The 110,792-nt window shown below is 60.2% G+C and carries 114 protein-coding genes and 1 riboswitch (1 of these 115 cut by a window edge); of the genes, 72 read left to right on the top strand and 42 right to left on the bottom strand.

What is annotated here, in order from left to right; all coding sequences use genetic code 11:
• The first annotated feature begins 87 nt into the window (after positions 1-87).
• Positions 88-864, top strand: a complete 777-nt coding sequence (locus tag ACU0FH_RS01565) for an IclR family transcriptional regulator (RefSeq protein WP_446193054.1) — start codon at positions 88-90, stop codon at positions 862-864.
• Here ACU0FH_RS01565 and ACU0FH_RS01560 read toward each other — a convergent pair.
• From ACU0FH_RS01560 to ACU0FH_RS01550, 3 genes are read right to left on the bottom strand one after another with little or no spacing between them, the layout of a single operon-like run.
• Entirely contained in the window at positions 848-2,350 is a 1,503-nt protein-coding gene (locus ACU0FH_RS01560; RefSeq protein ID WP_446193053.1) for a tripartite tricarboxylate transporter permease, read from the bottom strand. The two genes, ACU0FH_RS01565 and ACU0FH_RS01560, sit on opposite strands and share 17 nt — an antisense overlap.
• Positions 2,347-2,802, bottom strand: coding sequence for a tripartite tricarboxylate transporter TctB family protein (locus tag ACU0FH_RS01555; RefSeq protein WP_446193052.1), 456 nt, complete (start codon positions 2,800-2,802; stop codon positions 2,347-2,349). Before ACU0FH_RS01555 ends, ACU0FH_RS01560 begins: the two co-directional genes overlap by 4 nt.
• A gap of 57 nt (positions 2,803-2,859) precedes the next feature.
• Positions 2,860-3,819 carry a Bug family tripartite tricarboxylate transporter substrate binding protein gene (locus ACU0FH_RS01550; RefSeq protein ID WP_446193051.1) on the bottom strand — a complete coding sequence of 320 codons (960 nt, stop codon included), beginning with the start codon at positions 3,817-3,819 and terminating at the stop codon, positions 2,860-2,862.
• Positions 3,820-4,012: 193 nt separating this feature from the next.
• Between ACU0FH_RS01550 and ACU0FH_RS01545 the strand changes: the two genes are divergently transcribed.
• From ACU0FH_RS01545 to ACU0FH_RS01520, 6 genes are read left to right on the top strand one after another with little or no spacing between them, the layout of a single operon-like run.
• On the top strand, positions 4,013-4,633 hold the full coding sequence (locus ACU0FH_RS01545) for a flavin reductase family protein (protein WP_446193050.1): 621 nt from the start codon (positions 4,013-4,015) through the stop codon (positions 4,631-4,633).
• Positions 4,634-4,636: 3 nt separating this feature from the next.
• Positions 4,637-5,500 (top strand): fumarylacetoacetate hydrolase family protein, encoded by an 864-nt coding sequence (locus ACU0FH_RS01540; RefSeq protein WP_446193049.1) that lies wholly within the window; start codon positions 4,637-4,639, stop codon positions 5,498-5,500.
• Positions 5,493-6,296 carry a 2-oxo-hept-4-ene-1,7-dioate hydratase gene (hpaH, locus tag ACU0FH_RS01535; protein WP_446193048.1) on the top strand — a complete coding sequence of 268 codons (804 nt, stop codon included), beginning with the start codon at positions 5,493-5,495 and terminating at the stop codon, positions 6,294-6,296. The genes ACU0FH_RS01540 and hpaH overlap by 8 nt, the downstream gene beginning before the upstream one ends.
• Positions 6,297-6,308: 12 nt before the next feature.
• Positions 6,309-6,695, top strand: coding sequence for a RidA family protein (locus ACU0FH_RS01530; protein ID WP_446193047.1), 387 nt, complete (start codon positions 6,309-6,311; stop codon positions 6,693-6,695).
• An 11-nt stretch (positions 6,696-6,706) separates the two neighbouring features.
• Positions 6,707-7,591 (top strand): amidohydrolase family protein, encoded by an 885-nt coding sequence (locus tag ACU0FH_RS01525; protein ID WP_446193046.1) that lies wholly within the window; start codon positions 6,707-6,709, stop codon positions 7,589-7,591.
• Positions 7,588-8,358, top strand: a complete 771-nt coding sequence (locus ACU0FH_RS01520) for an HpcH/HpaI aldolase family protein (protein ID WP_446193045.1) — start codon at positions 7,588-7,590, stop codon at positions 8,356-8,358. The genes ACU0FH_RS01525 and ACU0FH_RS01520 overlap by 4 nt, the downstream gene beginning before the upstream one ends.
• Before the next feature lie 218 nt (positions 8,359-8,576).
• On the opposite strand, the gene ACU0FH_RS01515 is transcribed toward ACU0FH_RS01520, so the two are convergent.
• Together ACU0FH_RS01515 and ACU0FH_RS01510 are read right to left on the bottom strand one after the other, a co-directional pair.
• Positions 8,577-10,838, bottom strand: a complete 2,262-nt coding sequence (locus ACU0FH_RS01515) for a sulfatase-like hydrolase/transferase (protein ID WP_446193044.1) — start codon at positions 10,836-10,838, stop codon at positions 8,577-8,579.
• 428 nt (positions 10,839-11,266) lie between these two features.
• Complete coding sequence (locus ACU0FH_RS01510) at positions 11,267-12,169, bottom strand: DMT family transporter (RefSeq protein WP_446193043.1); 903 nt, start codon at positions 12,167-12,169, stop codon at positions 11,267-11,269.
• Positions 12,170-12,314: 145 nt separating this feature from the next.
• Here ACU0FH_RS01510 and ACU0FH_RS01505 point away from each other — a divergent pair, with 145 nt between their 5' ends.
• Entirely contained in the window at positions 12,315-12,581 is a 267-nt protein-coding gene (locus ACU0FH_RS01505; protein ID WP_446193042.1) for a winged helix-turn-helix transcriptional regulator, read from the top strand.
• 191 nt (positions 12,582-12,772) lie between these two features.
• On the opposite strand, the gene ACU0FH_RS01500 is transcribed toward ACU0FH_RS01505, so the two are convergent.
• From ACU0FH_RS01500 to nrdH, 5 genes are all read right to left on the bottom strand, one after another.
• Positions 12,773-13,261 carry a hypothetical protein gene (locus tag ACU0FH_RS01500; RefSeq protein WP_446193041.1) on the bottom strand — a complete coding sequence of 163 codons (489 nt, stop codon included), beginning with the start codon at positions 13,259-13,261 and terminating at the stop codon, positions 12,773-12,775.
• A gap of 153 nt (positions 13,262-13,414) precedes the next feature.
• On the bottom strand, positions 13,415-14,392 hold the full coding sequence (nrdF, locus tag ACU0FH_RS01495; protein ID WP_446193040.1) for a class 1b ribonucleoside-diphosphate reductase subunit beta: 978 nt from the start codon (positions 14,390-14,392) through the stop codon (positions 13,415-13,417).
• An 83-nt stretch (positions 14,393-14,475) separates the two neighbouring features.
• Entirely contained in the window at positions 14,476-16,608 is a 2,133-nt protein-coding gene (nrdE, locus tag ACU0FH_RS01490; protein ID WP_446193039.1) for a class 1b ribonucleoside-diphosphate reductase subunit alpha, read from the bottom strand.
• Complete coding sequence (nrdI, locus tag ACU0FH_RS01485) at positions 16,590-17,006, bottom strand: class Ib ribonucleoside-diphosphate reductase assembly flavoprotein NrdI (protein ID WP_446193038.1); 417 nt, start codon at positions 17,004-17,006, stop codon at positions 16,590-16,592. The genes nrdE and nrdI overlap by 19 nt, the downstream gene beginning before the upstream one ends.
• 25 nt (positions 17,007-17,031) lie before the next feature.
• The gene (nrdH, locus tag ACU0FH_RS01480) at positions 17,032-17,253 is read right to left on the bottom strand and encodes a glutaredoxin-like protein NrdH (protein WP_088632611.1); all 222 of its coding nucleotides are present in this window, start codon (positions 17,251-17,253) and stop codon (positions 17,032-17,034) included.
• 98 nt (positions 17,254-17,351) lie between these two features.
• Positions 17,352-17,544: riboswitch (cobalamin riboswitch) on the bottom strand.
• Positions 17,545-17,876: 332 nt separating this feature from the next.
• Here nrdH and ACU0FH_RS01475 point away from each other — a divergent pair.
• The 9 genes from ACU0FH_RS01475 to aqpZ all read left to right on the top strand — a co-directional run bounded on the left by ACU0FH_RS01475 (position 17,877) and on the right by aqpZ (position 26,179).
• Entirely contained in the window at positions 17,877-18,230 is a 354-nt protein-coding gene (locus ACU0FH_RS01475; protein ID WP_446193037.1) for a hypothetical protein, read from the top strand.
• A 106-nt stretch (positions 18,231-18,336) separates the two neighbouring features.
• Entirely contained in the window at positions 18,337-19,317 is a 981-nt protein-coding gene (locus ACU0FH_RS01470) for a DUF1775 domain-containing protein (RefSeq protein ID WP_446193036.1), read from the top strand.
• A 2-nt stretch (positions 19,318-19,319) separates the two neighbouring features.
• Positions 19,320-19,913, top strand: coding sequence for an SCO family protein (locus ACU0FH_RS01465; RefSeq protein ID WP_446193035.1), 594 nt, complete (start codon positions 19,320-19,322; stop codon positions 19,911-19,913).
• A 191-nt stretch (positions 19,914-20,104) separates the two neighbouring features.
• A complete protein-coding gene (locus tag ACU0FH_RS01460) occupies positions 20,105-21,007 on the top strand; it encodes a metal ABC transporter substrate-binding protein (protein ID WP_238370556.1) in 903 nt (300 codons plus the stop codon).
• A gap of 49 nt (positions 21,008-21,056) precedes the next feature.
• Complete coding sequence (locus ACU0FH_RS01455; RefSeq protein ID WP_446193034.1) at positions 21,057-21,983, top strand: manganese/iron ABC transporter ATP-binding protein; 927 nt, start codon at positions 21,057-21,059, stop codon at positions 21,981-21,983.
• Positions 21,980-22,864, top strand: a complete 885-nt coding sequence (locus ACU0FH_RS01450) for a metal ABC transporter permease (protein WP_446193033.1) — start codon at positions 21,980-21,982, stop codon at positions 22,862-22,864. Before ACU0FH_RS01455 ends, ACU0FH_RS01450 begins: the two co-directional genes overlap by 4 nt.
• Positions 22,861-23,703, top strand: coding sequence for a metal ABC transporter permease (locus ACU0FH_RS01445; protein WP_446193032.1), 843 nt, complete (start codon positions 22,861-22,863; stop codon positions 23,701-23,703). The genes ACU0FH_RS01450 and ACU0FH_RS01445 overlap by 4 nt, the downstream gene beginning before the upstream one ends.
• A 220-nt stretch (positions 23,704-23,923) precedes the next feature.
• The gene (tig, locus tag ACU0FH_RS01440; protein WP_446193031.1) at positions 23,924-25,249 is read left to right on the top strand and encodes a trigger factor; all 1,326 of its coding nucleotides are present in this window, start codon (positions 23,924-23,926) and stop codon (positions 25,247-25,249) included.
• Positions 25,250-25,474: 225 nt separating this feature from the next.
• Positions 25,475-26,179 carry an aquaporin Z gene (aqpZ, locus tag ACU0FH_RS01435; protein WP_446193030.1) on the top strand — a complete coding sequence of 235 codons (705 nt, stop codon included), beginning with the start codon at positions 25,475-25,477 and terminating at the stop codon, positions 26,177-26,179.
• A gap of 48 nt (positions 26,180-26,227) precedes the next feature.
• Here the strand turns inward: aqpZ and ACU0FH_RS01430 are convergent, their stop codons facing one another.
• From ACU0FH_RS01430 to rpsF, 4 genes are all read right to left on the bottom strand, one after another.
• The gene (locus ACU0FH_RS01430) at positions 26,228-26,719 is read right to left on the bottom strand and encodes a transglycosylase SLT domain-containing protein (protein WP_446193029.1); all 492 of its coding nucleotides are present in this window, start codon (positions 26,717-26,719) and stop codon (positions 26,228-26,230) included.
• A gap of 375 nt (positions 26,720-27,094) precedes the next feature.
• Positions 27,095-27,730: a 50S ribosomal protein L9 gene (gene rplI, locus ACU0FH_RS01425; protein WP_238370561.1), complete on the bottom strand. Its 636-nt coding sequence runs from the start codon at positions 27,728-27,730 to the stop codon at positions 27,095-27,097.
• A 10-nt stretch (positions 27,731-27,740) separates the two neighbouring features.
• Positions 27,741-27,968 (bottom strand): 30S ribosomal protein S18, encoded by a 228-nt coding sequence (gene rpsR / locus ACU0FH_RS01420; protein WP_025061827.1) that lies wholly within the window; start codon positions 27,966-27,968, stop codon positions 27,741-27,743.
• Between the two features lie 30 nt (positions 27,969-27,998).
• Positions 27,999-28,358: a 30S ribosomal protein S6 gene (rpsF, locus tag ACU0FH_RS01415; protein WP_088632599.1), complete on the bottom strand. Its 360-nt coding sequence runs from the start codon at positions 28,356-28,358 to the stop codon at positions 27,999-28,001.
• A 301-nt stretch (positions 28,359-28,659) separates the two neighbouring features.
• Here rpsF and ACU0FH_RS01410 point away from each other — a divergent pair, with 301 nt between their 5' ends.
• Entirely contained in the window at positions 28,660-29,160 is a 501-nt protein-coding gene (locus ACU0FH_RS01410) for a hypothetical protein (RefSeq protein ID WP_238370563.1), read from the top strand.
• A gap of 137 nt (positions 29,161-29,297) precedes the next feature.
• Positions 29,298-30,233: an ACP S-malonyltransferase gene (gene fabD / locus ACU0FH_RS01405; protein WP_446193028.1), complete on the top strand. Its 936-nt coding sequence runs from the start codon at positions 29,298-29,300 to the stop codon at positions 30,231-30,233.
• Between the two features lie 5 nt (positions 30,234-30,238).
• On the opposite strand, the gene ACU0FH_RS01400 is transcribed toward fabD, so the two are convergent.
• Positions 30,239-30,976, bottom strand: coding sequence for a DUF2726 domain-containing protein (locus ACU0FH_RS01400; RefSeq protein ID WP_446193027.1), 738 nt, complete (start codon positions 30,974-30,976; stop codon positions 30,239-30,241).
• Between the two features lie 105 nt (positions 30,977-31,081).
• Here ACU0FH_RS01400 and fabG point away from each other — a divergent pair, with 105 nt between their 5' ends.
• The 25 genes from fabG (at position 31,082) to cysE (ending at position 51,872) form a co-directional block, all read left to right on the top strand.
• On the top strand, positions 31,082-31,819 hold the full coding sequence (gene fabG / locus ACU0FH_RS01395) for a 3-oxoacyl-ACP reductase FabG (protein ID WP_446193026.1): 738 nt from the start codon (positions 31,082-31,084) through the stop codon (positions 31,817-31,819).
• Positions 31,820-32,030: 211 nt separating this feature from the next.
• Entirely contained in the window at positions 32,031-32,264 is a 234-nt protein-coding gene (locus tag ACU0FH_RS01390; protein WP_088632595.1) for an acyl carrier protein, read from the top strand.
• Positions 32,265-32,405: 141 nt separating this feature from the next.
• Positions 32,406-32,945 carry a GNAT family N-acetyltransferase gene (locus tag ACU0FH_RS01385; protein WP_446193025.1) on the top strand — a complete coding sequence of 180 codons (540 nt, stop codon included), beginning with the start codon at positions 32,406-32,408 and terminating at the stop codon, positions 32,943-32,945.
• 100 nt (positions 32,946-33,045) lie between these two features.
• On the top strand, positions 33,046-33,789 hold the full coding sequence (locus tag ACU0FH_RS01380) for a 1-(5-phosphoribosyl)-5-[(5-phosphoribosylamino)methylideneamino]imidazole-4-carboxamide isomerase (protein WP_446193024.1): 744 nt from the start codon (positions 33,046-33,048) through the stop codon (positions 33,787-33,789).
• Positions 33,790-33,947: 158 nt separating this feature from the next.
• Positions 33,948-35,207: a beta-ketoacyl-ACP synthase II gene (fabF, locus tag ACU0FH_RS01375; RefSeq protein WP_446193023.1), complete on the top strand. Its 1,260-nt coding sequence runs from the start codon at positions 33,948-33,950 to the stop codon at positions 35,205-35,207.
• A complete protein-coding gene (gene mltG / locus ACU0FH_RS01370) occupies positions 35,207-36,361 on the top strand; it encodes an endolytic transglycosylase MltG (protein WP_446193022.1) in 1,155 nt (384 codons plus the stop codon). Before fabF ends, mltG begins: the two co-directional genes overlap by 1 nt.
• 223 nt (positions 36,362-36,584) lie before the next feature.
• Positions 36,585-36,929: a hypothetical protein gene (locus tag ACU0FH_RS01365; RefSeq protein ID WP_446193021.1), complete on the top strand. Its 345-nt coding sequence runs from the start codon at positions 36,585-36,587 to the stop codon at positions 36,927-36,929.
• Complete coding sequence (locus tag ACU0FH_RS01360) at positions 36,895-38,208, top strand: DNA-packaging protein (protein WP_446193020.1); 1,314 nt, start codon at positions 36,895-36,897, stop codon at positions 38,206-38,208. Before ACU0FH_RS01365 ends, ACU0FH_RS01360 begins: the two co-directional genes overlap by 35 nt.
• Before the next feature lie 114 nt (positions 38,209-38,322).
• Positions 38,323-39,510, top strand: coding sequence for a phage portal protein (locus ACU0FH_RS01355; RefSeq protein ID WP_446193019.1), 1,188 nt, complete (start codon positions 38,323-38,325; stop codon positions 39,508-39,510).
• A complete protein-coding gene (locus ACU0FH_RS01350) occupies positions 39,503-39,730 on the top strand; it encodes a GTA head formation protein, RCAP_rcc01685 family (protein WP_088632589.1) in 228 nt (75 codons plus the stop codon). Before ACU0FH_RS01355 ends, ACU0FH_RS01350 begins: the two co-directional genes overlap by 8 nt.
• 35 nt (positions 39,731-39,765) lie before the next feature.
• Positions 39,766-40,323 (top strand): HK97 family phage prohead protease, encoded by a 558-nt coding sequence (locus ACU0FH_RS01345; protein ID WP_088632588.1) that lies wholly within the window; start codon positions 39,766-39,768, stop codon positions 40,321-40,323.
• A 36-nt stretch (positions 40,324-40,359) separates the two neighbouring features.
• Positions 40,360-41,541, top strand: coding sequence for a phage major capsid protein (locus ACU0FH_RS01340; RefSeq protein WP_446193018.1), 1,182 nt, complete (start codon positions 40,360-40,362; stop codon positions 41,539-41,541).
• 168 nt (positions 41,542-41,709) lie between these two features.
• Positions 41,710-42,309 (top strand): head-tail connector protein, encoded by a 600-nt coding sequence (locus tag ACU0FH_RS01335; RefSeq protein WP_446193017.1) that lies wholly within the window; start codon positions 41,710-41,712, stop codon positions 42,307-42,309.
• Entirely contained in the window at positions 42,306-42,644 is a 339-nt protein-coding gene (locus ACU0FH_RS01330; protein WP_446193016.1) for a head-tail adaptor protein, read from the top strand. Before ACU0FH_RS01335 ends, ACU0FH_RS01330 begins: the two co-directional genes overlap by 4 nt.
• Positions 42,641-43,054: a DUF3168 domain-containing protein gene (locus tag ACU0FH_RS01325; RefSeq protein ID WP_446193015.1), complete on the top strand. Its 414-nt coding sequence runs from the start codon at positions 42,641-42,643 to the stop codon at positions 43,052-43,054. The genes ACU0FH_RS01330 and ACU0FH_RS01325 overlap by 4 nt, the downstream gene beginning before the upstream one ends.
• A gap of 24 nt (positions 43,055-43,078) precedes the next feature.
• Positions 43,079-43,492 (top strand): phage major tail protein, TP901-1 family, encoded by a 414-nt coding sequence (locus ACU0FH_RS01320; protein WP_088632583.1) that lies wholly within the window; start codon positions 43,079-43,081, stop codon positions 43,490-43,492.
• A 5-nt stretch (positions 43,493-43,497) separates the two neighbouring features.
• A complete protein-coding gene (locus tag ACU0FH_RS01315) occupies positions 43,498-43,818 on the top strand; it encodes a gene transfer agent family protein (RefSeq protein WP_446193014.1) in 321 nt (106 codons plus the stop codon).
• Positions 43,815-44,009: a rcc01693 family protein gene (locus ACU0FH_RS01310; RefSeq protein WP_446193013.1), complete on the top strand. Its 195-nt coding sequence runs from the start codon at positions 43,815-43,817 to the stop codon at positions 44,007-44,009. Before ACU0FH_RS01315 ends, ACU0FH_RS01310 begins: the two co-directional genes overlap by 4 nt.
• A gap of 1 nt (position 44,010) precedes the next feature.
• The gene (locus ACU0FH_RS01305; protein WP_446193012.1) at positions 44,011-44,667 is read left to right on the top strand and encodes a phage tail tape measure protein; all 657 of its coding nucleotides are present in this window, start codon (positions 44,011-44,013) and stop codon (positions 44,665-44,667) included.
• A gap of 18 nt (positions 44,668-44,685) precedes the next feature.
• Positions 44,686-45,318, top strand: a complete 633-nt coding sequence (locus ACU0FH_RS01300; RefSeq protein ID WP_446193011.1) for a phage distal tail protein, Rcc01695 family — start codon at positions 44,686-44,688, stop codon at positions 45,316-45,318.
• Positions 45,318-46,205, top strand: a complete 888-nt coding sequence (locus tag ACU0FH_RS01295; protein ID WP_446193010.1) for a DUF2163 domain-containing protein — start codon at positions 45,318-45,320, stop codon at positions 46,203-46,205. Before ACU0FH_RS01300 ends, ACU0FH_RS01295 begins: the two co-directional genes overlap by 1 nt.
• A complete protein-coding gene (locus ACU0FH_RS01290; RefSeq protein WP_446193009.1) occupies positions 46,202-46,648 on the top strand; it encodes an NlpC/P60 family protein in 447 nt (148 codons plus the stop codon). Before ACU0FH_RS01295 ends, ACU0FH_RS01290 begins: the two co-directional genes overlap by 4 nt.
• Complete coding sequence (locus tag ACU0FH_RS01285) at positions 46,648-50,586, top strand: baseplate multidomain protein megatron (RefSeq protein WP_446193008.1); 3,939 nt, start codon at positions 46,648-46,650, stop codon at positions 50,584-50,586. Before ACU0FH_RS01290 ends, ACU0FH_RS01285 begins: the two co-directional genes overlap by 1 nt.
• Before the next feature lie 4 nt (positions 50,587-50,590).
• Positions 50,591-50,893: a DUF7742 family protein gene (locus ACU0FH_RS01280; RefSeq protein WP_446193007.1), complete on the top strand. Its 303-nt coding sequence runs from the start codon at positions 50,591-50,593 to the stop codon at positions 50,891-50,893.
• A gap of 160 nt (positions 50,894-51,053) precedes the next feature.
• The gene (gene cysE, locus ACU0FH_RS01275; protein WP_238370586.1) at positions 51,054-51,872 is read left to right on the top strand and encodes a serine O-acetyltransferase; all 819 of its coding nucleotides are present in this window, start codon (positions 51,054-51,056) and stop codon (positions 51,870-51,872) included.
• A 57-nt stretch (positions 51,873-51,929) separates the two neighbouring features.
• Here cysE and ACU0FH_RS01270 read toward each other — a convergent pair whose 3' ends face one another.
• The 7 genes from ACU0FH_RS01270 to ACU0FH_RS01240 all read right to left on the bottom strand — a co-directional run bounded on the left by ACU0FH_RS01270 (position 51,930) and on the right by ACU0FH_RS01240 (position 59,819).
• A complete protein-coding gene (locus ACU0FH_RS01270) occupies positions 51,930-53,120 on the bottom strand; it encodes an MFS transporter (protein WP_446193006.1) in 1,191 nt (396 codons plus the stop codon).
• A gap of 199 nt (positions 53,121-53,319) precedes the next feature.
• Positions 53,320-54,642 (bottom strand): pyruvate dehydrogenase complex dihydrolipoamide acetyltransferase, encoded by a 1,323-nt coding sequence (locus ACU0FH_RS01265; protein WP_446193005.1) that lies wholly within the window; start codon positions 54,640-54,642, stop codon positions 53,320-53,322.
• A gap of 12 nt (positions 54,643-54,654) precedes the next feature.
• Positions 54,655-56,016, bottom strand: coding sequence for a pyruvate dehydrogenase complex E1 component subunit beta (locus ACU0FH_RS01260; protein ID WP_446193004.1), 1,362 nt, complete (start codon positions 56,014-56,016; stop codon positions 54,655-54,657).
• Between the two features lies 1 nt (position 56,017).
• The gene (gene pdhA, locus ACU0FH_RS01255) at positions 56,018-57,031 is read right to left on the bottom strand and encodes a pyruvate dehydrogenase (acetyl-transferring) E1 component subunit alpha (RefSeq protein ID WP_446193003.1); all 1,014 of its coding nucleotides are present in this window, start codon (positions 57,029-57,031) and stop codon (positions 56,018-56,020) included.
• A gap of 149 nt (positions 57,032-57,180) precedes the next feature.
• Positions 57,181-57,480 (bottom strand): FtsB family cell division protein, encoded by a 300-nt coding sequence (locus tag ACU0FH_RS01250; protein ID WP_088632570.1) that lies wholly within the window; start codon positions 57,478-57,480, stop codon positions 57,181-57,183.
• A gap of 141 nt (positions 57,481-57,621) precedes the next feature.
• Complete coding sequence (locus ACU0FH_RS01245; protein WP_446193002.1) at positions 57,622-58,515, bottom strand: fructose bisphosphate aldolase; 894 nt, start codon at positions 58,513-58,515, stop codon at positions 57,622-57,624.
• Between the two features lie 113 nt (positions 58,516-58,628).
• The gene (locus ACU0FH_RS01240; protein ID WP_446193001.1) at positions 58,629-59,819 is read right to left on the bottom strand and encodes a phosphoglycerate kinase; all 1,191 of its coding nucleotides are present in this window, start codon (positions 59,817-59,819) and stop codon (positions 58,629-58,631) included.
• Positions 59,820-59,946: 127 nt separating this feature from the next.
• On the opposite strand from ACU0FH_RS01240, the gene ACU0FH_RS01235 reads away from it, so the two are divergent.
• Both ACU0FH_RS01235 and ACU0FH_RS01230 read left to right on the top strand, forming a co-directional pair.
• Positions 59,947-60,453, top strand: a complete 507-nt coding sequence (locus tag ACU0FH_RS01235) for a peptidylprolyl isomerase (protein WP_238370593.1) — start codon at positions 59,947-59,949, stop codon at positions 60,451-60,453.
• On the top strand, positions 60,446-60,997 hold the full coding sequence (locus tag ACU0FH_RS01230; RefSeq protein WP_446193000.1) for a peptidylprolyl isomerase: 552 nt from the start codon (positions 60,446-60,448) through the stop codon (positions 60,995-60,997). The genes ACU0FH_RS01235 and ACU0FH_RS01230 overlap by 8 nt, the downstream gene beginning before the upstream one ends.
• Positions 60,998-61,471: 474 nt before the next feature.
• On the opposite strand, the gene ACU0FH_RS01225 is transcribed toward ACU0FH_RS01230, so the two are convergent.
• From ACU0FH_RS01225 to ACU0FH_RS01210, 4 genes are all read right to left on the bottom strand, one after another.
• On the bottom strand, positions 61,472-62,014 hold the full coding sequence (locus ACU0FH_RS01225) for a bactofilin family protein (RefSeq protein ID WP_446192999.1): 543 nt from the start codon (positions 62,012-62,014) through the stop codon (positions 61,472-61,474).
• Complete coding sequence (locus ACU0FH_RS01220) at positions 61,968-63,326, bottom strand: DUF5930 domain-containing protein (protein ID WP_446192998.1); 1,359 nt, start codon at positions 63,324-63,326, stop codon at positions 61,968-61,970. Before ACU0FH_RS01220 ends, ACU0FH_RS01225 begins: the two co-directional genes overlap by 47 nt.
• 373 nt (positions 63,327-63,699) lie before the next feature.
• Entirely contained in the window at positions 63,700-64,434 is a 735-nt protein-coding gene (locus ACU0FH_RS01215; RefSeq protein WP_446192997.1) for a response regulator, read from the bottom strand.
• A gap of 232 nt (positions 64,435-64,666) precedes the next feature.
• Positions 64,667-65,128, bottom strand: coding sequence for a peroxiredoxin (locus ACU0FH_RS01210; protein WP_446192996.1), 462 nt, complete (start codon positions 65,126-65,128; stop codon positions 64,667-64,669).
• A gap of 98 nt (positions 65,129-65,226) precedes the next feature.
• Here ACU0FH_RS01210 and ACU0FH_RS01205 point away from each other — a divergent pair, with 98 nt between their 5' ends.
• The 9 genes from ACU0FH_RS01205 to uvrA all read left to right on the top strand — a co-directional run bounded on the left by ACU0FH_RS01205 (position 65,227) and on the right by uvrA (position 79,048).
• Positions 65,227-68,610, top strand: coding sequence for a YhdP family protein (locus ACU0FH_RS01205; RefSeq protein WP_446192995.1), 3,384 nt, complete (start codon positions 65,227-65,229; stop codon positions 68,608-68,610).
• Positions 68,611-68,654: 44 nt separating this feature from the next.
• On the top strand, positions 68,655-69,704 hold the full coding sequence (gene queA / locus ACU0FH_RS01200) for a tRNA preQ1(34) S-adenosylmethionine ribosyltransferase-isomerase QueA (RefSeq protein ID WP_446192994.1): 1,050 nt from the start codon (positions 68,655-68,657) through the stop codon (positions 69,702-69,704).
• Between the two features lie 153 nt (positions 69,705-69,857).
• Positions 69,858-71,120 carry an MFS transporter gene (locus tag ACU0FH_RS01195; protein WP_446192993.1) on the top strand — a complete coding sequence of 421 codons (1,263 nt, stop codon included), beginning with the start codon at positions 69,858-69,860 and terminating at the stop codon, positions 71,118-71,120.
• A gap of 108 nt (positions 71,121-71,228) precedes the next feature.
• The gene (locus tag ACU0FH_RS01190; RefSeq protein WP_446192992.1) at positions 71,229-71,807 is read left to right on the top strand and encodes a DUF924 family protein; all 579 of its coding nucleotides are present in this window, start codon (positions 71,229-71,231) and stop codon (positions 71,805-71,807) included.
• 207 nt (positions 71,808-72,014) lie between these two features.
• The gene (locus ACU0FH_RS01185; RefSeq protein ID WP_446192991.1) at positions 72,015-72,704 is read left to right on the top strand and encodes an SGNH/GDSL hydrolase family protein; all 690 of its coding nucleotides are present in this window, start codon (positions 72,015-72,017) and stop codon (positions 72,702-72,704) included.
• Positions 72,705-72,799: 95 nt separating this feature from the next.
• Positions 72,800-74,194 (top strand): dihydrolipoyl dehydrogenase, encoded by a 1,395-nt coding sequence (gene lpdA, locus ACU0FH_RS01180; RefSeq protein ID WP_446192990.1) that lies wholly within the window; start codon positions 72,800-72,802, stop codon positions 74,192-74,194.
• Positions 74,195-74,387: 193 nt separating this feature from the next.
• On the top strand, positions 74,388-74,948 hold the full coding sequence (locus tag ACU0FH_RS01175; RefSeq protein WP_446192989.1) for a methyltransferase domain-containing protein: 561 nt from the start codon (positions 74,388-74,390) through the stop codon (positions 74,946-74,948).
• 3 nt (positions 74,949-74,951) lie between these two features.
• A complete protein-coding gene (locus ACU0FH_RS01170) occupies positions 74,952-76,112 on the top strand; it encodes an MFS transporter (protein ID WP_446192988.1) in 1,161 nt (386 codons plus the stop codon).
• Positions 76,113-76,192: 80 nt separating this feature from the next.
• Positions 76,193-79,048: an excinuclease ABC subunit UvrA gene (gene uvrA, locus ACU0FH_RS01165; RefSeq protein ID WP_446192987.1), complete on the top strand. Its 2,856-nt coding sequence runs from the start codon at positions 76,193-76,195 to the stop codon at positions 79,046-79,048.
• Between the two features lie 65 nt (positions 79,049-79,113).
• On the opposite strand, the gene ACU0FH_RS01160 is transcribed toward uvrA, so the two are convergent.
• The 5 genes from ACU0FH_RS01160 to ACU0FH_RS01140 all read right to left on the bottom strand — a co-directional run bounded on the left by ACU0FH_RS01160 (position 79,114) and on the right by ACU0FH_RS01140 (position 83,252).
• On the bottom strand, positions 79,114-79,515 hold the full coding sequence (locus ACU0FH_RS01160; protein ID WP_446192986.1) for an excinuclease ABC subunit A: 402 nt from the start codon (positions 79,513-79,515) through the stop codon (positions 79,114-79,116).
• 235 nt (positions 79,516-79,750) lie between these two features.
• Entirely contained in the window at positions 79,751-80,101 is a 351-nt protein-coding gene (locus tag ACU0FH_RS01155; RefSeq protein ID WP_446192985.1) for a hypothetical protein, read from the bottom strand.
• A gap of 90 nt (positions 80,102-80,191) precedes the next feature.
• Complete coding sequence (gene mmsB, locus ACU0FH_RS01150; protein ID WP_446192984.1) at positions 80,192-81,067, bottom strand: 3-hydroxyisobutyrate dehydrogenase; 876 nt, start codon at positions 81,065-81,067, stop codon at positions 80,192-80,194.
• An 11-nt stretch (positions 81,068-81,078) separates the two neighbouring features.
• Complete coding sequence (locus ACU0FH_RS01145; protein WP_446192983.1) at positions 81,079-82,113, bottom strand: enoyl-CoA hydratase/isomerase family protein; 1,035 nt, start codon at positions 82,111-82,113, stop codon at positions 81,079-81,081.
• A complete protein-coding gene (locus ACU0FH_RS01140; RefSeq protein ID WP_446192982.1) occupies positions 82,110-83,252 on the bottom strand; it encodes an acyl-CoA dehydrogenase family protein in 1,143 nt (380 codons plus the stop codon). The genes ACU0FH_RS01145 and ACU0FH_RS01140 overlap by 4 nt, the downstream gene beginning before the upstream one ends.
• 608 nt (positions 83,253-83,860) lie before the next feature.
• Here ACU0FH_RS01140 and ACU0FH_RS01135 point away from each other — a divergent pair.
• Complete coding sequence (locus ACU0FH_RS01135) at positions 83,861-84,448, top strand: VPLPA-CTERM sorting domain-containing protein (protein ID WP_238370612.1); 588 nt, start codon at positions 83,861-83,863, stop codon at positions 84,446-84,448.
• A gap of 389 nt (positions 84,449-84,837) precedes the next feature.
• Entirely contained in the window at positions 84,838-85,539 is a 702-nt protein-coding gene (locus ACU0FH_RS01130) for a VPLPA-CTERM sorting domain-containing protein (RefSeq protein WP_446192981.1), read from the top strand.
• A gap of 123 nt (positions 85,540-85,662) precedes the next feature.
• Here ACU0FH_RS01130 and ACU0FH_RS01125 read toward each other — a convergent pair whose 3' ends face one another.
• Complete coding sequence (locus tag ACU0FH_RS01125) at positions 85,663-85,998, bottom strand: DnaJ family domain-containing protein (RefSeq protein WP_446192980.1); 336 nt, start codon at positions 85,996-85,998, stop codon at positions 85,663-85,665.
• Between the two features lie 225 nt (positions 85,999-86,223).
• Positions 86,224-87,723, bottom strand: coding sequence for a CoA-acylating methylmalonate-semialdehyde dehydrogenase (locus tag ACU0FH_RS01120; protein ID WP_446192979.1), 1,500 nt, complete (start codon positions 87,721-87,723; stop codon positions 86,224-86,226).
• A gap of 107 nt (positions 87,724-87,830) precedes the next feature.
• Between ACU0FH_RS01120 and ACU0FH_RS01115 the strand changes: the two genes are divergently transcribed.
• From ACU0FH_RS01115 to coaD, 3 genes are all read left to right on the top strand, one after another.
• A complete protein-coding gene (locus tag ACU0FH_RS01115; protein ID WP_446192978.1) occupies positions 87,831-88,733 on the top strand; it encodes a LysR family transcriptional regulator in 903 nt (300 codons plus the stop codon).
• Positions 88,734-88,793: 60 nt separating this feature from the next.
• Positions 88,794-89,231 carry a CBS domain-containing protein gene (locus ACU0FH_RS01110; protein ID WP_446192977.1) on the top strand — a complete coding sequence of 146 codons (438 nt, stop codon included), beginning with the start codon at positions 88,794-88,796 and terminating at the stop codon, positions 89,229-89,231.
• A gap of 78 nt (positions 89,232-89,309) precedes the next feature.
• Positions 89,310-89,807, top strand: coding sequence for a pantetheine-phosphate adenylyltransferase (gene coaD, locus ACU0FH_RS01105; RefSeq protein WP_238370618.1), 498 nt, complete (start codon positions 89,310-89,312; stop codon positions 89,805-89,807).
• Between the two features lie 113 nt (positions 89,808-89,920).
• On the opposite strand, the gene ACU0FH_RS01100 is transcribed toward coaD, so the two are convergent.
• On the bottom strand, positions 89,921-90,064 hold the full coding sequence (locus ACU0FH_RS01100) for a hypothetical protein (RefSeq protein WP_446192976.1): 144 nt from the start codon (positions 90,062-90,064) through the stop codon (positions 89,921-89,923).
• Positions 90,065-90,142: 78 nt separating this feature from the next.
• Positions 90,143-91,147, bottom strand: coding sequence for a type I glyceraldehyde-3-phosphate dehydrogenase (gene gap, locus ACU0FH_RS01095; protein ID WP_446192975.1), 1,005 nt, complete (start codon positions 91,145-91,147; stop codon positions 90,143-90,145).
• 181 nt (positions 91,148-91,328) lie between these two features.
• Here gap and ACU0FH_RS01090 point away from each other — a divergent pair, with 181 nt between their 5' ends.
• Both ACU0FH_RS01090 and ACU0FH_RS01085 read left to right on the top strand, forming a co-directional pair.
• Complete coding sequence (locus ACU0FH_RS01090; RefSeq protein WP_446192974.1) at positions 91,329-92,306, top strand: DUF808 domain-containing protein; 978 nt, start codon at positions 91,329-91,331, stop codon at positions 92,304-92,306.
• A 162-nt stretch (positions 92,307-92,468) separates the two neighbouring features.
• Positions 92,469-92,936 carry a hypothetical protein gene (locus ACU0FH_RS01085; RefSeq protein WP_446192973.1) on the top strand — a complete coding sequence of 156 codons (468 nt, stop codon included), beginning with the start codon at positions 92,469-92,471 and terminating at the stop codon, positions 92,934-92,936.
• Positions 92,937-93,034: 98 nt separating this feature from the next.
• Here ACU0FH_RS01085 and ACU0FH_RS01080 read toward each other — a convergent pair whose 3' ends face one another.
• Both ACU0FH_RS01080 and tkt read right to left on the bottom strand, forming a co-directional pair.
• Positions 93,035-94,441, bottom strand: coding sequence for a VPLPA-CTERM sorting domain-containing protein (locus ACU0FH_RS01080; RefSeq protein ID WP_446192972.1), 1,407 nt, complete (start codon positions 94,439-94,441; stop codon positions 93,035-93,037).
• 308 nt (positions 94,442-94,749) lie between these two features.
• Positions 94,750-96,768 carry a transketolase gene (gene tkt, locus ACU0FH_RS01075; RefSeq protein WP_446192971.1) on the bottom strand — a complete coding sequence of 673 codons (2,019 nt, stop codon included), beginning with the start codon at positions 96,766-96,768 and terminating at the stop codon, positions 94,750-94,752.
• Positions 96,769-97,028: 260 nt separating this feature from the next.
• On the opposite strand from tkt, the gene ACU0FH_RS01070 reads away from it, so the two are divergent.
• Together ACU0FH_RS01070 and ACU0FH_RS01065 are read left to right on the top strand one after the other, a co-directional pair.
• Positions 97,029-97,592 (top strand): hypothetical protein, encoded by a 564-nt coding sequence (locus ACU0FH_RS01070; protein ID WP_238370626.1) that lies wholly within the window; start codon positions 97,029-97,031, stop codon positions 97,590-97,592.
• Positions 97,592-97,987, top strand: a complete 396-nt coding sequence (locus tag ACU0FH_RS01065) for a cell division protein ZapA (RefSeq protein WP_238370706.1) — start codon at positions 97,592-97,594, stop codon at positions 97,985-97,987. Before ACU0FH_RS01070 ends, ACU0FH_RS01065 begins: the two co-directional genes overlap by 1 nt.
• A 24-nt stretch (positions 97,988-98,011) precedes the next feature.
• On the opposite strand, the gene ACU0FH_RS01060 is transcribed toward ACU0FH_RS01065, so the two are convergent.
• From ACU0FH_RS01060 to xth, 4 genes are all read right to left on the bottom strand, one after another.
• On the bottom strand, positions 98,012-99,208 hold the full coding sequence (locus ACU0FH_RS01060) for a mandelate racemase/muconate lactonizing enzyme family protein (RefSeq protein ID WP_446192970.1): 1,197 nt from the start codon (positions 99,206-99,208) through the stop codon (positions 98,012-98,014).
• A 293-nt stretch (positions 99,209-99,501) separates the two neighbouring features.
• A complete protein-coding gene (grxD, locus tag ACU0FH_RS01055; protein ID WP_238370628.1) occupies positions 99,502-99,873 on the bottom strand; it encodes a Grx4 family monothiol glutaredoxin in 372 nt (123 codons plus the stop codon).
• Between the two features lie 112 nt (positions 99,874-99,985).
• A complete protein-coding gene (locus ACU0FH_RS01050) occupies positions 99,986-100,228 on the bottom strand; it encodes a BolA/IbaG family iron-sulfur metabolism protein (protein WP_088632534.1) in 243 nt (80 codons plus the stop codon).
• Positions 100,229-100,354: 126 nt separating this feature from the next.
• A complete protein-coding gene (gene xth, locus ACU0FH_RS01045; RefSeq protein ID WP_446192969.1) occupies positions 100,355-101,134 on the bottom strand; it encodes an exodeoxyribonuclease III in 780 nt (259 codons plus the stop codon).
• Between the two features lie 407 nt (positions 101,135-101,541).
• On the opposite strand from xth, the gene ACU0FH_RS01040 reads away from it, so the two are divergent.
• The 3 genes from ACU0FH_RS01040 (at position 101,542) to ACU0FH_RS01030 (ending at position 103,836) form a co-directional block, all read left to right on the top strand.
• A complete protein-coding gene (locus tag ACU0FH_RS01040; RefSeq protein ID WP_446192968.1) occupies positions 101,542-101,772 on the top strand; it encodes a hypothetical protein in 231 nt (76 codons plus the stop codon).
• Positions 101,773-101,836: 64 nt separating this feature from the next.
• Positions 101,837-102,928 carry a DUF6902 family protein gene (locus ACU0FH_RS01035; RefSeq protein WP_446192967.1) on the top strand — a complete coding sequence of 364 codons (1,092 nt, stop codon included), beginning with the start codon at positions 101,837-101,839 and terminating at the stop codon, positions 102,926-102,928.
• Positions 102,925-103,836: a DMT family transporter gene (locus ACU0FH_RS01030; protein ID WP_446192966.1), complete on the top strand. Its 912-nt coding sequence runs from the start codon at positions 102,925-102,927 to the stop codon at positions 103,834-103,836. Before ACU0FH_RS01035 ends, ACU0FH_RS01030 begins: the two co-directional genes overlap by 4 nt.
• A gap of 9 nt (positions 103,837-103,845) precedes the next feature.
• Here the strand turns inward: ACU0FH_RS01030 and ACU0FH_RS01025 are convergent, their stop codons facing one another.
• Complete coding sequence (locus tag ACU0FH_RS01025) at positions 103,846-104,169, bottom strand: HesB/IscA family protein (protein WP_088632529.1); 324 nt, start codon at positions 104,167-104,169, stop codon at positions 103,846-103,848.
• Between the two features lie 81 nt (positions 104,170-104,250).
• On the opposite strand from ACU0FH_RS01025, the gene ACU0FH_RS01020 reads away from it, so the two are divergent.
• The 5 genes from ACU0FH_RS01020 to nagZ form a co-directional block, all read left to right on the top strand.
• Positions 104,251-105,417: a deoxyguanosinetriphosphate triphosphohydrolase gene (locus tag ACU0FH_RS01020; protein WP_446192965.1), complete on the top strand. Its 1,167-nt coding sequence runs from the start codon at positions 104,251-104,253 to the stop codon at positions 105,415-105,417.
• A 21-nt stretch (positions 105,418-105,438) separates the two neighbouring features.
• The gene (locus ACU0FH_RS01015) at positions 105,439-107,304 is read left to right on the top strand and encodes a cation:proton antiporter (protein ID WP_446192964.1); all 1,866 of its coding nucleotides are present in this window, start codon (positions 105,439-105,441) and stop codon (positions 107,302-107,304) included.
• Between the two features lie 57 nt (positions 107,305-107,361).
• Positions 107,362-109,107, top strand: coding sequence for an arginine--tRNA ligase (gene argS, locus ACU0FH_RS01010; protein WP_446192963.1), 1,746 nt, complete (start codon positions 107,362-107,364; stop codon positions 109,105-109,107).
• An 84-nt stretch (positions 109,108-109,191) separates the two neighbouring features.
• Positions 109,192-110,124 carry an SPOR domain-containing protein gene (locus ACU0FH_RS01005; RefSeq protein WP_446192962.1) on the top strand — a complete coding sequence of 311 codons (933 nt, stop codon included), beginning with the start codon at positions 109,192-109,194 and terminating at the stop codon, positions 110,122-110,124.
• Positions 110,121-110,792: the 5' portion of a beta-N-acetylhexosaminidase gene (gene nagZ / locus ACU0FH_RS01000; RefSeq protein WP_446192961.1), read on the top strand. It continues 333 nt past the right edge of the window; 672 of the gene's 1,005 nt are visible here — the first part of the coding sequence; the start codon lies at positions 110,121-110,123; the stop codon falls past the right edge of the window. The genes ACU0FH_RS01005 and nagZ overlap by 4 nt, the downstream gene beginning before the upstream one ends.

The following is a 110,792-nucleotide window of genomic DNA, read 5'->3' as shown; positions in this document are numbered from 1 at the left end:
ACGGGTTAAGTAAATCCCGGGGCAAGGGCAGGTAAGCTTACTCCCTTTTCATGCGGAAACGTCCGGAAAAGACTGGTAACTTGCATCATGGCTGATGGCAGAGACACACGGAATGGCACACAAAGCGTCGACCGCGCGTTCGACATTCTGGACGCGATTGCACGGTATTCGCCCACCGGCGCGTCGCTCAAGCACATTTGCCACACCACGGGCCTGACCAAACCGACTGTTCACCGGATCCTTGTGACACTGCAGGAGCGTGGGATCGTCGAGAAACAGCCTGACCTGCGGTATCACGTGGGACGAGAGCTGACGCTTCTGGGGCTATCGTCCGAACTTCGGCGGTTCCGGGAACTGGCGTCGCCGGCGCTCAGTCAGTTAAGTGAAGCGATCGGGGACGCGGCCTTTCTTTCCGTTCGAAGCGGGCTCGATACGGTTTGCGCCGACAGGCGTATCGGCTCCTTTCCGATCCAGGTGCTATCGATCGAAATTGGGTCGCGACGGCCCCTTGGGATCAGTGCGAATAGTGTCGCGATCCTCTCACGGGTGTCCCGGACACAAGCCGAAGAAGTGCTGGCTCAGAATGTAGACCGTCTGCGCGCCTATGGCGTGCCGATGGAGACATTGCGCAACAGGATCTCGGATGCCCGCCGACGGGGCCACACCGTATTGCCCCGCGCCATTGCGAAAGGGACAAGCGCCATTGCCGTTCCGATAAACGACGTCTTGGGCCGCCCCGTTGCCGCGATCAGCACCATTGCGATTGCCTCGCGTCAACGCGGGGCGCGGGTGGCGGAACTTGTTGAATTGCTGGGGAAGGCGGCCGAGGATATCTCGGCCGCCATCACTACGACGCGGCCTTGAGCCTGCGACGCCGAACGGCGAGCACTGCCGGAACAATCAGCGCAAGCGCCACAAGGCCAAGGCAGATCACCGAGACGGGCGAGGACAGGAATGCGCTGAAATCGCCGTTGCTGATAAAGAGCGTGCGACGGAAGTTCTCTTCGACCAGCGGGCCAAGGATGTACCCCAGCAGGATCGGTGCGACCGGGTAACGGAAAAGCGTCATGACGAAACCGAGAATGCCAAAGGCCACCGCGACGAAGACGTCGAAGACGTTGCTGTTCACGCTGAAGACGCCGACGCAGATCAGGAAAATTATCAGCGGATAGAGCACCTGGCGGGGGATATTCAGGATCTTTACCCAAACGCCGATCATCGGCAGCGTCAGCAGGACAAGGATCAGGTTGCCGACGGCAAAACTGGCGACCAGACCCCAGAACATGTCGGGCTGTTCCGTGATCAGGTTGGGGCCCGGCACGATGCCGTGGATGATCATGGCCCCCAGCATGAAGGCCATGACCGCGTCACCGGGAATGCCGATACAGAGGGTTGGAATGAAAGCCGCCTGAACGGAGGCATTGTTGGCGGCCTCGGGGGCGGCGATGCCTTCGACCGCACCGGTGCCGAATTTCTCGGGCGTGCGCGAGACGCGCTTTTCAGTGGCATAGGCGACGAAAGCGGCGATGGCCGGGCCCGTCCCCGGCAGCGCGCCGATCCATGACCCAATCAGCGAACCACGGATCGCCGGCATCACGGACTGGCGCGCCTCGGTCCGGGTTGGCAGCATCTCTTGCAAGCGAAAGCTTTTCTTCGGCGGCTGCGGGGCAGGTGGTGCGGCGAGGTTGGACAGGACCTCGCCGATACCAAAGAGACCCATGGCCATGGCGACCAGGTTGATGCCGTCCGTCAGCTCCAGATAGCCAAGCGTGAAGCGATAGGCGCCGGATGTGACGTCCGTGCCGACCATGCCAAAGATCAGGCCCAGCACCATCATGGCGAGCCCCTTGACCGGCGAGCCGGGCGACGCGGTCGAAGCCGCGACCAGACCAAGCAGCATGACGGCGAAGTATTCCGGCGCGCCAAAAGAGAGCGCGAACTGGGCCAGCGGTGCGGCAAAGGCGACGAGCAGCAGGATCCCGACCATGCCGCCGAAGTAGGAGCTGAGCGTAACGATAAATAGTGCCTGTCCCGCGCGCCCCTTGCGCGCCATCGGGTTGCCGTCGAGGCAGGTCGCGGCAGCGGCGGGCGTGCCGGGAATGTTGAGTAGGATCGACGAGGTCGAGCTGCCGTATTGCGCACCGTAGAAGATACCCGAAAGCAGGATCAGGCCGTGCACGGGCAGCATGTAATATGTCAGCGGCAGACAGAGCGAGATTGCGGCAAGTGCGCCGATTCCGGGCAGCACGCCGACAAATGTGCCAAGGACGACACCGCCCAGGCAGATCAGAATGGCTTGCCAGGTCAGGGCGATCTGGAAGCCGAGTGCAAGGTCATGCAGTACGCTCAAAACCAGTCCCCGATCAGGTTGAAGGTCAGGCCAAAGCCCAGGATGAAAACAAGATAGCCTATCGCCGTCAGGATCAGGCCGAGCAGAATGGACCTTTTGAGATCAAGCTCGTCTTCGGCGAAGGAGCACATGACGATCAGCGCAAGGGTCGCGATCAAAAGGCCGGCGCCTTCGATCAGAAGCGACCAGATGATGATACCGGGGAGATAGAAGAAGGCGGGCGTCAACCGCCGCGAGACGGGGCCGTCGGCTCCGGCTTCCTTCATGGCGAGGGCGGCCAGGATCATCATCGCGATTCCAAGGCCAAGCGGAAAGGCCCCCGGGCCGATATCGTTCAGCTGTCCCAGCCCGTAACGCCAGCCGTAGATGGCGGCGATCAGACCGAGCACGAAGAGAAAAACGCCGAAGATCAGTTCGGCACCGCGCCCGATGGCAAAATACTTGTGGTTCATGACAACTCCCCCGGTGGCGAGGGCGGCACCTGCTCCGGCGCCGCCCCCACGCTAGTCTTATTTGTTGGCGTTCACCTCTGCCACAACCGGACGCCAGGTGTCATCGATTTCAGTCAGGAAGTCGCCGAACTCGGCAGGGGTCTTGGGCGACGCGAGCGAGCCGAGATCCTCGAACCGCTTTTTGACGTCCTCGCCGTTCAGCGTTTCATTCAGCGCGGCAGAGAGGGCGTCAATAGCCTCCTGCGGGGTGCCTGCCGGAGCGAGCAGACCGGTAAAGGTCACGGCGGCAAAGTCGAACTTGCCGGTTTCCTTCAGCGTCGGAACATCGGGCAGGGCGGGAACACGTTCACTGGACGTCACCGCGAGAGGGACAACTTCGCCATCCTTGATGTAGGGCAGGATGACTGACATCTGGTCAAAGCTGAACGCGGTTTCGCCGCCGATCAGCGATGCGATGGAAGGCGCATTGCCCTTGTAGTGCACGATGCGGAAGTCGCCGCCACTGTCGGCTTTCAGCTTCTCGGCGGCCAGGTGGTTGGTTGTGCCCGCCCCCGGCGATGCCATGAGCAGGTTCTTCTCGCCGCTGCTGGCCAGCAGTTCGTCGATATCGGTGATCCCCACGTCTTTGCGTACGGTCAGCGCCATCGGGGTGATCGACACGCTGCCCACAGGGGTGAAGTCGGTCTTCCAGTCGTAGGCGTCCGGACGGTTCATCGTCATCGGCGCGAACAACAGCGGCCCGTTTGCGGCCATGAACAGCGTGTAGCCATCCGCGTCGGCGTTCTTGACGTATTCCGCCGCGATCATGCCACCTGCGCCGGCGCGGTTTTCGACCACGATCGGCTGACCCAGGATCTCTTCCATCTTAGGCGCGATGATGCGCGCCGAGGTGTCGACGTTGCCGCCCGGCGGATAGGGCACGACAAGCGTGACCGGTTTGGACGGAAAATCGGCTGCGATGCCCGCGCCGGGCAGGACGGCCAGAACAACGGCCAGTGCTTTCTTCCAGGACTTCATGAGTACCTCCCTTGCGTTTCTCAATCCGGTGCCGCCCTCCTGCGGCGCTCCGGAGCTGTTCCTAATGGACGCAGAACCACCCGTTTCCACGCAACCTAAAAAACCGAGATATTCCACATAGTGGACCTTTTCAGCTTTTGAACTTGCCGATACAGGGCCCGCGTTCTTGTCTGGCCTCAAAGGGAGGAGTGCCATGATCATCGATCCGTCGGATCTGTCGGCTGAAAAAAATTACCGTCTGCTGACCGGCATTGTCGTTCCGCGGCCCATTGCCTGGGTTTCAAGTCTGAACGACAGTGGTGGCGTCAATCTTGCCCCTTTCAGCACATTTACCTTCGTCTCGCCCAAACCGCCGATGCTTGGTTTCAGCGTCGGCCGGAAAGGTTCTGAATACAAGGACACGTCCCGAAATATTCTGACCCGTGAAGCTTATGTTGTTCACATCGCCGACCGCAACCTGCTCCAACCGCTGCACGACAGCGCCGAGGAAGTCGAAGCGCACATCAGCGAAGCGGACATGCTGCGTCTGGAAACCGCGCAAAGCGACCTGATCGACGTGCCCCGGATCGCGGCCGCCCCGGTGGCGATGGAATGCCGCCTGCGTCAGGTGCTGGAATTCGGAGAGACCCGAAGCCGCTTCATCGTTGGAGAGATCCTGCGCATCCACCTGCGCGACGGCCTGATGACGGACGGCAAGATCGACACGCTCGAACTTGACCCGATCTGCCGCCTCGGCGGCCCAAACTACGCCACGCTCGGAGAGGTCACCACCCTCCGAACCCTGAAACAGACCCCTAAAAATGCAGGAGCCTGACCCATGAAACTTGCCAGCTACACCAAGGACGGAACCCCCGGGTTCGGAATCGTGACCGAGGCCGGGATCATCCCGCTGAACGGGCGCCTGGACGGCATTACCAGCCTGCAGGAATTGATCGAGAATGATGGTTTCGACGCCGCGCAAGCCGTGACCGACGGGGCAACGCTCGATCCTGCGGACGTGACCTTCACCATCCCGGTGGGCCAACCCGAAAAGATCTGGTGCATCGGGGTGAACTACGGCAACCGCAATGCAGAGTACAAGGACGGGTCCGACCTGCCGAAGTATCCGTCGCTCTTCGTGCGTTCCCGCCAGTCCTTTGTAGGCCACGGCGTTCCGCTTGAACGGCCCCGCGTGTCCGAACAACTCGACTACGAGGGTGAGATCGCGCTGGTGATCGGCAAAGGCGGTCGGGACATCTCGCGCGAATCCGCATTGGACCATGTTTTCGGCATGACACTCTGCAACGAAGGTACAATCCGCGACTGGCTGCGCCACGGCAAGTTCAACGTCACGCAGGGCAAGAACTTTGACCGCTCTGGCGCCATCGGCCCCTGGATCGTGACCGCGGATGAGCTGGACCCGGAAGCGGAGCTGTCGCTGGAAACCCGCGTGAACGGAGAGGTCCGCCAAAAGGACACGACCGCGAACATGATGTTCCCCTTCGACGTCCTGATTTCCTACCTCAGTTCCTTCGCGACCCTGTCGCCTGGCGACATCATTGTCACCGGCACCCCGACCGGCGCAGGTGCACGGTTCGATCCGCCGGTCTGGCTGAAACCCGGCGACGTGGTCGAGGTCGAGGTGCCGGGCATCGGCATCCTGTCCAACGGCGTCGCGGATCAGGAGACCAATAATGCTTGAGGACAGCACCGTCCGCGACATCGCGCGGCAGCTGGACGAGGCCGAGCAGAATGGAACCCAGATCGGACAACTTTCGCTTGCCTATACGGACATGCAGATGGCCGACAGCTATGCGATCCAGAACGCCTGGCTCGAGCTGAAGCTGGCACAAGGCCGCGTCTTGCGGGGCCACAAGATCGGCCTGACCTCGCGCGCGATGCAGCAGGCCGTGGGGATCGACGAGCCCGATTACGGCTTTCTGACCGACGAGATGTTCCTGGAGGATGCGGCGCAGATCGACACCGCGCGGCTGATCGAGCCGAAGATCGAGGCAGAACTGGCATTCATCCTGCGCGAAGACCTCGCGGGGCCTGCCTGCACGCTGCATGATGTGCTGGATGCAACCGCTTATGTAACACCCGCGCTTGAACTGCTGGATGCAAGGATCGAACGCTTCGACAAGGCCAGCGGACGCCGTCGCGGCGTGCTGGATACCGTTTCCGACAATGCCGCCAATAGCGCGATCATCTGTGGCGGCCTCACCGTGCGACCGATGGACACCGACCTGCGCCGCGCCAGCGCCATCGTCCTGCGCAACGGCATCGTCGAGGAAACCGGCGTCGCGGCGGGTGTGCTGAACCATCCCGCCAACGGCATCGCATGGCTGGCAAACCGCCTGCATCCCTGGGGCGTCACGCTGAAGGCCGGGCAGCTGATCCTCGCCGGTTCCTTCATCCGTCCGATCGACGCCCGCAAGGGCGATACTTTTACCGCTGACTATGGGCCGCTTGGCACCGTGTCCTGCCATTTCAACTGAGGAGGAGTGAAGATGGGCAAACGCCGCAGCATCTACCTGAAGGATTTCTCGCACAAGAACCCGATCCCGGCGGCCGCCGTCGTCGACGGGCTGTTGATGAGCGGAATCATCTACGGCCTCGATCCGGCAACGGGCAAGGCGGCGGAGGGACTTGAAGAGCAGACCCGCCTGATGTTCCAGCACCTGTCCCGGATCCTGGAAGAGGCGGGCATGGGCCCGGAAAACGTTCTGAAGCTGGACGTCCTGCTTGTGGACCGGTCGCAGCGCGGCCCGCTCAACGCCGAATGGGAGGCCATGTTTCCCGATCCCGATGACCGCCCGGTCCGGCAGGCCATGCAGGCCGACCTCGACAACGGAAAGCTCATCCAGTGCAACGTCACCGCCTACGCGGCGCCGTAAGGAGACAGATCATGCCCGACTATTACCCTTTCAACCCGACCCCGCGCCGCCCTGACGTCCTGCCGCCGGCCGGCACCTGCGACAGCCAGTTTCACGTCCTCGGCGATCCCGAGACCTATCCGACACGGCCCGGCGCGGCCTATCACATGCCCTCGGCCACCTGGGAACGCGCAAAACACGTGCATGACCAACTGGGTATCGACCGCGGGATCATCGTGCAGACAACGACCTATGGCGCGGATCACCAGGTGGTCCTGGACGGGCTCGAAGCTCTTGGTCCGAATTACAAGGGCTGCGCCAATGCGCTTGTCTTCGCTGAAAAGGACGATGCCTACCTGCAAAAGCTGAACGACGCCGGCATCAACGGCGCGCGCTTCAGCTTCCGTCAGGCCCTTGGCGCGGTACTGAGCGATGACGATTTCAAGGCGGCCACGGACAAGCTGCGCGACATGGGCTGGTACATGAAGGTCCAGCCCGAACAGACCGGCATCGCCCAGCACGTGGAGAAATTCGCGGATGTCGACGTCCCGATCCTGATTGACCACATGGGCCGTGCGGATGCCTCCAAGGGTGTGAACGACGAGAACATCGTCGCCCTGAAAAAACAGCTCGATCGCGGCAATGTCTGGGTGATGCTGTCGCTTGGCGAAAAGGTCTCGGTCGCCGGGGCACCTTATGACGACGTCGTTCCGCTGGCACAGGCGCTGATCGAACATGCGCCGGAACGCTGCGTCTGGGCGTCAGACTGGCCGCACCCGGTTTCCAAGAAGCAACCGCCGAATGATGCCGATCTGCTGGAACTATTCTACCGCTACGCCCCGGACGACGCCACGCGCAAGCAGATCCTTGTCGACAATCCCGCCGAACTCTTCGGCTTTGAGCCGGTATTCTCATGACAAAACGACTGTCCGACGTCGTCGCAACCGCCAGGGCAGAGGGTCGCCCTCTACTCAATGGGTGGATGATGACACCCGAACCCGCCGTGCTCGAGGCAATGGCCCCCCATGGCTGGGACTGCGTGACGCTTGACCTGCAACATGGGCAGATCGACCTGACCCAAGGCCGGGCGCTGGCGCGAACCGCCTCCGGACTGGAATTGCCGCTTCTGGCCCGCCCGGCGTGGAACGACGTCGCGATGATCTCGCGTCTGCTGGACGACGGATTCGAGGGGATCATCTGCCCGATGATCAACTCGGCCCAGGATGCCCGGAGACTCGCCGCAGCCGCCCATTATGCGCCGCGCGGCGAACGCAGCTTTGGTCCGGTTCGTGCACGCGTGGCCTTTGGCGCCGACTATTGGAAAGAGGCCTCGGACAACCTGCTGATCCTCGCGATGATCGAAACGCGCGAAGCGCTTGCGGCGCTGCCGGACATCATCGCGGTGGACGGAATCTCCGGCGTTTATGTGGGTCCGGCGGACCTTAGCCTGACCATGATCGGACAACCGACCGGAGAGCCGAATGATCCCTCCGTCATCGCCGCAGTAGATGATGTTCGAAAAGCGGTTCAACAGTCAGGCCGCTTTGCAGCGGTACACAACCTGACGGTGGATCACACGGTAAAGATGTCAGGAAACGCCTGGGACATGGTCACCGGACCCTCCGACATTGCACTCCTGGCCGGAGCCTCGGTGGACGCGGTACGTCGCATCAAGGGAAAATGACAAGGCCGAAGGCTCTCCATTCTGACGGTCGACACAATGATGCACAGCACCGTCATAGACCTCGTCGCTGAATTCGTAGAAGCACTGGCTATCGCGGAAATTATCAAAATCTAAACGACTGGGCGCCCCCTTTTATTAGGCCCGATCCAGCGTTGGAGCAGCCGCAGCCCGCGCCGCAGCAGGACTGCCGCCAGCTCTGATGCGGTCGGATACTGACGCTACTGCAATTCGACAGTCACCTGCTTGATCGTGCCCGTGAATTCGAAAGGCGCTTCCTCCCTGTAGGCAGGAGTGACCGTTGCACCGAGGTCCATTCCAATGTCCTGCGTCTCGGTTGCGGAGTAGCGCGAAGGAACGACTTTCTCGATGTCTCCGCTCGCAACCTCGGCACCATCCACGAAAAGCGTTGCCGTGCCGCCGGTTACTTCTTTTCCGGCCTCGAAGGAGAGTTGTTCATAGACCATCGTCACGCTGTGCTCACCCGGCTCGAGCGGCGCCTCTCCTGCGACACGGAAGAACTCCTTGCCGAAAAAATTGAACTCGTACACCGGAACCCCGTTTTCGAGATAGAGCGTATAACCGGCCGCTGACCCGCCGTTCGCGATCATCACGCCGCTTGCGCCTCCGTCAGGCACCTCGATCTCGGCGGTGATCGTGTGAGAGCGCTGATAGGCCGGGGGCGCGCTGCCTTCCGGAATGCGTGTCGTTCCCGGCGCATAGGTGAACACTTCCCGACCACGGGTCACGGACGGACGTTCGGGGTTCCTCGCCCGCTCGGCGAAGCGGTCGTCGAGCGGGTAGACCTGGAATTTCTCGGCCTCTTCGTCGAACATCGCCTGAAGCTCGGCAAGCTTGTCGGGATTCTCGGCAGCGAGGTCATGTGCCTGCGAGAAATCTTCTTCGATGTTGTAAAGCTCCCAGGTGCTGTCGTCGAAACCGACGGAGCCGGTCAGCACCCAGGGCGCGCCGTGGAACGAGGCTGCAACCCAGCCGTCATGATAAAGCGCGCGATGCCCGCCGGTTTCGAAATACTGTGTGGCCCGTGTTCCCGGAGCCTCGGCATCGTCAAAGCTGTATTCCATGCTCACGCCAGCCATGGGGATCTGCTCGGCGCCATTGACCACCTTAGGCTCCGGAATGCCAACGGCATCCAGGATCGTCGGTGCGATGTCTACGACATGATGGAACTGCGAGCGAATACCGCCTGTATCGGTGATCTGCGCGGGCCAACTGACGACCATGCCGTTGCGGGTGCCCCCGAAATGCGAGGGCACGCGCTTCATCCATTGGAACGGCGACGAACCCGCCCATGCCCAGCCAACAGGGTAGTGGTTTTCATGCAGCGGCCCGCCGATCTCGTCAATCACGGGCAACTGGTCTTCGACCGTGTCGGGAATGCCATTCTGGGTCATCATGTTGTTCAGCGTCCCGGTGACGCTGCCCTCGGCGCTTGGCCCATTGTCGCCCGCGATCAGGATGATCAGCGTATTATCGCCCTCTGGCAGGGCTTGGACCTTGTCGATCAGACGTCCGATTTCATGATCCGTCTGGGCCAGAAACCCGGCAAACACCTCCTGGTGTCTGCTGAAAAGCCGCTGAGCGTCGGCATCAAGCGAGTCCCAGGCCTCGATCTCTTCTGGTCGCGCCGTAAGGGCGGTGTTTTCGGGAACGACACCGAGCTCCTTTTGGCGGGCGAGCGTTTCTTCGCGGACCTTGTCCCAGCCCTGATCGAACTGGCCCGCGAACTTGTCGATCCACTCTTCGCTGACGTGCAGAGGCGCATGCACTGCGCCCGGGGCGAAATAAACGAAATAGGGCTTGTCTGGCGCGACAGATTGCTGGCGGTCGAGCCAGGCGACCGCGTCGTCCACCAGATCGACATTGAGGTTGTAGCCCTCCTCAGGGCCGATCGCGGGTTCCACAGGGATCGTGTTCCGGAACAGTTGCGGGTCCCACTGGCTGGTCTCGCCGCCCTGGAAGCCGTACCAATATTCAAATCCCAATCCGGTCGGCCAGTGATCGAACGGCCCCAACGGAGAGGTCTCCCAGTCGGGCGTATTGTGCCATTTACCAAAGGCGGCGGTCGAGTAGCCGTGATCTTTGAGGATCTCTGCGATGGTGGCTGTAGAGCGCGGCCAGATGCTGTTGTAGCCCGGATAGCCGGTAGACAGTTCGGTGATCGTGCCAAAGCCACTTTGGTGGTGGTTGCGTCCGGTCAGAACAGCCGCGCGTGTCGGGGAGCAAATGGCAGTGGTGTGAAACCGTGTGAAACGCAGTCCATCTTCTGCAAGGGCATCCATAACCGGGGTCGGAACCGGGCCCCCGAAGGTACCCGGCTGGCCATAGCCGAGGTCGTCAATCAGGATAACAAGGACGTTGGGTGATCCTTCGGGCGGCGTCACCGGCTGGGGGTAATCCTGGGTCGAGCCCTCGAAGGTTTCCGTGATGACCCCTTCGAAAGGCGCGGGCGGCAACGGCAAGACGGAGCCGTCGCGCGGGGCCTCTTGTGCACATACCGCTGTTGCTGACGCAATAAACAGGAGGACAGCACTTCCTTTTAGCGCGCGACTGCAATGAAATTGCTGGGTCATATGCTTGCCTCCGCAATCTTTGAATCAAATTATGTCGCTACGCTAGTATACAATTTATACGTGCATATAGTAATTGTTACTCTTTCAATGGATGATCCGACAACCACTCTTGGCAGTAACTTCGGAGGATACCAATGAAGCGATACACCGGCTCCGTTTTGAGCCCAATCAGACGCGGAGGTGACGAAGCGAACGGCAGGTATGTCCCGTTGCAACCTATCGGAGCATGCGGCTTCTATATGTTATTTTGGTGCTAGCAAGTGGTTGTCCGTTTTGCCGGAAAAAGCGCAGGCGAGAGTGACGGTTTGAATGTCCGTTCATCCAGCCTTTGTCGAGCTTCTTCTGCCATTCGTCGTGCCGAGATAGACAGACGCGATGATGATCGCGAGTGCTGCGAAACGTTGGAAGGTCATCGCCTCATTCAGCAGTAACACGCCAAGGAGTGCGCCGCCCACGGGAACGGCAAAGTTCACCTGAGACATGCGTGTGGCGCCGAGCCGGGGCACGAGAAAAAAATAAATCAGATTTGCGCAGGCCGTTGAAAACAGCCCAAGATAGAGAATAGCGCCAAGTGAACCTATAGTTGGTTCAATTGCACCGATGTCCGCGTCCGAAAGGATGACGATACCGGTCACGAATAGGGTTCCGACAATCATGGAACCGGTGGCCATTTCCAAGGCAGGGCGTTTGACAAATCGGCGAATGTATACGGTGGAAGCGGCGTAGCACAGGGTCGCTCCGACAATCGCAAGCTGCCCGATCAGGTGTTCGCCTATGCCAGCGAGCGCTGTAGGCCCCACGAGAATGACAACACCGCATAACCCTCCCAAGACGCCAAGCGTTGTCCGCAGCGTCAATGTTTCCTCCGGGACGATCGCCGCCGCAAGCAACAACGTGGCCATTGGCGCGACACCTATCAGGATCGAGGCAAGAGCGCTGTCGACTGTTTGCTCACCAAAGGTGATCAACAAGAAAGGCAGCGCCGAGCCGAGCAGACCTGTAATTGTGTATGAAACCCAGTCTCGTATGTCCGTGGAGAGGACCATTTTGCGGAGCTTCAATACGGCATAGATGACAACGCTGCCAACAAACAGGCGCCCCAGAACAAGGACTGAAGGGTCTAGGTTGGACACTCCGATTTTTATTACCGCGTAAGACGAACTCCACATCGCTGCGAGTAAGAACCAGAGAGTTATATTGAGCGGGTTTTGCTTGCGCATGAGGTGACCAAAAGCTAATGCTACGATAAACGTAGCGATAGGGCGCTTTCAAAACAGTAGCAAGAGATATATGACGGATAATGACCGAAGATCAGTCGTGAAGGGCGGGGTTCCAGTCCGCGGGTCCACAACCGGGCAACCAATTATGGTTCTGTTCGACCTTCTGAGCCGCCGTTGGGCGATGGGCATCTTGTGGAATCTCGCCAGCGAGCCGCGAACTTTCCGAGATCTTCAAGCCCGGTGCGGGTCAGCATCCCCCAGTGTCTTGAACACCCGCCTGAAAGAGCTTCGTGAGGTCGGCCTGATAAAAAACGGTGAGGGCGGTTACGAACTGACCGCCACCGGACGGGAGTTGTTCGCGCATTTAGAACCACTCGGCGACTGGGCGATGAAATGGGTGCCAACGCTCTAAGCCGACATTCGGGCGAAGCGCAGCATTGGTGAACCTCTGCGCGAAGCCGTCATTCGTCTCTGCCAGACAAAAGATGCAAATCGCTGGACGACGCGGGCGTTGAGTCATTGGCCTCCCGCGCCAAGTTTCATGCGGACTTCATTTGCGGCTGATGAGCCTGCCTCAAACAAAAATGGAGTCGAGCAAGGAGCTTAAAGGACGGAAAAGCTCTCTCCATCGGGATGCGGAAGGAGCGTTGTGCTTGGGCCCCGCAGCGGTGATCTGGGAGACGTGGGCGCAACAAGGGCAATCAGGTACGTCTCGCCTTTCAACCGGTCAGGTTCGGCAAACGTAGAATTGTCCCAAACCGCCGTAACTTCGTCTGAGCTGTCACCTTTTAAGAATTGCTCAACATGGATTTCGAAGCGTGCGTAATCACTCGGATACGCTATCTGGGATTTCAGAATTTTATTGATCTGTGGGTTTGCGTCATCGGCCAAACGCTGAATCTTTTCCTGACGGCGTTCGTTTGCGTTAGCCTCCGAAACAATCGCATATTTCTTTACCGTGCCAATGACGATCAAGTCCGCCAACTCGATATCTTCGATATTGATCGGCGCCTCGATCCGACATGCAAGCAGAGGTCCCGTTGCCGACCCAAGAAACCCGATGACGCAGAATATCCAAACCGAAAATCGCATTCAACAGCTTGTCCAGAGACGAGCCGTTGCCGTCAACCGGTCATACGTGGGCTGTTTGCGGACATCTGGAACGAAACATCAAACGCGATCAGGAATGCACAAAAAAACCGCCACCGAAATCCGGTAGCGGTTCCAATTATCCCTGACGTTCCCTCAGAAGTCCCAGTCTTCGTCTTCGGTCGCGACGGCCTTGCCGATCACGTAGGAAGAACCGGAACCCGAGAAGAAGTCGTGGTTTTCGTCCGAGTTCGGCGAGAGCGCGGCCATGATCGCCGGGTTCACGCGGCAGGCTTCATCCGGGAAAAGCCCTTCGAAGCCAAGGTTTTGCAGGGCCTTGTTCGCGTTGTAATGGAGGAAATTCTTGACGTCCTCGGTCAGGCCCAGCGGATCGTAAAGCTGCTCGGTATAACGCGCCTCGATATCGTAGAGATCGAAGATCAGCGAGAAGGCGAAATCCTTGATCTCCTGACGCTCGGCCTCGCTCAGCCGCTCCATGCCGCGCTGGAACTTGTACCCGATGTAATAGCCGTGGATTGCCTCGTCGCGGATGATCAGCCGGATCAGGTCGGCGGTGTTGGTCAGGCGCGCACGGCTCGACCAGTGCATCGGCAGGTAGAAACCGGAATAGAACAGGAAGCTTTCAAGGAAGACGCTGGCGACCTTCTTGCGCAGCGGGCTCGAGGTCGCGTCATATTCGTCGAGGATCAGCCGCGATTTGGCCTGAAGATGCTCGTTCTCCGAGGACCAGCGGAACGCCTCGTCCACCTGATCGGTCTGGCAGAGCGTTGAAAAGACCGAAGAATAGCTGCGCGCATGCACCGCTTCCATGAAAGAGATGTTGCTCAGCACCGCCTCTTCGTGGGGCGTGATCGCGTCTTCCATCAGTGTCGGCGCACCCACGGTGTTCTGGATCGTGTCAAGCAGGGTCAGGCCGGTAAAGACGCGGATCGTCAGCGTCTGTTCCTGCGGCGTCAGCTGCGACCAGCTTTGGATGTCATTGGACAGCGGCACTTTTTCCGGCAGCCAGAAATTGACCGTCAGGCGGTTCCAGATCTCGAGATCCTTGTCGTCTTCCAGACGGTTCCAGTTGACGGCACGGGGCACGGCTCGGGTCGCGACAGTATCTTTCATGCGGGGCACCTTATGGCAGGCAGGTTCGGGGGCAGGCGGCCCGGGGATGCAACCCCGGGACGGGAATCATGGGGCAGGGATGCCTAGAGCGAGCAGGAGACGCAACCTTCTACCTCGGTCCCTTCCAGCGCCATCTGACGCAGGCGGATGTAGTAGATCGTCTTGATGCCCTTCTTCCAGGCATAGATCTGCGCCTTGTTGATGTCGCGGGTCGAGGCTTCGGCCGGGAAGAACAGGGTCAGCGACAGGCCCTGATCGACGTGCTGCGTTGCCGCCGCATAGGTGTCGATGATCGCTTCGGGGCCGATCTCATAGGCATCCTTGTAGTATTCAAGGTTGTCGTTGGTCATGTAGGGCGCCGGGTAATAGACCCGGCCGATCTTGCCTTCCTTGCGGATCTCGATCTTCGAGGTGATCGGGTGGATCGAAGAGGTCGAGTTGTTGATATAGCTAATCGACCCGGTCGGCGGCACGGCCTGAAGGTTGCGGTTATACAGCCCGCCCTCCATCACCTTGTCGCGCAGCGCGGCCCAGTCCTCGCGGCTCGGGATCTCGATCCCGGCGGCTTCGAACAACCCGCGCACCTTGTCGGTCTCGGGCAGCCAGTCCTGCGAGACATAGCGCTCAAAGAAGCTGCCGTCGGCGTATTTGGAGTCCTCGAACCCTTTGAATTTCTCACCTTTTTCTACTGCGAGCGCATTCGATGCCCGCAGGCAGTGGAACAGAACGGTGCAGAAATAGATATTGGTGAAATCGACCCCCTCGGGCGATCCGTAATGGATACGCTCGCGGGCGAGATAGCCGTGCAGGTTCATCTGGCCCAGACCGATCGCATGGCTTTGGGCGTTGCCGTGGCGGATCGATGGCACTGAATCGATGCTGCTCATCTCGCTCACCGCGTTCAGGGCGCGGATCGAGGTTTCGACCGTCTTGCCCAGATCGCCGCCGTCCATCGTCTTGGCGATATTGAGCGAGCCGAGGTTGCAGGAGATGTCGCTGCCCATATGGGCATAGCCGAGGTCGTCGTTGAACTCGGAGGCCTCGTTCACCTGCAGGATTTCCGAGCAGAGGTTCGACATGTTGATCCGGCCCGCGACGGGGTTGGCCTCGTTCGCGATGTCCTCGAACAGGATATAGGGATAGCCCGATTCAAACTGGATCTCAGCGATGGTCTGGAAGAACTTGCGCGCGTTGATCTTTTTCTTGTGGATCCGCGGGTTATCGACCAGCTCGTGATATTTCTCGGTGACCGAGATTTCCGAGAAGGCGCAGCCATAGACCTTTTCCACGTCATGCGGCGAGAAAAGGTACATGTCCTCGTTCTTCTTGGCGAGTTCGAATGTGATGTCCGGGATCACCACGCCAAGGCTCAGCGTCTTGATGCGGATCTTTTCGTCAGCATTCTCGCGCTTGGTATCGAGGAACCGCAGGATGTCGGGGTGGTGCGCGTTCAGATAGACCGCGCCAGCCCCCTGACGGGCGCCAAGCTGGTTGGCATAGCTAAAGCTATCTTCCAGCAGCTTCATGACCGGGATCACGCCCGAGGACTGGTTTTCGATCCCCTTGATCGGTGCGCCATGCTCGCGGATGTTGGTCAGCATCAGCGCCACGCCACCGCCGCGTTTCGACAACTGCAGCGCAGAATTGATGCCGCGCCCGATGCTTTCCATGTTGTCTTCCAGACGCAGCAGGAAACAGGAGACGAATTCGCCTCGTGCTTTTTTCCCGGCGTTGAGAAAGGTCGGCGTCGCGGGTTGGAACCGTCCGTCGATGATCTCTTCCATGATCTTGAGCGCAAGCGTTTCGTCGCCCCGCGCCAGCGTCAGCGCGACCATGACGACACGGTCCTCGAACCGCTCAAGGTAACGCTGCCCGTCCCATGTCTTCAGTGTGTACGAGGTGTAATACTTGTAAGCTCCTAGAAAGGCGGGAAAGCGGAATTTCTTGGCCCAGGCCGCATCCCAGATCTTGCGCAGGAAGGTCGGCTCGTACTGCTCAAGCACGGCGCCTTCGTAGTAACCTTCCTCGACGAGATAACCGAGCTTTTCCTCGAGCGAGTGAAAGAACACGGTGTTCTGGTTCACGTGCTGAAGGAAATACTGACGCGCCGCCTTGCGGTCGGCATCGAACTGAATCTTGCCGTCCTCGTCATAGAGGTTCAGCATCGCGTTCAGCGCGTGAAAGTCGAGGTTCGCGGTTAGGCTGGAATCGAGCATTCTTGTCCCCAAAATGTCTCAAGCCCGGCCTTGACGCGGGCGATATCGGTATCGGTTCCGGCAAGCTCGAAACGGTAGAGCACCGGCACATTGCATTTGCGGGCGATGACACCGCCCGCCTGCGCGAAAGTCGCGCCGAAATTCCGGTTTCCCCCGGCAATGACGCCGCGCAGCGGGGCGCGACGTTCAGGAGCGTTCAGAAAGCGGATCACCTGCCGGTGCACCGCGCCCCGCCCATGCGCATCCGCATATGTCGGGCAGATCAGAACGTAAGGCGCGCGGATATCCGGGAAAGCCTCGGTCTCGTCAATGGGGATTCGGTCCGCCGCGAGGTCAAGCTTTTCCACGAAGCGCCGGGTATTGCCCGATCGCGAAGAGAAAAAGACAAGCCCGCTCATGGCTTAGAATCCCCATCCGGAAAATTTACGACAGACGTCCGATCATGTCCGGACGGAACCCGGCCCAGTGCTCGTCCCCGGCGATCACGACCGGAGCCTGACGATAGCCCATTTCCTGAACCCGTTCCATAGCGGCGGCGTCCTGAGTCAGGTCGACCACGTCGTAGTTCAGCCCGCGTGCGTCCAGCGCACGAGTGGTTGCGGTGCATTGTACGCATGCCGGTTTGGAATACACTGTGATCGTCATTGTCTGGTCCCTTGCCAATTTTCAGAGCCGTCTGAGTCGGGACTCGAAGAGAGGCGCTTTTGCCCCTGTCTTCCCTCCCGGACCCACCGTCCGTGGTCGTCATCTTCGCCGCCTTGGCAGGTCTCCTGACTTCGCGGCTCAATCGCCTTGGCCCGCCTTCCCGGAACGTGAATTCCAGTGGTTTCGGGCCTTGGCTTGCCGCTTACAGTTGCGGGGGCAGTGCCGGATTCTCACCGGTTTCCCTCTTTGCTGACGAGTCACCTCGTGAGCACCAAAGCTACAGCATATTGTGTCAGTGACGGGTGGGGTGTCAATATCTAGCGGCGGCCGCCGGGGCGATTTTTTTTCATTGTGACGGAGAAAGGTGACTGCCATGTGATGGTCGCTCAGTCGGCGCAGGCAGTCTTGGACCCGGCGCGTCAAGGGCGCGGTAAAAGTCCGGCAAGAGGGCTGCCCCACGAAAATGCCCAAGCCCGTCCCTAAAGGCAACTGCGAAATCGCCCAATTGCGGCCGGCAGGATCGGTTGACCAAAATTAGGGCGTGTTGTGCCGGGATCCGCCGCGCCAATGCACCGCATCAAGCCCTCTTCCCCTGCGGCGGGAATCCGCGCTACATCGGCGACATGACTCGCAGACCGGCCCATTTCCTGCTGACAAGCCTTGCCGCGATCCTGATCGCGCTGGTCAGTGTCCTGTCTGCTCACCTCATGGCGCCCGACCGCGACGAACCCGCGCGCGAGATGGCCGCTCTCGGCCTCGGGCTCAGCTATGATGACATCTGCGGCGACCTTGAGGGTGCCCATGAGCATCGCTGCCCGTTCTGCCGATTGCTGCCCGAGGCGCCGGATATGCGCCCCGAACTGGCTGAGGGTCAGCTGCGCTATTCGACCGATCTGGCGCAGCTTTCGGACCTGACAATTGCCGCGCAGGCGGGCAATCCGAATATCTCTGCACGCGCGCCCCCGGCGCTGATCTGATCCCAAACGCCCGGTAACCGGGCAGTTCCGATCGACCGGCCCAAGGGCCGCGCAATTTCCCCCGTATCCGGCAAGACGACCGCCTGCGGGGCCACTGGAGATACAGATGACCAAATCCCTTATTGCCGCAGGCCTCCTGTCGGCGCTCGCCACCTCCGCCATCGCGCATTCCACGCTGGAACAGGCCGAGGTCGCGGCTGGTACAACCACCAAGATTACCCTGCGCGTGCCGCATGGCTGCGACGGGCAGGCGACTCATACCGTAGAGCTGCGCCTGCCCGACGGGTTCTACGCGGCCAAGCCGATGCCCAAGGCGGGCTGGACGCTCGAGACCGAAACCGCAGAATACGCGACGCCCTACGAAATGCACGGTCACGCAATGACCGAAGGCGTGCAAAAGGTGACATGGTCGGGCGGCAATCTCGAAGACGGCTGGTACGATGAATTCACCGTGCGCGGCACCGTGGGCCGCGACGTGGCTCCCGATACGGTTCTGTACTTTCCCGCTGTGCAGATCTGCGCCGACGGCACGGCGGACTGGACCGATACCTCCGGGTCGCACGACGTGCCCAATCCCGCGCCCAAGCTGACCGTCACGGCCGCTGAAATGCACGCCGGTCACGATCATGGCGGTCACGGGGATAAAGCGGGTGAATTCACGCTTGGCGACCTGACGCTGTCGGGCGGGTTCTCTCGCGCCACGCTGCCCAACGCCCCTGTCGCGGGTGGTTTCATGACCATCGTGAACAATGGCGACAGCGACGACCGGCTTGTCGCGGCCTCGTCCCCGGCATCTGGCCGGACCGAGATCCACGAGATGAAGATGGAAAACGACGTGATGAAGATGCGCGAACTGGCCGATGGTCTGCCGATCCCGGCGGGGGCAACGGTAAAGCTGCAACCGGGCGGCTACCACATCATGTTCATGCAGATCGAAGAGCCCTTTGTCGAAGGTGAAACCGTCAACGCGACCCTGACCTTTGAAAAAGCGGGCGAGGTGACCGTGCCGCTTGCCATCGGCGCGCCGAACGCGCGTGGCGCTGGTCATGGCGATCACAGCGGCCATTCCGGCATGGCCAAGGAGTAATCATGGCCCGTAAAAACCTTCTGATCATTCTGCTCTGGGGGGCGGCGATTGTCGCCCTCGGCGCGTTTCTCTGGGTCCGCGTACTAGAGCCGCGCATGACGCAAACGGTCGGCGACACGCTGGGGCAGGGGGATTACACCCTGACCACGACCGAGGGCGATACCTTTACTCAAGACAGCCTTGCGGGCGGGCCTTCTGCTGTCTTCTTCGGCTTTACGCATTGCCCCGATGTCTGCCCCACGACGCTCGGGGACATCCTGACCTGGCAAGAAGAGCTGGGCGACGATGGCAGCCCCCTGCGCGTCTTTTTCATCACCGTCGATCCCGAGCGTGACAGTGTCGATGCGCTGCGCGACTACGTGTCATGGGTGCCGGGCGTGCAGGGCGTGTCCGGTCCTCGGGAGGAGATCGACAAGGCGATCCGGGCCTTCCGCATCTATGCCTCCAAGGTGCCGCTCGAAGACGGCGGCTATACGATGGACCATTCCGCCAGTGTTCTTCTCTTTGACGAAGACGGGCGTTTCTACGAACCTGTCGGCTATCAGGAAGACCCTGACCGCGTCCTCTCCAAGCTGCGCCACCTGACGCAGGGGTGAAATCCGCGTGCCGGGGAGTTTCCTCGGCACGCTTTCCTCTCGACGACTGTCAAACACACAACAGATTCTTCTCCTCGTCAAAAGATCGGTGCGCATCAATGTTGAGAATAATTCTCATTTGCATTACTTGACTTCTGCGACTGCGTCGCATTTACGTAATGACAAGCCCTTAAAACTCAGCGGAGCCTTGAATGGCACAGACCATATTGAAACGACTGGCCCTTGGCGCGGCGACGACGCTTGCCCTTGCAACGGGCGCGCAAGCCGATCAGTTCAAGGTCGTCACCACCTTCACCATCCTTGCGGACATGGTGCAGAACGTGGCGGGCGACGCGGCCGAGGTGGTTTCCATCACCAAGCCGGGGGCGGAAATCCACGGCTACCAGCCGACGCCGCAGGACATCGTGCGCGCCAGCGGGGCGGATCTCATCCTCTGGAACGGTATGAATCTCGAACGTTGGTTCGAACAGTTCATCGCCAATCTGGGTGACATGCCTTCGGCGGTGCTCTCCGACGGAGTCGATCCGGTCTCCATTGCCGAGGGCGACTACGAAGGTCTGCCCAACCCGCATGGCTGGATGGGTGTCGATAACGCGATGGTCTACGTCGACAACATCCGCGACGCCCTGTCCGAACACGACCCGGACAATGCCGAAACCTATGCAGCCAACGCCGAAACCTACAAACAGCAGATCACCGACACCGTCGGCCCGCTGCGCGACCGGATCAAGGCGCTGCCGGAAAACCGTCGCTGGCTCGTTACCTGCGAAGGCGCGTTCAGCTATCTGACCCGCGATTTCGATCTGAAAGAGGCCTATCTCTGGCCGATCAACGCCGATCAGACCGGCACGCCGCAACAGGTGCGCCGTGTCATCGACACTGTGCGCGACAACGACATCCCGGCGGTCTTCTGCGAAAGCACCGTGAACCAGTCGCCCGCCCAGCAGGTCGCGCGGGAAACCGGCGCGAGCTATGGCGGCATGCTGTATGTCGACAGTCTAAGTGCCGCAGACGGACCGGTGCCCACCTATCTCGATCTTCTGCGGATCGACGCGGAAACCATCGCGAATGCGCTGGCACCCGCCGCGAACTGAGCTAATGTTTTCCAGACACCAACAGGGTGTGACCCGGTAAGGACCCCCGATGCTCGACCAGCCCGCCGAAACCACGCAGCCCGCTTTGGGCACGATGGACGGCATCACCGTTCGCGATGTGACCGTAACCTATCGCAACGGCCATACGGCACTGCATGATGCCAGTTTCGAAATCCCGCGCGGCACCATTACCGCGCTTGTGGGCGTGAATGGGGCGGGCAAGTCCACTTTGTTCAAGGCGATCATGGGTTTTGTCCCGGCCGCGCGGGGCGAAATCACCCTGCTTGGCAAAACCGTCAAGCAGGCGCTGCGCGAAAATCTCGTCGCCTATGTGCCCCAGTCCGAAGAGGTCGACTGGTCTTTTCCGGTGCTGGTCGAAGACGTGGTGATGATGGGACGCTACGGCCATATGGGCTTTCTGCGCCGTCCACGTCAGGCTGACCGCGACGCGGTGGATCAGGCTCTGCGGCGCGTGAATATGCTCGACTATCGCCACCGCCAAATCGGAGAGCTTTCTGGCGGCCAACGCAAACGTGTCTTTCTTGCGCGTTCGCTGGCACAGGAAGGGCAGGTGATCCTGCTCGACGAACCCTTTACCGGGGTCGATGTGAAGACCGAGGACCAGATCGTGGCCCTGCTGCGCGAACTTCGCGACGAGGGCCGGGTGATGCTTGTGTCCACCCATAACCTCGGATCGGTGCCTGAATTCTGCGATCGCACGGTTCTGGTCAAAGGCACGGTGCTGGCCTATGGCGAGACCGAAGACATCTTTACCCGGGACAACCTGGAAAAAGCGTTCGGCGGCGTGCTTCGCCACTTTACCCTTGGCGGCGATGCGCTCCACGACGACGACGACCCGCGTGAGCTGCGCATCATCACCGACGACGAACGTCCCTTTGTGCAGTACAGCCAGCGCAAGTCGAAGAGTGTCAAAAAGACCGTCTCCAAGGAAAGCCCCAAGGAAAGCACCGAATGATCGCTTTCCTGCTCGAACCCTTCAGTTACGGCTACATGTTCAACGCCATGTGGGTGTCGGCGCTGGTGGGCGGTGTATGCGCCTTCCTCTCTGCCTATCTGATGCTGAAAGGCTGGTCGCTGATCGGCGATGCGCTTTCCCATTCCGTCGTGCCGGGGGTTGCCGGGGCCTACATCCTCGGTCTGCCCTTTGCGCTTGGCGCCTTCATCTCGGGCGGGCTGGCCGCCGGGGCGATGCTGTTTCTCTCGGGGCGCTCCGGGCTAAAGATCGACGTGATCATCGGCATCATCTTCACCTCTTTCTTCGGGCTGGGCCTTTTCATGGTCTCGCTCGCGCCCATGTCGGTCAGCATCCAGACCATCATCATGGGAAATATCCTTGCCATCACCCCGGGCGATACACTGCAACTCGCGATCATCGGGGTGGTTTGCCTTGTAGTGCTGCTGGCCAAGTGGAAAGACCTGATGGTCGTGTTCTTTGACGAAAACCACGCCCGCACCATCGGTCTGCGGCCCGACCTGCTGCGCGTTGTATTTTTCATGTTGCTTTCTGCCGCCATCGTCGCGGCGATGGTGACAGTCGGTGCTTTTCTCGTCATCGCGATGGTGGTGACACCGGGGGCGACGGCCTACCTTTTATGCGACCGTTTCCCGCGCCTTATCGCGGTCTCGGTCCTCATCGGCACGCTGACCAGTTTCATCGGCGCCTATCTCAGCTATTTCCTCGACGGAGCAACTGGCGGCGTGATCGTCTGCCTGCAAACGCTGCTCTTTCTCGTGGCCTTTGTCTTTGCGCCGAAACACGGGATATTGGCCGCCCGCCGCAAGGCGAGCGCCGCGCTGGATCGGACCCCGCTCGAAACACAGGAGCTGCGCCCGTGATCGAAAGCCTGCTTTTCCCCTTTCAGTTTCCCTTCATGCAGAACGCCTTCTGGATCGCGCTGCTGGTGGCACCGCCAACCGCGCTCTTGTCCTGTTTCCTCGTGCTCAAGGGCTGGGCGCTGATGGGGGACGCGGTCAGCCATGCAACTCTACCCGGCGTCGTGCTGGCCTGGATGCTGGGCCTGCCGTTGATCGTCGGGGCCTTTGTCGCGGGCATGTCCTGCGCGCTGGCGACGGGCTATCTTTCCTACAACAGCCGGGTCAAACAGGACACGGTGATGGGCGTGGTGTTTTCCGGCATGTTCGGCCTTGGCATCATCCTCTACACTTCGATCCAGACCAACGAGCATCTCGATCACGTGTTGTTCGGCAATATGCTGGGCGTCGGCCCGCAGGATCTCTGGACGTCCGGTCTCATCGCGTTGGCGGTCTCTGCGCTGCTGGTGCTGAAATGGAAAGACCTGCTGCTCCATGCCTTTGACCCGGCACAGGCGCAGGCCTCGGGGCTGCGGGTAAACTGGCTGCACTACGGGTTGCTCTGCGCGTTGTCTCTCACCATCGTCGCGACGCTTAGCTCCGTCGGGCTGATCCTCGCGGTAGCGCTGCTGGTGACACCGGGCGCGGTGGCGTTTCTGCTGGTGCGCAGCTTTGGCGCGATGATGGTCGTGTCTCTGATCGTCTGCCTGTTCTCGATGCTGGCCGGTACCTATGCCAGCTTTTATCTCGACAGCGCCCCGGCGGCGACCATCGTGCTGATCCTGACGGGTATCTTCGTGCTGGCTTTCCTGCGGCGCCTGATCCTCGCCCGGGCTACCTCACGCCGGATCGCGCAGGGCTGACCCGCGCCAAGGAAACCGTAATCCTGCACGGCTGATGTACAGGGGGGGTACAGATGCTGTACGGCTTGTGCACAGCCCTTTTCGCCCTTGGCAGCCCTCTGCCCATTCGCCGCATCGCGGCAGGCGATTCCGGGTTGATCCTCCCCTTTGCTCCCACTAGTAAGACGCAAATTTCATCAGGCTGCCCCTTGGCGGCCTGTCAGTATATGCGAGGATGCACATGCAAGTCACCGAGACCCTGAACGAAGGTCTGAAACGCGGCTACGCGATCACCGTCAGTGCGAGCGAGCTTGACGACAAGGTCAACGAAAAGCTGGCCGAAGCCCAGCCCGAAGTCGAGATGAAGGGCTTTCGCAAGGGCAAGGTGCCGATGCCGCTGCTGAAAAAGCAGTTCGGCCAGCGCCTGCTGGGCGAAGCGATGCAGGAAACCATCGACGGTGCGATGAACAAGCACTTTGAAGACAGCGGCGACCGTCCCGCCATGCAGCCCGAGGTCAAGATGACCAACGAGGACTGGAAAGAAGGCGACGACGTGCAGGTCGAAATGTCCTACGAAGCCCTGCCCGAAATCCCCGAGCTCGACCTGAAATCGGTCAAGCTTGAAAAGCTGGTGGTCAAGGCCAAGGACGAAGATATCGACGAAGCCCTTGAGAACCTTGCGAAAAACGCACAGGACTTTGAGGCCAAAGACGGCCCGGCCGAAGATGGCGACCAGGTCGTTTTCGATTTCGTTGGCAAGGTCGACGGCGAAGCGTTCGAAGGCGGCAGCGCCGAGGATTACCCGCTGGTTCTGGGTTCGGGCAGCTTCATCCCGGGCTTCGAAGAGCAGCTGGTCGGCGTGAAAGCCGGTGACGAAAAAGCCGTAACCGTGACCTTCCCCGAGGAATACCAAGCTGAGCATCTGGCCGGTAAAGAGGCCGTGTTCGACTGTACCGTCAAGGAAGTGAAAGCCGCGAAAGCCGCTGAAATCAACGACGATCTGGCCAAGAAATTCGGCGCCGAAGATCTCGCCGCGCTCAAGACCCAGATCTCCGAGCGTCTGGAAGCCGAGTATGCTGGCGCCGCCCGCGCGGTTCAAAAGCGTGCGCTGCTCGACGCGCTGGACGGTATGGTCAGCTTTGATCTGCCGCCGAGCCTTGTCGACGCCGAAGCCGGTCAGATCGCGCACCAGCTGTGGCACGAGGAAAACCCCGACGTGCAGGGCCACGATCACCCCGAGATCGAGACCACCGACGAGCACAAGAAACTGGCAGAGCGCCGCGTCCGTCTGGGCCTGCTGCTGGCCGAGTTGGGTCAAAAGGCTGAGGTCGAGGTGACCGATGCCGAGATGAGCCAAGCCGTCATGAACCAGGCCCGTCAGTACCCGGGTCAGGAACGCCAGTTCTTTGAATTCGTTCAGCAAAACCCGCAGATGCAGCAGCAGCTGCGCGCGCCGATCTTTGAAGACAAGGTTGTCGACTATGTCTTTGAACTGGCCGAGGTCAGCGAGAAAGAGATCGACAAGGACGAGCTTCAGAAAGCTGTCGAGGCGCTTGAAGAAGAATAAGCCTTGCGCTTTTGTGATTTTCAAAGGGCTGCCCCTCCGGGCAGCCCTTTTTCTTTGCGTCTGTGAAACCCCGAAGTGTAACTGTTCCAACCCCGGCATCCAAAGCGAAGCGGTACGGTCGATTCAGAAAATCGCCGAAGATTTCCTGTACTGCTCTGAATAATTTGTAGAAATCTACCTTAGGTTGAGTTACTCTTGGCGATATTTCAATAGGGGGGCTTTTAGATGAAAAATAAACTTTTGGCGGAATTCTTTGGGACCTTCTGGTTGGTCCTTGGGGGCTGCGGCAGCGCGGTATTGGCGGCTGGCGTGCCGGATGTCGGGATTACGTGGCTTGGCGTCGCGCTGGCTTTTGGCCTGACCGTGCTGACGATGGTCTTTGCGCTCGGGCATATTTCGGGCGCGCATTTCAACCCGGCGGTCACGCTTGGGCTCGCGCTGGCAGGGCGTCATCCGATGGGTCAGGTGCTGCCTTACTGGGGCGCGCAGGTAGTCGGCTCGATTGTCGCCGCGTTTGTCCTGTTCCTGATCGCCTCTGGCGCGGCCGGGTTCTCCGGGACGGGTGGCTTTGCGACTAACGGCTATGGTGAACTGTCGCCAATGGGCTATTCGATGAGCGCCGCTCTCATCACAGAGGTCGTGTTGACGGCGTTCTTTGTGTTGGTGATCCTTGGGGCGACCTCGGGCAATGCGCCGGTCGGTTTCGCCGGGGTGGCCATCGGTCTTGCGCTGACGCTGATCCACCTGATCTCGATCCCGGTCACCAACACGTCGGTGAACCCGGCGCGATCAACCGGCGTGGCGCTCTTTGCCGAAACGGCGGCGTTGAACCAGCTCTGGCTGTTCTGGATAGCCCCGCTGGCGGGTGCCGCGCTGGGGGCGGCGATCTGGACGGTGATGGAGCCTGCGCGGCTCAAGGCGACGGCCTGAGCCGCTTGTGGGGCCTGTAGCCCCGGCCCGATCCGCTAACAAAGCAGATTAGCCGATGCCGGTTTCTTCCAGCATGCCGCGCCGTTTGGCTTCGTAATAATAGCCGCGCGAGTAATGTTTTACCGCGTTGTCAAAGCTACCGTCAGCCAGCAACCATGCCCCGCGCAGGTACTTGCCCGCGTATTTGAGGTTGGTTTCCGCATCGAGCAGATCCATCGGTTCGCCCCGGAAGCCCATCGAACGGGCCGTCGCGGGCAGGATCTGGAGCAAGCCGTAATAGGGCCGGTTGATCGCCTCGGGGCGATGCGTGCTTTCACGGATCGCGAGACGGTGCACCAAGGGGCGCGGGATTTCATAAAGGTCGGCGTATTGGTTGATCAGGCGGCGCAGTTCGGGTGTTTCGTTGGGATAAAGCGGCGGGCCTGCGCGTGTGACCGTATCGTTGCCAGTGCCGCTGCACGCGGCGAGGGGAGAGACAAGGGGCAGCGCTGCAATGGCTACAGTTCGGCCCAGAAAACGGCGACGCGAAAATACCTGCATTTATCCATCCTGAATGTTGCGAGGGCAATTTAGCCAACCGGTCCTATCTGGCAAGTCGTTAAAAATCCCATAGGCTGTGCTTTGCCGAAGCCCGCATGGCCTTGAGAAGCATCACTTTTCCTGTTTTCCGCTGTGGAGTGTTAAAAGCTCTCGGGCCGTTCGAAAGTGTCGGGCTGAGTGTTTCGGTTTCAGGGTCAGGCAATGTAATCAATGGCTTACTTTCGGATTCTGGCAAAAGAGAAGTGCCGTTATGTGCGCACTGAAGGGACTGGAATGGCGCGAAAGATTAAGGCTGGCATGGACCCGCAAATCCCTAAAAACAAAAAAAGCCGCGCGAAACCGCGCGGCTTTAATTCAATACGACAGGTTCCTTGATCAGGAAGCGGTGTTCTCGTCGTCCTCGGAGGGCGTTTCCGCGACACCGGCAGTTTCCGCCAGATCGTCGTCGTCGGAAGCGGCGCTGCCGATATCGTCGAACAGTTCCTGGATCTCGAATTCAGCTGCTGCTTCTTCCTCGGCGGCCAGTTCCTGAATGGACTTGCCGGAAGCCTGAAGCTCGGCCTCTTCGGGCGAACGGGCAACGTTCAGCTCGATGGTGACCATGACTTCGGGGTGCAGGTGCACTTCGACTTCGTGCAGACCCAGTTCCTTGATCGGCGTACGGATGATGACCTGCTTGCGGTCGATCTTGTAGCCGGCTTCGGTCGCGGTATCCGACGCGTCACGGGTGGTGACGGAGCCGTAGAGGTTGCCGCCGTCGGAGGCCTGACGAATCACGACGAACTGCTGACCGTTCAGCTTTTCGCCCAGAGACTCAGCTTCTTTGCGGGTCTCGAGGTTGTTGGCTTCGTACTGGGCTTTCTGCGCTTCGAAGGCTTCGATGTTCGCCTTGGATGCGGTCAGAGCCTTGCCCTGCAGCAGGAGGTAGTTGCGTGCATAGCCGGGCTTAACGTCTACGACGTCGCCCATCTGGCCAAGCTTGGCCACACGTTCCAGAAGGATAACTTGCATGTCTCTCTCCTTACTTCACGGCGTAGGGAAGCAGGGCGAGGAAGCGGGCGCGCTTGATGGCGCGAGCCAGTTCGCGTTGCTTCTTGGCCGAAACGGCGGTGATACGGCTGGGCACGATCTTGCCACGCTCGGAAATGTAGCGCTGCAGAAGACGGGTGTCCTTGTAGTCAATCGCGGGAGCATTGTCGCCCGAGAAGGGGCAAACTTTGCGACGGCGGAAAAATGGTTTGGTAGCCATGATTTAGCGTCCTTTTCTCAAGCGTTCGGATCAGCGGCGTTCGCGGCGTTCGCCACGGTCGCGGTCATCGCGTTTCTGCATCTGGACCGACGGGCCTTCTTTATGCTCGTCGACCTTGATGGTCAGGACGCGCATCACGTCGTCGTGCAGGCGCATCAGACGTTCCATTTCCTGAACGGCGGTTGCAGGCGCGTCGGAACGCAGAAAGGCGTAGTGGCCCTTGCGGTTCTTGTTGATCTTGTAGGCCATCGTCTTGACGCCCCAGTACTCGTGATCAACGAGGTTGCCGCCGTTGTCGGTAAGGACCGAGCCAAAGTGTTCGATGAGGCCTTCGGCTTGCGTGTTGGACAGATCCTGACGCGCAATCATGACATGCTCATAGAGTGGCATGCGTACTCCTGTTTATATCAAGGCGCATTTCAAAGGAGGGGCCTTAGCCTTTTGCGGCCCCACCACGAGAGACTGCGCGGTTCATGTGTTTTCGCAAAAGGAAGGGCTCATATACACGCTTTACCGCTCAGGGCAAGCCTGTGTTTCTGCGCGCCACCTGCGGGCTGGATGATGCTCTTTGTCCGGTGCCCGTAGATTTCCCCGCCCGCGCCGCAATCTAGTCGTTTTGTTAACGATAGATGTCAAACAACAGCCGGAGCCCCAGCGGTGCCCGGCGGGTGGTGGAACGGGTGCAATGCAAATGACGCAGCGACGAGGGCTGGAAAGCGCAGGCTTTGACGATCACCCACCGGTGATGCTGACCTTTGCTGCCAACTGGCCGCTGCGCATCGTATTGTTCCGTGTCGCGGGAACGGCGCTTGTCCTGAGCGCGGCCGGCATCTGGCTGTTCGTCGATCAGGTCGCTGACGGGCAGATGGTTATGTTCAAGCTGGGCACCTCGCTTTTCTTCTTTCTATGTGGGCTTGCGCTCTTGATGCGTAACCACGTCGACAACCAGCCCGATGCCTATTTCGATCCGATCCGCCAGGAAATCCGCGTGCTCCAGAAGGACGACAGCGGACGTCCCCGGACGATCCTGCGCCGCAGCTATGACAGTATTGGCGGTGTCGAGTTCTTTCCAGATGCGGTCGAGGTCTTTGACCTCGACGGAAGCCTGCTGATGCGGCTTGCCACTGGCGATGATCTGGTTCGCAACAGCCTGCGCGCCCAGTTGGGCGGCCTAGCCAAACCGGACGCCTGAAGGCGACCGGGCAGAGTTGTGTGTTAACGAGTATCGGGCCGGCCTCCGGGGGCCGGCCCAGTTTGTTTCTCTCCCCATACGTTGCGTTGGTTTGCTGCGCGCTATATGCCACGCAAAAATGGATGAGGATGTTTTTCATGAGCAAGGCACTGGTATTCCCCGGACAGGGGGCGCAGGCGATTGGCATGGGGCAGGCGCTGGCTGAGGCCTATCCTGCGGCTCAGGCGGTATTCGACGAAGTGGACGATGCGCTTGGCGAACCGCTGAGCAAGCTGATCTGGGACGGCGAAATCGAAGAGCTGACCCTCACTCAAAACGCACAGCCCGCCCTGATGGCGACATCCATTGCCGCCCTGCGGGCGCTGCAGGCCGAGGGTGTCTCGGTTCAAAAAGCGGCCTTTGTTGCAGGGCATTCGCTGGGGGAGTATTCCGCGCTTGCGGCGGCAGGCAGCCTGAGCGTGGCCGATGCCGCGCGGCTGCTGCGGACACGCGGACGCGCCATGCAAGAGGCCGTACCCGTCGGTGTCGGCGCGATGGCCGCTATTCTGGGCCTTGATCTGGAGGCGGTCCGCGAGGTCGCGGCCGAAGCGGCCCAAGGCGAAGTCTGCGAAGCTGCCAATGACAATGACCCGGCGCAGGTTGTGGTTTCGGGGCATCGGGCGGCTGTCGAACGGGCGGTCGAGATTGCCAAGGCAAAGGGCGCCAAGCGCGCGATGCTCTTGCCAGTGAGCGCCCCGTTCCATTGTGCGCTGATGGCCCCGGCAGCCGAGGTCATGGCCGAGGCGCTGGACGCGGTGGAAATCAAGGCACCCGTCGTGCCTCTGGTGGCCAATGTCATCGCCGCGCCAGTCAGTGACCCGGCCGAGATTCGCCGTCTTCTGGTCGAACAGGTCACCGGGTCGGTCCGCTGGCGCGAGAGCGTGGCCGCAATGGCGGCGGCGGGCGTGGACGAAGTCTGGGAGATCGGTTCGGGCAAGGCCCTGTCTGGCATGATCCGCCGTATCGAACGGTCGATTTCCTGCAAGGCGGTCGGCACGCCGGACGATGTCCGCTCGGTCATCGTCGGCGGCTGAGGAGTTCAGGCGATCTCGGGGAGGTCGACCGCTGTGCCGATCTGGCGGGCGATCTGCTGCCTTATATAGGGAGCAGTATCGTCCGGCATGATTTCGATCATCGTGATGCCGGCGCGGCGCAGGGCTTCTCTCTTGACCGCGTCGCGCATGAAAGCGCCTTTCTGGAAATGGCCGGAGCCTTGGTATTCGATCGCGGCGGCAATGAAACCGCTGCGATCTATGATCGCGATGTCGAGCCGCTTTGAATTGATGCAGGCAAAGGCCGCATCCGCATCGGTTATTTTGTCGGCAGTGGTGCGCAGCAATTCGCCGAGGCTCGTTTGTGCCATGACACGGTGTCCCTGGCCGAGTTCGCGGCAATAGTTTTCCACGATGGGCAAAATCCGCGCCTCTTCCTTGTTCAGAAGACGGACCTTTTGAAACTTGGCCCTGTTGATAACCGCGAGTTGCTGGACTGGGTCATGCAGGGCCGGTCTCGCAGGCTCCGCCGATTTTTTCTTGCGGGCCTGAATGGCGTTGAAAGCTGCTGAATAGGAATACCGTTTGCGCGGATAGCGCGATTTATAGCCGGACTTGCCTGAAGGGTGTTTCGACCGCCGGCGTTGAAGTAGTTTTCGTATCGCGATGGCTGCGCAGGTCATGGCAACGACGAGGATGATGATCTCTGCCAGCGGCAACTGGCCAAGCAGGCTGGTTCCGGGCAGATCGATGCCGGTATCCCGGGCTTCGACGGTCTTCCACATCGGTTCGATATCCTTGAAATCAATGTTTGGCGGTGCAATACGCACCGGGGATAGACCGCGAATTGGGAATTTTTAGGGCCAAATCGCCTCAAACGGGAGTTTTGCATGTTTGATCTGACGGGGAAGTGCGCGCTGGTCACCGGTGCTTCGGGTGGTATTGGCGGTGAAATCGCGAAAACCCTGCACGCGGCAGGGGCCGTGGTCGGCCTTTCGGGCACACGCGTGGAGCCGCTGGAAACGCTGGCTGCCGAACTGGGCGAGAGGGCGTTCGTTCTGCCCTGCAACCTGAGCGATGCCGAGGCGGTATCGGGGTTGGTCAAGCAGGCCATCGAGGCGATGGGATCGGTCGACATCCTTGTAAACAACGCCGGCATTACGCGGGACAACCTGTTCATGCGCATGTCGGACGAGGAATGGCAGAGCGTCATCGACGTGAACCTGACTGCCACCTTCAAGCTGTGCAAAAGCGCGCTGCGGGGCATGATGAAGGCGCGCTGGGGCAGGATCATCAACATCAGCTCGGTTGTTGGTGCGACCGGGAACCCGGGCCAGGGAAATTACGCGGCGTCCAAGGCGGGCGTGATCGGCATGTCGAAATCGCTGGCCTATGAAGTGGCAAGCCGCGGGATCACCGTGAACGCGGTGGCACCCGGATTCATCACCACGGCGATGACCGACAAGCTGACGGATGAGCAAAAGTCAGGGATTCTGACCCAGGTGCCTGCAGGGCGCATGGGTGACGCGTCGGAAATCGCGGCGGCAGTGTTGTATCTTGCCAGCCCCGAAGCGGCCTATGTCACTGGAAGTACCTTGCATGTTAATGGCGGTATGGCCATGTTCTAGGCGGGGAAGGGGGCGCAGGGAAAGCGTTTGCCATTGTCGCTGCGTATGCTATAGGCGGCGCAGATTCCGGCAGGTGGAGCCAATCGGCCCCTTTTTGTCGTCCCCGGATAATCCGGGAAATAGCCGCTCCGTTACGGGGTGAAACGGAACCCATCCCAAGCGGGTAAGGGCAGAATAGGGCAAATAGCCCGGCAAAGAATGAGGAACGGACATGAGCGACGTCGCAGACCGCGTTAAGAAGATCGTTGTGGAACACTTGGGTGTTGAAGAAGAGAAAGTGACCGAGAACGCGTCGTTCATCGACGATCTTGGCGCGGACAGCCTTGACACCGTTGAGCTGGTCATGGCGTTCGAAGAAGAGTTCGGGATCGAGATCCCCGATGATGCGGCCGAAACCATCCAGACTTTCGGCGATGCAGTGAAATTCATCAAAGAAGCATCCTAAGCCTTTCAGGATACTCTTTTAAACGGCGTCTCCCGGCAAGGAGGCGCCGTTTTTCGTTTCAGCGCCGAGTTGCCTCTTGCGCTTGTCGGGCGGGAATTGTCCATTGGTCTGAACGAGGCAGGCAGAAAGGACGGGCGCCAAATGATCCGATCCATTCCGAACATAAACACGTCACGGCTGGCATTGCGGGCGATGCGTCCCGAGGATTTCGACCATTACGCTGAAATCGCGACTTTGCCCGAGACTTTGCGCAACCTGAGCGGACCGGCCTGGGGGCGTCGTCGGGCCTGGGAAGCCTTTCTGCGTAATGCCGGGCATTGGCAAATGACCGGATTCGGTCAATGGGCTGTGACAGAACTGGCGACGCGGCGCATGATAGGCCACGTGGGCTTCTTTTACGGTACCGAGCCCGTTGGTGAAGATTTCGATTCCTTTCCCGAGGCGGACTGGCTGCTGGTGCCCGAAGCGCAGGGCAAGGGGCTTGCCATCGAAGCGGCCAATGCGGCCCATGACTGGCACGACCGTGTCATTCCCGGTGCCCTCGTGATCCGCATCAATCTGCGCAACACGCCGTCCCTGCGCATGGCCGACCAGTTGGGGTACCGCGAGTTAAGACGGACCGGTGAAGGCGACGATCCCGTGATCCTGATGCGGCGCAATGGTCCGCCGACGGCGCGATAAACTCGACAGGGTCTTCTGCGGCAATTGTGCGAATTGGCGCGACGTAAGCTCACTTTATGGTAGAGTGATCGGACGATCACTAAGACTGTGGAGGACAGCCATGTTGATTTATCCCACCATCGAAATGCTGAACGGCCAGTGCGTGACGCTGGACAAGGGCGACCTTGAACAACCGTCCATCTGGCACGTAGACCCGGTGAAACTGGCGGAGGAGTTCGCGGCAGCCGGGGCAGAGTGGATGCATCTGACCGATCTGGACGGGGTCATGGGGAGTGACCGTAACACCGCCCTTGTCGAGCAGGTGATCCGGTCTGCAGGGATACCCGTTCAGCTTGGCGGTGGTTTTCGCAGCCGGGAGGCTGTCGAGCGCTGGATCGATAAGGGCGCGGGACGAATCGTCATTGGCACGCTTGCCGTGCAGGATCCCGAGCTGGTGCGTGTTCTGGCCAAGTATCATCCGGACCAGATTGTCGTCGCGCTTGACGTGTTCGAGGGCAGGGTGATGACGGAAGGCTGGCGCCGGTCCAGCGCCTTCAGCCCCGAGCAGGTGATCGAGGCTTTTGCCGATGTGCCGTTGGCCGCGATCATCGTGACAGACGTGGCAAGCGACATCGTGCAAGTCGAAGCGCAGCTTGGTCTGATCTCGGGGCTGGCGCAGATTTCACGAACTCCGATTATTGCCAGCGGCGTGGTGCGGACGGTGGATGACATTTCCCGGCTCAAGTACGTAGGGAACATCTCGGGTGCACTGGTCGGGCGAGCGTTGTTTCGCAAGACCATCGATCTTGGCGAGGCACTTGCCGTGGCGCGGCCGGGAACTGAGCGGGTCGCAGCCTTTATCTAGTGGTCCTGACGCGAAAATTACCTCATTGTTGAGCCGGTAGGCGCATTTGCGCGGAGTGTCCGGGGCTTGCACTCTTGCCCCTGAGCCCCTGTGCGGGGTATGAGCGGTTCGCGATTGGAAACGATATAGCAGTAATTCAACAGGCAGAAGGGCAGTTCATGCGCAGAGTTGTCGTAACGGGGCTGGGGTTGGTAACTCCTCTGGCAGATGGCGTCGAGCACAGCTGGTCGCGGATTCTTGACGGGCAGTCAGGGGCGGGACCGATCACGCAGTTCGACACGGAAGGGCTGGCCACGACCTATGCCTGCGAAGTGCCGCGCGGTGACGGCGAGAACGGAACGTTCAATGCCGACAAGTACATGGCCCCCAAGGAACAGCGCAAGGTCGATACCTTCATCATGTTCGGGATTGCAGCGGCCAAGCAGGCAGTCGAGGATTCCGGCTGGATGCCGACCGAAGAAGAAGACCTTTATCGGACCGGTGTGCTGATCGGCTCGGGCATCGGCGGTCTGAACTCGATTGCGAATACGGCTGTCATGATGGAAGAGAAAGGCCCGCGCCGGGTCAGTCCTTTCTTTGTGCCGGGGGCGCTGATCAACCTGATCTCGGGTCAGGTGAGCATCGAGTACGGCTTCAAGGGGCCGAACCATTCGGTCGTCACGGCCTGTTCGACGGGTGCCCATGCCATCGGGGACGCCAGCCGCATTATCGCCCTTGGCGACGCGGATGTAATGGTAGCGGGTGGCGCCGAGGCAGCAATCTGCCGGATCGGTATCGCCGGGTTCAACGCCTGCAAGGCGCTGTCGACCAGGCGCGCGGATGATCCCACCAAGGCAAGCCGCCCCTATGATGCGGATCGTGACGGCTTTGTTATGGGCGAAGGTGCCGGGATCGTGGTATTGGAAGAATATGAACACGCCAAGGCGCGTGGCGCCAAGATCTATGCAGAAGTGCTTGGATACGGAATGTCGGGCGACGCTTATCATATCACGGCCCCTTCCGAGGATGGCAACGGTGCGGAACGGTCGATGCGCGCCGCACTCAAGAATGCCAAGCTGGAAGCGAGCGATATCGATTACATCAACGCGCATGGCACCAGCACGATGGCCGATACAATCGAACTTGGCGCGGTGGAGCGCCTGATGGGCGATGCGGCGGGCAAAGTGACCATGTCCTCAACCAAATCGGCAACCGGGCACCTGCTGGGCGCGGCCGGGGCGATCGAAGCCATTTTCTCGATCCTTGCGATCCGAGATCAGGTCGCACCGCCGACGATCAACCTGGATAATCCGGCGGTGGAAACCCCGGTCGACCTTGCGCCGAATGCAAAGCGTGAGCGCAAGATCAACGTTGCCCTGTCGAATTCCTTTGGCTTTGGCGGGACCAACGCCAGCGTCATTTTTGGAAAGATGGGCTGATGTGGCGCAGCCTTGCCTCGAATATGCTGACCTTTCTGGTTGTGGGGCTGTTCCTGATCGGTGGAATCGTGATCTGGGGACAGTCGCAATACACGTCCTCTGGTCCGCTGAGCGATGCGATCTGCCTGCGGGTCAAGAGCGGATCGAACATGTCCGAGGTCAGCCGGCAACTGGCTGATCAGGGTGCGGTCACCAATCCCGCGATCTTTCGTATCGGGGCGGATTACACGGAAAAGTCCAGCCAGTTGAAGGCTGGCAGCTTTCTGATCGAGGAAGGCGCCTCGATGCAGGAGATCGTGGATAGCGTCACCCGTGGCGGTGCGAGCACCTGTGGCACCGAGATCGTCTATCGCGTCGGTGTGACCAGCATCGAGGCGCGTGTGCGCGAACTTGATCCAACCACGAACGAATTCGTGGAGCGGGCAGCTTTCGATCCTGCCGGGGAAGAAGTACCGGAAGTGTTCACCGCACGCCGTGCGGAGTCCGATACCCGCTATCGCGTGGCTCTGGCCGAGGGTGTAACCAGCTGGCAGGTGGTCGAAGCGCTCAAGGCGATGGACATGCTGGAAGGCGAGGTGGCAGAGGTGCCGGCGGAAGGAACGCTTGCGCCTGACAGCTACGAGATTAGCGAAGGCGCCACGCGGGTGTCCGTATTGGAGCGGATGAGATCGGCGCAGTCAGCCCGATTGAACGCAGCATGGGAAGCGCGGGACCCGGATCTGCCGCTTGAGACGCCGCAGGATCTGCTGATCCTCGCGTCCATCGTCGAAAAGGAAACCGGCGTGCCGAGTGAGCGCGGGGAAGTTGCCAGTGTCTTCGTCAACCGGCTGAATGCGGGTATGCGTCTTCAGACAGACCCGACGGTCATCTATGGCATCACGAAGGGGCAAGGCGTTCTGGGGCGCGGCCTGCGGCAAAGCGAGCTTCGCCGTGCTACACCGTGGAATACCTATGTAATCGAAGGGCTTCCCCCAACGCCGATTGCAAACCCGGGTCAGGCGAGCCTTGATGCGGCAGCGTCTCCGACGGCGACAGATTACGTGTTCTTTGTTGCTGACGGCAGCGGGGGGCACGCGTTTGCGACGACGCTTGAGGACCATAATCGAAACGTGGCGAAATGGCGCCAGATCGAAGCGGAGCGGGCGAACAATTAAGATAGCGTTACTGGCCATCGTGCGGCGTTAATGAGAATTACGTAATGATCGCACGGTGTTACAGGTCTTTCTTAACCTAAATTAACTTGACATTCCGACCGGTCTTATGTAGGTTTTTCCTATGATCGGAGAAGAAAAGTCAGCCACGGGCGAGCGCCCGGAGGCTGACTTTTTTTTCCGTCATGCTGCGGCAGAACCTTGGGTGTAAGGATACCAGGCCGAAATGACCGACAAGACCTCAGAAAAACGACTGTCTGAAGCGACGCAGATTCTGCGCTCGCTTCGGGACTCGGTGTGTAGGGTCCGTCAACAGGCAGAAATACTCATGGAAAACTTACAGGAAGGGGAATTTTCGAGTCTTGAACGAATGAGAGAACAGATCGTGGCAATCGAAGGGTTGATCCGTATCTGTCAGAAAACGGAGATCAGCCTTGTCGAGCATTTGGAAAAGGACGCAGGAGGTCAACGAACCGGGCAATTCCTCAACCTCGAAGATGCCCGGGCAGAAGTTGAGAGCAGACTCGCTCGCATCTATGCCGAAAGAGGTGTGGGAGACATTCCTGAATGAACTGAGCGAGCAGGAAATCTGCGCACTGCCATACCTATTTGATTTCTGGGCCTTGCCCCATCAGAGAGCGCCAGAGGGTAAGTGGCGCTCTTGGCTGGTGCTGGGCGGGCGCGGTGCCGGCAAGACCCGCGCCGGTGCTGAATGGGTGCGCAGCCAGGTCGAAGGAGCGCGTCCTGACGACAAAGGCAAGGCGTCGCGCATTGCCCTTTTGGGAGAGACCTATGATCAGGTGCGCGAAGTCATGGTCATGGGAGACAGTGGCATTCTTGCCTGTTCGCCGCCGGATCGCAGACCGGAATGGCGGGCGAGCGAGCGGAAGCTGGTCTGGCCCAACGGCGCTGAGGCTCAATTCTTTTCAGCGCATGATCCGGATGGGCTTCGCGGACCGCAGTTCGATGCGGCATGGGCAGATGAACTTGCCAAGTGGAAGAAGGCTCAGGCCACGTGGGATATGCTGCAATTCGCTCTGCGGCTAGGGTCGGACCCGAGGGTTTGTGTCACCACTACGCCAAGAAACGTTCCGGTTCTCAAGGATCTGATGGCGCTGAAGTCAACCGTGACAACGCAGGCGGCGACCGAAGCGAACCGGGCCAATCTCGCCAAAAGCTTTCTTGCGGAGGTGCGGGAACGCTATGCCGGGACGCGACTGGGACGGCAGGAGCTTGACGGAGTACTGGTCGCGGATACCGAGGGCGCATGGTGGACCGGAGAAATGCTCGACAGGGCGCGCTGTCTGTCGGTGCCGCCGCTTGACCGTGTTGTCGTTGCCGTCGATCCGGCGGTATCGTCAGGTTCCAAAGCGGATGCCTGCGGGATCATCGTTGCCGGTGCGCAAGTTCAGGGGCCGCCGGAGGACTGGCGGGCCTATATCCTTGCCGATTGCACGATCAAGGGCGTGGGGCCGGTCGGATGGGCCTGTGCAGCGATTGCGGCGATGGATGCCCATGGGGCGGAAAAGCTGATCGCCGAGGTCAATCAGGGCGGACAGTTGGTCGAAGAGGTGATCCGGCAAGTCGATCCGCTGGTTCCCTACAAGGGCGTTCACGCGACACGCGGTAAGGTCGTGCGGGCCGAGCCAGTCGCGGCATTGTATGAGCAGGGGCGCGTGCGACACGCCGAGGGTCTGAGCGAGCTTGAAGAACAGATGGGCCTCATGACATCGCGCGGCTATGAGGGAGAAGGCTCTCCGGATCGGGTGGATGCGCTTGTCTGGGCGGTGCATGAGCTGCTGATCGCGCCTGCCAACCAATACCGCCGTCCACGCGTCAGGATCCTTTGAACCCCACCGTACGGTCACTTTTTCGGGCGTTAGCACTTGGCGGCTATTCAGTATCCCAAGCGACCGGAGCGGCCTTTGCGGGGCTGCCGGAGATTGAGCCAAGGAGCATCAGAGATGGTTTTGGATTTCCTGCGGAAGGCAAGCGAGCGCGACGCGCCGGAACGAAAGGCCAGCGCCACGGGGCCGGTTGTCGCGTTCCAGTCGAGCGGCCGCGTCGCATGGAGCGCGCGGGATACTGTCTCGCTGACCCGGACCGGATTTGCCGGGAACCCTGTCGGTTTCCGGTCGATCAAGCTGATTGCCGAAGCGGCCTCGGCCATTCCGCTTGTGCTTCAGGATTGCACGCAGCGTTATGATACCCACCCGGTACTGGATCTCGTGCGTCGGCCGAATTTAGGTCAAGGCCGGGCTGAGCTTTTGGAAGCGCTGTTCTGTCAGTTGCTGCTGAGCGGGAATGCCTATGTCGAAGCCGTTCTGGGGGAAGAGGGTCTTCCGCTCGAGCTGCATGTGCTGAGATCCGATCGCATGCGTGTGGTGCCGGGGCCGGATGGCTGGCCCATCGCCTACGAGTACTCAGTGGGCGGGCGCAAACACAGGTTCGACGTGGGCGCGGCGGGTTCTGCAATCTGCCATGTAAAGAGCTTTCATCCGCAGGATGATCATTATGGTTTGTCGCCGATGCAGGCGGCTGCGATGGCGATTGACGTGCACAACAGCGCCTCGCGCTGGTCCAAGTCGCTTCTCGATAACGCGGCTCGTCCGAGTGGGGCCTTGGTTTATCGCAGTACGGATGGCTACGGGTCGATGGCAGAGGATCAGTTCCAGCGCCTGTCGGAAGAGATTGAGGCAAATTACCAGGGGGCGCGGAATGCGGGCCGTCCGATGGTGCTTGAAGGGGGGCTGGACTGGAAGCCGATGGGATTCAGCCCCAGTGACATGGAATTTCAGAAAACCAAGGAGGCAGCGGCGCGCGAGATAGCGCTGGCCTTCGGGGTGCCGCCGATGCTGCTCGGTATTCAGGGGGATGCGACCTATGCAAACTACCAAGAAGCGAACCGGGCGTTCTTTCGTCTGACTGTGCTGCCGCTGGTGACACGTGTCAGCAGTGCCTTGTCCAACTGGTTGTCGGAATTCACGTCGGAAAGTCTCGATCTGAAACCGGATCTCGATCAGGTGTCTGCGCTGGCCGCCGAACGCGATGCGCAATGGGCACGGGTCAGCAATGCGGAATTCCTGACCAACATGGAGAAGCGCGCCTTGCTTGGTCTGCCGGCCTTGCCGGAAGGGGAGAGGGATGAGTGAAAACTGGAGGAAATACGAACCCTTCGAATGTGCGCCGGGGCTGAAATTGGCAGCGCATGAGAAGGTTTGCCAGATCCATCAGGATAACATGAACAAACGGCTGGATCGGCTGGAAGAACTGATTGAGCGACTCGAAAGACGTCTTTGGTTGGCGGTATACGGGGTGGCTGCCGTCATCCTCGCCCAGGCGTTTCAATCTGTCATCGTCTCGTCTCAGTGAGACAGTTCACGAAAACACAGAATGAGGAAGGCGTCATGGAGAGTGAGTATGGACTGGAGCACAAATTCCAGAAGTTCGGAGGCGGCATCCGAATTCGCGACAAGTCGGTGATCGAAGGATATGCCAGCCTGTTCGGAGAGCCCGATCAGAGTGGCGATATCGTGCAGAAAGGCGCCTATAGCGAAACCATCCGCAAGATCTGCGCGGCCGAAGACCGGGTAAAAATGTTATGGCAGCACGATCCCTTGCAGCCGATCGGTGTATGGGACGAAGTGCGGGAAGACGGGCGCGGGCTTTGGGTCAAGGGGCGCTTGCTTGACTGCACGCAGCGGGGACGCGAAGCCGCCGCCCTGATCGAAGCCGGGGCGATCGATGGATTGTCCATCGGGTACCGGACCATCAGATCGACGAAGGATGACAGGGGCCAGAGGCTTCTGACCGAACTGGAGCTTTGGGAGGTTTCGCTTGTGACCTTCCCGATGCTGTCCAGCGCGCGTGTCGCCTGCAAGGGGGAAGACCCTGCCGCGGATGACAGTCTGCGTGAACTGGCAGCTGCTTTCGAGGCGGCGCGACTGGAACTGGCAGGCCGGTAAGGCTGCTTTCCGAAAATTGAAACAGAGGATGTTCGCATGAACAAGACCGAGACGAAGGCTCGGGCCGGGGAAGATCTGTCACCGGTTCTGGCGCTGAAACGGGCGGTGACCGGATTCATCGAAGACTTCGGCGGTTTCCAATCCGCCATGGAAGCAAAACTGAAACAAACGGAAGAGCGACTGACAATGCTGGATCGAAAATCACAATTGGCGGCGCGTCCGCATCTTGCCGGGTCTACCGATCAGGGGGCTCCGCATTGCAAGGCTTTCAACGCTTATCTGCGGTCCGGCGATGACGACGCATTGCGCGGGCTTGAAATCGAAAACAAGGGATTGTCCACCGTGGTCAACAGTGATGGTGGCTACCTTGTCGACCCGCAGACATCGGAACGTGTCCAGTCGGTGCTGTATTCGACCGCCTCGATCAGATCGATTGCCTCTGTGGTCAACGTCGAAGCGACGACATACGACGTGCTGGTGGATCACGCCCAGATTGGCGCAGGATGGGCAAGCGAGACTTCTGCTGTCGCGGAAACCGCGAGTCCGCAGCTGGACAGGATTTCGATCCCCCTGCATGAACTCTGCGCTTTGCCAAAGGCGTCGCAGCGGCTGCTTGACGACAGTGCTTTTGACGTCGAAGGCTGGCTGGCGGGGCGTATTGCCGATAAATTCGCCCGTGCGGAGGCGGCCGCATTCATCGAAGGCGACGGGATAGATAAGCCGCGCGGCATATTGGATCACACCAAAGTCGATAACGGGGCCTGGTCATGGGGGAACATCGGTTATGTCGCAACCGGGGTCGATGGCGAAATTGGCGATGCCGACGCGATCGTCGATTTGATCTATGCGCTGGGCGCGCAGTATCGGGCCAATGCGACCTTTGTGATGAATTCCCGTACGGCCGGCATGGTGCGGAAGCTGAAGGATGCGGATGGTCGGTTCCTGTGGTCTGACGGCATGGCTCAGGCCGAGCCCGCACGCCTGATGGGGTACGCGGTTGTCGTGGCCGAAGACATGCCCGACGCCGAGAGTGACAGTTTCTCGATCGCATTCGGCGATTTCAATGCCGGGTATACGATTGCCGAGCGTCCTGACCTGCGTGTGCTGCGCGACCCGTTCAGCGCGAAGCCGCATGTACTTTTCTACGCGACCAAACGCGTCGGCGGAGACGTTTCGGATTTCGCCGCCATCAAGCTGTTGAAATTCGGCGTCGTCTGAACCTTCCGCCCAAGATGAGGCCGGATCGCCGGCCTCATGCCGGGGGCGTCTCACCAATAGCCGTTCCAAGTTGTCCTGCTGGGCGATCCTCGTCGAGCAATGTCGGATAATCAGCCCGTGCAATTCACGAGGGCCGTATCGGATAGGCGGAATTTACGGAGTGAATTCATGATGTTGATCGAAGAGGCAACTTTGCCTGATACGGCTCTGCCGGTTGATCAGTTCAAAGCACATCTGCGTCAGGGAAGCGGCTTTGCCGAAGACAGTTTGCAGGATGCAGTTATCAAGGGTTTCTTGCGCGCGGCCATCGCCGCCATCGAAGCGCGCACGGGTAAAGTCCTGATTTCGCGCGCCTTCCTCTGGACGCGATCCGGTTGGCGCGACCGGTCCGGGCAGACGTTGCCTGTCGCACCGGTTAACGCCATCACGCAAGTGACGCTGATCAACGCGTTGGGTCAGGAGACGGATGTGCCGCTCAGCCAGTTCCGGCTTGAGCAGGATAGTCAGAGACCGCGCATCCGCCCTGTCGGTGGCGTGCTTCCGATGGTGTCGCTTGGTGGGTCAGTGCGGATAAGGTTTATTGCCGGATTTGCCGAGGTTTGGGAGGCCTTGCCTGCAGATCTAGCACAAGCCGTGCTGCTTCTGGCCGCACATTACTATGAATATCGTAACGAGACTGTGCTGAGCGACGGGTGCATGCCCTTTGGTGTGGCCAGCCTTGTCCAGCGTTACCGGCCGTTGCGTGTGACGCCGGGGTATGGCCAATGACCTTGCCCAACCTGAACCGGTTGCTGATGCTGGAAACGCTTGAGCGTGTGCCGGACGGTGGTGGCGGCTATTCGGAGGTCTGGGTGCCGCTTGGCCATCTCTGGGCCAATGTAAGCGCCCGTACGGGTCGGGAAAGGTCCGAAGCAGGCGTGCCGATTTCCGCGATGAGTTACAAGATTGTTGTGCGGGGGTCACCCTATGGGGCGCCTTCGCGGCCAAAGCCGGACCAACGGTTTCGGGAAGGTCCTCGGCTGTTTCTTATTCGGGCAGTGGCCGAGCGCGATGATAACGGAAGATACCTGACCTGTTTTGCGGACGAGGAGATCGTCACATGAGCTATGGCGAGGGAGATGCGCTTCAGGCGGCGGTCTATCAAAAACTCAGTTCCGACCCGGAGATACAATCGCTTGTCGGCAGCGCGGTTTATGATGCCCTGCCAAGTGGCACGATACCCCAGACCTATATCGCCTTAGGCGAGGAAGACGTCCGAGATAGGTCGGATGTGACGGGGCACGGTGCCATCCACCGGTTTCGCGTATCCGTGGTGACCGAAGCCTCGGGATATGCGGGGGCCAAGGCCGTTGCGGCAGCGATCAGTGATACGCTTGTGGACGCGAATCTTACCCTGAGCCGTGGCCGTCTTGTCGGCCTCTGGTTCGAACGGGCAACTGCAAGGCGTAGCGGCACGGCAGGAAGCGCCCGTCGTATAGATCTTCGGTTTCGCGCACGCGTCGAAGATTACTAAAATTCATAAATCTGGAGAGGCACAATGGGCGCTCAGAACGGGAAAGACCTTTTGGTCAAAGTCGACATGACTGGCAGCGGCCAGTTTCAATCCATAGCCGGTTTGCGTGCGACGCGGGTCAGTTTCAATGCGGAAACCGTGGATGTTACCAGCCTTGAGAGCCAGGGAGGATGGCGCGAGCTGCTGTCCGGTGCGGGCGTGAAATCGGCGGCGATTTCCGGTTCGGGCATTTTCCGCGACGAGGGAACAGATGAACGCGCTCGTCAACTTTTCTTTGACGGTGAAACGCCAGATTTCCAGATCGTCATACCGGATTTCGGCATCGTCGAAGGTCCGTTTCAGGTGACCTCAATAGAATATGCCGGAAGCCACAATGGTGAGGCGACCTATGAGATGTCACTGGCAAGCGCCGGTGCGCTGACCTTCAGCGCCCTGTGAACAAGATGGCCAACCCTTATTCGGGCGAAGTCAGCCTTGTGATCGACGGGCGGGAGCATGTGCTCAAGCTGACGCTGGGCGCGCTGGCAGAGCTGGAGGATTCGATGAAGGCGGGCTCGCTCGTCGACATGGTTCAGCGGTTCGAAAGCGGTGATTATTCCAGTTCCGATGTTCTGGCCCTGATCCTTGCCGGGTTGCGAGGTGGAGGATCTGCACTGGATGCCCAGGCGCTGCTGACGGCGGATATAGAGGGTGGACCGATGGCGGCGGCGCGGGTTGCGGCCAAATTGCTCGCCCGCGCTTTCATGGTGCCGGGCGAGGCATGACAGCCCTCGATTGGCCTGCATTGATGCGCGCCGGTCTTTACGGGCTGCGCCTGACACCGGAACAGTTCTGGAAACTTACACCCGCCGAACTTCGGCTGATGCTTGGGCAGGGTGGAATGACAGGCGCGATGGATCGCAAAGGTCTTGATCGATTGCTGAATGCTTTTCCGGACGAGGTAACAGGAGATTAAAATGGCTGACCGAGACGGAATTGAAGAGCTCGATGATCGCGCCGAGGCACTGGAAGACAGCCTGAGCGCGGCTGCCAATATGGCGGCAGGCTTTGATAGCGAATTGCAACGGATGAGGGAGTCACTCGCCGCCACGGGTGCAGATGTCGCCGTTCTCGAGCGAGGACTGTCCAAAGGGCTGCGGCGGGCTTTCGACGGCGTGGTCTTTGACGGAATGAAGCTGAGCGACGCTCTGGAGACGATGGCGCGCTCGATGGTTCAGACCTCGTATTCTGCTGCGATGCGCCCGGTGACCAACCATTTCGGCGGGCTGATGGCCAAGGGCGTAAATTCAATCGTCGAAGGTCTTCTGCCGTTCGAGAATGGAGCCGCTTTCAGTCAGGGCAGGGTCATGCCCTTTGCCCTTGGGGGCATCATTTCGGGGGCAACGACATTTCCGATGCGCGGCGGGATCGGACTCATGGGAGAATCCGGTCCTGAGGCGATCATGCCGCTTGCGCGGGGTGCTGACGGAAAACTGGGCGTAAAGGGCGGTGGTAGCTCGGTGAACGTCGTCATGAACATCACCACGCCTGACGTACAGGGCTTTCAACGCAGCCAGGGACAGATCGCGGCACAGATGGGCCGTGCGCTGGGGCGCGGAAACCGGAACCGCTGAAACTTAGGGAGATGAGGCATGAATTTTCACGAGGTCAGGTTTCCCGCTAGTCTGAGTTTCGGGTCCATCGGAGGACCCGAACGACGCACGGATGTTGTCACTCTTGCCAACGGGTTCGAAGAACGCAACACGCCATGGGCCCATTCGCGTCGCCGCTATGACGCCGGGCTTGGGATGCGGTCGCTGGATGATATCGAAACACTGATCTCGTTCTTCGAGGCGCGGCGTGGACAGATGTACGGGTTCCGCTGGAAAGACTGGTCGGATTTCAAATCGAGCCGCGCAACTGTCGAACCGACATTCCAAGATCAGGTGATCGCTGTTGCGGATGGCGATACCGTCTCATTCCAACTGGCCAAGACCTATCGCTCGGGCAGCTACGACTACAAGCGTCCGATCAACAAACCTGTTTCAGGCACAGTGCGCATTGGGGTTGAGCAGGATGAGATGCAAGAAGCTATCGATTACAATGTCGATCTTGCCACCGGTATCGTGACGTTTTCCTCGCCTCCGGTGGAATCGGCCCGTATCACTGCCGGCTTCGAATTCGATGTACCAGTCCGATTTGACGCAGACCGGATACATACAAGCGTCGCGAGTTTTCAGGCGGGTGACGTGCCGAACGTGCCGGTTGTCGAGGTCCGTGTCTGATGGGAGGTTTAAGTGCGGAAATGCAGGCGCATTTGGCGTCGGGTGTCACAACACTCTGCCGTTGCTGGTCGATCACGAGGGCCGATGGCGCGATATACGGGTTTACCGATCACGATTGCGATCTTGCTTTTGACAGTGTCACGTTTAGGGCCAATACAGGGCTTTCGGCAATGGCCCTGCAGCAGAGCACAGGCCTGTCTGTCGATAACAGCGAGGCGCTGGGCGCCCTGAGCGATGCCGCGATCCGCGAGGATGACATCGAGGCTGGCCGGTTCGATGACGCCGAAGTGCGCGCATGGTTGGTCAACTGGTCGAACACATCTTCGCGCTGGCTTCAGTTTCGGGGCAACTTCGGTGAGATCAAACGGGGCGCTGGCGCTTTCCGGGCCGAGCTGCGCGGGTTGACGGAAAAGCTCAACGTGCCGATCGGACGGGTCTACCAGAAACCCTGTACAGCGGTACTGGGGGATGCGTCCTGCACATTCGATTTGACGCAGCCGGGCTATGCGTTGGATATCGAGGTCGAGCGCGTCAGCGATGCGCAACAGTTCGACTGGAATTTGATCGAAGGTTTTGAAGACGGTTGGTTCTCGCGGGGTCGATTTTCCGTCCTGACGGGCAAAGCGACCGGTCTTTGGGGAGCGGTCAAGAAGGACCGGAAACTGGGAGAGGCGAGACAGGTTCAACTGTGGCAGCCTCTTCGCGGTCAGATATTTCCGGGCGACATGATCCGGCTTGAAGCCGGATGCGACAAGCTATTCGAAACCTGCCAGCTCAAGTTCAATAATCTTCTTAATTTTCAAGGTTTTCCGGACATTCCCGGCGAGGACTGGCTCATGTCGGTTCCCCGTCAATCGGGCGTGAATACAGGGGGGAGCCGTAGATGACGGTGTTGGCGGATCAGATCGTTCAGACGGCCAGAGACTGGATCGGTACGCCCTATCGGCATCAGGCCTCTGTCCTCGGCGCGGGCGCAGACTGCCTTGGTCTTGTTCGGGGCGTGTGGAGGACGCTCTATGGACGCGAACCGGAAATCGTGCCTGCCTACAGCTACGATTGGTCTGAGGTGCAGGGAAAGGAGCGGCTCTGGGCGGCAGCCGCCCGGCACTTGACCGAGAAAGAAGCTGACGTTGTTTCTCCGGGCGATCTGATCCTTTTTCGGATGCGCAAGCGGGCCGTTGCCAAGCATCTTGGCATTCTGGTGCAGCTTACCCCTTATCCGACCTTTGTTCACGCCTATAGCGGCCATGGTGTTGTCGAGAGCATGCTTAGCGCGCCTTGGCGTCGCCGTGTGGTCGCGAGCTTTGAATTCCCTAGGGAGGTCGGCTGATGGCAACAATTCTGTTATCCGCCGCAGGCGCGGCAATCGGTGGGTCGGTCGGCGGCACAGTGGCTGGCCTGTCATCTGCCGTGTTGGGCCGCGCGGTTGGCGCGACTGTCGGCAAGGTCATCGATCAACGGCTGCTTGGGCAGGGATCGGAGCCTGTCGAAACAGGCCGTGTCGAACGGTTCCGATTGACTCAGGCCAGCGAAGGGGAAGCGATAGCGCAGGTTTACGGTCGCATGCGTGTTGGTGGGCAGGTGATCTGGGCGTCTCAATTCCGCGAAACCTCAATGACGACAGGAGGCGGCGGAAAGGGCGCGCCAAGCGCGCCGAAGACGACCCGTTTCAGCTACAACGTCTCGCTGGCCATCGCACTGTGCGAAGGGGAGATCGCAAGCGTCGGTCGCATCTGGGCGGATGGGGAAGAGGTCTCGCGCGAGGACCTCAATATGCGCATCTACAAAGGCACGTCAGACCAGTTGCCGGACCCGGTGATCGAGGCCACCGAGGGCGCTGGGCAGGTGCCTGCCTACCGGGGCACCGCCTACGTTGTCATGGATAATATTGCGCTGGAGCGGTTTGGAAACAGGGTCCCCCAGTTTTCTTTCGAAGTTGTTCGGCAGGAACAGAAGAACGCAGGCACATATGTGCAGGACCTTGCGCAGATTGTGCGGGGCGTTGCGCTGATCCCGGGCACTGGAGAATATTCGCTTGCGACGACAGCCGTTCATTATGATGGGGGGCCGGGCAGCAAGTGGACAGCCAATGTACATACACCCTCTGGCCTCAGCGACTTCGAGACCTCTATCCAGTCGCTGTCGGAAGAATTGCCCAATTGTAAGGCCGGCTCTCTGGTTGTCTCATGGTTTGGGGGTGACCTCCGCTGTGTGTCCTGCCCGATAGTACCAAAGGTCGAACGTGCCGAATTCGACGGTGGTAACATGCCATGGCGCGTTTCCGGGCTGACCAGAGCCACGGCAGAGACCATCGCGCGCGTGGATGATCGTCCTATCTACGGCGGCACGCCTGCGGATGCCTCTGTAGTGGAAGCGATCCGTCATATGAACGCAAACGGTATCGACGTGCTGTTTTATCCGTTCATCCTTATGGATCAGAAACAGGGCAATACATTGCCGGATCCCTGGTCTGGCGCAGAGGAGCAACCGCATCTCCCATGGCGGGGCCGCATCACGCTGTCACAGGCACCGGGCCAACCCGGCAGTCCGGATGGCACGGCGACAGCAGATGACGAAGTCGCGGCGTTTTTCGGGTCAGCTCAGGTTGCGGATTTTTCGATTGGCGATGGCGTGGTCACCTATTCCGGGGCCGAGGATTGGGGACTGCGTCGGTTCATCCTGCACTACGCAGCCCTTTGCGCGGCGGCCGGTGGCGTGTCGTCCTTTTGCATCGGCTCCGAAATGCGCGGGCTGACCCAGATCCGTGGCGCGCTGGGCTTCCCGGCCGTTCAGGCATTACGGCAGCTGGCGGCGGACGTGCGTGCCATCCTCGGTTCAGATACCCGGATCAGCTACGCCGCCGACTGGTCCGAATATTTCGGATACCAGCCGCAAGATGGAAGCGGTGACAGGTACTTTCATCTCGATCCCCTCTGGGCGGATGATAACATCGATTTCATCGGGATCGATAACTACATGCCGCTTTCCGACTGGCGGGATGGCGATACCCATCTGGATAGGCAGGCGGGCTGGGAAAGCATATACGATTTGGACTACCTGCGCGCCAATGTCGAAGGCGGCGAAGGGTTCGACTGGTACTATCACTCGCCCGAGGCGGAAGCTGGCCAGACACGGACCGAGATCACGGATCAGGCGCATGGGGAACCGTGGATCTGGCGGTACAAGGATCTCAGGAGCTGGTGGCAGAACAGTCATCACGAGCGCATCGGCGGGGTGCGCCAACCCACGCCGACCGATTGGGAGCCGCGATCAAAACCGATCTGGTTCACTGAACTCGGGTGTGCCGCCGTGGACAAGGGAACCAACCAGCCGAACAAGTTTGTCGACCCCAAGTCGTCGGAATCGCGGTTGCCCAAGTATTCAAACGGTCAGCGTGACGATTTCATTCAAGGTCAATATCTGAAGGCAATCCTCGGCCATTGGGGAGAAGCTGCAAACAACCCGATTTCCGATATTTACGATGGGCCGATGATAGATCTCGGCCATGCCTTTTGCTGGGCGTGGGACGTGCGGCCCTATCCGACTTTTCCGAACAATCAGGAACTCTGGGCGGATGGAGAGAATTACCTGCGCGGTCACTGGTTGAATGGCCGGGTCGGCGCGCGCACTCTGCGCTCCGTTGTCGAAGAACTCTGTTTGCGCTCCGGGATTAACGCCGTGGATGCAGAAAGGCTGTACGGTGTCGTTCGTGGATATACGGTCGATCAGGTCAGCGACGCCCGCGCGGCGATGCAGCCTCTTTTGCTGCGGTACGGCTTCGATGTGATCGAGAAGGACGGGGTCTTGGAGTTTCGGCTGCGGGACGGCAAGAACCCTAGTGTGCTTGAAGCCGAACGCCTTGCGTTGACGTCGGAGATGGACGGCTCTTTCGAGCAGCTCCGCGCGGCCGAGGCGGAAACCACGGGGCGTATCCGTGTGCGTTTCATCCAGTCCGGCGGGGATCATGACATCGTTGCCGAAGAGGCCGTGTTGCCAGATCAGGCAACGCACGCAGTTTCCGCCAGCGATCTGCCCCTTGCCATGACCCGTGCCGAGGGCCGTCAGGTCGCCGAACGATGGCTGAGCGAAGCGCAGTTGGCACGCGACACCATCCGTTTTGCCCTTCCGCCCTCTCGGCTGGACCTCGGTGCGGGGGACATCGTTTCAGTGTCAGGGGACCAGCTGGAAGGCGACGCCTTGTACCGAATAGACAGGGTCGAACACACGGAGTTGCAACTGATCGACGCTGTACGCATCGAGCCCTCGGTATACGAACTGCCGGAGATTGCAGAAAAACTGGCCGGACAACGCGCCTTTGCGGCGCCGACACCGGTATTGCCCTTATTCATGGATCTACCGCTTATGCGCGGCGACGAGGTGCCGCACGCGCCGCATATTGCGGTGACTTCACAGCCCTGGCCGGGAACGGTCGCCGTGTACAGTTCCGAAAGCGATGATAATTTCGTTCTGGATGAAATCATTGCGGCGCGGTCTGTCATAGGAAAGATCGAAACGCCCTTGCGCTGGGCGCGTACCGGGTTGTGGCAGAATGGGGCGCATCTGCAGGTCAAACTCATTTACGGTGCACTCGAAAGCCGGCCCGAGGAAGCCGTGCTTAACGGCGCCAATGTTGCCGCCATCGGTGATGGTGCGCCTGGCAACTGGGAGGTTATCCAGTTTCGCGACGCCGAACTGATCTCACCCGATACATATTGGCTAAGTGGTTTCCTGCGCGGGCAAGCGGGAAGCGACCCCTTGGCGGCTGATCCCTGGCCGGTCGGCAGCTGGTTCGTTCTGCTGGACGGGACCGCACCACAGATCGACCTTGCCAGCACCAAACGTCGCATCGCGCGGCATTACCGGATCGGACCAGCGAGGCGCCCTGTGGATGACCCGTCCTATGAACATATCGTTGCGTCATTCGACGGTAACGGTCTCCGCCCATATACACCGGCGCATGTGCTTGCCAAGAAAGTAAGCGGCGGCGCGATAAGCCTGACCTGGATCCGCCGGACCCGTATCGACGGAGACGACTGGAATACGCCCGAGGTGCCGCTGGGCGAAGAGCAAGAGCTTTACCTCATACGTGTCTGGCAATCCGGCGATCTGCTAAGGCAAATCGAGGTCTCGCTACCGGCGTGGACTTACTCGACAGGTGCTCAGGCCGCAGACGGATTGCAGGCCGGTACAGATTTCGATGTTGAAGTCGCGCAGGTATCCGCGCGCTACGGTCCCGGCCTGTTCCGCAGGATCACGGTAGCCGGGTAGGGAAATGCGTCCACTGCTACACGGAGATGTCTCGAATGCCGCCCGGGCGCTGCTGGCGAGCGCGCCCGGGCGCCGTCAAACGCTGTGCCAGCAGATGGTGCGAGAGGCGGAACTGGCGGATCGGCATGTTCAGCGAACAGGACGCCTGCATCCCGAATGGGGAAACGGATCGCTGATGATGGCGGCGCGAAAGTACCGGCTGGCCAAGGAACCCGGTTTCGACGATGTCGAATTCATTGAATGTTTTCAGACCGTTCTTGAGCAACTTAAGCTGGCTCTGCTGAAGGATCAGCGGTCAAACCCCTAACTCTGCGCCAGCGAAGAATCCCTGTTTTTTACCATACCGATTAACCATTCGTTTCCGGAATTAAGGCCATCACAGGTTTGCGTTTGGGCATCAGAGCGAATACTGGCTAAGATGAACCTGTATTCATCTGACCGGAATCTCGGAAAACAAGGATTCACCTATGGCTGAGACCCGTACCAAACTGGCAAGCGTCGACCCTGTCTGGGATCGCATCACAAGCGAAGCACGCGAAGCGGTTCAGAATGAACCTTTGATGGGCGGGCTTATCCATGCCTGCATTCTTCATCACAAGACATTGGACAAGGCCCTTTCTTATCGAATCTCGGCCAAGCTGTCCTCGAATGAAATGTCGATGGCGATCCTGCGCGAAATCGCGGATCAGGCATTTTCTGAAACGCCCGAGTTGATTCAGGCCGCACGTGCGGACCTTGTTGCCATCTACGAGCGTGATCCAGCCTGCCACAGGCTTCTGCAGCCGGTGCTCTACTTCAAGGGCTATCAGGCGGTGCAAGCCTACCGCGTCGGTCATTGGCTCTGGATGCAGGGGCAGCGCGATCTGGCCTATTTCTTCCAGATGCGCATTTCCGAAATATTTGGCGTCGATATTCATCCAAACGCCCGGATCGGCAAGGGGATCATGATCGACCATGCGCATTCTATTGTGATCGGCGAAACCGCGGTTGTTGGTGACAATGTCTCAATGCTGCATTCGGTGACCCTTGGCGGGACCGGCAAGGAAGAAGAAGACCGTCATCCCAAGATTGACGATGGCGTGCTTATCGGCGCGGGCGCCAAGGTGCTTGGCAATATCCGTGTTGGTCATTGCAGCCGGGTGGCCGCCGGTTCGGTTGTTCTTGCCGATGTGCCGGCTTGCAAGACGGTCGCCGGGGTTCCGGCCAAGATCGTGGGCGACGCAGGTTGCGACCAGCCTGCGACCAACATGAACCAAAGCCTTAAAGGCTGCGATTGTTCTGACTGAATGTCAAAAAAAGGCCGCCTTATGATGCGGCCTTTTACATGCCAGCGCGTGGTAGGTTCACGCCTCTATCGGCAAACCAAGCCTTGGATTGCGCTTTGCCGCGTACCAAGCGATCCCAAGCATCGCGATCCCGCCAAGAGCGAGAGCGGCACCAACCTGACCGGTCACGCCCCAGCCATAACCCGCCGCCAGCGCCTGTCCGGCAAGAAACGGCCCCAGCGCATTGCCCGCGTTGAACGCCGCGTGGTTCATGGCGGCGGCGAGTGTCTGTGCGGTTCCGGCAACCTCCATCAGCCGCATCTGGATGGGTATGACCAGCCCGGCGGTCATACCCATGATCAGGATCGCCAACGTCATCAGCATCCAATTGCCCACGACAGCGGTGTAGAAAAGCGCAGCGAGGATCATGCCGATCAGCAGCACAAACGCACCGCCGAAATGCGACCAGTTCGCAAGCCGTCCGGCGATGAAGTTTCCCAGCGTCGCGCCGATCCCAAAGGCGGAAAGGGCAAGCGGGATGCTCCACACCGGCGCATTCGCAGAATCGATCATTGCGGCAGACAGGTAGGCATAGACGGCGAACACCGCGCCGAACCCGATTGCGGCGACCAGCAGGGTCAGCAGCACGTCGCGATTTGCAAGCGCGCTCAACTCGCTCAGCGGGTTCAACGACTTATCTCTTGGGACAGAAGGCGCCACACGGAACAGCATCAGCGCCGAGATCGCGGTCACGACGCCGACGATCACAAAGCACCAGCGCCAGCCAAAGCTTTGTCCGATTGCACCCGCGGCGGGCACGCCGATGACGTTGGCAATGGTCAGCCCGGTCAGAACCTGCGCAATCGCGGCCGCGCCGCGTCCCTTCGGGGAAAGCTGCGCGGCAAACAACATGGATACCCCAAGCAGCGCCCCATGGGGCAGACCGGACAGGAACCGGGTCGCGACGAGAAGATCCAGATTGGGCGCAAGTGCCGAGGTCAGGTTCGCAACCCCGTAAAACGCGACGAGCAAGAGAACCAGCGTCTTGCGATCCAGCCATGCGCCTAAAACGGCCAAAATCGGTGCGCCGATGACAACTCCGATGGCGTAGGCGCTGACCGCATGTCCGGCAGCAGGTTCGCTCACTCCGAGATCAAGCGCGTAGTAGGGCAAAAGACCCATCGCGGCGAATTCGGCGACACCAACGGCAAAAGCACCAATCGCAAGAGACAGGATCGTCAGCCGCGCCTGACGGTCGAAATGAGACATCGGAAACCCCGGGGTTAGAAAGCAGGCCCGTCGCGGATTTCCGCAGCGCAGCAATTTTGAACCTAAAGAATGTTGGCGCTATCGCAAGCGTGCCCGGTGCATGGGCGGCATGAGACTTTTGCATGGCTCATGGGCGGAAACGAAAACCCCCGGCCTCCTGATCGGGAGGCCGGGGGTGATTCCTGTTCCGTCGTGCCGGTCAGGCGAGCATGACCATCGGGTTTTCAAGGTTCTCGACAATGGCCTGCAAGAGCTGCGCGCCGAGCGCGCCGTCGATAACCCGGTGGTCGACCGACAGGGTGACCGACATCACCGTTGCCACGGTCACTTCGCCGTCTTTTCCGATCACCGGCTTTTTCACACCGGCCCCAACCGCAAGGATCGCGCCATGCGGCGGGTTGATCACTGCGTCAAAGTTGTCGATCCCGAACATGCCAAGATTGGAGATGGCAAAGCTGCCGCCCTGATATTCCTGTGGCGCAAGCTTGCGGTCGCGGGCGCGGGTGGCAAGGTCTTTCATCTCGGCGGACAGAGCCGAGAGCGATTTCATCTCCGCGTCCTTCAAAACCGGCGTGAACAGCCCGCCCTCGATGGCAACCGCAACCGCCACATCCGAAGGTTTGAGCTTTAGCATCCGGTCGCCTGCCCAGACCGCATTGGCATCCGGCACCGATTGCAGCGCCAGAGCGCAGGCTTTGATGATAAAGTCGTTGACCGAAAGCTTTACACCGCGGCCTTCGAGCTGATTGTTCAGATCGGCGCGAAACTTCATCAGCGCGTCCAGCTTGATGTCGCGCCGCAGGTAGAAATGAGGGATCGACTGCTTGGCCTCGGTGAGACGCGCAGCGATCGTCTTGCGCATCCCATCGAGCTTGACCTCTTCGTAGTCGCGACCTTCGTACATCTTGGTCACGGCTTCGGTGGATGGGCCCTGCGCCATCGTGGCGGGGGCCGCCGCCGCCGCTGCCGGAGCGGCTTTTTCGGCCGCCTGCGCAGATGCCTCACCTGGTTTCGCCGATTCCACGTCTGCCTTCACGATCCGACCATGCGGACCCGAACCCTTGATCGAGCCGAGGTCCAACCCCTTGTCCGCCGCGATCCGCCGCGCCAGCGGCGACGCAAAGATGCGTTCGCCATCCTTGTCCGGGGCAGGGGGCGTCTTGGCGGCAGGCTTTTCCGGTTCGGCCTGTGCCTCTTTTGACACCGGTTTTTCGGCCGATTTCTCGGCGGTTTCCGATTTTTCGGGGGGCGAGGTCTCACCGATGTCATCCGCGCTTTCACCGTCTTCCAGCAGCACGGCGATGGGCGTGTTCACCTTTACCCCTTCGGTGCCCTCGGCCACGAGGATCTTGCCGACGGTGCCTTCGTCCACCGCCTCGAACTCCATCGTCGCCTTGTCGGTCTCGATCTCGGCCAGCAGGTCGCCCGAGGAGACGGTATCGCCCTCCTTGACCAGCCATTTCGCCAGCGTGCCCTCTTCCATGGTCGGGGACAGGGCGGGCATCAGGATTTCCGTAGGCATCTCGCGCGCTCCTTACCGGTAGGTGACTTTATGGACCGCCTCGATCACCTCGTCGGTGGTCACCAGCGCCAGTTTCTCGAGGTTTGCCGCATAAGGCATCGGGACGTCCTTGCCGGTACAGTTGATCACCGGCGCATCGAGGTAGTCAAACGCCTCTTGCATGATGACCGAGCTGATGTAGCTGCCGACGGATCCTTGCGGCCAACCTTCTTCGACGGTGACGCAGCGGTTGGTTTTTTTCACGGACCGGATGATCGCATCCGTATCCATCGGACGCAGGGTCCGCAGGTCAAGCACCTCGGCATTGATCCCGTCCTCGGCCAGCTTGTCGGCGGCTTCGAGCGCATATTGCATCCCGATGCCAAAGCTGACGATCGTCACGTCATCGCCCTCTCGCCAAATCCGGGCCTTCCCAAACGGCACCGTATAATCGTCGATATCCGGCACATCGAAGGTGCGACCGTAAAGGATCTCGTTTTCGAGGAAGATCACCGGGTTCGCATCGCGGATCGCGGTTTTCATCAGCCCCTTATAGTCCGAAGCCGAGTAAGGCATCGCCACTTTCAGGCCGGGGATTTGCATGAACCAGGCGGCATAGTCCTGGCTGTGCTGCGCCGCCACGCGGGCGGCTGCCCCGTTCGGGCCACGGAAGACCATAGGCGCGCCCATCTGACCGCCCGACATGTAAAGGGTCTTGGCGGCAGAGTTGATGATCTGGTCCATCGCTTGCATGGCGAAGTTGAAGGTCATGAACTCGACGATGGGTTTCAGCCCGCCAAAGGCCGCGCCGACGGCGACACCGGCAAAACCGTGCTCGGTGATCGGCGTGTCGATCACACGTTTGGGGCCGAATTCGTCGAGCAGGCCCTGGCTGATCTTGTAGGCACCTTGGTACTCGGCGACTTCCTCGCCCATCAGGTAGACGTCCTCGTCACGGCGCATCTCTTCGGCCATCGCGTCGCGTAACGCTTCGCGAACCGTCTGCTCCTTCATCTCGGTGCCTTCGGGCCAGTCGGGTGAGGTGTCAGCTGGCTTCGATTTGGGCGCCTCGGCTGCCGGCTTCTCCTCCGGCTCGTCGGGCTTGGCTTCTTCCTTGGGTGCCGAGGAAACTTCGATATCGTCGGCGCTTTCGCCTTCTTCGACCAGCACGGCGATGGGCGTGTTCACCTTGACGCCTTCGGTGCCTTCCTCGATCAGGATCTTGCCGACGATACCTTCATCGACCGCTTCGAATTCCATCGTGGCCTTGTCGGTCTCGATCTCGGCGAGGATATCGCCCGAGGAAACCGTGTCGCCCTCTTTGACGAGCCATTTCGCCAGCGTGCCCTCTTCCATTGTCGGTGAAAGGGCCGGCATCAGAATTTCGGTTGCCATCTCAGTTCACCTCCTGCGGAATTTCGGTGGCATAGATATCGGTCCAAAGCTCCTCGACGGCAGGTTCGGGGCTTTCCTTCGCAAACTCGGCCGAAGCGTTCACGATCTCTTTGATTTCCTTGTCGATTTCTTTCAGTTTGTCCTCGGTGATGGACTTGCCGCTCAACAGCTTGGCACGGACCTGTTCAATGGGGTCGCGTTCCTCGCGCATTTTTTGCACTTCTTCGCGGGTCCGGTACTTGGCCGGGTCCGACATGGAGTGACCGCGGTAGCGATAGGTTTTGATTTCAAGGATATAGGGACCGTCGCCCTTGCGGCAGTGGGCCACCGCGCGCTCTCCGGCCTCTTTGACAGCGATCACGTCCATCCCGTCGACCATCTCGCCGGGGATACCAAAGGGTTCACCGCGCTTGTGGATTTCGTCGGTCGAGGTCGAGCGCTTCTGTGCCGTGCCCATCGCATACTGGTTGTTCTCGATCACGAATATCACCGGCAGCTTCCAGAGCGCGGCCATGTTGAAGCTTTCGTAAACCTGACCTTGGTTCGCCGCGCCGTCCCCGAAATAGGTGAACGTTACGCGGCCGTTTTCCTTGTAGCGATCGGCAAAGGCCAGACCGGCGCCAAGCGGCACCTGCGCGCCAACGATGCCATGCCCGCCGTAAAAGTTCTTTTCCTTCGAGAACATGTGCATGGAGCCGCCCTTGCCCTTGGAGTAGCCCCCTTCGCGGCCCGTCAGCTCGGCCATGACGCCCTTTGGGTCCATGCCGCAGGCCAGCATGTGCCCGTGGTCACGATAAGAGGTGATCCGCTTGTCGCCTTCCTCGGCAGCGGCCTCGAGCCCGACGACAACGGCTTCCTGCCCGATGTAGAGGTGACAGAAGCCGCCGATCAGTCCCATGCCATAAAGCTGGCCGGCCTTTTCTTCGAAACGGCGGATCAGCAGCATGTCGCGATAATAGGACAGCATCTCCTCGGGGGAGACCTCGGATTTCTTCGTGGTTTTTCGGGCGGCCATATCTCTGAACTCCCCATCTGGAAACATAGTTTAGTGTTAAACTATTCTATAGGGCAGATTATAGAGCGTTGCGAGCAATTTAAACCCCGCACGGCAAGACCGGCAGATATTTGGAAAAATTGTTACGAAACAGAGGGTCGAAGGGGCGTTCAGCGGATGACGATTTCATCAGCGCGCAGCAGGCCAAGCACGTCGCGCGCCTGCTGGTCGAGCAGATCCAGATCGAGGTAGTTGTCGGAGAGCCGCTTGGTGAGGTTTTCCATCACCTTGATATCCGACTGGAGCGCGGCGAGATCGCGGCTGAGCGTGTCGGCCTCGGCGGCGATTTCCACGCGTCGGAACAGCCCGTAGTTGCCCTGCACGGCCGCAAAGGTGAAATAGGCGCTCAGCGCAAAAGCCAATGCGAAAAAGAAGATACCGCCTAAGCCGGGACGTGTGGAACGGGTCAACTGCTGCCTCTCATGCGTTCTTTTTGTAAACGCTTGATCCACTATGACACAGGTGATTCGCCAAGTGAATCCCCTGTTTCCAAAAATGAGGGCGCAGGCATCATTTTTCCGCCTGCGCCCCGGTTTTCGCGGATGGGCCGATCAGCCCGAGTTGGAGGCTGTGTAGATGCCCTCGATGGTCTCATCCAGCGTGGCGTCGAAATCTTCGTCGCTCTGCTTGGCGTCGAGCCCTTCGGTCAGCGCCCGCGAGAAAGACGCGATGACGCCGGTGTTTTTGGAGAGCCGCTCGTTGGCTTCTTCACGGCTGTACCCGCCCGAGAGCGCCACCACCCGCATCACCCGGTTATGGTTGACCAGCGGCTGATACAGGTTCTCGGTTTCGGGCAGGGTCAGCTTGAGCATGACCTTGAAGCTATCCGGCAGCTCGTCGAGACGGCGCAGCAACTGGTCGAGCAGGATGCCTTCGGCTTCTTTCTTGTCGGCGATGCTGATCGTCACCTCGGGTTCGATGATCGGCACCAGATCGTGCTTGAGCACCTGCTCGCCGATGTCGAACTGTTGATCGACGACCTTGCGGATGCCTTCCGCCGAGGCTGCGTTGATCACCGAACGCATCTTGGTGCCAAAGATACCTGCCTCCTTGGCGCGGCTGAGCAGTTCATCGAGGCCGGGCATCGGCTTCATCAACTGAACACCGTCTTCTTCGTCTGCAAGGCCCTTGTCGATCTTGAGAAACGGCACAACGCCGCAGTCTTCCCAGAGGTACTGGGCCGACGGCTTGCCGCCTATTTCGCGGTCCATGGTCATTTCGAACAGGATCGCACCAATAACCCGCTCTCCGGTAAAGGCCGAAGAGGTCACGATCCGCGAACGCATCGCATGGATCAGGTCGAACATCTCCGCTTCAGAGCTGTATTCGTCTTCCTCGATCCCATAGAGGCGCAGCGCCTTGGGGCTGGACCCGCCGCTTTGATCGAGCGCCGCGATAAAGCCTTTGCCAGAGGTCATCTTTTGCGTCTGTTCGGAATTGGACATAATGTTTTTCACTCGCATTTCGGGGCAGGCCGTTCTTGGCCGGAATCCATCGTTCACAAGGTCTTAGGCAATGCCTGACCTTGTTTCAATGCTGGTGGCGCTAACTGCCTCCGTCACGCTTTCAGTGCGGCGACGCCGGGCAGGGTTTTGCCCTCCATCCATTCAAGAAACGCACCTCCCGCGGTCGAGATATACGTGAAATCCTCCGCAGCCCCGGCCTTGTTCAGTGCGGCCACCGTGTCACCGCCACCGGCGACGGTAATCAGTTTGCCCGCGCGGGTCAGGTCGGCCGCCGCCTTGGCGGCCGCGTTGGTCGCCGCGTCAAACGGAGCGATTTCAAAGGCACCCAGAGGTCCGTTCCAGATGACCGTCTTGGCGCGTTCAAACACTTGCAGGATATGAGATACCGAATCCGGCCCGGCGTCGAGGATCATCGCGTCGTCGGGCACATCCTCGGTCTTGACGGTCTCACTCGGGGCGTTTTCGGCAAACTCGCGCGCAACAACCGCGTCTCGCGGCAAAAGAAGCTCGCACCCGGTCTGGACCGCCTTGGCCGCGATTTCGCGGGCGGTATCGGCAAGGTCGTGCTCGCAAAGCGATTTGCCCACGTCGATCCCGCTTGCGGCAAGAAAGGTATTGGCCATGCCACCACCGATGACCAGCACATCGACCTTTTCAATCAGGTTCGAGAGCAGATCGAGCTTGGTCGACACCTTGGCGCCGCCGACGACGGCGACAACGGGACGTTCCGGATCACCAAGCGCGGATTCGAGCGCGGAAAGCTCGGCCTCCATCAACCGACCGGCGCAGGAGGGAAGCAGTTGTGCGACGCCTTCGGTCGAGGCGTGTGCCCGGTGCGCGGCGGAAAAGGCATCGTTGCAGTAAACATCACCAAGTTCGGCGAATTCCTCCGCCAGTTCGGCGTCGTTCTTTTCTTCGCCGGGCTGAAAGCGCGTGTTCTCAAAAAGCAGAACCGAACCCTCGGGCAGGGCGCCGACAGCAGCCCGGGCGGCATCCCCCCGGCAATCGGCGCAGAACATGACCGGCGCCTCAATCGCGGCGGCAATCGGTTCCACCAGCGGACGCAGCGACATCTCGGGGACATGCTTGCCTTTGGGCCGTCCGAAATGCGCCAGCAAGATTGGTTTGCCGCCCGCTTTCAGAATGTCCTTAAGCGTCGGGACAATGCGCTGGATGCGGGTATCGTCGGTTACTCGCCCGTCTTCCATCGGAACGTTGATATCAACCCTCACCAGCACACGTTTGCCGTTCAGATCCATATCGTCCAGCGTGTTCCAGCCCATATCGCTCCCTTTCCTTTGGTGTCAGCAAGGTTTTTCCTGCATTTGCGGCACGGGTCAATGGTTCACTTGGCTTTCCCGCCCGCGAGCCTTAGGTAATCCGCCAAAGGTTAAAAGACAGGAGAGCCAGATGGCCGAGATCAAAGACCCGGAAAACACGATCCTGATGGAGCTGAAAGACGGCACCGTCACGATCGAACTCATGCCCGACGTGGCGCCCAAGCATGCCGAGCGGATGAAGGAACTGGCCCGCGCCGGTGAATATGACAACGTCTGCTTTCACCGCGTGATCGAGGGCTTCATGGCCCAGACCGGCGACGTTCAGCACGGCGATATGGAAGACGGGTTCAACATCCGCATGGCTGGTACCGGCGGCTCCGAGCACCCGGATCTGCCCGCCGAATTCTCCAAGCTGCCGCATGACCGTGGCACCCTTGGCGCGGCCCGGTCGCAGAACCCGAATTCGGCCAACTCGCAGTTCTTCATCAACTTCAAGGACAACCATTTCCTGAACGGTCAGTACACGGTTTATGGCCGCGTCATTTCTGGCATGGAGCATGTGGATGCGATCACCCGGGGCGAGCCGCCAGCGGATCCCGACCGTATGATCAGCGTCAAGGTGGCCGCAGATGTTTAAGCCTGCGCTTACCGCTACGATGCTGCTGGCCGCCGGGCCCGCGTTGGCCACTGGCCTTGAGATCGAAGTCGCGGGCGAAAGCTCGGGGACGATCACCATCGACCTGCTGGAAGATGTCGCGCCTCAGCACGTTGAGCAAATCACCGCTCTGGCCGAGGCAGGGGCTTATGATGGCGTGGTTTTCCACCGCGTGATCGACGGTTTCATGGCCCAGACGGGTGATGTGGAATTCGGCAAGCTTGGCGATGACATGCGCCGCGCGGGAACCGGCGGATCGGACCGCCCGGACCTGCCAGCTGAATTCTCGGACATTCCTTACGAACGCGGTATCGTCGGCATGGCTCGATCGCAGAATCCGGACAGCGCCAATTCGCAGTTCTTCATCATGTTCAATGATTACCCGAGCCTGAACGGCCAGTACACTGTCGTTGGTCGGGTGACCGACGGCATGGATGTTGTCGATGCGATCAAGCGCGGCGAAGGCCCCAATGGCGCCGTGATCGGTGAGCCGGACCGCATGGTCAAGGTAACCGTTACCGAATGAAAATTTTTGCGCCGGGGCGGGGCTCCGGCGCATTACGCTCAAAGTTCAGGTGTCCGGCTTGCCTTCTTTGAACGCGTACCGGCATCAAGAGACAATTGCTTAGGACCGGCGCGCGGCTTCATCCGCGCAATGGCCTTCCAGCACCTCTTCCCGCGTCTGTTCCCGGTTAACGGTCGCAAGTACCAAATGGGCAAGCGCCGGGGCCGATTTGCGGCCTGGCCTGTGATGGGACTGCCAGAGCCGGAACCGGATCATTGAGCAACGCGTCCAAGCCTTTAAAATCAACGACCAGTGCCAAGAGTAGCTCGTTGCTTGAAACTAGTTCAGTGGCAGGATCAGAGCAGGTTACCGACCACAACGGTGGCAAAACGTCCCGAAACGAAAAAGGCCGGCCGCCTTGCGGGCGGACCAGCCATCTTCTCGTTCGTATGACGGCTGCCTGCGTTAAGGCAGCAGTTCGGTTTACGTACCCGATCAGGACGCGTTCGATTTCGGCGCGGCGGCAGCGGGTTGCGGTGCTGCGGCTGCTGCCGGGTTGCCGGTCTGCTTGGCACCCGAGCGGCCGGGGTTCAGCGGGTCGTCCTGACGCTGCACGGAACCTTCGAAATGCGCGCCGCTTTCAATGGCGATGGTCTTGTGGATGATGTCGCCTTCGACGCGGGCGGTCGAGGTGAGACGAACCTTGAGACCACGGACACGGCCCACGATCCGGCCATTCACGACGACATCGTCTGCCGTCACTTCGCCCTTGATGGTGGCGGATTCGCCGATGGTCAGCAGGTGCGCACGAATGTCGCCTTCGACCGTACCTTCGACCTGAATGTCGCCGCTGGTCTTGATGTTGCCGGTGATGTGCAGATCGGCCGACAGGGTCGACGCGGGCGGTTTCGCCTTGGGCGCGCTGGTCTTGTAGTCACTTGCGGAAGGAGCACCAGTCGACGTGGACGGGGCAGGGGACGCGTGGGACTCGTCAGCGCTCTTGGAGCCGGGCTCGTTGATTTTGCTCTTTGAAAACATTGTTCGCAGCCTTGATGTAGATCATGGGGTTAACGGGCGTTCCGTCCACACGCACTTCGTAGTGCAGATGGGTGCCGGTGACCCGACCGGTATTACCCATATCACCGATGTGATCCCCGCGCGAGACCCTTTGTCCGACCTTCACACGAAGCTTTGAGTTGTGAGCGTAATAGGTTTCGATCCCGAAGGCGTGCTTGATCTTGATCAGTCGGCCAAAGCCGGACATCCAGCCCGCATGCGACACGACTCCGTCAGCTGTCGCATAGATATTGGTGCCCATCGGACCCGCGAAATCCGACCCGTTATGCATACGGCGTCCGCCGGTCTTGGGATCGCGCCGATAGCCGAAACCGCTGGTATAGCGAACGGCGTCGCGGATCGGGCTGGCAAAGGGCGCTTTTTTGGCTGCGATGCGATACATGTTCAGCAGGTCCATCTGCGTCAGCAGTTTGTTGGCGCGCATTTCATCGGCCGAGGGTTCTTCGCCCCGTGTCGAGAAGGTCAGCGGCGTGAGGGGGCCGCCCTGGCCACTGTACCCGCGGCGCACCTGGTCGAGCAGACGGTCCGTCGAGAGACCCGCGCTCTTGAACATCTCGTCCAGCGGCACGATGGACACGGCCATCGCGTCTTCGAGTTGGCCAAAGATCTGGTCGTTCTTTTCTTCGAGCAGCCGCAGCTCCAGTTCCATCTCGTTGCGCTGCTCGATGGCGTTGCGCGCGTCGGCATAGATCCGGTCGCGTTCTACCGCGGTCTCTTCCAATGCCTCGGACATGAAATTCAGCGGCTCGGGTGAGCTGCTGGCGACGCGGCTGGTTTCTTCGGATGTTTCCTCTTGCAGCGCGGCCAGCGCGTTGCGGGCGGCTTCGCGGTCCTGCATCGTGTCGCGCAGGGTGGACTGGATCACGTCAATGCCGGTGGCCAGTTCATCACGGCGGGTTTCGGACGCCAGCAATTCGGACTGCATGCGCGAAATCTGCGCCAGCGCCGTGTTGAACCGTTCCTGCGCAGCAACGGCTTCGGCGGCGCGCATGTCGCGCTCGCTGCTGATCGCGTTCAGCCGGTCCTGAAACAGTTGCTGATCGAGCTTTGCCTGATCGCGGAAGTTGCTCGCGCCGATCGTGTCCATAACGACGATGGCCGTGGCGACAATGGTCCAGCCGACGATTGCGGCCACGCCCGTATAGGCAATAAGCTGCATTTCGGGTTTGAGGCGGATAAAACGCGTATCAGAGTCGGATTTGAGGAAGATACGTCGTTCAGGAAAGAGTCTTTCCAAGGTTGTGTGTATCTTGATTGCCAGCCGTGTCCGCACGCTGTGCTCCTTGTCCCATCCCACCCAAGTTGGCGCGCATTCCCCAATGCTTGCACCACGGACCATTGCATATCGTCGTGATACCCGTTGAGCAAGCGGCCATCCCGCAACACCGGCAGGTAAGCGCGGAATTTGAGCAAATTGGCAAAAAACCGCCGAGATGCAAGGACATGAGTTTTAATGCCATGTTAACCACCGAAGCGTTTCAGCGGCATTTCGCGGTGTGCCGTCCAGCGACGGCGATTGTGTCGGAAATGCCGGAAACGACGCGTGTTAAATGAATTATTCGGCTTTAATGAATTGTTACTTACAATTGCCGTGTAAGAAGCGCGCCAATGAAGTGAATTGCGCGGCAGGCTCTGAAGGAAATTGATCAGATCGGTCGCGAAACTCGATCACTTCCATCCGGGTTGGGCGAATTGGCGCCCGAATTAACGAGGCATGAGAGGATATCCGCCATCTCGGCAGACAGGTTTCGAATGGTGTTGATAAGTGCCCCAAGGCTTTCACGGGTTTCATCGGCACCGTCGTCGGCGGTGCCAATCGCCTCTACACGGGTGAGCAGGTCATCGACTTGTTCGCGCAGATCCGGTGCGGCGGTTGTCGATAGGCATTCCACGGCTTTGGCAAGACGCGCCTGTTCGGCTCTCTCCTTCGCAAGCGTTGCCTCATAGGAATTGCGTTCAATGGCCAGCAGCACGGCGCGCTTCATCCTCTCCTCGCCGATTTCATCTTTGACGAGGTAATCGACGCAGCCGCCCCGCATGGCCTCTATGATGATGTCGCGCTCGGCAACGCTGGTAGCCATGATCGGGGTCGCGGCGGACTGGTTTGCATGGGCGTTGACCATCGCCAGCGCGTCAAGGCCGGTATCGCCGCCGACATGATAGTCAAGGAAGATCAGGTTGAAAGATGTCCGGTCGATGGCTTCCTTGAGTTCGCCCAGCGTTGCCGCATCCGTGCCGGTGAATTGCAACCCGATCTTGCGACAGCACCGGTCAAGGCGCAGCCGATCAACCCGGTCGTCGTCAAAGAACAGGACGCTCATGGGGGGCGTGTTCCCCATAGCGTTTTCATTCATCGAAGCTGGCGCATGCAAAGCGGCCATGGCTAATCCTTTTCGAAAGCAGCCCGGAGTTCTTCGCGGTGGCGGGGCGTGAGCTTCGGTCGGCGTAAAGAGATCGCCGGACCAAAGGATACTGGACGCGGAACGTTGGTGACCGGAACCCGCCTGTCGGCTAAGCGACATTCTTGCCATGCCGGTCGATCCGCATGGCAAGGTGTCATCATAAGACTAAAGAAGCTTTAACCGCCGTTCTGTGGACCGCTGGCGCAAAAGCCTAGAGGGCGCGTACGGCCGCAAGGACTTCGTCGACATGGCCGTCGACCTTCACCTTGCGCCAGACCTGTTTGATCGTTCCATCCGCCCCGATCAGGAACGTCGAGCGTTCGATCCCCCAGAAAGTCTTGCCGTACATCTTCTTTTCTTTCCAGACGCCATAATCCTCGCAGGTCGTGCCCTCTGCATCCGACAGGAGCGGGGTGGTCAGCGCATGTTTTTCGACAAAGTTGTCGTGCTTTTTCACGCTGTCTTTCGAGATACCGAAAACCTTTGCACCTGCGGCCTCAAAGGCCGGCATTTCGCTTGAAAAGCCGATGGATTCCTTGGTGCATCCCGGTGTGTTGTCCTTGGGGTAGAAGAACAGCACAACAGGCGCGCCGCGCAGCTCGGACAGTGTGACCGTTCCGCCGCCATCCCGCGGCAGGGTGAAATCAGGGGCGGGATCGTTGATGTCGGGCATTGAATGGCTCCGCGAGTTGGGACAAATGTGAATTTCATAATAACGCGTTATCGGCGACAATAAAGGCGTGCAGGCGGAAATGAACGGGTTGCGCTATCGTGACTGAGGGCGATCAGAATGCACCGGAGCCGCTACCGCGCGGCGCCCGGCGCAAGCGGAGACTGGCCCTGAAAGCCTGTCTGATATCGCTTGTCTTCATTGTTCTGCTCGGGGCAATCGCCGCCGGTGGCGTTTACATGATGATCGGCCGGACGATGAGCGCGCCCCTTTGGGTGCAGGAGCGTATCGAGGACCGTTTCGAGGCGGATTTCGCGCCGCTCCAGATTGAGTTCGACGAGCTTGAATTCGTGCTCGGCACCGGTTGGCGGCCCCGGATCCGGTTGCAGAACACGGCCATCAGCGACGGCAGCGGGCGCGAAATCGTCCGGCTGAACCGCATGGGGGCCAGCCTTGCCATGCGACCCTTGCTCAAGGGTAGTGTCCAGCCGAAACGGATCTACCTGTCGGGCGTGCTGGCAACCCTGCGCCGAGATGCCGATGGCAAGATGGCGCTGCTCTTCGGGGATGGCGCGACGCCGTTTCGCAGCGCGGCCAACCTGCCGCAGCTTCTCGATTCATGGGCCCAGACCCTGCGCCAGCCAAAGCTGAGCGCCCTGACCTCGGTTTCCGTCGACGGGGTCACGCTGCGCTACGAGGATCTGTTTCAGGGCCGCGCATGGACTCTGGATGGCGGGCAGTTGTCTATGGACCGCGACGGCGACGATTTACAGATTTCCTCCAGCGCGGGCCTGCTTGGCGGCAGCGATCTGGCCGGTCTGGTCGAGGCGAATTTTACCAGCCGCATCGGTGATGTCGCCGCCCGTTTCGGCATTTCGATCCGGGATATCGCGGCGCCCGACATTGCCGCGCAAAGCGTCGCGCTTGGCTGGCTGGGCGTTCTCCGGGCACCGATTTCGGGGTCGCTTCGCGGGCAGGTCGATGAGAAAGGAAAGCTCGGCCCCTTATCGGCGACGCTCCAGATAGGGGCCGGGGCGGTGGAGCCCAATCCTAACGCGCGCCCGATCCCCTTTGACGGTGCCCGCAGCTATTTCACCTATGATCCGGCGGGGCAGGTGCTGCAATTCGACGAACTTTCGATTTCGAGCGCCTGGGGCTCGGGGTTTGCCGAGGGTCGCGCTTACCTGGGCAATGCCGAAGGCGAGGTGCTCAAGGAAATGGTGGGGCAATTCCGGTTCAGCGAACTGGTGCTGCAACCGGCTGACCTTTATGAAAAGCCGCTCGAAATCGACAGCGCCAGCGCCGATTTCCGTCTCGAACTCGACCCGTTTCGCCTGCAACTGGGCGAATTGCTGATCGGCGACGATGAGAGCGAGCTTAACATGTCGGGCCATATGTCGGCGGGCAGCAAGGGCTGGCAAATCGCCATGGACGCCCATCTGAACGAAATGACGCCCGAGAGGCTGATCGAGATCTGGCCCGACGGTGCCGCCGCCAAACCGCGAAAATGGGTCACGGATAATGTCCGTAGCGGCCTGTTGCGCGACGTGAACCTCGCGCTGCGGATCGAGCCAAAGCAGAAGCCGGAAGTTTACGTCGATTTCGATTTTGAGGATGCCGAGGTCAAGTTCCAGCGTCACATGCCGACGATGACCGGCGCTTCGGGGCAGGCGACGCTGGCAGAGAACCGGTTTGTCGCAACCGCGAGTTCCGGCATTGTGACCGCCGACGAGGGCGGCGCAGTGGATGTCTCGGGGACGTCCTTTATCATTCCGGACATTGGAATCCGCGAGTCGGCGCCGGGCATCGTGCGGTTCCGGGGCAGCGGACCGATCACCGCCGCCCTGTCGCTCCTGAACCGGCCGCCGCTTTCGGTGATGGACAAGACGCCGCTCCCGGTGGACCTTGCCAAGGGCAATATCGAGCTGACCGGAACGCTGGCGACTCCGCTCAAGAAGGGCACACCCTTCGAAGAGGTCGAATTCCACTTTGACGGCAGTCTCGAACATGTCGAAAGTACCGTTCTGGTGCCCGAGCATGTTGTGAATGCAGAGAGGCTCCGTATTCGCGGCGATCAGGGGCAGGTCATCATTTCCGGCGATGGCGCGATTGACGGCGTGCCCGCGACGGTCTCCTGGCGTCAGCCCATCGGCAAAGGCGCCCCCAAGGCGAGCCGTGTCGAGGGCAATATCGAACTTTCCCAAGAACTGCTTGATACGTTCCGGATCGCATTGCCCAAGGGAAGTGTGTCGGGGCAAGGCGATGCCGGTTTCACGATCGACTTTGCGCCGGACACGCCACCTGCGCTGAACATCGAATCCGAACTTGTCGGGGTGGATCTGCGCGTGCCGCAGATCGGCTGGCGCAAGGGGCCGGACACAGCCGGAAAGCTGACCCTGTCTGCAACGCTGAGCCAGCCGCCCAAGGTCGAAAGCCTGTCCATCGAGGGCGCCGGTCTGTCGGCGCAGGGATCGGTCAGCCTGACCGGTGACGGTGATCTTGAACGGGTCAGTTTTGGCTCTGTCCGGATGGGCGGCTGGCTGAACGTGCGCGCCGATCTCGTCGGACGCGGAGAGGCGCCGCCGATTTTGCGCGTCTACGGTGGCACGCTTGATATGCGCAGCGCCCAATTCGGCTCTGGCGGCGGCGGTGGCAGCGAGGCTTCCAGCCCAATGGAGGTGTCGCTCGACCGGTTGCAGATCACCGATACCATGGCGCTGACCGGCTTTTCCGGCAGTTTCACCACGACGGGCGGGCTGAACGGCGAATTCCGGGGACGGGTGAACGACGGCACTGCGGTGACAGGGCGCGTGGTGCCGCAAAAAGGGCGCAGCGCTTTCCGGCTCTTGTCGCAAGACGCGGGCGGTGTGTTTCGCTCCGCCGGTATTCTGAAACAGGGGCGTGACGGCAGTTTCGAACTGACCCTCGTGCCAGCCGATCAACCCGGCTATTTCGACGGCCAGCTAAGGGTCGAGAATACGCGGGTCGAGGACGCCCCGGCGATTGCCGCGCTGCTCAATTCGATCAGCGTCATTGGCCTCCTCGACGAGATGACCGGGCAGGGGATCCAATTCTCCGAAGTCGATGCCCGGTTTCTTCTCGGGCCGTCGCAGCTCACGCTTTATTCGTCCAGCGCGGTGGGTCCGTCGATCGGTATCTCGATGGACGGGACATTCGATGTGCGCAATGCGCTGCTGAACATGCAGGGGGTGATCTCGCCGGTTTACCTGCTGAACTCCATCGGATCGGTGCTGACGCGCAAAGGCGAAGGCTTGCTTGGCTTTAACTTTACCCTGACGGGTCCGGCGGCGGACCCGAAGGTCGGGGTCAACCCGCTGTCGGCACTGGCCCCCGGTGCGATCCGCGAAATCTTTCGCGCGCCTGCACCGACTAGGCCCGACGGTACCACCCCGGCGACAAGGAACGCGCCGACTGCGAAACCGCCCGCAGGCGGATTTGGCGAAGGGGCCGGGGGCGGGCGATAAGAGACAGTGGTCAATCGCCGCGACAGGGCCTATAGCGCGGCGTCATGAAGCTTTCTGATTTCGATTTCGACCTGCCCGATGACCGTATCGCCCTGCGTCCGGCCGTGCCGCGCAGCTCGGCGCGCCTTTTGGTGGCGGATCGCGGGACGATCAACGACGCCCACGTATACGACCTGCCGGACTGGCTGCGCCCGGGCGACAGGCTGGTGTTGAACGATACGCAAGTGATCCCTGCACGGCTGACCGGTCAGCGGCGTCGCAGTGGCGCACAGGGCGATACGGCGGCGCGGATCGAACTGACGCTGCTCGAACCGCGCGCCGATGGATGCTGGACCGGGCTGATCAAACCGTTGAAGAAAATACGGCCCGGCGAGACAATCCATTTCACCGACGCGCTTTCGGCCGAGCTGGTCGGGGTCGAAGAGGGACAGGGCATCGTGCGGTTCAATCTTGCCGGTGGCGATTTCGACGCCGCGCTCGAAGAGGCCGGGCAGATGCCGCTGCCGCCCTATATCGCCTCGCAACGGCCAGCGGATGCACAGGACAAGACCGATTACCAGACAGTATTCGCGCGTGTCCCCGGAGCGGTGGCCGCGCCGACCGCATCGCTGCATTTCGACGACGCCTTGCTGGCGCAACTGAAAGAGCGCGGCGTGGAATTCACGCATGTGACGCTGCATGTGGGGGCGGGCACTTTCCTGCCGGTCAAGGTCGAGGATGTGACCACCCACAAGATGCACGCCGAATGGGGGGAGGTCAGCGAACAGGCCGCTGCCGAAATCGCCGCGACGCGCGCGAGTGGCGGGCGCGTGATACCCGTCGGCACGACGGCGCTGCGCCTTATCGAAAGTGCGGCGCGCGGCGGCGAAATCGCGCCCTGGCGCGGGGAGACCGATATCTTTATTTACCCCGGCTTCGAGTTCCACGTGACAGACGCGCTGATGACGAATTTCCACCTGCCGAAATCCACGCTTCTCATGCTTGTATCCGCGTTGATCGGTTATGAAGAAATGCGCGTTATCTACGGCCATGCGGTAAAATCCGGATACAGGTTTTTCTCCTATGGCGACTCCTCGCTTTTGATCCCGCGCTGACCGTCGCCCGCGCCGTTGTGCCGGGTGAAACCGCGCGGTCAGTTCTGGGGTTGCGGCGCTACTGTGACTTGGTATGTCGCGGCCAAAGGGGATTTCCCTACGGATGAGTCGGACAAGGGGCACTGGATGCCCCGCGTGCAGCAGAGGTGTGTGATGTTTCAGGTATTGTCGAGCGCATGGGCGCTGTTGCTGGGGCTTGGGCTCCTGATGATCGGCAACGGCCTGCAGGGGACGTTGCTGGGCGTGCGCGGCGATATCGAAGGCTTTTCGACACTGGAGCTGTCTTTCGTGATGTCCGCCTATTTCGTCGGCTTCCTCGGCGGATCGCGCATGGCGCCCGATATGATCCGTCGCGTTGGACACGTCCGCGTTTTTGCGGCGCTGGCCTCGCTGATTTCCTGCGTGATGATTCTTTATCCGCTGCTTACGCATCCGATCTACTGGGTGCTGGGCCGCATTGTCATCGGGTTCTGCTTTTCGGGCGTGTATGTGACTGCTGAAAGCTGGCTTAACAACGCAGCCGACAATGACAATCGGGGCAAGGCGCTGTCTCTTTATATGATCGTGATGATGCTGGGCGTGGTGCTGTCGCAGGCACTGATGATCGTGGCCGACCCGTCGGGGTTTGAAACCTTCATCATCGCCTCGGTGCTGATCTCGATTTCCTTCGCGCCGATTTTGCTGTCAATCAGCCCGACGCCAGCTTTCGAATCCACCAAGCCCAAATCGCTGGCCGAGATCATGCGCATCTCTCCTCTTGGCTGTGTCGGCATGTTCCTGCTTGGCGGCGTCTTTGCGGCCCAGTTCGGGATGAGCGCGGTTTACGGGGCCAAGGCGGGTCTTACCGTGCCGCAGATCTCGATCTTTGTCGGGACATTCTATGTGGGCGCGCTGCTCATGCAGTACCCGCTGGGCTGGCTGTCGGACCGGATGGATCGTCGTTTTCTGATCTTTATCGTTGCCGCACTCGGGGCCGTTGCCTCTCTGCTGGGCATGGTATTCGGCGGCGTGTTCATCTTTCTTCTGGTAGCGGCCTTTGTCATCGGCGGCACCACAAACCCGCTCTATTCGCTGTTGATCGCCCATACCAACGACTTCCTCGAGCATGAGGACATGGCCGCGGCCTCGGGTGGGCTGGTCTTTATCAATGGGGTTGGCGCGGTCTCGGGCCCGCTGATCACCGGCTGGCTGATGGAGGACCGTATCTTTGGACCTGCAGGGTATTTCCTGCTTCTGGTGGTCCTGCTGGCGGCGCTGGCGCTCTATGCGCTTTACCGGAACACGGTCCGGCCCTCTGTTTCTGTCGAAGAAGCTGGCAACGTCGCACCGATGTGGCCTGCCTCGACCGCTATGGCCGTCGAGATTGCGCAGGAATTCACCATTGATACCGAAACAGAGGAGCAAAACCCTTCTTAAGCTGGGATTTATGTCGTGTTTGTCGCAAATTGTTACTGTAACACTTGTGTAAACAGTCGATACTCTCAGAATTGAATTAGGGTGTTTTAACAGATCTGGAGTGGACCCATGCTTGGCCCTGAAGATGTATTGAGTTTCTGGTTGGACGATGTAGGCCCAAAAGGATGGTACGAGGTCGACGAAGACCTCGACGCGCGCATTACAGAAAAGTTCAAATCCATGTGGGAAGGCGCGAGTGAGGGGAAATACTCTCTCTGGCTCACGTATCCCAGCGGCGCCTTGGCCTATATTGTGTTGCTCGATCAGTTCCCCCGCAACATGTTCCGCAATTCGCACCTTGCCTTTGCAACAGACAAATGGGCACTGGCAGCGGCGAAAGTGTCGATTTCCAAGAACTGGGATCTCAAAATCGACGAGCCTGCGCGACAGTTCTTTTACCTGCCGCTCATGCATTCCGAGAACCTGAGCGATCAGGACCGGTGCGTGCGTTTGTTGTGCGAGCGGATGCCTGAAACCGGGGCGGCAAACCTGCTGCATGCCCGGGCGCATCGTCAGGTGATACGGAAGTTTGGTCGTTTCCCGCATCGAAACAAAGCGCTGGATCGTGCACCAACTGGTTCCGAAACGGAATATGTGTCTGCTGGCGGATATGGTCAAACGGTTCGCGAGCTTCAGGCCGCAGAGTAGTTGTTTTTCCGTAACTTACGCGGCTCTCCTTTCAGGCTGCGTGCGTTCTACGCGGGGTTGCATCAGGAATTTCAGGAACCCGTCTGCGGCGGGGCACGTTAAAATTTCGCAAGCAGGCTGGATAAATCCTGTGGCCGGAGCGGCTTTGCCCCGAGAGGGGGATGTCGTTTCACCAGCCTGCGGCGTTGATTGAGACAGGACGTTTGAATGGTATTTAAGTTTAAGAGTCTTACAGCGTTTCTGATCGTCTTCCTGTCTGCTTGCACCCAAGTCCAACAACCCGGCCCCGATACCCAGGTCATTGCCATAGGCGACAGCGTCATGGCGTGGAACGGGCGGCAGGGGGCGGCTGTGCCTGATGTGGTTCAGGAAATCACCGGGTTGAGAACGCGTAATCTCGCGGTGTCCGGTGCCAAGTTCAGCAACGCGAATCCCGAACAGGTTGCAGAAGGCTATGACGTGCGGGCCCAGTATGTACCCGGCGACTGGGAGTGGGTTCTGTTCAACGGCGGGGCTAACGATCTGATGGGAGAATGTGGCTGCAAGCGGTGCGAAGATACGCTGGACGCGATGATCTCTGAAAGCGGGACCAGCGGCTCCATGCCGGCTTTCCTGCGCCCCATCGCCGAGAACGGGCACAAGATCATGATCATGGGCTATTACAACAGCAGCGATCGTCCGAATTCCTTTGACGCTTGCGGGTCCAACTTTGACCAGCTCACGGAACGGCAGCAGCGCTTTGCCAACGCGACGCCGGGCGTATATTACGTGGACGGGCGCAAGGTGATCGACCCGAGCGATCAAAGCCACTTTTTCTTCGACCATGTGCATCCTTCCCGCACGGGGTCGCGGCTTTTGGGTGAGCTGGTGGCCGCGGGGATGAAATCCGCGCGGTAACCTGTGTTGCCCATGCGGTGTCAGCCCGGCATTGATGCACTGCCGGAACTGGTTTAATGGTGAACTAATTTTCATACCTTTCCCGGGGACCTGACATGGCAGCCAAATCCTTTGATCTGATCGTAATTGGAGCGGGGCCTGGCGGCTATGTGGCCGCGATACGTGCAGCGCAGCTTGGCCTGAATGTCGCGATCGTCGAACGCGAGCATATGGGCGGCATCTGCCTCAACTGGGGCTGTATCCCGACCAAGGCGCTGCTGCGCACCTCGGAGGTGTATCACCTGATGGAACGGGCCAAGGAATTTGGTCTGAGCGCGGACAAGATCGGGTTCGATCTGGACGCGGTGGTCAAGCGCTCGCGCCAGGTGGCGGGGCAGCTTTCGGGCGGCATTGGCCATCTGATGAAGAAGAACAAGATTACGACTGTGATGGGTGAAGCCAAGCTGACCGGCAAGGGTAAGGTCGCGGTCAAGACCGACAAGGGAACCGAGGATCTGGCCGCCAAGAACATCGTTCTGGCAACCGGGGCCCGCGCACGGCAATTGCCGGGGCTTGAGGGTGATGGCGATCTGGTCTGGACCTACAAGGACGCGCTGGCCCCGAAACGCATGCCGAAAAAGCTGCTGGTGATCGGCTCGGGCGCGATCGGCATTGAATTTGCTAGCTTTTATCACACGATGGGCGCCAAGGCGACGGTGGTCGAGGTGATGGACCGGATCCTGCCGGTGGAAGATGCCGAGATCAGCGCCTTCGCCAAGAAGCAGTTCACCAAGCAGGGTATGGTCATCAAGGAAAAGGCGACGGTCAAGAAACTTGACCGTGCCAAAGGCAAGGTGACGGCGCATATCGAGATCGGCGGCAAGACCGAGACCGAGGAATTCGACACGGTTATCTCGGCGGTTGGTATCGTTGGCAACGTGGAAAACCTCGGGTTGGAAGAGCTTGGTGTGAAAATCGACCGCACCCATGTGGTTGTCGACGAATACTGCCGCACCGGGGTCGAGGGGCTGTATGCTATCGGCGATATCGCGGGCGCGCCCTGGCTCGCGCACAAGGCCAGCCATGAAGGTGTCATGGTGGCCGAGCTGATCGCGGGCAAGCATCCGCATCCCGTCAAACCCGAAGCGATTGCGGGCTGCACCTATTGCCAGCCGCAGGTGGCCAGCGTTGGCTATACCGAGGCCAAGGCCAAGGAGTTGGGCTACAAGATCAAGGTCGGCAAGTTTCCGTTTATCGGCAACGGCAAGGCGATTGCGCTGGGTGAGCCCGAGGGCATGATCAAGACGATCTTTGACGAAAAGACCGGCGAGCTGCTGGGCGCGCATATGGTCGGGGCCGAAGTGACGGAACTGATCCAGGGCTATGTTGTCGGGCGTCAGCTTGAGACCACCGAAGAGGACCTGATGAACACGGTCTTCCCGCATCCCACGCTGAGCGAGATGATGCATGAATCCGTGCTCGATGCATTTGATCGCGTGATACATATGTAACCTCGAAACGACCGAAAATCGCGATGCACAAGCTGTACACCCCCTGTACACCCCCCGTGCATCGCGGTGTCGGACTCTGGCGGTATTTCCGTATTCAGCGGCCCGGGCGCAGGCCCGGAATTTTCTTTCAATTTGTACAGGCGCTGGCTAGGACTGGGGCGTCGAGCGGGGGCCGACTGCGGGAAAACGCGCGATGCCTAGTCTGAACCGGGTAAAGATGATGAAAGCCAGCCGCGCGATGATCCGCGCGCTTGGTCCCGAGGGGCTTCACGTGGCCGAAATCTCGGGCAAATGGGGGCAACAGTTCGGTTTTGGCCGGTACGAGCGGTTTCACTTTCCCAAGCATGACATCTGCCTTGGCCCCTATCTGGATGATGCGGGGCAGCCCCGCCGGTTCGACCTGATCCTTGCCAATCAGGTCTGGCAACATCTCGACAGGCCCTATGCCGCAACGCGCCATGTGCGCGAGATGCTGCGCCCGAGCGGGCATTTCTGGCTGGCGGTGCCGTTTTTCGTGCCGTTCCACGCGGCACCGGCCGATTGTTCGCGCTGGTCGGCGCGGGGGCTGAAGAACCTGCTGATCGAGGCCGGGTTCGACGAGAACGGGATCGAGGCCGATCAATGGGGCAATCGCGCAGCGGCAAAACGCAACCTTGAGCCCGGCTGGCCGCCCGCCTATGACCGCGAGAGCGACAGCCTGCGGAATGAACCGGATATGCCGATCTGCGCCTGGGCCCTGGCAAGAAAGACCTGATTTATGGAAACAACGTCATTCGGCCGCGTTCTGGGGCTTTGGGCCGCAGGGCTGGGGGCTGCGGCGCAGTTCGGCAAGGTTTCGGTAAGCTACCCGCTCTTGGCGGAACATTACGGTTCGACCGGTGCGGCGCTGGGGTTCGCGGTGTCGCTTGTCGGCTTTGTCGGCGTGATCTTTGGTGTGACGGCGGGGCTAATCGTGGCGCGCGTCGGCTATCGCCGGGCGCTGCTGGCGGCGCTAGGGCTGGGCGTGCTGATGTCCGCCTATCAGGCGAGCCTGCCGGCGCTGCCACTATTCCTTGTGAGCCGGGCGTTTGAAGGGGCGTCGCATCTTGCCATCGTGGTCGCCGCGCCGACGCTGATCGCGCAGATCAGCGCGCCCCAGCATCGGGGTTTCACCCTGTCGCTGTGGTCGACATTTTTTGGCGTGGCCTTTGCCTTTCTCGTGTTGGTCGGTGAACCGCTGGCCCGGCTGCATGGGGTGGGCGCGCTGTTCGGCGCACACGCGATCTATATGGCGGTGATGGCCGGTCTGATTGCTGTGGCGCTGCCGCGCGATGTGATCGGTCCCCGCGATGTGCCGCTAAGTCTTGGCTCGGTTCTGCGGGATCACGGGCGGATCTACTCCTCTCCCAGTTTGAGCGCACCTGCACTGGGGTGGGTCTGTTACGCGGCGGCCTGGGTGGCGACGCTGACCATCATGCCGCTGTTCATGGCCGAGGAAAGCCGTGCGTTGATCGTGGCCGCGATGCCGCTGGCGGGGATCGCAACCTCGATGACGCTGGGGGTCTGGCTGCTGCGACGAGTGCCGGCGGTGCAGGTGATCCTGACCGGGTTCGCGTGCAGCTTTACGGCCAGCGTTCTGATCTGGTTGACCGGCGCGGGGTGGTCCTACCTGATGCTGGCGATGTCTCTGGGGCTGGTGCAGGGCGCAAGTTTCACCGCGATCCCGCAGCTGAACCCGACCCCGCAGGGACAGGCCATGGCCAATGGCGCACTGGCGCAGATGGGCAATCTGGGCAATACGCTGGGGACACCGGTGCTTGCGCTGCTGGTGGCCGGACAGGGGCGCGGCGGCTTCATGATCTTTGCCGGAACGGTTTTTGCCTGCGGATTCGGCATCCATCTGCTGCTTTCAAGGCTGCGGGCCCGGAATACCGATTGAATGTTCCTATAATGTTCTGAAAATGCTATTGGAGACTCACGAGGTCCGTCCTATGTCTGACGTGACAACCCGGGGGCATCATGGCCGAGCTGAAATACATCGAAGTGCGCGGCGCGCGCGAACACAATCTCAAAGGCATCGACGTGGATATCCCGCGGGACCAGCTGGTGGTGATCACCGGGCTGTCCGGATCGGGTAAATCCTCGCTCGCTTTTGATACGATCTATGCCGAGGGGCAGCGCCGCTACGTGGAATCGCTGTCGGCCTATGCGCGGCAGTTCCTCGACATGATGGAAAAGCCTGACGTGGACCATATCAGCGGTCTGTCCCCGGCGATCTCGATCGAACAAAAGACGACATCGAAGAACCCGCGGTCGACCGTGGGTACCGTGACCGAGATTTACGACTACCTGCGTCTGCTGTTCGCGCGGGCGGGGACGCCCTATAGCCCGGCCACCGGCAAGCCTATCGAGGCGCAGCAGGTGCAGGACATGGTCGACCGGATCATGGACATGGAGGAGGGCACGCGGGCCTATCTGCTGGCCCCCATCGTGCGTGACCGGAAAGGCGAATATCGCAAGGAATTCCTTGAGTTGCGCAAGCAGGGGTTCCAGCGCGTCAAGGTGAATGGCGAGTTCTACGAGCTGGATGAGCCACCGGTGCTCGACAAGAAGTTCCGTCACGAGATCGACGTGGTTGTCGACCGCATCGTGGTGCGCGAAGGTCTTGAGACGCGGCTGGCGGACAGTCTGCGCACCGCGCTGGACCTGGCGGACGGGATCGTCATTCTGGAGACGGCAACGGACGAGCCCGAGCGCATCACGTTCAGCGAGAAATTCGCCTGCCCGGTGAGCGGGTTTACCATCCCTGAGATCGAGCCGCGCCTGTTCTCGTTCAACGCGCCGGTCGGGGCCTGTCCGGATTGCGACGGGCTGGGTGTTGAGCTGTTCTTTGACGAACGGCTGGTAGTGCCGGATCAGAATCTCAAGGTCTATGACGGGGCGCTGGCGCCGTGGCGAAAGGGCAAATCGCCCTATTTCCTTCAGACCATCGAGGCCATCGCCAAGCATTACGGGTTCGACAAGAACGCCAAGTGGAAAGATCTGCCCGAAAAGGTGCAGAACGTGTTCCTTTACGGGTCGGGCAAGGAAGAGATCCAGTTCCGCTATGACGAAGGCGGGCGTGTGTACCAGGTGTCGCGCGTCTTTGAGGGGGTGATCCCCAACATGGAGCGGCGCTATCGCGAGACTGACAGCAACTGGGTCCGCGAAGAGTTCGAGCGCTATCAGAACAACCGGCCTTGTGGCACCTGCCACGGCTACCGGCTACGGCCCGAAGCGCTTGCGGTGAAGATCGCCGATCTGCACGTGGGTCAGGTGGTCGAAATGTCGATCCGCGAGGCGCTCGACTGGGTGACGCAGGCGCCGGACAGTCTGGGAAAGCAGAAGAACGAGATCGCGCGGGCGATTTTCAAGGAGATCCGTGAGCGACTTGGGTTCCTGAATAACGTTGGACTTGAGTATCTTACACTGTCGCGTTCAAGTGGCACGTTAAGTGGCGGCGAGAGCCAGCGGATCCGTCTGGCAAGCCAGATCGGATCTGGCTTACAGGGCGTTCTTTATGTTCTGGATGAACCTTCGATTGGCTTGCACCAGCGCGACAATGACCGGCTTTTGACGACGCTGAAAAACCTGCGCGATCAGGGAAATACAGTGATCGTCGTGGAGCATGACGAGGAAGCGATCCGCGAGGCGGATTACGTATTCGACATCGGCCCCGGTGCCGGGGTGCATGGCGGCCAGGTCGTGAGCCACGGCACGCCCGCCGAGATTGCTGCCGATACACAATCGCTCACGGGTCAGTACCTTGCCGGGACGCGCGAAATCTCGGTGCCTGCCGAGCGGCGCAAGGGCAAGAAGAACAAGGCGGTGACGGTGGTGAAAGCCACGGGGAATAACCTTAAAGAGGTGACGGCCGCTTTCCCGCTGGGCAAGTTCGTCTGTGTCACTGGGGTGTCCGGTGGCGGGAAATCGACCTTGACGATTGAAACGCTGTTCAAGACCGCTTCGATGCGGCTGAACGGGGCGCGGCAGACGCCTGCGCCTTGCGAGACGATCAAGGGGCTGGAGCATCTGGACAAGGTGATCGATATCGACCAGCGGCCGATCGGACGGACTCCCCGGTCGAACCCGGCCACCTATACCGGTGCCTTTACCCCGATCCGCGACTGGTTCGCCGGCTTGCCCGAAGCTAAGGCTCGGGGCTACAAGCCCGGGCGGTTTTCCTTCAACGTCAAGGGCGGCCGCTGCGAGGCTTGTCAAGGCGATGGTGTCATCAAGATCGAGATGCACTTCCTGCCGGATGTCTATGTCGAATGTGAGACCTGCAAGGGCGCACGCTATAACCGTGAGACACTGGAAATTCAGTTCAAAGGCAAAAGCATAGCCGACGTTCTTGATATGACGGTTGAAGACGCGCAAGAGTTCTTTAAGGCCGTGCCGAGCATCCGTGAAAAGATGGATGCGCTGATGCGCGTCGGGCTTGGTTATATCAAGGTCGGTCAGCAGGCCACGACCCTGTCTGGTGGTGAAGCGCAGCGGGTGAAGCTGTCGAAGGAGCTGTCGAAACGCTCCACCGGGCGGACGCTTTATATCCTCGACGAGCCGACAACGGGGTTGCATTTCGAGGATGTGCGCAAGCTTCTTGAGGTGCTGCATGAGCTTGTGGATCAGGGCAACTCGGTGGTCGTGATCGAGCACAACCTTGATGTCATCAAGACGGCGGATCACCTGATCGACATCGGCCCCGAAGGCGGCGATGGCGGTGGCCGGATCGTTGCCGAAGGCACGCCGGAAGAGGTGGCCGAAGTCGATGAGAGCCACACCGGCCGCTATCTGAAGCCCATGCTGACGGCAAAGAAAGTCGCGGCGGAATAAGAAAACCGCCGCCCCGAGCGGGACGGCGGTTTCTTTAAAAACTTACTTATTAACCTACGACTGGGTCAGTTGAGCAGGCGGTTCGCAAGCCCGATCACTGCAAGGATTTCGCTGGTCTCGCGGTCGACCTGATAGACGCCGTCGCCAACGCGGTAGTAGGTGGCGTTCGGGTCAAGGCCGTATCGCTGGGGACGCTCGATGACGACATAATCGCTGTCGACGCGTTCTCCGATGCGATAGTCATAATGATCGTCGTACTGATCATTTTCGTATATTGGATCGAGCTGCTTTTTCGCCTGTCCGGGGGGAACACAGGGCGGGTTCTTTTTGGCGAGACCCGGAGGGCAGTTCGACGCGACCTGTTGTGCGTTGGCTTTGTTCGGTTTGCCGTTGTTGGCGAGGGCGACACCGGGAAGGGTCAGCGCAACGGCGGCGCAAAGGGGCATGACAAAGTTCAAAGGTTTCATCTTTAAATCCTTTCTGTTGCTGGACTAACACCTTTCCGCGGCGAGGGGTTCCCGGTTAATGCGCCCAGTGCAAGAATCCGCTTGCTTCGCCGGTAGTCCGCTTATTGCGTCCAATTGCTGACGGATAAGTCTCTGAGCTGCTTGTGTGAGCACGGTTCAGGAGGGGGCGCGCAAAACTTCCATCGGCGCCCCGGTTTCCAGAGCGGCATCAGTATTTTGAAGAATATTCAGAGGATTATTGCGTGACCGTCGGGCGCATTGTCTCGAAAATCGGCGCGTAGATCGGTTCGGTGCGCAGCAGCGGTGTAGCCATTGGGCGACGTCCATTGCGATCTTCGAAATGATTGAAGGCGTCGTCGAAGCCATCGTCGTCTTGATCGATCCGGTCAAAACTGTCTTCAATCTCATCCGCTGCGGTGGGCGCGATCAGAAGGGGCAGCGCGCAGGCCGATGCGATGGCTTCGGAGATACAGGTTTCCGATCCAATTTCTTCCTCAGCGGTCATGATCCGCGCACTGGCCTGAGCCGGCACATAGGTCATAAGCGATACAAGAATGCTCAGGATGGCGATATTGGAAAGGTTCATTGGCGCGGCTCGTCAGCTATTTATAGCTGCAAACGCTCGCCGCGCCGCTTTGGTTCCCCGCTGTTTCCAAGAACAGCAAGAATTGTTTCGTTAACCCTCGCGGTTGCGCTTTTCGAACCGGGGGAGCATCGCGCTGAAGTCGCGGCCCGTGCCGTCTTCTTCTTCGACAAAGCGCGCATAGAGGGCCTGAGCGAGCTGCCCCATGGGCGTATCCGCATCGGCGCTTTCGGCGGCCTGCTGCGAGAGGCGCAGGTCCTTGAGCATCAGATCGGCGGCAAATCCGGGTTTATAGTCGTTATCGGCAGGGCTTTCCGGCCCGATGCCGGGGGCAGGGCAATAGGCGTTCATCGACCAGCTATAGCCCGAAGAGGTCGACACCACGTCGAACATCTTTTGCCGATCGAGGCCCAGCTTGTCGGCAAGCGCGAAGGCCTCGCAGGTGGCGATCATGGTGACGCCAAGGATCATGTTGTTGCAAATCTTGGCGGATTGCCCCGCACCGGCGGCACCGCAATGGACGGCCTTTTGGCCCATGATGTCGAAAAGCGGCTCGGCCCGAGCGAACGCAGCATCAGAGCCGCCTGCCATGAAGGTCAGCGTGCCGTTGGTGGCGCCGCCGACACCGCCCGACACGGGCGCGTCGACTGCCAGCATCCCGGCCTCTTCGGCCTGCGCCGCGACGGCGCGGGCGCTGTCCACATCGACGGTTGAGCAATCGACGAGGGTTGCGCCGTGGCGCATGGCGGGGATGATCTGATCGGCGACGCTGCGCAGTATGTCGCCGTTGGGCAGCATGGTGATGACCACGTCGGCGCCTTCGACCGCGGCGGTGGCACTCTCGGCGATGTCTACGCCGTTGATGCTGACCTTGGCCGTGTCAAAGCCGGTGACGTTGTGCCCGGCCTTCGCGAGATTGGCCGCCATCGGGCCACCCATATTGCCAAGTCCGATAAATCCGATGTTCATGTCGCCTCTCCTCAAGCGTCGAAAGTCAGGTCGTCCTCACCCAGTGGCGCCAGCATGTCCTCGACTTCGTCATCGGTGACGTCGTCGAGGCTGCTGTGCTTCCATTTGGGGTTGCGGTCCTTGTCGATGATCTGGGCGCGGATGCCTTCGAGGAAATCGCCATGTTCCATCGCGCGCCATGTAAAGCGGTATTCGAGTTTCAGCGCATCCTCGATGGTGCTGTCGAAATCGAGACGGCGCAGAATCTCATGATGGCAGGCGACGGCGAGGGGACTGGCGCGGCGCAGGGCTTTGGCGGCGGCCTGCGCAAGATCCGAGCTGTCGCCTTCGAGCGAGTCGAGCATGGCGGCGGGGGTGACCTGATTGAAATGCCGCGCCATCTCGTCGAGATGTTCGGAAATCGGGGCGTGGGGGGCGTCGAGTTCGACAAGCTGGACGGCACTGTCGGCGATCATCTGCGTCTTGAGCGCCTCCCAGGTGACTTCGGGTTGGAACACTGCGCCGAAACCGAGGATCGCATCGCTTGATTGCAGCCGGTGCCCGGTGAGACCGACCCATGTGCCAAGACCGGGGCGGAGACCGTTCATCTGTGCAAGCAGCTGGCTGCCGCCCACGTCCGGTACAAGCCCGATGCCGCATTCGGGCATTGAGATCTGGCTGGTTTCGCCGACGATGCGGGTCGAGCCGTGACAGCCGACGCCGACGCCGCCACCCATGGTAAAGCCCTGCAGAAAGCTGATCACCGGCTTGGGATGATTGGCAATACGCGCGTTCATCCGGTATTCGTCGCGCCAGAACTGGCGGCCATAAGCGTAATCACCTTCGGTCCCGGTGCGGTAGAGTTCGGCGATGTCGCCGCCGGCACAGAAGGCCTTGCCGCCCTTGGCATCGATCAGCACCTGTTTGACGCCGCTGTCCCCGGCCCAGTCGATCAGCGCCCGGTCGATGGCGAGACACATGTCATAAGTCAGCGCGTTCAGCGCCTTGGGCCGGTTGAGCGTGATATGACCGGTCTTGTTTTCGATCCGGATGTCGATATCGCTCATTTCGAGGCCAGCATTTGTCGGGCAACGATGACGCGCATGATTTCATTGGTCCCTTCGAGGATTTCGTGAACGCGCAGGTCGCGCACCAGTTTCTCGATCCCGTAATCGGCAAGGTAGCCGTAGCCGCCGTGCAGCTGAAGACACTGGTTGACGATCTTCGAGCCCGCCTCGGTCACGAATTTCTTGGCCATGGCGCAGAACTTGGTGGCGTCGGGCGCTTTCTGGTCCAGCTTCCACGCCGCCTGTCGCAGGAAGGTGCGGGCGGCCTGCAATTCGATCTCCATATCCGCGAGGCGGAATTGGAGGCCCTGAAACTGGTCGATGCTCTGGCCGAATGCCTTTCGCTCGGACATGTAGACAAGCGTCTGGTTCAGGGCGGTCTGAGCCGCGCCGAGCGAACAGGCAGCGATATTGAGGCGTCCACCGTCAAGCCCCATCATCGCGTATTTGAATCCTTCGCCCTCGGTGCCGACGAGGTTTTCCGCCGGAACCTTGCAATCGTCGAACTGCACCTGAGCGGTGGGCTGGCTGCGCCATCCCATCTTGTCCTCAAGCGCGCCAAAGCTGAGCCCGGGTGTGCCGTCTTCGACATAGAGGGTCGAGACACCCTTGAACCCGTCATCGCCGGTGCGGACCATGCAGACATAAGCGTCAGAGTACCCGCCGCCCGAGATAAACGCCTTGGTGCCGTTGACCGTGTACCCGTCATTGCTGCGCTCTGCGCGGGTCTTGAGTGCGGCGGCGTCAGAACCCGATCCGGGTTCGGTGAGACAATATGAGAGCACCAGTTCCATCGTGAGCGCGCGGGGCAGGACACGCGATTTCAGCTCGTCACTGCCGAAACTGTCGATCATGCGCGCGCACATGTTATGGATCGAGAGAAAGGCCGCGACCGAAGGACAGGCCATGCTCAGCGCCTCGAACACCAGCGTCGCATCGAGCCGCGAAAGACCGGAGCCGCCGGAATCCTCATCCACGTAGAGACCACCGAACCCAAGCGCGCCGATTTCCGGCCAGAGATACTTGGGGATCGTGCCTTCCGCTTCCCATTTCCGGGCGTTGGGGGCGATCTTTTCCTGGCCGAAATCGTGGGCCATATCGAAGATGGCCACCTGTTCCTCGTTCAGCGCAAAATCCATGATCCCTCCCAGACTTGGATATCGTGATATAACAGTCGCTTCTTGGGTACTCTGCATGCGCGGGGCGTTCAAGGTGGTAGCTTGCAAAGCGGGTTTGCAGAAACGCGGGGTGGGCGGTCCGTTTGCGGATTGACTGATTCTGTCGGGGCGCGGGCTGAAATGTGGAGATTTGGTGGCAGGGGGCGGTAACAGATTGGTGACTTGGGGGGCTAACGTTTTGTCCGCCTGTTAGGCGGTGCGTTCCGGAAGTTATTTTTGCAATTTTCGGTTGCGTCTTACGGCGGCGAGAGATCGGCTAAGCGAGTTGGGAAGCGATCCTGCGACCGCGAGTGTTTCGCTAAAAAAATGAATATTTACATAGAGTTTTGGCTTTTTAAGCTTGTAGTCCTGGCCGCTCAACCTGCTCCTGTTTGGCGTCATCAGCTTCGGGCTGTCGCCGTAATCCTGTTGGATACACGTATTGCGTGTGCGCGGAAACAAAGCCGTAAACAATGGGTATGACTGTATAAAACCTTTGGAAGTAAGTGGTTTTATGGTAAATAGCGCGGGACTGTCGAAATTGTATCAGTCTGTTTCTTGTTGTGGGCAGGTCCCACGAGGGGGTTAATTTGAAGAAGTTAATGTATGTCGCGGCAGCTGCCGCAACACTCTTGATCGGGACGTTGAATGCCGCTTCGGCTGCCCCGGTTTACTATTGCAGCGATGGCGGCATCGACCTGGCGGCGGACGGCTGCATTTCCGGAACGGCTAAGGGTTATCCCAACGGCGGCGATGGAATCTACTCCAACGCTGGCGGCGGCGATGACGAAGCTTCGGTCGAAGCGGCAATCCTCGGCGCAACCGGCACGGCCGTTGACATCTCGCTTTATGGTAAAAGCGACGACAACGCCGGCCTGTTCTCGATCACCGGGTCGACCTCGGGCAACTGGGACGTGCTCGATAATCTCGTCAATATCGCTTATATCACCGTGAAGGCGGCGAATTCCTTTGCGCTGTATGACGTTGGTTTCGTGAACTCCGGGTCGTTCTCGACTCTTGGTATCCTGAACAACGGCGGCCAGCAGCCGGGTTTCTCGCACATCTCGTTTTGGACCGCGCCCGAGTCGCTGACATCGGTTCCGGTTCCCGCAGCGGGCTGGCTTCTGATTGCTGGCATGGGTGGTTTTGCAGCCATGAAACGACGCAAGAAAGCCTGATCAATCAGGCTTTTACTTGCGCAAGAGAGCGGCCTACGGGCCGCTTTTTTTTGTGACAGACGCTTTGGCTTGGGATAAACGGGCCTTGGTAACAAGGGTTTCAGGCGAGCGCCGGGGCAGATGATTCTACTTTGACGGCCAGAAGGCCCTCCAAAAGCCCGGGCGCGCTGCGCCCTTATTCCCTCTATCTCCGGAAACAATGAAAGATGTCCTGTTGGACTGTCGCCGTTATTCGGCGCTTTTCCTCGGTTTTGGCGATGAATCTTGCACAGATGCCGTCTGTGTCAGAAATATGGCGAAACCGGTGTCGACCTGTGACCTTGCTGTCGGAACCACCTGCCGAGAGCCGACCCGACTGGTTGAAGTTTGGTAATGTATTGAGTGTTGAGATGTACAAGCGGCCTGCCTTTATCGCCACGATCCTGTGCGCCCTTTTCCTGACCTCGCCGACCGCCCAGATCTCGGCGCGCTCGCTTGTCGATGCCGGGTCGGCCAATTATTTCAATGAAATGCCGGGCACGGTGATCGAAACCGAAACCGACAAAGAGGCCAAGGAAACCAGCCGGCGCGGGCGCGATCCCAACCTCGTGCTGGTGGCCTGTATCCCGTCGCCGGTTGAAACCGGTATCTGCCTCGCGCGTCCCGAACCTGTCCTGTCCAAGCCGGTGCGCGTGCTGGGGGCCTGCATCGCTTCGCCCAATTTCGATATCGGTCACTGCGGTATCGAAGAGGCGCGGCTGGCGGCCATCGTCCTGCCGCCGGTCGTGGGCGCCGATGACCCGACACGCATCGTGCCGACCCCTTCGGTCTTCGCGTTGAGCTATCCGACCACACCGGCGAAACCGACCGCGCCCGTGGTTCTCGTGTCCAATCCGACCCCGGGCTATACGCGACTGCCAGTCGATCCGGGCAACCCGGGCGTGTTTCCGCCTTTCATCCCCACGACCGGGACCGGTGGCAACCCGAACCCGCCAAGCGTGGGCCGGCCGGAAACCCCGCCAGAGGTCGCCCCGGTGCCACTGCCCGCGCCCGGACTGATGCTCTTGGGCGGACTTGGTTGCCTCGCGCTCAAGCGGCGCCGCAAGGTCTAAGCCAGATCGAAAAGGTTACCTCGCAAGGCCCCCACGGAAACGCTGGGGGCCTGAGTGCATTCAAACGCTTCGACAAATGTGCTTGCGATCGCTAAACGCGATCTCCGCCATCGCGCCTGACACTCACCCGCGCATGAATCGCCGACGTGCCTCGACCGCCGTGTTGTAGCGCTGGTCCAGCTCGGCGATCAGCGCCATGGCAACCCGCTTTTCCTCTTCGCTACGGGCATTGCGATAGGCTTCTCGCGCGGGCTCCAGCAGTTTCTTGATCTGGAATTCCTCGGGCAGGGTGCCGGACTCGGCCATGATCCGCACAGCCACCTGTGTCGCCATATCCGTATAGGCCATGCCCGACCGGTCCGGCAGCGGCTGTCCCGCACCATCGAGCTTTTCGAACTGGCCTTCGGCAATGGCCTTGCTGATCTGGCTTTCCACGATCTGGTTGAGCGAGCGGGCCATCATCACCTCATTGAAAAAAGCGGTACGGCGCCGTTATTGCAGCTTTTGCGCCGTGGGTCACGCTGCCGCTTCGACGCAGGCACCGGCCTTATCCACCTTCTTTGGGTTCAAAAATATCCCGGGGGTGAATTGCCCGCAGGGCAAGAGGGGGCTGGCCCCCGCCATGCGCAACAAAAAGGCCCGGGCGCAACACCCGGGCCTTTGAAATTCACTTGATGGTTTGGATCAGTCCATCGGTTTGAAGTGGAACTCGCCGCCTTCCTTGAGGCCCGAGGGCCAGCGCGCGGTCACCGTCTTGGTGCGCGTATAGAACTTGAACGCATCCGGCCCGTGCTGGTTGAGATCGCCGAATACCGATTTCTTCCAGCCACCAAAGGTGTGATAGGCCAGCGGCACCGGGATCGGGACGTTGATGCCGACCATGCCGATATTGATCCGGTTGGCGAAATCGCGGGCGGTGTCACCGTCGCGGGTAAAGATCGCGGTGCCATTGCCATATTCGTGGTCCATCGCGAGCGACAGCGCCTCTTCATAGGTCTTGGCGCGGACGGTGGACAGGACCGGACCAAAGATCTCGGTCTTGTAGATATCCATGTCCTTGGTGACATTGTCGAACAGGTGCGCCCCGACGAAATAGCCGTTTTCATAGCCCTGAAGCGAGAAATCGCGGCCGTCGACCACCAGTTTCGCGCCCTGATCGACACCGGTCTGCACCAGCCGCAGGATGTTTTCCTTTGCGGCGGCGGTGACAACGGGGCCGTAATCCACGTCCGCCCCAGCGGTATAGGGGCCGACCTTGAGCTTTTCGATCCGGGGGACCAGTTTCTCGATCAGGCGGTCGGCGGTTTCGTCACCGACCGGAACGGCAACGGAAATCGCCATACAGCGTTCGCCTGCCGCGCCGTAACCGGCACCGATCAATGCATCAGCGGCCTGATCCATGTCGGCATCGGGCATGACGATCATGTGGTTCTTGGCGCCGCCAAAGCACTGGACGCGCTTGCCCTGCGAACAGCCGGTACCATAGATATATTCGGCAATCGGGGTCGAGCCGACAAAGCCGATCGACTGGATCACGTCATGGTACAGGATCGCGTCCACGGCTTCCTTGTCGCCATTGACGACCTGCAGGATGCCCTTGGGCAGACCGGCTTCTTCCATCAGTTCGGCCAGCATCAGCGGCACCGAGGGGTCACGCTCGGACGGCTTGAGAATAAAGGCGTTGCCGCAGGCGATGGCGGGCGCGAACATCCACATCGGGATCATGGCGGGGAAGTTGAACGGGGTGATGCCTGCCGTAACCCCCAGCGCCTGGCGCATGGAATACATGTCGATGCCGGGGCCAGCGTTGTCGGTATATTCGCCTTTCAGCATCTGCGGTGCGCCGATGCAGTATTCGACAACCTCAAGGCCACGCTGCACATCACCGGCGGCGTCGGGCAGTGTCTTGCCATGCTCGCGGCTCAGCGCTTCGGCCAGCTTGTCCATGTCGCGGTTCAGCAGGTCGACGAATTTCATCAGCACGCGGGCGCGGCGCTGAGGGTTGGTGGCGGCCCATGCGGGCTGGGCCTCGGCCGCGATCTGAACAGCCTTGTCGAGTTCATCCGCAGAGGCGAGCGGCACCTTGGCCTGCACTTCGCCGGTGGCGGGGTTCATGACGTCGGCGAAACGGCCGGACGTGCCTTTGACGTGCTCGCCGCCGATATAATGGGTCAGTTCCTGCATGTTCAGAATCCTCCAAGTTACATTTGCGCGCACGATAGGCTTGCAAAAATCCAATGGAAAGTGGCAAGATTTCAAAAGCGTTTTGCGTTTTTGCAAGGTTTACCCGCATGGCCGACCCGCAATGGGATGATCTCAGGATATTTCTCGCCGTTGCGCGTGAAGAAAGCCTCTCTGGCGCGGGGCGCATTTTACGGCTTGATCCGGCCACCATAGGGCGTCGGATCGCCCGGCTCGAAGCGGCGGTCGAGATGCCGCTTTTTGTGAAATCGCCGCAGGGCTACCGGCTGAGCGCCGCCGGAGAGCAGCTGATGCGGCACGGGGAATCCGCCGAACGGGCGCTGCGCATGGGCGTGGAATCGCTGACCGGGACAAGCAGCGGGCGGCTGACCGGCCAGATCCGGCTGGGCGCGCCGGATGGGTGCGCCAATTACCTGCTGCCGAGAATCTGCGCGGGGATTGCCCGCGAACACCCTGATCTCGACATCCATATCGTTGCGCTGCCACGCGTCATCAACCTGTCGCGGCGCGAGGCGGATATGGCGATTACCGTCAGTGCCCCCACGGCGGGGCAGCTTCTGGTGCAGAAGATCACGGATTATCACCTGCATCTGGTGGCGGCGCGCTCCTACCTGCGCGAGCAGGCGCCGTTTGCTACGGTTGCCGACCTCAAAGGGCATCCGGTGATCGGCTATATCCCTGATATGATTTTCGATTCCGAGCTGGACTACCTGGCCGAGCTGAACGTGGCGCGGGTGCCGCTGGCGTCGAATTCGGTGCCGGTGCAGTTGAACCTCGTGGCCGAAGGGTCGGGGCTTTGCGTTGCGCATGATTTTGCCCTGCCGTTTCACAAGGGTCTGCGGAAGGTGCTGGAAGATGAAATCAGCATGACGCGCAGCTTTTACCTTGTCCGTCATCAGGGCGATCAGAAGAGTGACCGGCTTAACCGGTTCTCAGCGTTGCTGCTGGACGGGATGCGCAGCGAAGTTACCCGACTCGAAAGCCTTACTTGACTTGAAGTCATCTGGGCGCAAGCTTGAGTTGTAGAACCGGCAATGAGGAGGTGCCCATCGATGCTTGTCCAGCAGATACTCAATTCAAAGGCCACGACCGGCGTGTTGACCGTGAGCCCGGATGCGAAGGTTTCCGAGGCGGCGAAAGTCCTTGCGGATAATCGCATCGGGTCGGTGGTCGTGTCGGCGGACGGGGGCAAGACAGCGGCTGGAATCCTGTCGGAGCGCGATATCGTTCGCGAACTGGCGGCACATGGCAAGGACTGCCTTGATGCGCCCACCAAGAAGTACATGACGACCAAGGTCGTCACCTGCACGAGCCAGACCTCGGCGCAGGAGTTGCTGAGCCAGATGACCGAAGGCCGTTTCCGTCACATGCCTGTCGTGGAGGATGGCAAGTTGATCGGGCTGGTGACGATCGGTGACGTGGTCAAGGCGCAGCTTTCTGAACTTGCGATGGAAAAACAGGCCCTTGAAGGCATGATCATGGGTCATTGACAGCGACTTCCCCTTGCATCTTGGCCTGCAATGGTATTTGCAGGTGCGGCATGACGACCAGGGCAGGGGGGAGATGCCATGCGTATTGGATTGTATCCGGGAACGTTTGATCCGATCACATTGGGTCATATCGACATTATTCGCCGGGCCTCCGCTCTTGTAGACAAGCTGGTCATTGGTGTCGCGATCAATCGCGACAAGGGACCGCTGTTCTCTCTTGAAGAGCGTGTTGCGATGATCGAGGCGGAATGCGTGACCCTCTCGCATGAGACGGGGGTCGAGATCGTTGCCCATCCTTTTGAAAACCTGCTGATCAAATGCGCCGAGGACGTGGGTGCGGGGATCATCGTGCGCGGGCTGCGCGCCGTGGCGGATTTCGAGTACGAATTCCAGATGGTTGGCATGAACCGGGCGCTGAACAAGGAAATCGAGACAGTGTTCCTGATGGCCGATGCCAAGCGCCAGGCGATTGCCTCGAAGCTTGTGAAAGAGATCGCGCGTCTGGACGGAGACGTTTCGAAGTTCGTGACGCCGATGGTCAATGACGCCCTGATCGAGCGGATGAAAAAGAAGTAATCCAAGGCACGGCGACCTGGCGGCGCGTGCTGCGCACGCATTCCATTATTGATTTAGTTTTGGCGGGCTGTGTCGGGTCGACCCGGTTAACTGCGCCTTCCTGCGGGCGGGAGTTAGCGCCAGAAGGCAATCCAGTCGAGCAGGGCAAAGACCTTCTTTCCCAGATAGACCATGTGTTCGGTCCCGAAGATCAGCATATCGATGCCGACCGCCGCAAGGATGAGGATGGCCAGCACAAGCGCGATCTGATTGGTCATACGGTTCCACGGGCCCAAAAGCAAAAGTCCCGCCAGATATGCCTGACGGGACCCGAAAGCTCAAGCTGTGGGAATGGCTTAGCTGTGCAGGCGGCCCATAACCACGGCGACGTCGGCCATGCGGACCGAGAAGCCCCATTCGTTGTCGTACCAGGCCAGCACGCGCACCATGCGATCGCCGATGACGCGGGTCTGGTCGGGGGCGAAGATCGAGCTTTCCTCGGTATGGTTGAAGTCGATGGAGACCTTGGGTTCCGGGTCATAGGCCATGACCTTGCCCATCGCGCCCTTGGCGGCGGCAGCCACGGCTTCGTTCACCTCGTCTGCGGTCACGTCGCGACCGGCGCGGAAGGTCAGGTCCACAGCGCTTACGTTGGGGGTGGGGACGCGGATGGCGGAGCCGTCGAGACGGCCCTTCATGCTGGGCAGCACTTCGCCAAGCGCCTTGGCGGCACCGGTCGAGGTCGGGATCATCGCCATCGCGGCGGCGCGGGCGCGGTAGAGATCGCTGTGACGGCGATCGAGCGTCGGCTGGTCGCCGGTATAGGAGTGGATCGTGGTCATCAGACCGTGTTCGATGCCGAATGCCTCATCCAGAACCTTGGCAAGCGGGGCGAGACAGTTGGTGGTGCAGGAGCCGTTGGAGACCATGCGGTCATCGCCGGTCAGGGTGTTGTCGTTCACGCCAAAGACGACGGTTTTCTGAACGTTCTTGGCGGGAGCGGAGATCAGCACCGATTTCGCGCCCTGATCGAGGTGGACACCGGCCTTTTCGCCGTCGTTGAAATTGCCGGTACATTCGAGGACGACATCGCAACCGGACCAGTCGAGCTCTTTCGGGTCGTAGGTCGAGAACATCTCGATCTCGCCCCGGCCCAGATCGAGGGTGCGGTCGCCGACGCGGATATCGTGACCGAAGCGGCCATGGATGCTATCGTAGCGCAGAAGGTGCGCGGCGGTGTCGAGCGGGCCGGTGGCATTGGCCTTTACCACGCGGATGTCGTTGCGCCCGCTGGACGCGATATGGGACAGGGTGCAGCGGCCAATCCGCCCAAATCCGTTGATACCAACATTAATCGTCATGAAAAGCTCCGCCGAAAAGATTCCGTTAACGTGGATATAGACAGGGCTTGCTAAAGGCTAAAGAGAAAAAATAGAAGTTTTTCATTGTGTTAGCGCAAACTTTGGATGTTTGCGCTCACGCTTGCCCTGTGGTGCTTTTGCGCTAGGCTCTGGGCGAAACAAATTGAAGCAGGAGCTGGGCATGAGCGGCCTTTTGGCATTGTTGGACGACGTTGCAGGAATTGCCAAGATCGCGGCGGCCTCGGTGGATGATGTGGCGAGTCAGGCGGTCAAGGCCGGGTCAAAGGCGGCGGGCGCGCTGATCGACGATGCCGCCGTCACGCCGAAATACGTCCACGGTTTTGCAGCGTCGCGGGAATTGCCCATCATCTGGCGGATCGCGAAGGGTTCGCTCAAGAACAAGCTTTTATACCTGCTGCCCGTGGGGCTTTTGCTGAGTGCCTTTGCGCCATGGCTCATTTCGCCGCTGCTGATGCTGGGGGGCGCGTATCTGTGTTTTGAAGGGGCCGAGAAGATTTGGCACTGGCTGTTCCCGTCGAAGCACCACGAGGTTTTCCCCGAGGACAAGCCGGGCGATCCCGCGCATCTTGAAGAGGAAAAGGCCCAGGGCGCGATCAAGACCGATTTCATCCTGTCCGCCGAGATCATGACCATCGCGCTGGCCGCGATTCCGCCGAGCAATTTCTGGATGGAGGCGGCGACGCTGGCCACGGTAGGGGTGATGATCACCGTGGTCGTCTATGGGGCCGTTGCGCTGATCGTCAAAGCGGATGACGTGGGCCTGTTTCTGGCCGAGAACGGCAACCTTGGTCTGACCCGGTCGCTGGGGCGCGGGATCGTGAAGGTGATGCCATGGCTGATGAAATTGCTGACCATCGTCGGGACTGCGGCCATGCTTTGGGTGGGCGGTTCGATTGTCATTCACGGGATGGAAGAACTGGGCTTTGGCTGGCTGGGTCACCATATTCACGACGCGGCGGCTTACCTCGCGCATCAGGTACCTGTCGCCTATGAGGGCGCGGTGGAATGGACAGCCAAGGCGGCGATGGACGGGGTGTTTGGCCTTGCGCTGGGAATGCTGCTGATTCCGCTGGCCACCAATGTCATCGTGCCGGTCTGGACGAAGGTCACCGGTAAATCACCTGCCGAGGGGCATTGAGAGCTGGTTTTTTCAGGTGGTCGTGATCAATTTCCGGGGTGCAATTGAATAATTACTGTATATACACTCATAGGTTGAAAATATTGATGCAAAACTCTCTAAAGTAATGCATGATCAGTGCCATCCGCCGGTGCAATTGTTGCGCGTTGGGGAGGCGAATCAATGTGTTGCTTGGTCAAGTATCTGCTTGTTTCTGCTGCTGCAGCGATGCCGGTGAGTCTGGCGGCGCAGGAAAGCAAGGGACCGCATGTTCTCGAAGTGTTTCTGGGCACGACCTATGCGGATCACCATGGTGAGAGTGAGCACGCTTTTTCGGTCGGCGTGCAATATGGCTATGAGATCAAACGGGGTGTGTCAGTCGGTGTGCTGGCCGAATACGCCACCAATTCGCTGGATGCCTGGGTGGTCGGGATTCCAGCCGTGGTCAATCTTGGTGAGACACCGTGGCAGGTGACGCTGATGCCGGGGGCCGAGCTGGTTGGCGACGAACAGGAATTTCTCTTTCGCACCGGGCTTGGCTATGAATTCGAGATGCAGGGCGGCTATGCGCTGAAACCCGAAGTCAATCTTGACTGGGTGGACGGGGAAACGTCGGTGGTCGCGGGCGTGGCGGTTGGGTTTCGTTTCTGAAAACAGACGCGCGGCGCTTGATGTTTGGAGTAATCGAAAACCCCCCGCCGGGTCCGGCGAGGGGTTCTTTCCTGCTGTGGGACGCCTTGGCGTCCGGTTTAGCCCTTGCGGCGGCGCGCGATGATCAGGCCGCCAAAGGCAGTCACAAGCAGAGGCAGGCCAGCGGGCAGCGGCACTTGGGACACCGAATAGAGGCTTGCGAGACCGGCGGTGGTGTATTCGCTGCCATCGCCGAACGACCAGAATTCGAAGTTCAGGAACTGGCCCGCGACGACGCCATTGCTGGTCTGAAGCGTCAGGTCGACAAGATCGCCGTCAAGTTCAAAGCTGAGCAGATCGGTCATCAGGTAGCTGGCAAGATCGACCGTGTCGAACCCGTCACTGCCATCGATCACGCCGGTGCTGATGGTGCCGGAGGTGAGGCTGTCGATGGTCAGCAGGTCATCGCCCGCGCCATAGAGGATATCGCCGATGACCGCGCTGTTTCCGGTCAGCTTGATCGCGCTGTTGCCCTGACCGGGGGCGAAATCGACGGCACGACCGCTGCGGCCATAGAGCGTCCCAGAGTTGATTACGGTGATTTCGGACGTCGCGGCCTCATCAGCGCCGATGGCATAGCGGCCTTCGATATAGCCCGCGTTTTCGATGAGCAGCTGGTTCGCCGGGCGGGGCGCGTCGCGGCTGTTGTCGAATTCGCTGTCGATGTCGATCCCTGCGCCTTCGGAACCGGTCGAGATGATCCGGCCAGTGGCGTAGTTGAAGATTTCGCCTTCGTCGATGTCGACGCCATCGTCGCTGCCCTGAATCAGGCCATAGTTATAAACCTGACCGGAAGCGAGCTGGGTGCCGTCCTCGTCTTCGATATCGTCGCGCAGGCGGATCGAACCGTAGTTGTAGAGGGTGAAATCGTCGCGCGCCTCGATGACTTCCTCGCCGCCTTCGATGGTGCCCCGGTTGATCACGGTTGAGCCCTGACCACGGACCTGAATGGCGCGGCCTTCGAGCGAGGAGATCAGCCCGTCGTTTTCGATATAGCTGCCGGGTGCGGCCTCTTCGGTGCGGATGGTCTGGCGGCGGGAGGTGATGGTACCGCTGTTGTGCACGGTCAGACCGCCGACAAAACCGTCGAGCGCGTGAATGGCGCGGTCACCGCTGGAGATGGTGCCGGTGTTGTTGACGGTCAGGTTCTCGCCGACGCTGGTGATCGCGTTGGCATTCTTGCGGTCATCGCTGATGCTGATGGTGCCCATGTTCTCGACCGTGACGTTGGTGCCGTCGAGTTCCAGCGGGGTCTCGTCACGGTCGCTGCTTTCGATCGAACCGGTTGCCGTTACGAAGACGGTCAGGTTGTCGCTGGCGTCGCTGACCGGGTCCGAGGCGGGGGTGTCGCAGATCAGGACGGGGTTGCCACCGCTGATCGCTGACGTGCAGCTGGCGGCCTGCGCAAGACCCGGCAGCGACAGGGCGAGCAGGGCGGTCGTGGTCAGAAGGGTATTTCGGGACATTGGGTACTCCGCTGTAACAAGTGCTTGCACCTTTTTCGGCGCAGTCCCGCTGTCTGTGGTTTGGCGATGTAACGCTGGTATTACAGGTCGCGTAAAATGTGGCGAAATCTGGGCAAATTTATCCAGTGGGGCGCCGTGTGCCCGGTTGTCGGGCTGCGCGATAGTGGCGCGGCAACGTGAGATTGCGAAACGGTGCCCCGCCGAGGGTGAGCTTACCGGAGGCGGGGGCCTATGGGCGGTTTCGAAATGCAAAAACGCGCCGCTTGGGCGACGCGTTTTCGGTTCTTTTCAGCCTGTCGGCGTAGCTTTTAGCCGAGCAGTTCCTTGGCTTTCGCCACGGTTGCCTCGGCGGTGATGCCGAATTTTTCGAACAGAACATCTGCCGGTGCGGAGGCGCCAAAGCTGTCCATGCCGATGAACCCGGCCTTTTGCTCGCGGCCGCGTTCGCCCAGCAGCCAGCGATCCCAGCCCTGACGCACGGCGGCTTCGATACCGATGCGGATCGGACCGGCGGGCAGGACTTTGCGGCGATAGGATTCATCCTGAGCGGCGAAAAGCTCCATGCAGGGCATGGAAACGACGCGGGTGCCGATGCCTTGCTCTTCGAGCGTCTTGCGGGCTTCGAGCGCGATGGAAACCTCGGAGCCGGTGGCGATAAGGATGACCTGACGCTTGCCGGTGGCTTCGGCAAGCACATAGGCGCCCTGTGCGGTGAGGTTCTTTTGCTTGTGCTCGAGCCGGACGGTCGGCAGGCCCTGACGGGTCAGCGACAGAACCGACGGCGTCTTGGTCGAGGTCAGCGCCAGTTCCCAAGCTTCGGCGGTTTCGACCGTGTCGGCGGGGCGGAAGACCCATGTGTTCGGTGTCGCACGCGAAATCGCGAGATGCTCGACCGGCTGGTGCGTCGGGCCGTCTTCGCCAAGACCGATGGAATCGTGGGTCATCACGAAGACAGTCGGTACTTTCATCAGCGCGGCAAGGCGCATGGCGGGACGGGCGTAGTCGGTGAAGCACATGAAGGTGCCGCCATAGGGGCGGATGCCGCCATGCAGTGCCATGCCGTTCATCGCCGAGGCCATGCCGTGTTCGCGGATGCCGTAGTGGATGTAGCGACCCTTGCGGTTCTCGGGCAGGAAGACGCCCAGATCGCCGGTCTTGGTGTTGTTGGAACCCGTCAGGTCGGCTGAGCCGCCCAGCGTTTCGGACATGATCGGGTTCACGACCTCGAGCACATGTTCGGAGCTGGCGCGGGTTGCGACCTTGGGAGCGGTTTCCGAAGTCTGCTTTTTCAGCGCCTTGATCGTCGCCGAGAGCTTTTTCGGCGCTTCGCCCGCATAGGCACGGTTGAATTCGTTCTGCTTGCGCTCGGAGAGGGCGGAGAAACGCTCTTTCCATTCGGCATGGGCCGACGCGCCGCGCTTGCCGATCTCTTCCCAAGCGGATTTGGTTTCCGCGGGGACCTCAAAAGGCCCGGTCGTCCAGCCATAAGCGGATTTCGCGGCGGCCATCTGTTCGGCGTCGGTCAGCGCGCCGTGACCCTTGGAGGTGTCCTGCGCGGCGTGGCCGAGGGCGATATGTGTCTTGCAGGCGATCATGCTCGGCTTGCGTGAGGATTTCGCCTTGGTGATCGCGGCGTCGATAGCCTCGGGGTCGTGGCCGTCGATTTCGATGACCTGCCAGCCGGACGCCTTGAAACGGGCGGGCTGGTCGGTGGCATCGGCGATATCCACGGTGCCGTCGATGGTGATGTTGTTGTTATCCCAGAACACGATCAGCTTGCCGAGTTCCAGACGACCGGCGAGGGTAATCGCCTCTTGGCTGACACCTTCCATCAGGCAGCCATCGCCGGCGATGACATAGGTGTGGTGATCGACAACCTTGCGGCCATACTGCGCGCGCTGGACTTCCTCGGCGATGGCGAAACCGACCGAATTGGCGATGCCCTGACCGAGCGGGCCGGTCGTCGTTTCGATCGCTTCGGCGAGGAAATTTTCCGGGTGACCGGCGGTCTTGGCGCCCCACTGGCGGAAATTCTTGATCTCATCGAGGGTGATTTCGCTGTAACCGGTGAGATAGAGCAGCGAGTAGAGCAGCATCGAGCCGTGCCCGGCGGACAGGATGAAACGGTCGCGGTCGGGCCAGTTCGGAGCGGCGGCATCGAACTTGAGATGCTTTTCGAACAGCACCGTGGCGACGTCGGCCATCCCCATCGGCATGCCGGAGTGCCCGGAGCTGGCTGCGTGAACGGCATCGAGCGTCAATGCGCGGATCGCCGCCGCCTTGCTCCAGTGGTCGGGGTTTTTGCTGCGTAATGCGTTGAGATCCACGGCGCGTTGTCCTTTAGAAAAGAGAAAGCTTTGCCGCTGAATATCAAGAGAGGGCCAAAGATCAAGGTATAGCGCCCGGCAAGGTTCAGCATCACATAAGGACAGGCGGGCAAGCCTCTGAAATCTAAAGGGAGGAAATTTGCAATCGCATTGGGTAAAGTGGCAATAATTGGGCGCTTTCATTGATTCGTCCCGACCGGGTCGGCATCAGGGATCGACCGGAAGACGCAGAGCGCCGCAAAAGAAACGGGGTTGAGGGCATGAGTAGTATCGAAGAATTGCAGGGCCGGATTTCGGTCGCCTTGGCCCGTATCGGCTCGGGCGTTGAAACGCTGGCGCAACGGAGCGCGAGCGCCGAGCCGGATCCGGATCTGGCCCGCGCGCTGGCCGAGGAACAGCAGACCGTGGCCCAGATCAAGGAACGGCTGCGGCAGTTGAACCTGAAACATATCGAAGAGACCGAGTCTCTCAAGGCGCAGCTGAACGAGGCGCGTGCGGCGGTTCCGGAGACCGGGGCGGATCAGGATTTGATCGCAGAGCTGCGCGCCCAGATGACGGCGCAGGCCGAGGCGCTGGCCAAGCTGGATGGCGACATGCAGCGCGTGCGCCATGCCAATGATGCGCTGCGCAAGTCGAACGCGGCGCTGCGCGAGGCGAACGAGGCCGGGGTGGGCGAACCCGATTTGATCAACAAGGCGATGCTTGCCGAACTGGAAAGCCTGCGCGCCGCCCGCGCGCTGGACATGTCCGAGGCGGGCGCGGTACTTGCCCGGCTTGAGCCGCTGCTGAAGGCAAGCGCGCAATCGGAAGGGGAGCTCACATGATGCCCGAGGTTACGATCAATATCGGTGGCCGGTCCTTTGAGGTTTCCTGCCAGGAAGGCGAGGAAAGCTATCTGCATTCCGCCGCCAAGATGCTGGACGACGAGGCGCAGATCCTGTCGGACCAGATCGGGCGCATGCCCGAGGCGCGGATGCTGCTGATGGCGGGGCTGATGCTGGCGGACAAGACGGCGTCGTTCGAGGACAAGATCCGCGACATGGAAACCAAGCTGGCGGAAAAGGACGCCGAGCTTGAACAGTTGCGCGAGATGCCCGCGCCCGAGCCGGAACGCATCGAAGTGCCGATTGTGCCGCCGACAGTGCTGGACGCGCTGGCGGAAATCGCCGCGCAGGCCGAGGCGGTTGCCACCAGCGTCGAGGAGCAGACGGCCGAGTAATCGGCCGCCTTTGCGGGACGCGTGTCAGAAGTCTGACAGTGCCTCAGGCATCCAGTGGGTTTCCTTGCGGCTCGCCTTGAAAAAACAGCGCCCGTATTTTTTCAGATTTGCCTGATCGATTTCAAAGCCGAGGCCGGGGGTCTGTGGCATGTGGAACCAGCCGTTGTCGTGCAGGAAGGGCTGGGTAAAGATCATATCGCGTCCTTCCGGCGTCCAGCCCGGGGGTGCAACCGGGTATTCGAACAGCGCCTCGCCCGCAAAGCCGCTTGCGGCAAAGACATGGGCATTGGCGATGAAGCCGAACCCGTTCGACCAGCAATGCGGGGTGAACTTCAGCCCCTGTTCGCGGCATAGCCGCGCCATTTGCAGGCTTTGCGCGATGCCTCCGGCCCACATCGCATCCGGTTGATAGATGTTGTAGCAGCCCATCTTCAGCATCCGTGCGAGTTCCCGGTATCCCATCACGTGAAGTTCGCCCCCGGCAACGGGAACGCGGGAATGGGCGGTGAGCCGGGCGATTTCTTCGTGCCATTCGCCAAAGAGCGGTTCCTCGACCCATGCGAGCCCGACATCGGCGGCGGCGTCGACGAAGCGTTTAGCGCGGTCGAGTGACCAGAGCGGCGCGTCGCCGTTCTGGGTCAGCCGGAAAGCCTGATTGCAGTCGACCGAAATTTTCATTTGTCCCTGCATATAGGTCGCGATGTCCGAAGTATGTTCGATGTCAACGGCTTCATCGAAATCATGAACCCTGATCTTCATGGTTTTGAAGCCTTCGGAGAGCCGCTCTTCGGCTTCGTCGCGACGCGCCTGCGGGTCTTTCAACTCGCCCGCAGAGGCATAGAGCGGGAGGCGGTCGTCGGTGCCGCCGAGGTACTTGTAAAGCGGCAAACCGGCGGTCTTTGCCTTGATGTCCCAGAACGCGGGTTCAATCCACCAATTGAAATTGCCACCGGCGGCCATGATCTGGATGCGCTCGGAGAGGGTTTCGATATCGCTTGCGTCCTGACCAAGGAAGAGGCTCGCCAGTAGGTCGCCGAGACCGGCGCGCTCGCGTCCTGCCGCCGGAAAGCCGCTCCAGCCTTCGACGCCATCATCGGTGATGAATCGGACGATGCACATGGAAACCTGCGTCCTGATCGTGCCGGGTATCCAGGAGGGGGCGTGCGGGGCAGGCAGCGGCGTCTTGACGAGGTAGAGTTCGACGCGGTCGAGCACTTGCATATCGGGTCCTTTCACAGGGTTCTGCGTGCTTGTGGTCCTTGTGCACCCTGCTGGTGCGTCAGGCCGTTGGCGGAACGCTATGAAGAGAATGGTTTGGTCGATATATCCAATTAAGCAAAACTGAGGGACCAATTCCCAAATTGGAGAATTGGGGTGATGAGCTCAAAGTTAGTCGGAAGCTGACGCCTGTGCGGATCGGGAACGCTATTGGCTGCGGGCACCAAAGGTTTTGACAGGAAACAAAAAACCCGCCGGTGAGGGCGGGTTTCCATAAGTCTCGAATTTTCGCGAGATCAGCCGTTGGCTTCGCGGATCTTGTTCGCGGCATCCTTGTCATAGGCGACGCCGTTTTCGTCAAACAGGGTATCGAGTTCGCCGGACAGGGTCATCTCGGTGATGATGTCGCAACCGCCGACAAATTCGCCTTTGACGTAAAGCTGCGGTACGGTCGGCCAGTCGGAGAAATCTTTGATGCCCTGACGGATCGAGTCATCGGCCAGCACGTTCACATCGGCGAAATTGACGCCCATGTAGTTCAGCACGCCTGCGACACGGCTGGAGAACCCGCATTGCGGCATTTCCTTGGTGCCCTTCATGTAGAGCACAACGTCATTGGCAGTAATCGTTTGCTGGATCTGGCTGGCGATGTCCGTGGTTTCGGTCATTTGCATGTTCCTTTGCTCATCGTGGCGCGGCCGTGGTCGGCTTGGCCGCGGCGTTGACGCCAATATAGGTGTTCCGGCGGCCATGGTCTACGGGGGGCCGGGTTTGCGTGGATCAGGCGGGTGCCTTGGTTGTCAGGGCAAGCGCGTGCAGCTCTCCGGCGGGACCGTCCATTTTGCCTTTCAGCGCGGCATAGACGGCGCGCTGCTGCTGTACGCGGTTCTTGCCGCGAAAGCTTTCGTCGATCACCTCGGCCGCGTAGTGATTACCGTCGCCGGCCAGATCGGTGATGGTGATGCTGGCATCGGGAAAGCTCTCTCGGATCAGGGCTTCGATGTCATGGGCTTGCATTGCCATACTGGCGGACTCCTCTGTGAAACTCAGATGTAGGATGCCTGACGCGCGGACACAAGGCGAGGGCAGAGCGTTGCTATTAGATCGGGATTGCCCGGATCTGCAAGCCGGTTGCTCGCCTCTGTTGCGTCAGACGTCGAGGTCGACCCAGACCGGGACATGGTCTGACGGTTTTTCGTGACCGCGGATTTCGGAATCGATGCCGGTATCGGTCAGCCGGTCGGCACATTGCGGGGTCAGCAGGAAATGGTCGATGCGGATGCCGTCGTTCTTGTTCCAGGCGCCGGCCTGATAATCCCAGAAGGAATAGTGACCCGGCCCCTGCACCCGCGCGCGGAAGGCTTCGGTGAAGCCGAGATTCAGGATGCGACGGAAAGCGGCGCGGCTTTCGGGCCGGAAAAGCGCGTCCTCGCGCCATGCATCGGGGCGTTTGGCATCCTCGGCCTGCGGAATGATGTTGTAATCGCCTGCCATGAGAGCAACTTCCTCACCCTCGAGCAATTCTTGCGCACGGGTGCGCAGACGTTCCATCCATGCGAGCTTGTAGTCATATTTTGGCCCCGGCGCCGGATTACCATTGGGCAGGTAGAGACCACAGATACGCAGCGCTTCCTTGTTCACGACGGTTGCCTCGATCCAGCGCGCCTGATCGTCACCGTCGTCGCCGGGAAGCCCGCGTCGCACGTCTTCGAGGGGGAACTTTGACAGGATGGCGACACCGTTGAACGATTTCTGGCCATGAGTTTCGACCTGGTAGCCACGGTCTTCGAAGAGGTCGCGCGGAAAGGCTTCGTCGACGGATTTGATTTCCTGCAGCAGGACGACGTCGGGCTGGGCGTCATCCAGCCATGCCGGAAGCGCGGCGGCACGCGCCTTGATCCCGTTGATGTTGAAGGTGGCCACTTTCATGGTGATTGCCCCGTCCCGATCTGGTTCCGATGCCCGATCTATGACCCAGCCGGAGGCCCGGGACAAGGCGTAGCAGGTGATTCGCCTGTCAGAAACTGATGTTGCATTTTCGCAACTCAATTTCGACCCTGACACGCGTCAGGTCTGCCGCGCATCCGCACTAGAAGATTAACAGACGGACTCGGATGCGCTTCACGTCCGGAGTCAGTTGCGGACTGTGGATAAGAATTTTTACGCTGACCAGATTCTTGACGGAACGCTTTAACGTCATCGTTTTGCTTTGCAATTTTGATGTGGATAACTGGGTCCCTTTGGGGGGAGCGCCAGAAAAAAACTCTTAGTAACTCGACGTCAAACTGCAAACCTGAGGAGGTGATCCACCAACTTCGAAACGAGGAGATTTCCAGATGACTGCACTTCAAAAAACTTACGAAAACGTCAATTTTTCTCTTGCACCCACTGCGAGCATGTTCGGTGGCGACGCGACAGAGATGTATTCCTCGGCGTCTTTGCCCAGCATGGCAGTGGACGCGATCCGTGGTGATGCGACCGCGCTTTTCTCCTCGGCATCGACGCCTTGCGGGGACGTTTCTGCCACCGGCGGAGCGCTGACGGGGATGTTCTCCTCGGCGAGCTGAGGGGCCATTCGGGTCGATAGCGTGGGAACGGCGTTCGTGGACGCCATTTGAAAGGTACTAGAATATGTCGAATGTCATCCACCTGAACCTGGCCGCCCATCGCCAAACACGAGATCAGCGCCTTGGCGCGCTGATCTCGAACTTTGCCAGCCAGCGTCGCGTTCCCGACGATGTTTTCTGGCTTAAGGAAAATGCCGAGCTGCTGAACATCCTTGAATGTACGGGCACCCATGTCGGCGCCGAGAGTCTGGCCCCGCATGAAGGGTTCTATGCCTCAGTCGAGCGCCGGGTAAGTTTTTTCCCACAGTATTACCGCTTTCTTCTGTCGATCTGCCTCGATCTCGAAGATCTGGGCATGCCGGGCGACAAGGGCGAGGCGCTTGCCGCCTGGGTGGCACGCGAAGAACTTGTTGGTGCCGAGCTGTCGGATCTGCAACGCGCCGAGGCGCGCCGGTTGCTGCAACGCCGCGGTGTTTGGGACGCGCGTGACGATGCGGGGCTGGTAAACCGGCTGCACGAGTTCATGGAGCGCACCCGCACCTTTGCGATTCCCAACAAGAAAGCCTGTTACGAGCTGACCCATATCGTCTTTTACCTGAGCGAATACGGTCGCCGTGACCCCGAGATCACTAAAGCGTCGAAGGAAAGTCTTGAATTCGCAGGACTTCTGGCCTTTCTCGATCAGGACGCCGATCTGCTGGCTGAAATCTGCATCGCCTTGCGCTATGCTGGCGTGGAACCGTCGGCGATATGGGAGGGATGGCTTGCCCGCGATACCCACCAATTCTTAATCGAGACAGGTCAGAATGCGCGGGCGGCAGACGATTACCATACCTATTTCGTGGGCAATTGGGCGATGGGCCAGTGCGGAGACCAGATTTTCACTCAGGACGTGGCGCCGGGGCGCCTTTCCTTTCATCGACCCGCTCAGGCTGCAGCGCCACTGCGCCAGATCTCGGAATATCTCTTCCACCTGAGGGAGTCCCGAAGCGATGACTGGTACCTGATGCGCCCGCTGGTCGAGAACTGCCTTTCCGAAGAAGGCTATGCCATCCTTAAAGAGGCGCAATCGAGTTCCCCCCGGTTCGAGGCCTTTTTCGCGCAGTTTGCCCGGGCCAGCCAACAGGATGGCATCGCGCGGGAGACCGCGCTGTGAGCGGGGCGCAGAAAGCCCTGATGGGGGCGATGCTCGCGGCGTTTTACACGGTTCTGATTTCCTGTGCCGACGCGATCACCAAGTTGATTGCCGGGGGATACGCGGCGCCGCAGCTTTACGCGATTTCCGGCTTTCTCGTCGTGATGATGTGCCTTGGCGCGAACCGCTTCTCGGGCACGAGGGTCCGGGGGTTGCTGACGGTTTGCCCGCGCGCGATGGCACTGCGCTCGGTTGCAACCGTGCTTGCCGCTCTGTCGTTCTTTTACGCCTTCAAATTGCTGCCGTTTGCCGACGTGTTCATTTTCATTGGCCTCATGCCGGTCATGGCGGGACTGATGTCAGGGCTGATCCTTGGCGAAAAGGTACGTCCGGGTGCATGGATTGCGCTGATGGCTTGTTTCACAGGCGTACTTTGCCTGTTTCCGGAAGGGATCCGCGCGATGCAATGGGGGCATGCCTTTGCCTTTGCCGCGACCTGTTTCGGGACATTCTCTATCGTGCTGGCCCGTTATATCGGGCGCTGGGAAAGCAATGCGCTGGCGCAGGTGTTCTATCCCAACCTCGCGATCTTCGTGTCGATGGCCGTGGTGCTGCCTCTGGTCTGGAAACCGATGCCGATTGCCGATCTGGGGTGGGTTGCAGCCTATGCGGCGATCCTGTTCGGCGCGCGCTGGCTGCTGGTTGTCGCGCTGCGCCTGCTTGCGGCCTATGCGGTGACGCCGATGATGAACCTGCAGTTTGTCTGGATGGTCCTGCTGGGCGCGGTCTTTTTCGGCGAAGTGCCGGGGGCCGAGACCTATCTTGGGGTCGCGATCGTGATCGGGTCGGGTCTGTTCCTGATCTGGGATCAGTTCGTTCCGGCGACGGTAGATATCAAAGCCCAGCCGGCGGTGTCGCCCCGCCGCTGAGCCGATAGATCACATTGAAAAGGACGTGCCGCAGCCGCAGGACGAGGTTGCGTTCGGATTGTCGATCACGAAACGCGCGCCGATCAACTCCTCGGTAAAGTCGATGACTGCGTTGGACAGGAAGGGCAGGGAAATATTGTCGACCACGACTTTCTGACCGTGACCTTCGAGAACGAGATCATCCTCGGCCGGCTGGTCCAGCGCGATTTCATACTGGAATCCAGAACATCCGCCACCCTCTACCGCAACGCGCAGCGCCTTGCCTTGCGTGGCTGCGCCGATTTCGGCGAGGCGTTCGAACGCGCGATCTGTGACTTTTGGGGGCAGTTGCATTTCCGGGCTCCGGCAGCGGTTTCCTTATCTTCTGGTCTACAATATAGAAACTCAGACGACAGGCGACAAGGATGAGTAACAATGTGGGCGCCTTATGCCTCGGATCCGGCAAAAACCAGGGGACGGTTGATACCGGAAGAGGAAAGCAGTTTCCGATCGTGTTTCCAGCGCGACCGGGACCGGATCATTCATGCCAGCGCCTTTCGGCGGCTGAAGCATAAGACACAGGTCTTTATCGAACATGAAGGCGATTACTTTCGCACGCGGCTGACCCATTCCATCGAGGTGGCTCAGGTGGCGCGGACGATTTCCGGAGCGCTGGGACTGAATGCCGAGCTGACCGAGGCGGTCGCGCTGGCCCATGATCTGGGGCACCCGCCTTTCGGGCACACGGGCGAAGATGCCCTGGAAGAGCTGATGCGCCCCTATGGCGGGTTCGACCACAACGCGCAGGCGATCCGTATCGTGACCCATCTGGAACGACATTACGCCGATTTCGACGGTTTGAACCTGTCCTGGGAAACGCTGGAAGGGCTGGCCAAGCATAACGGCCCGGTGACGGGAGAACTGCCCTGGGCACTGGCGGCCTATGCGGAAAAGCATGACCTGGAACTTGATAGCTATGCGAGTGCCGAGGCGCAGGTGGCGGCGATTGCCGATGACGTGGCCTATAACCACCACGATCTGCATGACGGGCTGCGGGCCGAGCTGTTTTCGACCGACGAACTTGCCGAGCTGCCGATCCTCGACAGGAATTTTGCCGAGGTGGACCGGCTTTATCCGGGGTTGAACTATTACCGGCGCAGGCACGAGGCGCTGCGGCGCTTTTTCGGGGTGCTGGTCGAGGACGTGATCAATTTCGCGCGCATTCGTCTGGACGAGATCAAACCGCAATCGGTCGAGGATGTGCGCGGGGCAGGACGCACGATCATCCGCTTTTCCGACGAGGTGTTTACCGATCTCAAAGAGATCCGCGACTTTCTGTTCCAGCGCATGTATCGTGCACCAAGCGTTGTGGAAGTTCGGGCGCAGGTGACGCAGGTGGTCCGTGATTTGTTTCCTCATTTCATGGCGCATCCCGAGCTTTTGCCCAAGCAGTGGCGCAAGGATGTCGAGGAAGCACAGGGGGAAACCGAACTTGCCCGGATCGTGATGGACTATGTGGCCGGCATGACCGACCGTTTCGCATTGCAGGAACATGCGCGTTTGCTGGGAACCGAATTGGACCCAAACCGTTCCCCTCTCTAGGGGCTTGAAAAGGATGACAGAATGGCCGTTGCTGATGGGGCGATAACACCGGTGATGGCCATCGCGCTTGCCGGCTCAATGGGGGTCGGCGCACAATGGCTGGCTTGGCGTCTCAAGCTGCCCGCAATCGTTTTGATGTTGATGGCCGGAGTGCTGATCGGCCCCGTATTCGGGATTTTCCGACCAAATGAAGTTTTTGGCGATCTAACGCAGCCAATCATCTCCATCGCTGTTGCTATTATTCTGTTCGAAGGCGGGCTGACGCTATCGCTTCATACGCTGCGCGAGGTGCAGCAGGGTGTTATGCGTCTTGTGGTCATCGGCGCGCCTTTGGGGTGGCTGCTTTCGACGCTGGCCCTGCATTACGCGGCAGGGCTGAGCTGGGAAAGTTCGGCGGTGTTCGGCGGTATCATGGTAGTTACGGGACCGACGGTGATCGCGCCGCTGCTGCGGCAGGCGCGGCTCTCGCGCCGCCCAAGCGCGCTTTTGCAATGGGAAGCGATCCTGAACGACCCAATTGGCGCAATGGCGGCGGTTCTGGCGTTTGAAGTGGTCGCGCTTCTTAACCTAGACGTCGATACCACAAGCGAGGCGATTTTCCACGTCGGCGGTGGCGTTCTGGTGTCCATCCTTGCGGGGTGTGCGGCGGGCCTGTTCCTGTCCTGGGCATTCCGGCGCGGCAAGGTGCCGGAATACATGAAGGTGCCTTTCATCGTCGTTTTCCTTCTGGGGGTCTTTGCGCTGTGTAATGCGCTGCTGCATGAAAGCGGATTGCTCGCGGTGACGGCGATGGGGGTGATCCTCGCCAATGCGAACCTGCCATCATATGACGAGATGCGGCGGTTCAAGGAGCACGCGACGATCTTGCTGGTTTCGGGAGTGTTCATCATTCTAGCCGCCTCGCTCGATTTCTCGAGCCTCGAGCAGCTCACTTGGCGGGCCGCAATATTCGTGGCGGTTGTGATTCTGATCGTGCGCCCGCTGACGGTTTACCTGTCGCTGGTGAAAAGCGATGTGAGCTGGCGCGAACGCACGCTTGTGGCACTGACCGGTCCGCGCGGCGTTGTGCTCGTCGCGGTGGCGGGGCTCTTCGGCGACCGGCTGGTACAGATAGGTATCGAGGATGGGGCGCTGATTGCACCGCTTGCTTTTGCTCTGGTGGCCGCCACGGTTGTCGTACATGGATTCTCGCTGGCGCCGCTGGCACGGCTGTTGGGGCTGAGGGGGGCCGAGCAACCCGGCATCCTTTTGGTTGGCGGCTCGCCCTGGAGCACGGCGTTTGCCGAGGCGGTGAAGCGGACCGAGGTGCCGGTGCTGATCAGCGACCGAAACCGCTCGCATCTGCGTAAAGCCCGAAGCCTTGGGATCGAGACATTCTTTGGCGATGTCCTGTCCGAAACCGCGGAACAAAAGATAGAGAACGCGCATTACGCGCGATTGGTGGCCGTATCCGACAACGACGCCTACAACACGCTGGTCGCCACCGATCTGGGGCCGGAATACGGGCGAGACAATGTCTTTCAGCTTCAGCGCGAGAACGCTGAGGCAACGCGAAATTCTCTGCCGGCGTCATTGGGGGGGCGGGTATTCGCGCAAGGCAAGACCTATGAGGAACTGGAAACCAATTTCCGTGCGGGATGGGAATTCCGTGTGACGAAGCTTTCCGAAGAGTTCACCTACCTTGACTGGCGCGGCCAGCGGCCGGATGCGATCATCATGATGATCGTTTACCCGGATGGCACGTTGCGCTTTCCGGGACCGGATACCGATGTGGCCGGGGGCAAGGGGGCGCAGATCGTGCACATGTCACAAAAACTGCCCGAAGACAAAAAAACGCACGAGAAACTGTCGCCTCTTGCCGCAGGCCGGGAAGAGCAAGGCGCGTGAGGCGTTGACCTTGAGGGTGCGCGTGCTAAACCCCGCGCATCTTTACAGGAAGCCGACATGAACCTCTTTGCCAATATCCGTACGCTTGTTCTGGACAGTCTTGAAACTCTCGTGCGCGAAGGTGCGCTGCCCGAGGGGCTGTCTTATGACAATGTCACGGTGGAGCCGCCGCGAGACGCGGCGCATGGCGATATGGCGACCAATGCGGCAATGGTGCTGGCCAAGCCAGCCGGGCTGAAGCCCCGCGATATTGCCGAGGCGCTGGCGCGTCATCTTGAGGCGGACGGGCGGATTGACGGTGCCGAGGTCGCGGGTCCGGGCTTTTTGAACCTGCGCCTGTCGCCGGTTGTATGGCAGGAAGTCGTTGCGACCGTGTTGGGCGAAGGCACCGCCTATGGCCGCTCAGACATGGGGCAGGGCAAGAAGGTCAACGTGGAATACGTGAGCGCGAACCCCACGGGTCCGCTGCACGTGGGGCACACGCGGGGCGCCGTATTCGGCGACGCGCTGGCCAGCCTGCTGGTTTATGCGGGCCATGATGTGACGCGCGAATACTATATCAATGACGGTGGTGCGCAGGTCGATGTGCTGGCGAGGTCGGTTTACCTCAGATACCTTGAGGCGCTGGGGCAGGAAGTTGCTTTTGAAGACGGGACCTATCCCGGCGACTACCTGATCCCGGTCGGTGAGGCGCTGGCTAAAGAAAAGGGCGACGCCTGGGTCGACCAGCCCGAGGATGTCTGGCTTGAAGAACTGCGGGACTATGCCACCGACGCAATGATGGCGCTGATCCGCGAGGATCTGGCCGCGCTTGGCGTCGAGATGGACGTGTTCTTTTCGGAGAAATCACTGTACGGCACCGGGCGGATCGAGGCGGCGCTGGCCGATCTTGAAGCCAAGGGGCTGATCTATGAGGGCGTGCTTGAGCCGCCGAAGGGCAAGACGCCGGAAGACTGGGAACCGCGCGAGCAGACGCTGTTCAAATCGACCGAACACGGTGATGACGTGGATCGGCCGGTCAAGAAATCCGACGGTGGCTGGACCTATTTCGCGCCGGACATCGCGTATCATTATGACAAGGTTTCCCGGGGCTTCGACGCACTGATTGATGTGTTTGGTGCGGATCACGGCGGCTATGTCAAACGGATGAAAGCGGCGGTGTCCGCACTTTCGGGCGGATCGGTGCCGCTGGATATCAAGCTGACGCAGCTGGTGCGGCTCTTCAAGAACGGCGAGCCGTTCAAGATGTCCAAGCGGGCCGGGAATTTCGTCACCCTGCGCGACGTGGTCGATCAGGTCGGCCCGGATGTGACCCGCTTTGTGATGCTGACCCGCAAGAACGACGCGCCGCTGGATTTCGATTTCGACAAGGTGCTGGAACAGAGCCGCGAGAACCCGGTGTTCTACGTGCAATATGCCAATGCTCGGGTGATGAGCGTGCTGCGCAAAGCGGCAGATGCCGGGATTGCCGCCGATGACGCGGCACTCAGGGCCGCTGATCTTGCGGGATTGACCCACGAGGCCGAGATCAAGGTTGCCAAGAAGCTGGCGGAGTGGCCCCGGCTGGTAGAAATCGCGGCGCGTACCAATGAACCGCATCGTGTTGCCTTTTACCTCAACGAGCTGGCCGCCGATTTCCACGCCCTGTGGAACCGGGGCAATGACGCGACCGAGCTGCGCTTTATCCAAGAGGGCGATAGCGCGGCAAGTCAGTCAAAAATGGCTCTGGCACGGGCTGTTTCCGTTGTTATTTCCGCAGGTCTTGGTATTCTTGGCGTCACACCGGCGCAGGAGATGCGGTAACAAAATCGCCCAGAGCGCCGGGCTGAGGCAGAAGCAAGAAAACCGGAGCGTGCGCTTGGCACGCAATCCGGGCAGCGAGGCGACATGGCGGATATCGAGTATTCCGGCGCGTATGACGCGCAGGGTTCTGAACATGCACAAGGTGGCGGAATCGGCCGGCTGGTGAATATTGCTGGCGGGCTGGCGTCCATTGCACTGGTCGCGGGTGTCGGTGTCTGGGGCTACAAGCTCTTGATGCGGGACGTCAGCGGTGTGCCGGTGGTGCGGGCCTTGGAAGGACCGATGCGGATCCAGCCCGAAGATCCGGGCGGGCGGCAGGCTGACCATCAGGGGCTGGCGGTCAACGCGGTTGCCGCGCAAGGCACGGCGGCAAAACCGGCTGAACGGCTGATGCTGGCACCTAAACCGGTTTCCCTAAGCGATGAAGACAAGCCGATGGGCGAGTTGATCAAGGCCTCGGCCCAGAGCAAATCGGCGGAGACGAGCGATAGCGTGGATGATCTGGTCGCGAAACTGGTAAAGGATGCGACCCCGATTGATGGTGTTCTGACCGACGAGACGGAAAGCGCCGAGATCGTGCAGCCTGAACCGCTTTCCGCTGTGGATGCGGATGACCTGATTGAGGCTGAACCGGCGGTCCTGACAGGACCGGGTTTGCCTCAGTCGCTGCGCCCGATGGTGCGACCTGCGCGGACAGAACGCCGGACGGCCCCTGCGCCTGCAGTCGCCTCTGAAACGACAGAAGTCGCGGCCGATACGCTTCCGGCGGGGACGCGGCTTGCCCAGCTCGGGGCGTTCGAAAGCCCGGAAGTCGCGCGCGAGGAGTGGGCGCGGTTGAACGTCAAGTTCGAGGATTACCTCGAGGACAAGGACCGCGTGATCCAGAAGGCCGAGAGCGGCGGTCGCACATTTTACCGGCTTCGCGCGATGGGTTTCGACGATCTGAACGATGCGCGTCGTTTCTGTTCGGTACTTGTGGCGGAAAACGCGGACTGCATTCCGGTGACCACGCGATGAATTTCGGCGCGACGATCCTTGATGCCGAGGGTACACGGCTGTCTCCTGAGGAAAAGGCGTTCTTTCGCGATGTAAACCCCTTTGGTTTTATCTTGTTTGCGAGGAATATCGAGACGCCGGACCAGATCCGCGCGCTGTGCGATGATTTCCGCGAAACCGTCGGACGTGAGGCGCCGATCACCATCGATCAGGAAGGCGGAAGGGTGCAACGTCTGCGCGCTCCGATCTGGCGCGAATGGATGCCGCCGCTGACCCATGTGGAGCAGGCCGGAGACCATGCCGAGCGGGCGATGTACCTGCGCTATCGGCTTATCGCAGATGAACTGCGGGCGCTGGGGATTGATAGCAATTGCGCGCCGATGGTCGATGTCGCGGTCAGCGAAACCCATGATTTCCTGAAAAACCGGTGCTATGGCTACGACCCCGAAACCGTAAGCCAACTGGGCAGAGCGGTTGCGCAGGGCATGTTGGACGGGGGCGTTCTGCCGGTGCTTAAGCATATTCCGGGGCACGGGCGCGCAACGCTCGACAGCCATTATGACCTGCCGCATGTCAGTGCCGATCCGGCGCTGCTCGACATTACCGATTTCACCCCGTTCCGGGCGCTGAACGATCTCCCGATGGGGATGACGGCGCATCTGGTCTATGACGAGATCGATAGCCTGCCC

It is taken from the genome of Heliomarina sp., assembly GCF_052826185.1.
The sequence above is the reverse complement of the archived record's forward strand: the minus strand, read 5'-3'. Positions and strand labels throughout refer to the sequence as shown.

What these genes read in the sequence shown, in the direction of transcription:
- ACU0FH_RS01565 (WP_446193054.1), top strand. Translation starts at nt 88, where the DNA reads ATGGCTGATGGCAGAGACACACGGAATGGCACACAAAGCGTCGACCGC.
- ACU0FH_RS01555 (WP_446193052.1), bottom strand. Translation starts at nt 2,802, where the DNA reads ATGAACCACAAGTATTTTGCCATCGGGCGCGGTGCCGAACTGATCTTC.
- ACU0FH_RS01550 (WP_446193051.1), bottom strand. Translation starts at nt 3,819, where the DNA reads ATGAAGTCCTGGAAGAAAGCACTGGCCGTTGTTCTGGCCGTCCTGCCC.
- ACU0FH_RS01545 (WP_446193050.1), top strand. Translation starts at nt 4,013, where the DNA reads ATGATCATCGATCCGTCGGATCTGTCGGCTGAAAAAAATTACCGTCTG.
- ACU0FH_RS01540 (WP_446193049.1), top strand. Translation starts at nt 4,637, where the DNA reads ATGAAACTTGCCAGCTACACCAAGGACGGAACCCCCGGGTTCGGAATC.
- hpaH (WP_446193048.1), top strand. Translation starts at nt 5,493, where the DNA reads ATGCTTGAGGACAGCACCGTCCGCGACATCGCGCGGCAGCTGGACGAG.
- ACU0FH_RS01530 (WP_446193047.1), top strand. Translation starts at nt 6,309, where the DNA reads ATGGGCAAACGCCGCAGCATCTACCTGAAGGATTTCTCGCACAAGAAC.
- ACU0FH_RS01525 (WP_446193046.1), top strand. Translation starts at nt 6,707, where the DNA reads ATGCCCGACTATTACCCTTTCAACCCGACCCCGCGCCGCCCTGACGTC.
- ACU0FH_RS01520 (WP_446193045.1), top strand. Translation starts at nt 7,588, where the DNA reads ATGACAAAACGACTGTCCGACGTCGTCGCAACCGCCAGGGCAGAGGGT.
- ACU0FH_RS01510 (WP_446193043.1), bottom strand. Translation starts at nt 12,169, where the DNA reads ATGCGCAAGCAAAACCCGCTCAATATAACTCTCTGGTTCTTACTCGCA.
- ACU0FH_RS01505 (WP_446193042.1), top strand. Translation starts at nt 12,315, where the DNA reads ATGGTTCTGTTCGACCTTCTGAGCCGCCGTTGGGCGATGGGCATCTTG.
- ACU0FH_RS01500 (WP_446193041.1), bottom strand. Translation starts at nt 13,261, where the DNA reads ATGCGATTTTCGGTTTGGATATTCTGCGTCATCGGGTTTCTTGGGTCG.
- nrdF (WP_446193040.1), bottom strand. Translation starts at nt 14,392, where the DNA reads ATGAAAGATACTGTCGCGACCCGAGCCGTGCCCCGTGCCGTCAACTGG.
- nrdE (WP_446193039.1), bottom strand. Translation starts at nt 16,608, where the DNA reads ATGCTCGATTCCAGCCTAACCGCGAACCTCGACTTTCACGCGCTGAAC.
- nrdI (WP_446193038.1), bottom strand. Translation starts at nt 17,006, where the DNA reads ATGAGCGGGCTTGTCTTTTTCTCTTCGCGATCGGGCAATACCCGGCGC.
- nrdH (WP_088632611.1), bottom strand. Translation starts at nt 17,253, where the DNA reads ATGACGATCACAGTGTATTCCAAACCGGCATGCGTACAATGCACCGCA.
- ACU0FH_RS01475 (WP_446193037.1), top strand. Translation starts at nt 17,877, where the DNA reads ATGACTCGCAGACCGGCCCATTTCCTGCTGACAAGCCTTGCCGCGATC.
- ACU0FH_RS01470 (WP_446193036.1), top strand. Translation starts at nt 18,337, where the DNA reads ATGACCAAATCCCTTATTGCCGCAGGCCTCCTGTCGGCGCTCGCCACC.
- ACU0FH_RS01465 (WP_446193035.1), top strand. Translation starts at nt 19,320, where the DNA reads ATGGCCCGTAAAAACCTTCTGATCATTCTGCTCTGGGGGGCGGCGATT.
- ACU0FH_RS01460 (WP_238370556.1), top strand. Translation starts at nt 20,105, where the DNA reads ATGGCACAGACCATATTGAAACGACTGGCCCTTGGCGCGGCGACGACG.
- ACU0FH_RS01455 (WP_446193034.1), top strand. Translation starts at nt 21,057, where the DNA reads ATGCTCGACCAGCCCGCCGAAACCACGCAGCCCGCTTTGGGCACGATG.
- ACU0FH_RS01450 (WP_446193033.1), top strand. Translation starts at nt 21,980, where the DNA reads ATGATCGCTTTCCTGCTCGAACCCTTCAGTTACGGCTACATGTTCAAC.
- tig (WP_446193031.1), top strand. Translation starts at nt 23,924, where the DNA reads ATGCAAGTCACCGAGACCCTGAACGAAGGTCTGAAACGCGGCTACGCG.
- aqpZ (WP_446193030.1), top strand. Translation starts at nt 25,475, where the DNA reads ATGAAAAATAAACTTTTGGCGGAATTCTTTGGGACCTTCTGGTTGGTC.
- ACU0FH_RS01430 (WP_446193029.1), bottom strand. Translation starts at nt 26,719, where the DNA reads ATGCAGGTATTTTCGCGTCGCCGTTTTCTGGGCCGAACTGTAGCCATT.
- rplI (WP_238370561.1), bottom strand. Translation starts at nt 27,730, where the DNA reads ATGCAAGTTATCCTTCTGGAACGTGTGGCCAAGCTTGGCCAGATGGGC.
- rpsR (WP_025061827.1), bottom strand. Translation starts at nt 27,968, where the DNA reads ATGGCTACCAAACCATTTTTCCGCCGTCGCAAAGTTTGCCCCTTCTCG.
- rpsF (WP_088632599.1), bottom strand. Translation starts at nt 28,358, where the DNA reads ATGCCACTCTATGAGCATGTCATGATTGCGCGTCAGGATCTGTCCAAC.
- ACU0FH_RS01410 (WP_238370563.1), top strand. Translation starts at nt 28,660, where the DNA reads ATGACGCAGCGACGAGGGCTGGAAAGCGCAGGCTTTGACGATCACCCA.
- fabD (WP_446193028.1), top strand. Translation starts at nt 29,298, where the DNA reads ATGAGCAAGGCACTGGTATTCCCCGGACAGGGGGCGCAGGCGATTGGC.
- ACU0FH_RS01400 (WP_446193027.1), bottom strand. Translation starts at nt 30,976, where the DNA reads ATGTGGAAGACCGTCGAAGCCCGGGATACCGGCATCGATCTGCCCGGA.
- fabG (WP_446193026.1), top strand. Translation starts at nt 31,082, where the DNA reads ATGTTTGATCTGACGGGGAAGTGCGCGCTGGTCACCGGTGCTTCGGGT.
- ACU0FH_RS01390 (WP_088632595.1), top strand. Translation starts at nt 32,031, where the DNA reads ATGAGCGACGTCGCAGACCGCGTTAAGAAGATCGTTGTGGAACACTTG.
- ACU0FH_RS01385 (WP_446193025.1), top strand. Translation starts at nt 32,406, where the DNA reads ATGATCCGATCCATTCCGAACATAAACACGTCACGGCTGGCATTGCGG.
- ACU0FH_RS01380 (WP_446193024.1), top strand. Translation starts at nt 33,046, where the DNA reads ATGTTGATTTATCCCACCATCGAAATGCTGAACGGCCAGTGCGTGACG.
- fabF (WP_446193023.1), top strand. Translation starts at nt 33,948, where the DNA reads ATGCGCAGAGTTGTCGTAACGGGGCTGGGGTTGGTAACTCCTCTGGCA.
- mltG (WP_446193022.1), top strand. Translation starts at nt 35,207, where the DNA reads ATGTGGCGCAGCCTTGCCTCGAATATGCTGACCTTTCTGGTTGTGGGG.
- ACU0FH_RS01365 (WP_446193021.1), top strand. Translation starts at nt 36,585, where the DNA reads ATGACCGACAAGACCTCAGAAAAACGACTGTCTGAAGCGACGCAGATT.
- ACU0FH_RS01360 (WP_446193020.1), top strand. Translation starts at nt 36,895, where the DNA reads ATGCCGAAAGAGGTGTGGGAGACATTCCTGAATGAACTGAGCGAGCAG.
- ACU0FH_RS01355 (WP_446193019.1), top strand. Translation starts at nt 38,323, where the DNA reads ATGGTTTTGGATTTCCTGCGGAAGGCAAGCGAGCGCGACGCGCCGGAA.
- ACU0FH_RS01350 (WP_088632589.1), top strand. Translation starts at nt 39,503, where the DNA reads ATGAGTGAAAACTGGAGGAAATACGAACCCTTCGAATGTGCGCCGGGG.
- ACU0FH_RS01345 (WP_088632588.1), top strand. Translation starts at nt 39,766, where the DNA reads ATGGAGAGTGAGTATGGACTGGAGCACAAATTCCAGAAGTTCGGAGGC.
- ACU0FH_RS01340 (WP_446193018.1), top strand. Translation starts at nt 40,360, where the DNA reads ATGAACAAGACCGAGACGAAGGCTCGGGCCGGGGAAGATCTGTCACCG.
- ACU0FH_RS01335 (WP_446193017.1), top strand. Translation starts at nt 41,710, where the DNA reads ATGATGTTGATCGAAGAGGCAACTTTGCCTGATACGGCTCTGCCGGTT.
- ACU0FH_RS01330 (WP_446193016.1), top strand. Translation starts at nt 42,306, where the DNA reads ATGACCTTGCCCAACCTGAACCGGTTGCTGATGCTGGAAACGCTTGAG.
- ACU0FH_RS01325 (WP_446193015.1), top strand. Translation starts at nt 42,641, where the DNA reads ATGAGCTATGGCGAGGGAGATGCGCTTCAGGCGGCGGTCTATCAAAAA.
- ACU0FH_RS01320 (WP_088632583.1), top strand. Translation starts at nt 43,079, where the DNA reads ATGGGCGCTCAGAACGGGAAAGACCTTTTGGTCAAAGTCGACATGACT.
- ACU0FH_RS01315 (WP_446193014.1), top strand. Translation starts at nt 43,498, where the DNA reads ATGGCCAACCCTTATTCGGGCGAAGTCAGCCTTGTGATCGACGGGCGG.
- ACU0FH_RS01310 (WP_446193013.1), top strand. Translation starts at nt 43,815, where the DNA reads ATGACAGCCCTCGATTGGCCTGCATTGATGCGCGCCGGTCTTTACGGG.
- ACU0FH_RS01305 (WP_446193012.1), top strand. Translation starts at nt 44,011, where the DNA reads ATGGCTGACCGAGACGGAATTGAAGAGCTCGATGATCGCGCCGAGGCA.
- ACU0FH_RS01300 (WP_446193011.1), top strand. Translation starts at nt 44,686, where the DNA reads ATGAATTTTCACGAGGTCAGGTTTCCCGCTAGTCTGAGTTTCGGGTCC.
- ACU0FH_RS01295 (WP_446193010.1), top strand. Translation starts at nt 45,318, where the DNA reads ATGGGAGGTTTAAGTGCGGAAATGCAGGCGCATTTGGCGTCGGGTGTC.
- ACU0FH_RS01290 (WP_446193009.1), top strand. Translation starts at nt 46,202, where the DNA reads ATGACGGTGTTGGCGGATCAGATCGTTCAGACGGCCAGAGACTGGATC.
- ACU0FH_RS01285 (WP_446193008.1), top strand. Translation starts at nt 46,648, where the DNA reads ATGGCAACAATTCTGTTATCCGCCGCAGGCGCGGCAATCGGTGGGTCG.
- ACU0FH_RS01280 (WP_446193007.1), top strand. Translation starts at nt 50,591, where the DNA reads ATGCGTCCACTGCTACACGGAGATGTCTCGAATGCCGCCCGGGCGCTG.
- cysE (WP_238370586.1), top strand. Translation starts at nt 51,054, where the DNA reads ATGGCTGAGACCCGTACCAAACTGGCAAGCGTCGACCCTGTCTGGGAT.
- ACU0FH_RS01270 (WP_446193006.1), bottom strand. Translation starts at nt 53,120, where the DNA reads ATGTCTCATTTCGACCGTCAGGCGCGGCTGACGATCCTGTCTCTTGCG.
- ACU0FH_RS01265 (WP_446193005.1), bottom strand. Translation starts at nt 54,642, where the DNA reads ATGCCTACGGAAATCCTGATGCCCGCCCTGTCCCCGACCATGGAAGAG.
- ACU0FH_RS01260 (WP_446193004.1), bottom strand. Translation starts at nt 56,016, where the DNA reads ATGGCAACCGAAATTCTGATGCCGGCCCTTTCACCGACAATGGAAGAG.
- pdhA (WP_446193003.1), bottom strand. Translation starts at nt 57,031, where the DNA reads ATGGCCGCCCGAAAAACCACGAAGAAATCCGAGGTCTCCCCCGAGGAG.
- ACU0FH_RS01245 (WP_446193002.1), bottom strand. Translation starts at nt 58,515, where the DNA reads ATGTCCAATTCCGAACAGACGCAAAAGATGACCTCTGGCAAAGGCTTT.
- ACU0FH_RS01240 (WP_446193001.1), bottom strand. Translation starts at nt 59,819, where the DNA reads ATGGGCTGGAACACGCTGGACGATATGGATCTGAACGGCAAACGTGTG.
- ACU0FH_RS01235 (WP_238370593.1), top strand. Translation starts at nt 59,947, where the DNA reads ATGGCCGAGATCAAAGACCCGGAAAACACGATCCTGATGGAGCTGAAA.
- ACU0FH_RS01230 (WP_446193000.1), top strand. Translation starts at nt 60,446, where the DNA reads ATGTTTAAGCCTGCGCTTACCGCTACGATGCTGCTGGCCGCCGGGCCC.
- ACU0FH_RS01225 (WP_446192999.1), bottom strand. Translation starts at nt 62,014, where the DNA reads ATGTTTTCAAAGAGCAAAATCAACGAGCCCGGCTCCAAGAGCGCTGAC.
- ACU0FH_RS01215 (WP_446192997.1), bottom strand. Translation starts at nt 64,434, where the DNA reads ATGGCCGCTTTGCATGCGCCAGCTTCGATGAATGAAAACGCTATGGGG.
- ACU0FH_RS01210 (WP_446192996.1), bottom strand. Translation starts at nt 65,128, where the DNA reads ATGCCCGACATCAACGATCCCGCCCCTGATTTCACCCTGCCGCGGGAT.
- queA (WP_446192994.1), top strand. Translation starts at nt 68,655, where the DNA reads ATGAAGCTTTCTGATTTCGATTTCGACCTGCCCGATGACCGTATCGCC.
- ACU0FH_RS01195 (WP_446192993.1), top strand. Translation starts at nt 69,858, where the DNA reads ATGTTTCAGGTATTGTCGAGCGCATGGGCGCTGTTGCTGGGGCTTGGG.
- ACU0FH_RS01190 (WP_446192992.1), top strand. Translation starts at nt 71,229, where the DNA reads ATGCTTGGCCCTGAAGATGTATTGAGTTTCTGGTTGGACGATGTAGGC.
- ACU0FH_RS01185 (WP_446192991.1), top strand. Translation starts at nt 72,015, where the DNA reads ATGGTATTTAAGTTTAAGAGTCTTACAGCGTTTCTGATCGTCTTCCTG.
- lpdA (WP_446192990.1), top strand. Translation starts at nt 72,800, where the DNA reads ATGGCAGCCAAATCCTTTGATCTGATCGTAATTGGAGCGGGGCCTGGC.
- ACU0FH_RS01175 (WP_446192989.1), top strand. Translation starts at nt 74,388, where the DNA reads ATGCCTAGTCTGAACCGGGTAAAGATGATGAAAGCCAGCCGCGCGATG.
- ACU0FH_RS01170 (WP_446192988.1), top strand. Translation starts at nt 74,952, where the DNA reads ATGGAAACAACGTCATTCGGCCGCGTTCTGGGGCTTTGGGCCGCAGGG.
- uvrA (WP_446192987.1), top strand. Translation starts at nt 76,193, where the DNA reads ATGGCCGAGCTGAAATACATCGAAGTGCGCGGCGCGCGCGAACACAAT.
- ACU0FH_RS01160 (WP_446192986.1), bottom strand. Translation starts at nt 79,515, where the DNA reads ATGAAACCTTTGAACTTTGTCATGCCCCTTTGCGCCGCCGTTGCGCTG.
- ACU0FH_RS01155 (WP_446192985.1), bottom strand. Translation starts at nt 80,101, where the DNA reads ATGAACCTTTCCAATATCGCCATCCTGAGCATTCTTGTATCGCTTATG.
- mmsB (WP_446192984.1), bottom strand. Translation starts at nt 81,067, where the DNA reads ATGAACATCGGATTTATCGGACTTGGCAATATGGGTGGCCCGATGGCG.
- ACU0FH_RS01145 (WP_446192983.1), bottom strand. Translation starts at nt 82,113, where the DNA reads ATGAGCGATATCGACATCCGGATCGAAAACAAGACCGGTCATATCACG.
- ACU0FH_RS01140 (WP_446192982.1), bottom strand. Translation starts at nt 83,252, where the DNA reads ATGGATTTTGCGCTGAACGAGGAACAGGTGGCCATCTTCGATATGGCC.
- ACU0FH_RS01130 (WP_446192981.1), top strand. Translation starts at nt 84,838, where the DNA reads ATGTACAAGCGGCCTGCCTTTATCGCCACGATCCTGTGCGCCCTTTTC.
- ACU0FH_RS01125 (WP_446192980.1), bottom strand. Translation starts at nt 85,998, where the DNA reads ATGGCCCGCTCGCTCAACCAGATCGTGGAAAGCCAGATCAGCAAGGCC.
- ACU0FH_RS01120 (WP_446192979.1), bottom strand. Translation starts at nt 87,723, where the DNA reads ATGCAGGAACTGACCCATTATATCGGCGGCGAGCACGTCAAAGGCACG.
- ACU0FH_RS01115 (WP_446192978.1), top strand. Translation starts at nt 87,831, where the DNA reads ATGGCCGACCCGCAATGGGATGATCTCAGGATATTTCTCGCCGTTGCG.
- ACU0FH_RS01110 (WP_446192977.1), top strand. Translation starts at nt 88,794, where the DNA reads ATGCTTGTCCAGCAGATACTCAATTCAAAGGCCACGACCGGCGTGTTG.
- coaD (WP_238370618.1), top strand. Translation starts at nt 89,310, where the DNA reads ATGCGTATTGGATTGTATCCGGGAACGTTTGATCCGATCACATTGGGT.
- ACU0FH_RS01100 (WP_446192976.1), bottom strand. Translation starts at nt 90,064, where the DNA reads ATGACCAATCAGATCGCGCTTGTGCTGGCCATCCTCATCCTTGCGGCG.
- gap (WP_446192975.1), bottom strand. Translation starts at nt 91,147, where the DNA reads ATGACGATTAATGTTGGTATCAACGGATTTGGGCGGATTGGCCGCTGC.
- ACU0FH_RS01090 (WP_446192974.1), top strand. Translation starts at nt 91,329, where the DNA reads ATGAGCGGCCTTTTGGCATTGTTGGACGACGTTGCAGGAATTGCCAAG.
- ACU0FH_RS01085 (WP_446192973.1), top strand. Translation starts at nt 92,469, where the DNA reads ATGTGTTGCTTGGTCAAGTATCTGCTTGTTTCTGCTGCTGCAGCGATG.
- ACU0FH_RS01080 (WP_446192972.1), bottom strand. Translation starts at nt 94,441, where the DNA reads ATGTCCCGAAATACCCTTCTGACCACGACCGCCCTGCTCGCCCTGTCG.
- ACU0FH_RS01070 (WP_238370626.1), top strand. Translation starts at nt 97,029, where the DNA reads ATGAGTAGTATCGAAGAATTGCAGGGCCGGATTTCGGTCGCCTTGGCC.
- ACU0FH_RS01065 (WP_238370706.1), top strand. Translation starts at nt 97,592, where the DNA reads ATGCCCGAGGTTACGATCAATATCGGTGGCCGGTCCTTTGAGGTTTCC.
- ACU0FH_RS01060 (WP_446192970.1), bottom strand. Translation starts at nt 99,208, where the DNA reads ATGCAAGTGCTCGACCGCGTCGAACTCTACCTCGTCAAGACGCCGCTG.
- grxD (WP_238370628.1), bottom strand. Translation starts at nt 99,873, where the DNA reads ATGACCGAAACCACGGACATCGCCAGCCAGATCCAGCAAACGATTACT.
- ACU0FH_RS01050 (WP_088632534.1), bottom strand. Translation starts at nt 100,228, where the DNA reads ATGGCAATGCAAGCCCATGACATCGAAGCCCTGATCCGAGAGAGCTTT.
- xth (WP_446192969.1), bottom strand. Translation starts at nt 101,134, where the DNA reads ATGAAAGTGGCCACCTTCAACATCAACGGGATCAAGGCGCGTGCCGCC.
- ACU0FH_RS01040 (WP_446192968.1), top strand. Translation starts at nt 101,542, where the DNA reads ATGACTGCACTTCAAAAAACTTACGAAAACGTCAATTTTTCTCTTGCA.
- ACU0FH_RS01035 (WP_446192967.1), top strand. Translation starts at nt 101,837, where the DNA reads ATGTCGAATGTCATCCACCTGAACCTGGCCGCCCATCGCCAAACACGA.
- ACU0FH_RS01025 (WP_088632529.1), bottom strand. Translation starts at nt 104,169, where the DNA reads ATGCAACTGCCCCCAAAAGTCACAGATCGCGCGTTCGAACGCCTCGCC.
- ACU0FH_RS01020 (WP_446192965.1), top strand. Translation starts at nt 104,251, where the DNA reads ATGTGGGCGCCTTATGCCTCGGATCCGGCAAAAACCAGGGGACGGTTG.
- ACU0FH_RS01015 (WP_446192964.1), top strand. Translation starts at nt 105,439, where the DNA reads ATGGCCGTTGCTGATGGGGCGATAACACCGGTGATGGCCATCGCGCTT.
- argS (WP_446192963.1), top strand. Translation starts at nt 107,362, where the DNA reads ATGAACCTCTTTGCCAATATCCGTACGCTTGTTCTGGACAGTCTTGAA.
- ACU0FH_RS01005 (WP_446192962.1), top strand. Translation starts at nt 109,192, where the DNA reads ATGGCGGATATCGAGTATTCCGGCGCGTATGACGCGCAGGGTTCTGAA.